Origin of the sequence: Kitasatospora brasiliensis, assembly GCF_032654805.1 — a bacterium.
GTDB lineage: Bacteria > Actinomycetota > Actinomycetes > Streptomycetales > Streptomycetaceae > Kitasatospora > Kitasatospora brasiliensis.
The window spans coordinates 1-113,130 of record NZ_JAUOOW010000006.1 but is presented as its reverse complement, the minus strand read 5'-3'; the positions used below and the strand labels follow the sequence as shown (position 1 = coordinate 113,130).

Annotated in this window: 101 protein-coding genes (1 of these 101 only partly in view); 62 read left to right on the top strand and 39 right to left on the bottom strand. The window is 72.6% G+C overall.

Annotated features, from left to right (window positions below):
• Both QWJ13_RS23265 and QWJ13_RS23260 read left to right on the top strand, forming a co-directional pair.
• Positions 1-497 carry the 3' portion of a DUF3027 domain-containing protein gene (locus tag QWJ13_RS23265; protein ID WP_316527374.1) on the top strand. 385 nt of this gene lie to the left of the window's left edge, so 497 of the gene's 882 nt are visible here — the last part of the coding sequence; its start codon lies beyond the left edge, outside the window; it ends in the stop codon at positions 495-497.
• Between the two features lie 222 nt (positions 498-719).
• Complete coding sequence (locus tag QWJ13_RS23260; protein ID WP_316526831.1) at positions 720-4,016, top strand: sacsin N-terminal ATP-binding-like domain-containing protein; 3,297 nt, start codon at positions 720-722, stop codon at positions 4,014-4,016.
• On the opposite strand, the gene QWJ13_RS23255 is transcribed toward QWJ13_RS23260, so the two are convergent.
• From QWJ13_RS23255 to QWJ13_RS23245, 3 genes are read right to left on the bottom strand one after another with little or no spacing between them, the layout of a single operon-like run.
• Positions 3,980-4,243, bottom strand: coding sequence for a hypothetical protein (locus tag QWJ13_RS23255; protein ID WP_316526830.1), 264 nt, complete (start codon positions 4,241-4,243; stop codon positions 3,980-3,982). The genes QWJ13_RS23260 and QWJ13_RS23255 overlap by 37 nt on opposite strands.
• Before the next feature lie 60 nt (positions 4,244-4,303).
• Positions 4,304-6,760, bottom strand: a complete 2,457-nt coding sequence (locus QWJ13_RS23250) for an HAD-IC family P-type ATPase (protein WP_316526829.1) — start codon at positions 6,758-6,760, stop codon at positions 4,304-4,306.
• A gap of 52 nt (positions 6,761-6,812) precedes the next feature.
• Entirely contained in the window at positions 6,813-7,136 is a 324-nt protein-coding gene (locus tag QWJ13_RS23245; protein ID WP_316526828.1) for a DUF2530 domain-containing protein, read from the bottom strand.
• Between the two features lie 176 nt (positions 7,137-7,312).
• Here QWJ13_RS23245 and QWJ13_RS23240 point away from each other — a divergent pair, with 176 nt between their 5' ends.
• Positions 7,313-8,767 (top strand): NCS2 family permease, encoded by a 1,455-nt coding sequence (locus QWJ13_RS23240; protein WP_316526826.1) that lies wholly within the window; start codon positions 7,313-7,315, stop codon positions 8,765-8,767.
• Between the two features lie 76 nt (positions 8,768-8,843).
• Here QWJ13_RS23240 and QWJ13_RS23235 read toward each other — a convergent pair whose 3' ends face one another.
• Positions 8,844-9,293: a VOC family protein gene (locus tag QWJ13_RS23235; RefSeq protein ID WP_316526825.1), complete on the bottom strand. Its 450-nt coding sequence runs from the start codon at positions 9,291-9,293 to the stop codon at positions 8,844-8,846.
• A 131-nt stretch (positions 9,294-9,424) separates the two neighbouring features.
• Between QWJ13_RS23235 and QWJ13_RS23230 the strand changes: the two genes are divergently transcribed.
• Positions 9,425-10,348 carry a DUF4231 domain-containing protein gene (locus tag QWJ13_RS23230; protein ID WP_316526824.1) on the top strand — a complete coding sequence of 308 codons (924 nt, stop codon included), beginning with the start codon at positions 9,425-9,427 and terminating at the stop codon, positions 10,346-10,348.
• A gap of 202 nt (positions 10,349-10,550) precedes the next feature.
• On the top strand, positions 10,551-12,263 hold the full coding sequence (locus QWJ13_RS23225; RefSeq protein ID WP_316526823.1) for an enoyl-CoA hydratase-related protein: 1,713 nt from the start codon (positions 10,551-10,553) through the stop codon (positions 12,261-12,263).
• A gap of 92 nt (positions 12,264-12,355) precedes the next feature.
• Here the strand turns inward: QWJ13_RS23225 and QWJ13_RS23220 are convergent, their stop codons facing one another.
• Positions 12,356-13,231, bottom strand: a complete 876-nt coding sequence (locus tag QWJ13_RS23220; RefSeq protein ID WP_316526822.1) for an MHYT domain-containing protein — start codon at positions 13,229-13,231, stop codon at positions 12,356-12,358.
• 311 nt (positions 13,232-13,542) lie between these two features.
• Positions 13,543-13,980: a VOC family protein gene (locus QWJ13_RS23215; RefSeq protein ID WP_316526821.1), complete on the bottom strand. Its 438-nt coding sequence runs from the start codon at positions 13,978-13,980 to the stop codon at positions 13,543-13,545.
• Positions 13,981-14,100: 120 nt separating this feature from the next.
• On the opposite strand from QWJ13_RS23215, the gene QWJ13_RS23210 reads away from it, so the two are divergent.
• Both QWJ13_RS23210 and QWJ13_RS23205 read left to right on the top strand, forming a co-directional pair.
• Positions 14,101-14,535, top strand: a complete 435-nt coding sequence (locus QWJ13_RS23210) for a MarR family winged helix-turn-helix transcriptional regulator (RefSeq protein ID WP_316526820.1) — start codon at positions 14,101-14,103, stop codon at positions 14,533-14,535.
• Positions 14,536-14,909: 374 nt separating this feature from the next.
• Positions 14,910-16,199 carry an MFS transporter gene (locus QWJ13_RS23205; protein WP_316527373.1) on the top strand — a complete coding sequence of 430 codons (1,290 nt, stop codon included), beginning with the start codon at positions 14,910-14,912 and terminating at the stop codon, positions 16,197-16,199.
• A 49-nt stretch (positions 16,200-16,248) separates the two neighbouring features.
• Here the strand turns inward: QWJ13_RS23205 and QWJ13_RS23200 are convergent, their stop codons facing one another.
• Positions 16,249-16,767: a GNAT family N-acetyltransferase gene (locus QWJ13_RS23200; RefSeq protein ID WP_316526819.1), complete on the bottom strand. Its 519-nt coding sequence runs from the start codon at positions 16,765-16,767 to the stop codon at positions 16,249-16,251.
• Between the two features lie 46 nt (positions 16,768-16,813).
• On the opposite strand from QWJ13_RS23200, the gene thpR reads away from it, so the two are divergent.
• A complete protein-coding gene (gene thpR, locus QWJ13_RS23195; RefSeq protein WP_316526818.1) occupies positions 16,814-17,401 on the top strand; it encodes an RNA 2',3'-cyclic phosphodiesterase in 588 nt (195 codons plus the stop codon).
• Positions 17,402-17,632: 231 nt separating this feature from the next.
• Here thpR and serC read toward each other — a convergent pair whose 3' ends face one another.
• Together serC and QWJ13_RS23185 are read right to left on the bottom strand one after the other, a co-directional pair.
• Complete coding sequence (gene serC, locus QWJ13_RS23190; RefSeq protein ID WP_316526817.1) at positions 17,633-18,751, bottom strand: phosphoserine transaminase; 1,119 nt, start codon at positions 18,749-18,751, stop codon at positions 17,633-17,635.
• A 152-nt stretch (positions 18,752-18,903) separates the two neighbouring features.
• Positions 18,904-20,004, bottom strand: a complete 1,101-nt coding sequence (locus tag QWJ13_RS23185; RefSeq protein ID WP_316526816.1) for a citrate synthase 2 — start codon at positions 20,002-20,004, stop codon at positions 18,904-18,906.
• A gap of 374 nt (positions 20,005-20,378) precedes the next feature.
• Here QWJ13_RS23185 and pdxH point away from each other — a divergent pair, with 374 nt between their 5' ends.
• The 9 genes from pdxH (at position 20,379) to QWJ13_RS23140 (ending at position 33,286) form a co-directional block, all read left to right on the top strand.
• Positions 20,379-21,011: a pyridoxamine 5'-phosphate oxidase gene (gene pdxH / locus QWJ13_RS23180; RefSeq protein WP_316527372.1), complete on the top strand. Its 633-nt coding sequence runs from the start codon at positions 20,379-20,381 to the stop codon at positions 21,009-21,011.
• Between the two features lie 144 nt (positions 21,012-21,155).
• Entirely contained in the window at positions 21,156-21,347 is a 192-nt protein-coding gene (gene fxsA, locus QWJ13_RS23175; RefSeq protein WP_049656076.1) for an FxSxx-COOH cyclophane-containing RiPP peptide, read from the top strand.
• Positions 21,348-21,597: 250 nt separating this feature from the next.
• The gene (locus QWJ13_RS23170) at positions 21,598-23,046 is read left to right on the top strand and encodes a TIR-like protein FxsC (RefSeq protein WP_316526814.1); all 1,449 of its coding nucleotides are present in this window, start codon (positions 21,598-21,600) and stop codon (positions 23,044-23,046) included.
• Entirely contained in the window at positions 23,036-27,052 is a 4,017-nt protein-coding gene (gene fxsT / locus QWJ13_RS23165) for an FxSxx-COOH system tetratricopeptide repeat protein (protein WP_316526813.1), read from the top strand. Before QWJ13_RS23170 ends, fxsT (QWJ13_RS23165) begins: the two co-directional genes overlap by 11 nt.
• 34 nt (positions 27,053-27,086) lie before the next feature.
• The gene (locus QWJ13_RS23160; protein ID WP_316526812.1) at positions 27,087-28,253 is read left to right on the top strand and encodes an FxsB family cyclophane-forming radical SAM/SPASM peptide maturase; all 1,167 of its coding nucleotides are present in this window, start codon (positions 27,087-27,089) and stop codon (positions 28,251-28,253) included.
• Between the two features lie 154 nt (positions 28,254-28,407).
• The gene (locus QWJ13_RS23155) at positions 28,408-29,475 is read left to right on the top strand and encodes an aKG-HExxH-type peptide beta-hydroxylase (protein WP_316526811.1); all 1,068 of its coding nucleotides are present in this window, start codon (positions 28,408-28,410) and stop codon (positions 29,473-29,475) included.
• A 333-nt stretch (positions 29,476-29,808) separates the two neighbouring features.
• On the top strand, positions 29,809-29,994 hold the full coding sequence (locus QWJ13_RS23150; protein WP_316526810.1) for a hypothetical protein: 186 nt from the start codon (positions 29,809-29,811) through the stop codon (positions 29,992-29,994).
• 115 nt (positions 29,995-30,109) lie between these two features.
• Positions 30,110-32,494: an FxsB family cyclophane-forming radical SAM/SPASM peptide maturase gene (locus tag QWJ13_RS23145; RefSeq protein WP_316526809.1), complete on the top strand. Its 2,385-nt coding sequence runs from the start codon at positions 30,110-30,112 to the stop codon at positions 32,492-32,494.
• 78 nt (positions 32,495-32,572) lie between these two features.
• Positions 32,573-33,286, top strand: a complete 714-nt coding sequence (locus QWJ13_RS23140) for an AAC(3) family N-acetyltransferase (protein WP_316526808.1) — start codon at positions 32,573-32,575, stop codon at positions 33,284-33,286.
• A gap of 282 nt (positions 33,287-33,568) precedes the next feature.
• Here the strand turns inward: QWJ13_RS23140 and QWJ13_RS23135 are convergent, their stop codons facing one another.
• Genes QWJ13_RS23135 through QWJ13_RS23125 form a run of 3 tightly spaced genes read right to left on the bottom strand, consistent with a single transcriptional unit; the run spans position 33,569 to position 35,110 of the window.
• Entirely contained in the window at positions 33,569-34,402 is an 834-nt protein-coding gene (locus QWJ13_RS23135) for a helix-turn-helix domain-containing protein (RefSeq protein ID WP_316526807.1), read from the bottom strand.
• A complete protein-coding gene (locus QWJ13_RS23130) occupies positions 34,399-34,914 on the bottom strand; it encodes a DUF6879 family protein (RefSeq protein WP_316526806.1) in 516 nt (171 codons plus the stop codon). Before QWJ13_RS23130 ends, QWJ13_RS23135 begins: the two co-directional genes overlap by 4 nt.
• The gene (locus QWJ13_RS23125) at positions 34,898-35,110 is read right to left on the bottom strand and encodes a hypothetical protein (RefSeq protein ID WP_316526805.1); all 213 of its coding nucleotides are present in this window, start codon (positions 35,108-35,110) and stop codon (positions 34,898-34,900) included. Before QWJ13_RS23125 ends, QWJ13_RS23130 begins: the two co-directional genes overlap by 17 nt.
• Positions 35,111-35,432: 322 nt before the next feature.
• Here QWJ13_RS23125 and QWJ13_RS23120 point away from each other — a divergent pair, with 322 nt between their 5' ends.
• Both QWJ13_RS23120 and QWJ13_RS23115 read left to right on the top strand, forming a co-directional pair.
• The gene (locus tag QWJ13_RS23120) at positions 35,433-35,669 is read left to right on the top strand and encodes a DUF397 domain-containing protein (protein ID WP_316526804.1); all 237 of its coding nucleotides are present in this window, start codon (positions 35,433-35,435) and stop codon (positions 35,667-35,669) included.
• 88 nt (positions 35,670-35,757) lie between these two features.
• On the top strand, positions 35,758-36,147 hold the full coding sequence (locus QWJ13_RS23115; RefSeq protein ID WP_316526803.1) for a hypothetical protein: 390 nt from the start codon (positions 35,758-35,760) through the stop codon (positions 36,145-36,147).
• Between the two features lie 389 nt (positions 36,148-36,536).
• Here QWJ13_RS23115 and QWJ13_RS23110 read toward each other — a convergent pair whose 3' ends face one another.
• The 3 genes from QWJ13_RS23110 to QWJ13_RS23100 all read right to left on the bottom strand — a co-directional run bounded on the left by QWJ13_RS23110 (position 36,537) and on the right by QWJ13_RS23100 (position 37,870).
• Positions 36,537-36,731, bottom strand: coding sequence for a DUF397 domain-containing protein (locus QWJ13_RS23110; RefSeq protein ID WP_316526802.1), 195 nt, complete (start codon positions 36,729-36,731; stop codon positions 36,537-36,539).
• Positions 36,732-36,803: 72 nt separating this feature from the next.
• Positions 36,804-36,998, bottom strand: coding sequence for a DUF397 domain-containing protein (locus tag QWJ13_RS23105; protein WP_316526801.1), 195 nt, complete (start codon positions 36,996-36,998; stop codon positions 36,804-36,806).
• Between the two features lie 2 nt (positions 36,999-37,000).
• Positions 37,001-37,870, bottom strand: a complete 870-nt coding sequence (locus QWJ13_RS23100) for a helix-turn-helix domain-containing protein (RefSeq protein WP_316526800.1) — start codon at positions 37,868-37,870, stop codon at positions 37,001-37,003.
• 168 nt (positions 37,871-38,038) lie between these two features.
• Between QWJ13_RS23100 and QWJ13_RS23095 the strand changes: the two genes are divergently transcribed.
• Together QWJ13_RS23095 and QWJ13_RS23090 are read left to right on the top strand one after the other, a co-directional pair.
• Positions 38,039-38,407 carry an ATP-binding protein gene (locus QWJ13_RS23095; RefSeq protein ID WP_316526799.1) on the top strand — a complete coding sequence of 123 codons (369 nt, stop codon included), beginning with the start codon at positions 38,039-38,041 and terminating at the stop codon, positions 38,405-38,407.
• Positions 38,404-38,649, top strand: a complete 246-nt coding sequence (locus QWJ13_RS23090) for a hypothetical protein (RefSeq protein WP_316526798.1) — start codon at positions 38,404-38,406, stop codon at positions 38,647-38,649. The genes QWJ13_RS23095 and QWJ13_RS23090 overlap by 4 nt, the downstream gene beginning before the upstream one ends.
• 47 nt (positions 38,650-38,696) lie before the next feature.
• Here the strand turns inward: QWJ13_RS23090 and QWJ13_RS23085 are convergent, their stop codons facing one another.
• Complete coding sequence (locus QWJ13_RS23085) at positions 38,697-39,296, bottom strand: TetR family transcriptional regulator (protein WP_316526796.1); 600 nt, start codon at positions 39,294-39,296, stop codon at positions 38,697-38,699.
• 78 nt (positions 39,297-39,374) lie between these two features.
• On the opposite strand from QWJ13_RS23085, the gene QWJ13_RS23080 reads away from it, so the two are divergent.
• The gene (locus tag QWJ13_RS23080; RefSeq protein WP_316526795.1) at positions 39,375-40,868 is read left to right on the top strand and encodes an MBL fold metallo-hydrolase; all 1,494 of its coding nucleotides are present in this window, start codon (positions 39,375-39,377) and stop codon (positions 40,866-40,868) included.
• Positions 40,869-40,926: 58 nt separating this feature from the next.
• On the opposite strand, the gene QWJ13_RS23075 is transcribed toward QWJ13_RS23080, so the two are convergent.
• Complete coding sequence (locus QWJ13_RS23075) at positions 40,927-41,136, bottom strand: DUF397 domain-containing protein (RefSeq protein WP_316526794.1); 210 nt, start codon at positions 41,134-41,136, stop codon at positions 40,927-40,929.
• A 199-nt stretch (positions 41,137-41,335) separates the two neighbouring features.
• Here QWJ13_RS23075 and QWJ13_RS23070 point away from each other — a divergent pair, with 199 nt between their 5' ends.
• From QWJ13_RS23070 to QWJ13_RS23060, 3 genes are read left to right on the top strand one after another with little or no spacing between them, the layout of a single operon-like run.
• On the top strand, positions 41,336-42,700 hold the full coding sequence (locus QWJ13_RS23070) for a TIR-like protein FxsC (RefSeq protein ID WP_316526793.1): 1,365 nt from the start codon (positions 41,336-41,338) through the stop codon (positions 42,698-42,700).
• On the top strand, positions 42,697-46,704 hold the full coding sequence (gene fxsT, locus QWJ13_RS23065; RefSeq protein WP_432277585.1) for an FxSxx-COOH system tetratricopeptide repeat protein: 4,008 nt from the start codon (positions 42,697-42,699) through the stop codon (positions 46,702-46,704). Before QWJ13_RS23070 ends, fxsT (QWJ13_RS23065) begins: the two co-directional genes overlap by 4 nt.
• A gap of 31 nt (positions 46,705-46,735) precedes the next feature.
• Entirely contained in the window at positions 46,736-47,698 is a 963-nt protein-coding gene (locus QWJ13_RS23060; RefSeq protein WP_316526792.1) for a 2-hydroxyacid dehydrogenase, read from the top strand.
• 11 nt (positions 47,699-47,709) lie between these two features.
• On the opposite strand, the gene QWJ13_RS23055 is transcribed toward QWJ13_RS23060, so the two are convergent.
• The 3 genes from QWJ13_RS23055 to QWJ13_RS23045 form a co-directional block, all read right to left on the bottom strand.
• Positions 47,710-48,564, bottom strand: a complete 855-nt coding sequence (locus QWJ13_RS23055; protein ID WP_316527370.1) for an alpha/beta fold hydrolase — start codon at positions 48,562-48,564, stop codon at positions 47,710-47,712.
• A gap of 23 nt (positions 48,565-48,587) precedes the next feature.
• On the bottom strand, positions 48,588-49,535 hold the full coding sequence (locus tag QWJ13_RS23050) for a DUF4231 domain-containing protein (RefSeq protein WP_316526791.1): 948 nt from the start codon (positions 49,533-49,535) through the stop codon (positions 48,588-48,590).
• A 204-nt stretch (positions 49,536-49,739) separates the two neighbouring features.
• Entirely contained in the window at positions 49,740-50,504 is a 765-nt protein-coding gene (locus tag QWJ13_RS23045; RefSeq protein WP_316526790.1) for a sugar isomerase domain-containing protein, read from the bottom strand.
• A gap of 221 nt (positions 50,505-50,725) precedes the next feature.
• On the opposite strand from QWJ13_RS23045, the gene QWJ13_RS23040 reads away from it, so the two are divergent.
• A complete protein-coding gene (locus QWJ13_RS23040) occupies positions 50,726-51,418 on the top strand; it encodes an iron-dependent transcriptional repressor DtxR (protein ID WP_316526789.1) in 693 nt (230 codons plus the stop codon).
• A 350-nt stretch (positions 51,419-51,768) separates the two neighbouring features.
• Here the strand turns inward: QWJ13_RS23040 and QWJ13_RS23035 are convergent, their stop codons facing one another.
• Positions 51,769-52,509 (bottom strand): bifunctional DNA primase/polymerase, encoded by a 741-nt coding sequence (locus QWJ13_RS23035; protein WP_432277584.1) that lies wholly within the window; start codon positions 52,507-52,509, stop codon positions 51,769-51,771.
• A 306-nt stretch (positions 52,510-52,815) separates the two neighbouring features.
• Between QWJ13_RS23035 and QWJ13_RS23030 the strand changes: the two genes are divergently transcribed.
• Both QWJ13_RS23030 and QWJ13_RS23025 read left to right on the top strand, forming a co-directional pair.
• Positions 52,816-54,192 carry an NsdA family TPR-like regulatory protein gene (locus tag QWJ13_RS23030; RefSeq protein WP_316526788.1) on the top strand — a complete coding sequence of 459 codons (1,377 nt, stop codon included), beginning with the start codon at positions 52,816-52,818 and terminating at the stop codon, positions 54,190-54,192.
• A 233-nt stretch (positions 54,193-54,425) separates the two neighbouring features.
• Positions 54,426-55,643, top strand: a complete 1,218-nt coding sequence (locus QWJ13_RS23025) for a hypothetical protein (RefSeq protein ID WP_316526787.1) — start codon at positions 54,426-54,428, stop codon at positions 55,641-55,643.
• A gap of 6 nt (positions 55,644-55,649) precedes the next feature.
• Here the strand turns inward: QWJ13_RS23025 and QWJ13_RS23020 are convergent, their stop codons facing one another.
• Positions 55,650-56,954 (bottom strand): ABC transporter substrate-binding protein, encoded by a 1,305-nt coding sequence (locus tag QWJ13_RS23020; RefSeq protein WP_316526786.1) that lies wholly within the window; start codon positions 56,952-56,954, stop codon positions 55,650-55,652.
• Between the two features lie 173 nt (positions 56,955-57,127).
• Here QWJ13_RS23020 and QWJ13_RS23015 point away from each other — a divergent pair, with 173 nt between their 5' ends.
• Together QWJ13_RS23015 and purU are read left to right on the top strand one after the other, a co-directional pair.
• Positions 57,128-57,643 (top strand): SCO4402 family protein, encoded by a 516-nt coding sequence (locus tag QWJ13_RS23015; protein WP_316526784.1) that lies wholly within the window; start codon positions 57,128-57,130, stop codon positions 57,641-57,643.
• Positions 57,644-57,753: 110 nt separating this feature from the next.
• The gene (gene purU / locus QWJ13_RS23010; protein ID WP_316526783.1) at positions 57,754-58,620 is read left to right on the top strand and encodes a formyltetrahydrofolate deformylase; all 867 of its coding nucleotides are present in this window, start codon (positions 57,754-57,756) and stop codon (positions 58,618-58,620) included.
• 6 nt (positions 58,621-58,626) lie between these two features.
• On the opposite strand, the gene QWJ13_RS23005 is transcribed toward purU, so the two are convergent.
• A complete protein-coding gene (locus QWJ13_RS23005) occupies positions 58,627-59,817 on the bottom strand; it encodes a zf-HC2 domain-containing protein (protein ID WP_316526782.1) in 1,191 nt (396 codons plus the stop codon).
• Positions 59,814-60,425: a sigma-70 family RNA polymerase sigma factor gene (locus QWJ13_RS23000; protein ID WP_316526781.1), complete on the bottom strand. Its 612-nt coding sequence runs from the start codon at positions 60,423-60,425 to the stop codon at positions 59,814-59,816. Before QWJ13_RS23000 ends, QWJ13_RS23005 begins: the two co-directional genes overlap by 4 nt.
• A gap of 473 nt (positions 60,426-60,898) precedes the next feature.
• On the opposite strand from QWJ13_RS23000, the gene QWJ13_RS22995 reads away from it, so the two are divergent.
• Complete coding sequence (locus QWJ13_RS22995; RefSeq protein WP_316526780.1) at positions 60,899-61,390, top strand: ATP-binding protein; 492 nt, start codon at positions 60,899-60,901, stop codon at positions 61,388-61,390.
• Between the two features lie 392 nt (positions 61,391-61,782).
• Here the strand turns inward: QWJ13_RS22995 and QWJ13_RS22990 are convergent, their stop codons facing one another.
• Positions 61,783-62,760 carry a GlxA family transcriptional regulator gene (locus tag QWJ13_RS22990; protein ID WP_316526779.1) on the bottom strand — a complete coding sequence of 326 codons (978 nt, stop codon included), beginning with the start codon at positions 62,758-62,760 and terminating at the stop codon, positions 61,783-61,785.
• A gap of 120 nt (positions 62,761-62,880) precedes the next feature.
• Between QWJ13_RS22990 and QWJ13_RS22985 the strand changes: the two genes are divergently transcribed.
• The 4 genes from QWJ13_RS22985 to QWJ13_RS22970 all read left to right on the top strand — a co-directional run bounded on the left by QWJ13_RS22985 (position 62,881) and on the right by QWJ13_RS22970 (position 66,341).
• Complete coding sequence (locus tag QWJ13_RS22985; RefSeq protein ID WP_316526778.1) at positions 62,881-64,203, top strand: MFS transporter; 1,323 nt, start codon at positions 62,881-62,883, stop codon at positions 64,201-64,203.
• A 46-nt stretch (positions 64,204-64,249) separates the two neighbouring features.
• Complete coding sequence (locus tag QWJ13_RS22980) at positions 64,250-64,777, top strand: GNAT family N-acetyltransferase (RefSeq protein ID WP_316526777.1); 528 nt, start codon at positions 64,250-64,252, stop codon at positions 64,775-64,777.
• Positions 64,778-64,893: 116 nt separating this feature from the next.
• Positions 64,894-65,238, top strand: a complete 345-nt coding sequence (locus tag QWJ13_RS22975; protein ID WP_316526776.1) for a DUF4229 domain-containing protein — start codon at positions 64,894-64,896, stop codon at positions 65,236-65,238.
• 32 nt (positions 65,239-65,270) lie between these two features.
• Positions 65,271-66,341: a LacI family DNA-binding transcriptional regulator gene (locus QWJ13_RS22970; protein ID WP_316526775.1), complete on the top strand. Its 1,071-nt coding sequence runs from the start codon at positions 65,271-65,273 to the stop codon at positions 66,339-66,341.
• A 133-nt stretch (positions 66,342-66,474) separates the two neighbouring features.
• Here QWJ13_RS22970 and QWJ13_RS22965 read toward each other — a convergent pair whose 3' ends face one another.
• The gene (locus tag QWJ13_RS22965; protein WP_316526774.1) at positions 66,475-67,683 is read right to left on the bottom strand and encodes an MFS transporter; all 1,209 of its coding nucleotides are present in this window, start codon (positions 67,681-67,683) and stop codon (positions 66,475-66,477) included.
• Between the two features lie 469 nt (positions 67,684-68,152).
• On the opposite strand from QWJ13_RS22965, the gene QWJ13_RS22960 reads away from it, so the two are divergent.
• Complete coding sequence (locus tag QWJ13_RS22960) at positions 68,153-69,487, top strand: dicarboxylate/amino acid:cation symporter (protein ID WP_316526773.1); 1,335 nt, start codon at positions 68,153-68,155, stop codon at positions 69,485-69,487.
• A gap of 290 nt (positions 69,488-69,777) precedes the next feature.
• On the opposite strand, the gene QWJ13_RS22955 is transcribed toward QWJ13_RS22960, so the two are convergent.
• The gene (locus tag QWJ13_RS22955; RefSeq protein WP_316526772.1) at positions 69,778-69,981 is read right to left on the bottom strand and encodes a cold-shock protein; all 204 of its coding nucleotides are present in this window, start codon (positions 69,979-69,981) and stop codon (positions 69,778-69,780) included.
• Between the two features lie 352 nt (positions 69,982-70,333).
• Between QWJ13_RS22955 and QWJ13_RS22950 the strand changes: the two genes are divergently transcribed.
• From QWJ13_RS22950 to QWJ13_RS22925, 6 genes are all read left to right on the top strand, one after another.
• Positions 70,334-71,230: a menaquinone biosynthetic enzyme MqnA/MqnD family protein gene (locus QWJ13_RS22950; protein ID WP_316526771.1), complete on the top strand. Its 897-nt coding sequence runs from the start codon at positions 70,334-70,336 to the stop codon at positions 71,228-71,230.
• A 123-nt stretch (positions 71,231-71,353) separates the two neighbouring features.
• Complete coding sequence (mqnC, locus tag QWJ13_RS22945) at positions 71,354-72,574, top strand: cyclic dehypoxanthinyl futalosine synthase (protein ID WP_316526770.1); 1,221 nt, start codon at positions 71,354-71,356, stop codon at positions 72,572-72,574.
• A 4-nt stretch (positions 72,575-72,578) separates the two neighbouring features.
• Positions 72,579-73,208, top strand: coding sequence for an amidohydrolase family protein (locus tag QWJ13_RS22940; RefSeq protein WP_316526769.1), 630 nt, complete (start codon positions 72,579-72,581; stop codon positions 73,206-73,208).
• A gap of 249 nt (positions 73,209-73,457) precedes the next feature.
• Entirely contained in the window at positions 73,458-74,045 is a 588-nt protein-coding gene (locus tag QWJ13_RS22935; protein ID WP_316526768.1) for a hypothetical protein, read from the top strand.
• A gap of 88 nt (positions 74,046-74,133) precedes the next feature.
• Positions 74,134-74,829 carry a demethylmenaquinone methyltransferase gene (locus tag QWJ13_RS22930; protein WP_316526767.1) on the top strand — a complete coding sequence of 232 codons (696 nt, stop codon included), beginning with the start codon at positions 74,134-74,136 and terminating at the stop codon, positions 74,827-74,829.
• A 151-nt stretch (positions 74,830-74,980) separates the two neighbouring features.
• On the top strand, positions 74,981-76,291 hold the full coding sequence (locus tag QWJ13_RS22925) for a geranylgeranyl reductase family protein (protein ID WP_316526766.1): 1,311 nt from the start codon (positions 74,981-74,983) through the stop codon (positions 76,289-76,291).
• Here QWJ13_RS22925 and QWJ13_RS22920 read toward each other — a convergent pair.
• From QWJ13_RS22920 to QWJ13_RS22910, 3 genes are all read right to left on the bottom strand, one after another.
• Positions 76,288-76,653 (bottom strand): MazG-like family protein, encoded by a 366-nt coding sequence (locus QWJ13_RS22920; protein ID WP_316526765.1) that lies wholly within the window; start codon positions 76,651-76,653, stop codon positions 76,288-76,290. The two genes, QWJ13_RS22925 and QWJ13_RS22920, sit on opposite strands and share 4 nt — an antisense overlap.
• Positions 76,654-76,733: 80 nt before the next feature.
• A complete protein-coding gene (locus QWJ13_RS22915) occupies positions 76,734-77,441 on the bottom strand; it encodes a peptidylprolyl isomerase (RefSeq protein WP_316526764.1) in 708 nt (235 codons plus the stop codon).
• 73 nt (positions 77,442-77,514) lie between these two features.
• Positions 77,515-78,156, bottom strand: coding sequence for a TetR/AcrR family transcriptional regulator (locus QWJ13_RS22910; protein ID WP_316526763.1), 642 nt, complete (start codon positions 78,154-78,156; stop codon positions 77,515-77,517).
• Positions 78,157-78,955: 799 nt separating this feature from the next.
• On the opposite strand from QWJ13_RS22910, the gene QWJ13_RS22905 reads away from it, so the two are divergent.
• The 18 genes from QWJ13_RS22905 to QWJ13_RS22820 all read left to right on the top strand — a co-directional run bounded on the left by QWJ13_RS22905 (position 78,956) and on the right by QWJ13_RS22820 (position 100,605).
• Positions 78,956-79,315 carry an NADH-quinone oxidoreductase subunit A gene (locus QWJ13_RS22905; RefSeq protein ID WP_030060100.1) on the top strand — a complete coding sequence of 120 codons (360 nt, stop codon included), beginning with the start codon at positions 78,956-78,958 and terminating at the stop codon, positions 79,313-79,315.
• 128 nt (positions 79,316-79,443) lie between these two features.
• The gene (locus QWJ13_RS22900) at positions 79,444-79,998 is read left to right on the top strand and encodes a NuoB/complex I 20 kDa subunit family protein (protein WP_316526761.1); all 555 of its coding nucleotides are present in this window, start codon (positions 79,444-79,446) and stop codon (positions 79,996-79,998) included.
• A complete protein-coding gene (locus QWJ13_RS22895) occupies positions 79,995-80,708 on the top strand; it encodes an NADH-quinone oxidoreductase subunit C (protein ID WP_316526759.1) in 714 nt (237 codons plus the stop codon). Before QWJ13_RS22900 ends, QWJ13_RS22895 begins: the two co-directional genes overlap by 4 nt.
• On the top strand, positions 80,708-82,048 hold the full coding sequence (locus tag QWJ13_RS22890) for an NADH-quinone oxidoreductase subunit D (protein ID WP_316526757.1): 1,341 nt from the start codon (positions 80,708-80,710) through the stop codon (positions 82,046-82,048). The genes QWJ13_RS22895 and QWJ13_RS22890 overlap by 1 nt, the downstream gene beginning before the upstream one ends.
• Entirely contained in the window at positions 82,045-82,830 is a 786-nt protein-coding gene (gene nuoE / locus QWJ13_RS22885) for an NADH-quinone oxidoreductase subunit NuoE (RefSeq protein WP_316526755.1), read from the top strand. The genes QWJ13_RS22890 and nuoE overlap by 4 nt, the downstream gene beginning before the upstream one ends.
• Complete coding sequence (gene nuoF, locus QWJ13_RS22880) at positions 82,830-84,191, top strand: NADH-quinone oxidoreductase subunit NuoF (protein ID WP_316526754.1); 1,362 nt, start codon at positions 82,830-82,832, stop codon at positions 84,189-84,191. The genes nuoE and nuoF overlap by 1 nt, the downstream gene beginning before the upstream one ends.
• On the top strand, positions 84,188-86,731 hold the full coding sequence (locus QWJ13_RS22875; protein ID WP_316526753.1) for an NADH-quinone oxidoreductase subunit G: 2,544 nt from the start codon (positions 84,188-84,190) through the stop codon (positions 86,729-86,731). Before nuoF ends, QWJ13_RS22875 begins: the two co-directional genes overlap by 4 nt.
• Positions 86,728-88,056, top strand: a complete 1,329-nt coding sequence (gene nuoH, locus QWJ13_RS22870; RefSeq protein WP_316526752.1) for an NADH-quinone oxidoreductase subunit NuoH — start codon at positions 86,728-86,730, stop codon at positions 88,054-88,056. The genes QWJ13_RS22875 and nuoH overlap by 4 nt, the downstream gene beginning before the upstream one ends.
• 6 nt (positions 88,057-88,062) lie before the next feature.
• Positions 88,063-88,671 (top strand): NADH-quinone oxidoreductase subunit NuoI, encoded by a 609-nt coding sequence (nuoI, locus tag QWJ13_RS22865; RefSeq protein WP_316526750.1) that lies wholly within the window; start codon positions 88,063-88,065, stop codon positions 88,669-88,671.
• Entirely contained in the window at positions 88,671-89,609 is a 939-nt protein-coding gene (locus QWJ13_RS22860; RefSeq protein ID WP_316527367.1) for an NADH-quinone oxidoreductase subunit J, read from the top strand. Before nuoI ends, QWJ13_RS22860 begins: the two co-directional genes overlap by 1 nt.
• On the top strand, positions 89,606-89,905 hold the full coding sequence (gene nuoK / locus QWJ13_RS22855) for an NADH-quinone oxidoreductase subunit NuoK (RefSeq protein WP_049652557.1): 300 nt from the start codon (positions 89,606-89,608) through the stop codon (positions 89,903-89,905). The genes QWJ13_RS22860 and nuoK overlap by 4 nt, the downstream gene beginning before the upstream one ends.
• A 14-nt stretch (positions 89,906-89,919) precedes the next feature.
• Positions 89,920-91,815: an NADH-quinone oxidoreductase subunit L gene (gene nuoL, locus QWJ13_RS22850; protein WP_316526746.1), complete on the top strand. Its 1,896-nt coding sequence runs from the start codon at positions 89,920-89,922 to the stop codon at positions 91,813-91,815.
• Positions 91,816-91,927: 112 nt separating this feature from the next.
• On the top strand, positions 91,928-93,580 hold the full coding sequence (locus QWJ13_RS22845) for an NADH-quinone oxidoreductase subunit M (RefSeq protein ID WP_316526744.1): 1,653 nt from the start codon (positions 91,928-91,930) through the stop codon (positions 93,578-93,580).
• Positions 93,581-93,591: 11 nt separating this feature from the next.
• Positions 93,592-95,214 (top strand): NADH-quinone oxidoreductase subunit NuoN, encoded by a 1,623-nt coding sequence (gene nuoN, locus QWJ13_RS22840; protein WP_316527366.1) that lies wholly within the window; start codon positions 93,592-93,594, stop codon positions 95,212-95,214.
• Positions 95,215-95,549: 335 nt separating this feature from the next.
• Positions 95,550-96,560 (top strand): polyprenyl synthetase family protein, encoded by a 1,011-nt coding sequence (locus tag QWJ13_RS22835; protein WP_316526743.1) that lies wholly within the window; start codon positions 95,550-95,552, stop codon positions 96,558-96,560.
• Positions 96,561-96,653: 93 nt separating this feature from the next.
• Positions 96,654-97,316, top strand: coding sequence for a response regulator (locus tag QWJ13_RS22830; RefSeq protein ID WP_316526742.1), 663 nt, complete (start codon positions 96,654-96,656; stop codon positions 97,314-97,316).
• Between the two features lie 239 nt (positions 97,317-97,555).
• Positions 97,556-99,553: a 2-oxoacid:acceptor oxidoreductase subunit alpha gene (locus tag QWJ13_RS22825; RefSeq protein WP_432277583.1), complete on the top strand. Its 1,998-nt coding sequence runs from the start codon at positions 97,556-97,558 to the stop codon at positions 99,551-99,553.
• Positions 99,550-100,605 (top strand): 2-oxoacid:ferredoxin oxidoreductase subunit beta, encoded by a 1,056-nt coding sequence (locus QWJ13_RS22820; protein ID WP_316526739.1) that lies wholly within the window; start codon positions 99,550-99,552, stop codon positions 100,603-100,605. Before QWJ13_RS22825 ends, QWJ13_RS22820 begins: the two co-directional genes overlap by 4 nt.
• A 64-nt stretch (positions 100,606-100,669) precedes the next feature.
• On the opposite strand, the gene QWJ13_RS22815 is transcribed toward QWJ13_RS22820, so the two are convergent.
• From QWJ13_RS22815 to QWJ13_RS22805, 3 genes are all read right to left on the bottom strand, one after another.
• Positions 100,670-101,050 carry a VOC family protein gene (locus tag QWJ13_RS22815; RefSeq protein WP_316526738.1) on the bottom strand — a complete coding sequence of 127 codons (381 nt, stop codon included), beginning with the start codon at positions 101,048-101,050 and terminating at the stop codon, positions 100,670-100,672.
• Between the two features lie 180 nt (positions 101,051-101,230).
• On the bottom strand, positions 101,231-102,841 hold the full coding sequence (locus QWJ13_RS22810) for an LCP family protein (RefSeq protein ID WP_316526737.1): 1,611 nt from the start codon (positions 102,839-102,841) through the stop codon (positions 101,231-101,233).
• Positions 102,834-103,292, bottom strand: a complete 459-nt coding sequence (locus QWJ13_RS22805; RefSeq protein ID WP_316526735.1) for a DUF6542 domain-containing protein — start codon at positions 103,290-103,292, stop codon at positions 102,834-102,836. Before QWJ13_RS22805 ends, QWJ13_RS22810 begins: the two co-directional genes overlap by 8 nt.
• 328 nt (positions 103,293-103,620) lie before the next feature.
• On the opposite strand from QWJ13_RS22805, the gene QWJ13_RS22800 reads away from it, so the two are divergent.
• Positions 103,621-104,256, top strand: coding sequence for a TetR/AcrR family transcriptional regulator (locus tag QWJ13_RS22800; RefSeq protein ID WP_316526733.1), 636 nt, complete (start codon positions 103,621-103,623; stop codon positions 104,254-104,256).
• 53 nt (positions 104,257-104,309) lie between these two features.
• Here the strand turns inward: QWJ13_RS22800 and QWJ13_RS22795 are convergent, their stop codons facing one another.
• From QWJ13_RS22795 to QWJ13_RS22775, 5 genes are all read right to left on the bottom strand, one after another.
• Positions 104,310-105,011: a hypothetical protein gene (locus tag QWJ13_RS22795; RefSeq protein WP_316526732.1), complete on the bottom strand. Its 702-nt coding sequence runs from the start codon at positions 105,009-105,011 to the stop codon at positions 104,310-104,312.
• A 209-nt stretch (positions 105,012-105,220) separates the two neighbouring features.
• Positions 105,221-105,793 carry an RICIN domain-containing protein gene (locus QWJ13_RS22790; RefSeq protein ID WP_316526731.1) on the bottom strand — a complete coding sequence of 191 codons (573 nt, stop codon included), beginning with the start codon at positions 105,791-105,793 and terminating at the stop codon, positions 105,221-105,223.
• 36 nt (positions 105,794-105,829) lie between these two features.
• Positions 105,830-106,669: a peptidoglycan-binding protein gene (locus tag QWJ13_RS22785; protein WP_316526730.1), complete on the bottom strand. Its 840-nt coding sequence runs from the start codon at positions 106,667-106,669 to the stop codon at positions 105,830-105,832.
• Positions 106,670-106,706: 37 nt separating this feature from the next.
• Positions 106,707-107,618: a CAP domain-containing protein gene (locus QWJ13_RS22780; protein ID WP_316526729.1), complete on the bottom strand. Its 912-nt coding sequence runs from the start codon at positions 107,616-107,618 to the stop codon at positions 106,707-106,709.
• Between the two features lie 133 nt (positions 107,619-107,751).
• Positions 107,752-110,685 (bottom strand): AfsR/SARP family transcriptional regulator, encoded by a 2,934-nt coding sequence (locus QWJ13_RS22775; protein WP_316526728.1) that lies wholly within the window; start codon positions 110,683-110,685, stop codon positions 107,752-107,754.
• Positions 110,686-110,818: 133 nt separating this feature from the next.
• Here QWJ13_RS22775 and QWJ13_RS22770 point away from each other — a divergent pair, with 133 nt between their 5' ends.
• Entirely contained in the window at positions 110,819-112,243 is a 1,425-nt protein-coding gene (locus tag QWJ13_RS22770) for an AfsR/SARP family transcriptional regulator (RefSeq protein WP_316526727.1), read from the top strand.
• Between the two features lie 23 nt (positions 112,244-112,266).
• On the opposite strand, the gene QWJ13_RS22765 is transcribed toward QWJ13_RS22770, so the two are convergent.
• On the bottom strand, positions 112,267-112,758 hold the full coding sequence (locus QWJ13_RS22765) for a hypothetical protein (RefSeq protein ID WP_316526726.1): 492 nt from the start codon (positions 112,756-112,758) through the stop codon (positions 112,267-112,269).
• Positions 112,759-113,130 lie beyond the last annotated feature (372 nt).

Below are 113,130 nucleotides of genomic sequence, written 5' to 3'. Positions count from 1 at the left end.
CCGCGCCCAACTCCGCGGTCGCCCTGGCGGACGACGAGGACCTGGTCGTCACCGACCCGCACGTCCAGCCCGCCCCGGCCCGCGCCCGGATCGACGCCGTCGCCGAGGAACTGGGCCTCGGCCGCAGCCGGGTGCTCTCCCGGCTCGGCCTGCACCTGGCCGCCGAGCGCTGGGAGAAGGCCCACGGCGCCCAGACCGCGATGGCGCAGGCCGCCCCGGCCTCCTGCGCGAGCTGCGGCTTCCTGGTGCCGATCGGCGGCTCGCTCGGCCAGGCCTTCGGCGTGTGCGGCAACGAGTTCGGCCCGGCCGACGGCCAGATCGTCTCCTTCGCTTACGGCTGCGGCGGGCACTCCGAGGCGGCCGTCATCCCGGCTCCGCCGGCGCCGTCCGAGCTGATCCTGGACGAGCTGGTGGTCGAGCCGCTCCCGCTGCACCCCGACCGCGGCTCCGGCTCCGTCGAACCCGACGCCCCCGCCGAGGAGCTCGGCCACTCCTGAGCCGCACGCCCGCACGGCCCGCCCGGTGACCACCGGCGCGGGCCGTCGCCGTTCCAGGGGCAGGGGCCCCACCGGAGGCCCGGCCCGGTCCCCGCCCGGCTCCTACCGGAGGCCCACCCTGCCCCCCCGCCCGGCCCCCGTCGGGGCCGGTGGTCGGGAGCAGTCAGTGGGGCAGGGAAGAATGCCTTACGACGAACAGGGCGGCGGAAGGCGGCAGGTCCAGTGGAACCTCGGATCATCGGCAGCGGCACGGACGAGCACCTCGCGGACCCCTTCGGGACCGTCGCGCTGCGGCGGCGGGTGCTGGACGCCTGGGCCGCCTCGCCGGCCCGGTTCCGGGAGGACGCCAACGCCGAGGAGGAGCTGGCGCTCGGCGGCTACCGGGACCGCCTGGTGGTCGAGCTGGCGCAGAACGCGGCCGACGCCGCGGTCCGGGCCGGCCACGGCGCCGGCCGGCTGCGGCTGACCCTCGCCGACGGCGTGCTCGCCGCCGCCAACACCGGCGCCCCGCTGGACGCGGCCGCCGTCGAGTCGCTGTCCACCCTGCGCGCCTCCTCCAAGCGCGGCGAGGCGCCCGCGGTCGGCCGCTTCGGTGTCGGGTTCGCCGCCGTCCTCGCCGTCACCGACGAGCCCGCGGTGCTGAGCGCGGCCGGCGGGGTGTGCTGGTCGCTCGGCGAGGCCCGGGCGCTGGCCGGGGCCCAGCCCGAGCTGGCCGACGAGCTGCGCCGCCGGGACGGCCACGTGCCGCTGCTGCGGCTGCCGTTCGCGGCCGAGGGCCCGGCGCCCGAGGGCTACGACACGGTGGTCGTGCTGCCGCTGCGGGACGCCGCCGCCGAGGACCTGACCCGCCGTCTGCTGGCCGGGATCGACGACGCGCTGCTGCTCACCCTGCCCGGCCTGCGCGAGGTCGTGGTGGAGACCCCGGACGGCGTCCGGACGCTCACCCGGGCCGCCGCCGAGACCCGTCCGGACGGCGTCACCGAGGTCACCGTCACCGACGACGCGGGCGGGCGGCCGCGGCAGACGCTCTGGCAGACCGCCGGCGCCTCCGGCACGCTCGCCGCCGACCTGCTCGCCGACCGGCCCACCGAGGAGCGCGCCCGCCCGTACTGGACGGTGACCTGGGCCGTTCCGGTCGGCCCGGACGGCACCCCGCAGCGGCCCGCCATCGCCTCCGTGCTGCACGCGCCCACCCCCAGTGACGAGCCGGTCGGCCTGCCCGCGCTGCTGATCGCCTCCTACCCGCTGGACTCCACCCGCCGGCACGTCGCCCCCGGCCCGCTGGCCGACTTCCTCACCGAGCGCGCCGCCGACAGCTACGCCGACCTGCTGCGCGCCCGCGGCGCCGACCTCGGCTCGCTCGGCCTGGTGCCCGCCCCGCTCGGCCAGGGCGCGCTGGACAACGCGCTGCGCGCCGCGGTGCTCTCCCGGCTGCCCGGCACGCCGTTCCTGCCGCACCCGACGCCGGTCGAGGAGGGCACGCCCGCGCTGCGGCCCCGGGACGCGACGCTGCTGGAGGGCGCGGACGGCTCGGTGGTCGAGGCGCTCTCGCCGATCTTCCCCGGGCTGCTGCCGGCCGGCCTGGAGCGCCGCACCGAGCTGCGGGTGCTGGACGTGCGCCGGGTGCCGCTGGCCGAGGTGGTGGACCAGCTCGGCGGTCTGGACCGCGAGCCCGCCTGGTGGCGCAACCTGTACGCGGCGCTCGGCGCGGCCGATCCGGAGTCGCTCGGCGCGCTGCCCGTGCCGCTGGCCGACGGGCGGACGGTCACCGGGCCGCGGCGGGTGCTGCTGCCCTCCGAGGACGCCGACTGGGCGGCCTTCCCGGGCTATCCCGAGTCGCTCGCGGGCGCGCTCGCCGCGCTCGACCTGCGCCTGGCCCACCCCGAGGCGGCCCACCCGCTGCTGGCCAAGCTCGGCGCCGGTACCGCCACCCCGGCCGGGGTGCTGGACACCCCCGAGGTGCGGGCCGCCGTCGCCCGCTCGTACGAGCTGGCCGAGGACGACCTGGACGCGGCGCTCGAACTCGCCGACGCCGTCCTGGCGCTGGTGAAGGCGGCCGGCGTGGAGGCCGGCGCGCGCCCGTGGCTGGCCCGGCTGGCGCTGCTCGACGACGAGGGCGAGCCCGCCCGCGCCGGCGAACTCGTCCTGCCCGGCAGCCCGTTCGCCGCGCTCGCCCGCGAGGAGGACGCCGGCTGGGTGGACGACGAGCTGCTGGAGCGCTGGGGTTCCGAGGTGCTCGCCGCGGTCGGCGTGCTGGCGGACTTCGTGCTGGTGCGGGCCGAGGACGTGGTGCTCGACCCGGACGACCTGGAGCGGCTCGACCCGACCGTCCCCGCCGACCGCGCGGCCGGCGGCCACCCCACCGGCCTGCTGGACGAGGCGCCGGACGGGCTCGCCGAGTGGGCCGAGGACGCGCTGGAGGCCCTCCAGGCCGACGAGGCGGTCGGGGTGCCGCCGGTGGCCGCCGAGCTGCTGGCGGTGCGCGACCTCGACCTGGTGGACGACGACGCCTGGCCGCAGGCGCTCGCCGCGCTGGCCCGCCCGCCGTACCGGGACGCCGTGGTCGACCCGGTGCGCACCCTGCTGCCGGACGGCTCGTACGCCGACCTTCCGCCGTACACCGCCTGGTGGCTACGCGACCACCCGGTGCTGGACGGCCGCGAGCCCGCCGGCCTGCGCGCCGCCGGGGCCGATCCACTGCTGCGCGGCCTGTACGACGAGGCCCGCACCACCCTGGACGACCAGTTCCTGCACGCGCTCGGGGTGCGCACGACGCTGGCCGCGCTGCTCGCCGAGCCGCACGGGCCGGACGAGGTGCTGGACCGGATGACCGACCCGGCCGCCGAGGTGGGCCACCGCCAGCTGCACGGCATCCACACCGCGCTGGCCCGGGTGGACCGGGAGCGGATCGATCCGCTGGACGTGGTGCGGGCGCTGCCGCCGCTGGACCCGGAGACCGGCCGCCGGCCGGACCACACGGTGGTGGTGGACGCGACCGAGGCGGTGGTCGCGGACGCCCCCGACCTGGTCCAGCTGCTGCACCCGTACCCCCTGCTGCCGGTCGCCCCGGCGCTGGCCGCCGACCTCGCCGAGCGGCTGCACGTGTCGCTGGCCAGCGAGGTGGCGGGCGGCCGGGTGCTCTCCGAGGGCGTGCTGCACCGGGTCCCGGCCGTGGTGCGGGAGCTGCTGCCCGGCTGCCCGGTCGCCTACGAGGAGCACGAGGACCTGCTGGTCGTCGGGCCGGACGGCGGCGAGGCGGCGGTGGACTGGCGCTGGGACATCGGGGCGCAGACCCCGGAGCCGCCGTACGACCCGGAGCTGGCCGAGGCCGGCGACGAGGACGACGAGTTCGAGGTCCCGCCGGTGCCCGGACTGCTGCACGCGGCCACCCCGGAGGGCCTCGCGGCCGGGCTGGCCTGGTCGGTCGGGCAGTGGCACCGCCGCTTCGAGGTGCTGGCCGCGCTCAGCGAGCCGGACCGCGCCTACGAGCTGTCGGCCGCCCGCGACTTCGAGGGCTGAGCCCGCCCCGCGGGCCCGTCACCGGAGCGGGCCCGCAGCCGCCGGTAGACGGTGGTGGTGGCGGTCAGCCAGACCACGCCGAGCGTCACCAGCGCGGCGCTGCGCAGCGCCGGCGCCGGTCGGACGGCCACCCCGACCCCCGCCATCGCCAGGGCGACCAGCCCGGCCGCCAGCAGCCCGCCCAAGAAGGCGATGAACGCCTCCAACTCCCCGCCCCTGCGCCCCATCCGGCACCCCCTCCGGGGGCCATCATCGGGTGTGCGCGGGGGCTTGTCACCTGTCTCCGGTCACTCCATGCCGCGGCGCTTCATGACGCGCCAGACCACCTCCAGGGCGAGGCCGCAGGCCACCGCGATGGCGACGCCGGTCAGCGGGTCGCGGAAGCCGACCAGGGAGAGGTCGAAGAACGTCTTCAGCGGCGGGACCAGCAGGACCAGCGCGAAGGCGCCGCCCATCGTGCCGATCAGCAGCAGTCGCCACCAGTTGTACGGGCGGGCGACGATGGCGAGGACCCAGATGGCGATCAGGAAGAGCGTCAGGGTGGCCACGCTGGTGTCGGCCTTGAGGTCGGTCGCGTGGTCGGTGCGGGCGAGCGTGTAGGCGACGAAGGTGCCGGTGCCGGCGATCGCGCCGCCGGGGACGGCGATCCGCAGCACCCGCTTCACGAAGCCGCTGCGGGCCCGCTCGTTGTTGGGCGCCAGGGCCAGGAAGAAGGCCGGGATGCCGATGGTCAGCGAGGACAGCACGGTGGAGTGCCGGGGCAGGAACGGGTACGGCGAGTGGGTGAAGATCACCAGCAGCGCCAGCAGGACCGAGTAGACGGTCTTCACCAGGAAGAGCGAAGCGACCCGCTCGATGTTGCCGATCACCCGGCGGCCCTCGGCCACCACCGACGGCAGCGAGGCGAAGGAGTCGTTCAGCAGCACGATCTGGGCCACCGCCTTGGTGGCGTCCGAGCCGGTGCCCATCGCCACGCCGATGTCGGCGTCCTTGAGCGCGAGGACGTCGTTGACGCCGTCGCCGGTCATCGCCACGGTGTGGCCGCGGGACTGGAGCGCCCCGACCAGCTGGCGCTTCTGCTGCGGGGTGACCCGGCCGAAGACGCTGGTCCGGTCGGCGGTCTCGGCGAGCTCCTCCGGGTCGGTGGGCAGGGTGCGGGCGTCCAGCGGGTGGTCGGCGCCGGGCAGGCCCAGGTGGCCGGCCACCGCGCCGACGGAGACCGCCGAGTCGCCGGAGATGACCTTGGCCCGGACCCGCTGGCCCTCGAAGTAGCGCAGCGTCTCGGCGGCGTCCGAGCGCAGCCGCTGCTGGAGCACCACCAGGGCGAGCGGGGTGAGGTCGGCCGCCGGGTCGGGGGCGTCCAGCGGGACGGGGGTGCGGCCGAGCAGCAGCACCCGCAGGCCTCGGGCGCCCAGCTCGTCCACCTCGGCGAGCGCCGGGTGCCCGGCGGGCAGCAGCACGTCGGGCGCGCCGAGCAGCCAGCTGGCCTCGCCGCCCTGCGGCTCCAGCAGCTGCACGCCGCTCCACTTGCGGGCGGAGGAGAAGGGCATCGCCTCGATCATCCGCCAGCCGTCGCGGCCCGAGGAGTCGGCGTCGCCGCGCCCGTACGCGTCGATGACGGCCTGCATGGACGGGTTGGGGCGGGCGTCGGCGCCGGCCATCACGGCCAGCGCGCGCTTGATGGTGTCCTTGTCGACGGCGGCGGGCTCCCCGTTCGAGAGCACCCGCAGGTCGATCACGTCCATGCCGCCCTCGGTGAGGGTGCCGGTCTTGTCCAGGCAGACGGTGTCCACCCGGGCCAGGCCCTCGATCGCCGGGAGCTCCTGGACCAGGCACTGCTTGCGGCCGAGCCGGACCACGCCGATGGCGAAGGCGACCGAGGTCAGCAGCACCAGTCCCTCGGGGACCATCGGCACGATGCCGGCCACCATGCGCCGTACGGCTTCCTTCCAGTCCCGGCCCTCGACGGCCAGCTGGCTGATGATCAGGCCGAGGGCGGTGGGGATCAGCAGGTAGGTGATGAACCGCAGGATGTTGTCGATGCCGGTGCGCAGCTCCGACTTCACCAGGGTGAACTTGCTGGCCTCCTCGGCGAGCTGGGCCGCGTAGGCCGCTCGGCCGACCTTGGTGGCGGTGAACGCGCCGGCGCCGGCCACCACGAAGCTGCCGGACATCACCGGGTCGCCGGGGTGCTTGAGCACCGGGTCGGGCTCGCCGGTGAGCAGCGACTCGTCGATCTCCAGGCCGTCCGCCTCGGTGACCTCGCCGTCCACGATCACCTTGTCGCCGATGCCGAGCAGCACGGTGTCGTCGAGGACGATCTCGGAGACGCCGATCTGCTGGGCGGCACCGTCCCGGCGGACCTGCGGGCGGGCCTCGCCGATCAGGGCCAGGCTGTCCAGGGTCTTCTTGGCGCGCAGCTCCTGGATGATGCCGATCGCCGTGTTGGCGACGATGACCAGGCCGAACAGGCCGTCCTGGATCGGACCGACGATCAGGATGATGCCGAACATCACGCCGATGATGGCGTTGAAGCGGGTGAAGACGTTGGCCCGGACGATCTCCTTGGTGGATCGGCTGGACCGTAGCGGGACGTCGTTGACCTGCCCCTTCGCCACCCGCTCGGCCACTTCGGCGGCGGTCAGGCCGCCGCGTCGGCCGGGCAGCAGGCCGAGCGGGTGCGCTCCGTCCGGGTGGTCTGGGTCGGTCGGCCGCTCTTCCGCTGGCTGGGCAGGCTGCGTCATGGCACCGACTCTACGGGTGCCTTATGTCCGATGCGTGCTACTAAAGGACTATTCAGTCCGACCGGGTGGCCGGGTCCTGGCCATCGCCTTCGGCCCTGCGTTCGGTCGTGCCCCCGGCGGCCTCGGCCGCTTCGGCGGCGCGGCTGCGGGCGATCGCGTCCCGGCGGGCGCGGCAGTACCAGACGCCGAGCAGGCCGAGCAGGCCGCCGGAGAGGCAGATCCAGGGCCAGGTGCCGTGACCGTGGTCCGAGAGGGTGCCCTGGAAGGGGAGCAGGGCGACGAAGGCGACGAACCACAGCACCGTGCCGCCGCCGACGATGGCGACGTCGTTGGCCTCCAGCGGAGGGGGCGAGGGGTGCAACGGCGTCTTGGGCATGGGCCCTAGCGTACGGTGCGGTGGGGCGCTCGCGGAGGCGTCGCGACCCCCTGTGGGCTCTACGCGCGAAGATAGCGCGTGTGCGACCGGGAAACCATACTTAAAGATCGGCGCCCGGCCACCGTCGTCCCGGGCGTTTACTCCCTCTCCTCAGCTCCCCCACAGAGGACGCACGCATGCCTGTGGTCCAGCCGACCACCGAGTCGCCCGAACCCGCCGCGCCGCAGCCCCCCACGAGCGCGGTCGACCGTTTCTTCCGGATCAGCGAGCGAGGGTCCACCCTGTCGCGCGAGATCCGCGGTGGTGTCGCCACGTTCTTCACCATGGCGTACATCCTGGTGCTGAACCCGATCATCCTGGGCAGCGGTACGGACATCACCGGCGCCCACCTGAACAGCGCCCAGCTGGTCACCGCCACCGCCCTCACCGGCGGTCTCACCACCCTGCTGATGGGGGTGATCGGCAACGTCCCGATCGGCCTGGCGGCCGGGCTCGGCGTCAACACGATCGTGGCGCTCCAGCTCGCCCCCAAGATGACCTGGCCGGACGCCATGGGCATGGTCGTGCTGGCCGGCTTCGCGATCATGCTGCTGGTCGCCACCGGTCTGCGCGAGCGGGTCATGAGCGCGGTTCCGCTCGGCCTGCGCAAGGCCATCGCGATCGGTATCGGTCTGTTCATCAGCCTGGTCGGCCTGGTCGACTCCGGCTTCGTCAGCCGCATCCCGGACGCCGCCCACACCACCGTCCCGCTCCAGCTCGGCGGCAACGGGCACCTGCTCGGCTTCCCGGTGCTGATCTTCGTGATCGGCCTGGTGCTCACCCTGATCCTGCTGATCCGCAAGGTGCCCGGCGCCATCCTGATCAGCATCGCGGCCACCACCGCGCTCGCCGCGATCATCGACAAGGTCGCCGACATCCCGGCGCTCAAGTGGGGCCTGACCGTCCCGTCCTGGCCGGGCAACCCGGTCTCGGCGCCGGACTTCGGCCTGGTGGGCAAGGTCAGCCTGTTCGGCGGCTTCGAGAAGGTCGGCGTGCTGACCGGCGTGCTGTTCGTCTTCACCGTGCTGATGTCGTGCTTCTTCGACGCGATGGGCACCATCCTCGGCGTGGCCGACGAGGCCCACCTGTTGGACGAGAAGGGCGACCTGCCCGGCATCAACAAGGTGCTGATGGTCGACGGCATCGCCACCGCGGCCGGCGGCGCCACCTCCTCCTCCGCCAACACCTGCTTCGTCGAGTCCACCGCCGGCGTCGGCGAGGGCGCCCGGACGGGCTTCGCCTCGATCGTCACCGGTGCGCTCTTCCTGGTGTCGCTCTTCCTCACCCCCCTCGCCACCATGGTCCCGGCCCAGGCCGCGACCCCGGCGCTGATCACCGTCGGTTTCCTGATCCTGGCCAACTCGATCAAGGAGATCGACTGGGCCGACTACACGATCGCGGTCCCGGCCTTCCTGACCATCGTGCTGATGCCGTTCACCTACAGCATCACCAACGGCATCGGCATGGGCTTCGTCGCCTTCTGCATCCTGCGCGTCGCCGCCGGCCGCGGCCGCGAGGTCCCCGTCCCGATGTACGCGGTGGCCACGGTCTTCGCCTTCTACTACCTGATGCCGGCCTTCGGCCTGCTCTGACGCTCACCGCGCCCCACGGCCCCGCCCTCCCGGCTCCGGGAGGGCGGGGCTTCGGCGTCTTCGGGGCGGGGGCGCGTCAGTGGACGCAGAAGTCGTTCTGCTCGGGGTCCCGCATGACCGTCCAGGCGCCGCCGGGCTCGTCGACGTGGCGGACGAGGGTGGCGCCGAGGGTCTGGAGGCGGGCGACGGTGGCGGCGCGCTCGCCGGGGCCGGGGTGGACGTCGAGGTGGAAGCGGTTCTTGCCCTGCTTGGGCTCGGGGACGGCCTGGAACAGGACGCGGCGGCCGAGGCCGGTGTCGGAGGCCGGGTCGTACGGGTCCTCGGGGTGGCGGATGGCGGCCAGGGTGCGCCAGGCCGGGTGGCCGTCCACTTCGGTGAGGGCCTCCGGGCCGACCGCGCCGGCGGCGAGCAGCCGGGTGATCAGCGCGCCGTGGTCCTCCAGCGTGTACTCCAGGGCGGCGGCCCAGAAGGCGGCCTGGCGGTGCGGGTCGGCGCAGTCGATGACGAGCTTCCAGTGCAGCGGCATGTAACCGGTTATATCGGTTACTGATTTTCCGGGCAACGCGGGGCCCGCCGGAAGTTGTCAAAAAGGCGTCTGTGTAGGCCAGTTGGCGGTGGGAATACTGGCTGGACGGAGTAGGGGGAGGGGGCTCGGTCATGGTGCAACAGGATCCGCCGGGGGGCGTCGAGGCGCAGCTGCTGCCGGAGCTGTTCCGGACGACGGACAAGGCCTCGCTGGACGGCCAGCGCGAGACGCTGCGCTGGTACCGCGGGCTGATCGCGATGCTGGTGGTCGCCGCCGTGATCGGGTCGTTCCCCGGCCCGGACACCAAGGGCGACTCCGACATCTGGCCGCTGTTCTCGGTGGCGGCCTTCCTGGTGGCCGGCTACTTCTGGTCCCGGCTGAGACGTGGCAACCCGCAGGGTCGCTGGTACCAGGCGCGGGCGGCGGCCGAGTCGGTCAAGACGCTGGCCTGGAAGTACACCGTCCGGGCCCGGCCGTTCGACGGCGAGGCCGAGTCCCCGGACGTCGACAACGGCTACCTGCTCCAGGTCGAGGACGTCCTGCGGGCCTTCGAGGACCCGGAGATCGTGCCGCCCGGCAGCGTCGCCGAGATCACCCCGGAGATGCGCCGGCAGCGGGCCGAGGGCCTGGCCGCGCGGCGCACCCTCTATCTGCGCACCCGGGTCGAGGGCCAGCGCACCTGGTACCGCTCCCGGGCCGAGGCCTGCGACTCGCAGGCGGTCTCCTGGGGGCTCGGCGTCGCGGTGCTGATCATCGTCGGTGCCGCGGCGGCCATCGCCCAGGCCACCGGCGCGCTGTCGGTGCACCTCTTCGGCGCCACGTCGGCCGCGGCGGCGGCGATCATCGCCTGGACGCAGCTCAAGCAGCTCGGCCCGCTGGCCGCCGCCTACCAGTTGGCCGCGCGCGAGCTGGAGAACGTCGGCAACCAGCTGTCCGACCTGGACCTCAAGGCGCCGGACGCCGAGGCGCGTTGGGCCCGGCTGGCGGCGGAGGCGGAGGACGCGGTTTCCCGCGAGCACACCACCTGGCGGGCCCGTCGGGCGTTCCCGCGCTGACCGGGCGTTCCCCGCGCCGGCTACCACAAGTGCCAACGCGGGGGAGGGGGTTGGGGAGATCCCGCGAAGCACGGGCCACGGCGGGGCCACAGTGTGCGGGGTACGTGAGAGTAGGGCGCCGGAGCACGGAACGTGATCATTACGTGTTCATGCCCTGGTTTCATCGCCTGCGCGCGACCCCAGTTCCCGCCGGAGGCCCTCCTTGCGCATTCTCCTGATCGCCAGCGCGTTCAACAGCCTGACCCAGCGCGTCCACACCGAGCTGCGCGAGCGCGGCCACCAGGTCGCCGTCCAACTCGCCCTCGGTGACGAGCAGATGAGAGCGGCGGTGGTCCGCACCGACCCCGAGCTGGTCATCTGCCCGATGCTCACCAAGGCCGTCCCCCGGGACATCTGGTCCACCCGGACGGTCCTGATCGTGCACCCGGGGCCCAAGGGCGACCGCGGCCCCTCCTCGCTGGACTGGGCGATCACCGAGGGGGCGGAGCACTGGGGCGTCACCGTGCTGCAAGCCGTTGAGGAGATGGACGCCGGTGACATCTGGGCGTCCGTCGAATTCCCCGTACCCGCTTGCGGCAAGAGCGAGTTGTACCGCGGTGAGGCCGCCGACGCCGCCGTGGCGGCCGTCCTGCTGGCCGTCCAGCGCTACGAGGGCGGGCTGTTCACCCCCGAACCGCTGGACTACACCCGGCCGGACGTGCCCGGCCGGCCGCGGCCGCCGCTGCGCCAGGAGGCCCGCCGGATCGACTGGGAGCGGGACGAAACCGCCACCGTGCTACGCAAGTTGCGCGCCGCAGACTCCCAACCCGGCGTGCTGGACGAGCTGTTCGGGCGGGAGTTCTTCCTGCACGGCGGCCACCCCGAGGACGAGCTGCGCGGCCCGGTGCCCGGCGCCGTGCTGGCCACCCGGGACGGCGCGATCTGCCGGGCCACCGTGGACGGCGCGGTGTGGATACCCCAGCTGCGCCCGCGCCGCACCCCCGGCGGGCCGGCCACCTTCAAGCTGCCGGCCGCGACGGTGCTCGCCGACGAGCTGTACCGGGTCCGCGAGGTGCCGGTGAGCCCGGAGCGGGCGGCCGACCGCGCCACCTGGTCGGAGCTGCGCTACCGCGAGGAGGGCGACGTCGGCTTCCTCGAATTCGCCTACCAGGGCGGGGCGATGAGCACCGAGCAGTGCCGCCGGCTGCTCGCCGCCTACCGGGAGGCGGCCGAGCGGCCGACCTCGGTGCTGGTGCTGGGCGCGCCCCGGGACTTCTTCTCCAACGGGATCCAGCTCAACGTCATCCAGGGCGCGGCCTTCCCGGCGCTGGAGTCCTGGGAGAACATCAACGCGATGGACGACTTCGTCGAGGCGGTGCTGACCACGACGGACAAGGTGACGGTGGCGGCCCTGGCCGGGAACGCGGCGGCCGGCGGGCTGATGGCGGCGCTCGCCGCCGACGAGGTGTGGTGCCGGGAGTCGGCGGTGCTCAACCCGCACTACCGGCTGATGGGCCTGTACGGCTCCGAGTACTGGACGTACACCCTGCCCGGCCGGGTCGGTGCCGAGCAGGCCGAGCGGCTGACCACCGAGGCGCTGCCGGTGGGCGCCGACCACGCCCGCCGGATCGGCCTGGTGGACCGTACGGTCGGCGGGGACGCGGAGGCCTTCCGCCGCTGGGTGGCCCGCGAGGCGGCCCGGCTCGCCGGCTCGCCGGAGCTCACCGGGCGGCTGGTCGACAAGAAGCACCGCCGGGCGCTCGACGAGGAGGCCAAGCCGCTCGCCGAGTACCGGGCGGAGGAACTGCGCCGGATGCACGCCAACTTCTACCGGGCGGGCGAGCCGTACCACGGGCTGCGGCGGGACTTCGTGCACAAGGTCTGCCCGGTGGCCACCCCGGAGCACCTGGCGGGGCTGCTCGGGCGGCCCGAGTAGCCACCGGGCGGAGGAGGCCGAGGAGCGGCGGCCGGCCGGGGTGGGGGGCCCGGCCGGACGCACGTTTCGGGCACCCGTTCCCGTACCCGGTCTCAGCCCCGGGCACCCGTCCCACCCGCCGGCAGCCGCGACTGCGGCGCGACCGGCGCGACCGGCGCGACCGGCGCGACCGGCGCCACCGGCGGGCCGGGCGGGGTGCGTGGGGGCAGCGGGGCGGCCGGACCGGCCAGCAGGGGCCGGGCGTTGTGGCGGCTCGGCGAGACCGCGAAGGCCAGCGAGCCGAAGAAGACGTAGCAGCCGAGCCCGACCCCGAGCGGGAAGACGAACTGGAGCGCCATCACCCCGCCCCAGGCGGAGTGCGAGAAGTCCACGTCGACGGAGAGCGCCGCCATCCCGGTGTAGTGCATCGCGCAGACCGCCACGCCCATCACCGGCGCCGCCGCCAGCACGGCGAGCGTGCCCCGGATGTTCAGCGCGGCCCAGAGCGCGGCGGTGGCCGCGACCACGGCGATGGCCACCGAGGCCGCCACGGTCAGCCGGTCGTAGCCGAGCCGGCCGGGCAGGACCATCGCGGCCATGCCCAGGTAGTGCATGGCGGCGACCCCGAGGCCGGTGGTCAGCCCGCCGACCAGCAGCGCCAGGACGGGGTGGCGCCGCCAGTACCCGACGGTGCAGAACCCGACGCCGACCACCGCGATGGCGACCAGCAGGCTGAGGACGGTCAGCCAGGGCCGGTAGGTGATCTCCAGGCCGGTCACGGAGAAGCCGAGCATCGCGATGAAGTGCATGGACCAGATCCCGGCCCCGAGCGAGGTCGAGGCGAACAGCAGCCAGACGGCCCGGGTGCGGCCCTGCGAGACGAGGGCCCAGCGGGCGCTGCGCAGGGCGACGAAGGCTCCGAGGCAGGCGACGAAGTACGAGGCCGCCGGCGTCACCCAGCCGTGGTCGGCATGGTGGATCTCACCCAAGAATGCTCCCTGGTCAGGGGGTTGAGGGCACCAGGGATCGCGGGCGCGATCGGCCGGGGGAAGGCGGGCGCTTGCGGTGCCCCTGACAATTGGGGACAGTAGCCACCGCCCGGCGATCGCACAATGTTCGCATTTTTGGTGAACTCGCAGGTCAGGATGGACCTTTACGCGGCCTGCATGATCTTGGCACCGAGCCCTGACATCGCCTGCGCACGGCCTCCAGGCCTCGGATGGGCGCCGGATGGGCTCCGGACGGGCCTCGGGCGGCGTCGGACGGGCCTCGGGCGGCTTCGCCCGGCCTCGCCCGGCGGTCACTCCAGCGGCGCTAGGCCGAACGGGTGACCGGCCGGGTCGATCAGCACCCGCAGCGTGCGTCCGTGCTGGTAGGCGGGCTCGGTGGCGCCCAGCGCGAGGGCCTTCGCGGTGGCTTCTTCCAGGTCGTCGACGTAGAAGTCGAGGTGGAAGTGCTTGCTGCCGTCCGGCTCCGTCCACGGCTGCGGCCGGTACCCGACCACCTTCCCGAAGCCCAGCGGGCTGCCGCCCTCGGGGTTGTCCAGGATCGCGAAGTTCTCGTCCGTGTGTCGGGTCTCCCACCCCAGCAGCTCGCCGTAGAACGAGGCCAGCGCGATCGGGTCGGCGCAGTCGATGGTGACCATGGCGAGCCGGCCGAAGCCGGTGTCGCCGGACTCGGACTGCGCGGGTTGCCGCTGTTCGGGCGGTGCGGACTGCTCGGTGGCGAGGTCGGACATGGCTGGTCGGCCCTTCTGGGATGTCGAGAGCTGGGCCCATCACCAATATGGCACCGGGGCGATCCCGGGGCACGGCGGATCCCATTTTCCTTAGCGAGAGTAATGACGTAAGCTAAAGAGATGCCCGAGATGTCCGAGCAGGACCTCGCAGCGATCAGTCAGCTGCGATCGTCCACGATGCGCCTCTCCCGACGACTCAAACACCAGCGGGTGGAGGAGTCGTTGAGTCCCACCGAGATGGGAGTGCTGGGCACCCTCGCCCGGTGCGGGAAGGCGACGCCGGGTGAGCTCGCCCGGAAGGAGCACGTGCAGCCTCCTTCGATGACCAGGATCGTCGCGATGCTGGAGGAGAAGGGGCTGGTGCGGCGCGAACCGCACCCCGAGGACCGCCGCCAGGTGGTCGTCAGCAGCACCGAACAGGCGGAGACGATCCTCGACGAGAGTCGTCGGCGCCGGAACGTCTGGCTCGCCGAGCTCGCCCAGGGGCTCGACGAGGAGGAGTGGGCCGTCCTCAGGGAGGCCGCGCCCGTGCTCTACAAGCTCGCACACCTCTGACGGCGTGTCTGACGCGCCGTAGGCATACCGACCCCGGCCGGCCGCCGGGAGGACAAGGAGCCCGCATCACCGCAGGACCGACCACCGACACCAGGAGCGCGGCGGCCACCACCGTGGCCGTCGCGCCGCGAGGGGAGACCACCGTGACACCGCCGGCCGCAGCCAGCGCCGCCGCCATCCGTACCGACGACCCGACCGCCGACCCCGCCGCGGCCAGTGCCACGGCCGCCGACACCCAGGCCCCCGCCCCCGCGGGACTGCCCGGCAACGGCGACGACGACCCCGACGAACGCACCGCGGCGCACTCCGCCGCTCAGCGCCGCACCCACGCGGCCGCGTCCCCGACCGGTGCCCGCTTCACCCGGCCCGGGGGGATGTTCTCCTCACTGCGCGTTCGCAACTACCGCTACTACTTCGCCGGCCAGGTGGTGTCCAACACCGGTACCTGGATGCAGCGGATCGCCCAGGACTGGCTGGTGCTCAGCCTCACCGGCAGCCCGCTCGCGGTCGGCATCACCACCGCCATGCAGTTCCTGCCGATGCTGCTGCTCGGCCTGTTCGGCGGCGTGCTCGCCGACCGGATGCCCAAGCGCCGGCTGCTGATCTACACCCAGGGCGCGATGGGCCTGCTGGCCGCCGGCCTCGCGGTGCTGACCGTCGGTGGCGTGGTGACGCCGTACTACGTGTACTTCTTCGCGCTGCTGCTCGGCCTGGTCACCGTGGTGGACAACCCGACCCGGCAGGCCTTCGTGGCCGAGATGGTCGGGCCCAAGGACCTCGCCAACGCCGTCAGCCTGAACGCCGCCAACTTCCAGACCGCCCGGCTGGTCGGCCCCGCCGTCGCGGGCCTGCTGATCGCCGCGGTCGGCAGCGGCTGGGCGTTCGCCGTCAACGCGCTGTCCTTCGCCGCCGTGATCGGCGGGCTGCTCGCGATGCGGGAGAGCGAACTGCGCCCGACCGCGCCGATCGCTCGTCAGAAGGGGCAGCTGCGCGAGGGCCTGCGGTACGTCAGGGAGCGGCCCGAGCTGCTCTGGCCGATGGTGCTCGCCGGGTTCATCGGCACCTTCGGGTTCAACTTCCCGACGCTGCTCTCCGGTTTCGCGTACGACACCTTCAAGGTGGGCGCCGGCCAGTACGGCCTGCTGAACACCGCGATGGCGATCGGCTCGCTGACCGGCGCGCTGCTCGCCGCCCGCCGGGGCGTGCCGCGGCTGCGCCGGCTGGTCGGCGCGGCGCTGGCCTTCGGCTCGCTGGAGGTGGTCGCCGCGTTCGCGCCCGACTACTGGACCTTCGCGCTGCTGCTGATGCTGATCGGGGTCTTCGGGCTGAGCTTCAACACCTCGGTCAACGCCTCGCTCCAGCTGGCCACCGACCCCGAGATGCGCGGCCGGGTGATGGGCCTGCTGGTGCTGGTCTTCACCGGCGGGACGCCGATCGGCGCCCCGATCGTCGGCTGGGTGACCGCCTCGTACGGGCCCCGGCTGGGCCTGCTGGCCTGCGGGCTGGTGTCCGCGGCGGCGGCCGGCGTGGTCGGCCTGGTGCTGGCCCGCAGTGCGGACCTCCGGGTGCGCTTCGACCTGCACCCGGGCCGCGGCGGCCGGGTGGTGGCCTTCGTGCCGCGGGCCGGTGTGCCGCGCACGTCGGAGCTGGCGGCGGCCTGCTGATGTCTCGTCAGGCCTCCGGTGGCATGGTGCCCCGGAGGCCTGTGGTGGTTCAGAGGCGGATCTCCAGCACCTGGCCGGGCCAGACGCCGTGCGGCTGGTCGACCTCGAACGCCACGGTCTCGGTGAAGCCGAGCGCCCGGTACCGGCCGACCAGCTTGCGGTCGGCGCCGCCGTAGCAGTCCACCCGCAGCAGGCCGATGCCGCGCCGGCGGGCCTCCTCGACCGCGTCGGCGATCAGCGCGGCGCCGATGCCGGAGCCCTTGCGGTCGCGGTCGGTGACCAGGTTGCGGACGTACAGCTCACGCTCGCCCACGGCGGGGATCCACCGGCCGCGGTCCTCGGAGAGCACGCAGCAGCCGACCGTACGGCCGTCCTCGTCCACCGCGAGGCGGATCAGGAACGGCTCGTCGGCGTACGAGGAGACCTGGTCGACCCGGGCCCGGTTGGTGCTGAACGGCTGGTCGCCCCACTGGCCGGTGCGGCCCTGGGCGGCCAGCCAGGCCACGGCGCCGTCGAGCAGGGACAGGATGTCGGGGACGTCCGCGGGTCCCCCGTTGCGGATCTTCATGGAAAACCGTTCTACCCCAGCGGGCCGGGCGCGGGAAGATGGGCCCATGAGGCTCTTCGTGGCGGTGCTCCCGCCGACCGAGGCGTTGCAGGGGCTCTTCGACGCGGTCGCGCCGGTGCGGGAGCTGCCCGGGGCGGACCGGCTGCGCTGGACCGGCGTCGAGGGCTGGCACCTGACCCTGGCCTTCCTGGGCGAGGTGGCGGCCGAGCGGCTGCCGGAGCTGGAGGAGGGCCTGGCCGCCGTCGCCGAGGTCCACCCGGCGCACCGGCTGCGGATCGTGGGCGCCGGGCGGTTCGGCGACCGGGTGCTCTGGGCCGGGATCGAGGGCCAGGCCTGGGCGCTGCGCCGACTGGCCGACGCCGTCGCCGAGGCCACCGCCGAGGTGACCGGGGAGACCGACACCTTCGCCTTCCACCCGCACCTCACCCTCGCCCGGGCCGGCTCCTCGCGCGGCCACCGGCGGGCCGTGCAGCGGGTCGCGACGGCCGAGCTGGACGGCCTGGTGGCGGCGCTGGCCGACTACCGGGGGCCGGAGTGGGACGCCGCCGAGCTGCACCTGATGCGCAGCGACCTGGGCGGCGGCTTCGCCCACTACGAGTCGCTGCGGTCGTGGGCGCTGGCGGACTGGAGCTGAAGGCCGGCTTCCGCTCCCCCGGGGGCTCCGGTCCGGGCCGGGGTGGGCCGGAGGTACGCTCGTTGACCGTGGACCCCAAGACTCGTAACCGCATCGTCTCCGGCACCCTGGTGCTGCTGCTGGTCGTCGTGCTGATCAGCTCGCTGGCCGGCCGGTAGGCCCCTGACACGGCGAGAGGGCCACCGCCCGTCGGCGGTGGCCCTCAGCCGTGTCCCCGACAGGGGGCCTGGGTCAGAGCTGCTCGACCACGTAGTCGATGCAGTGGGTGAGCGCCTCGACGTCCGCCGGGTCGATCGCCGGGAACATCGCGATGCGCAGCTGGTTGCGGCCCAGCTTGCGGTACGGCTCGGTGTCCACGATGCCGTTGGCACGCAGTGCCTTGGCGACCGCGGCGGCGTCCACCGACTCGTCGAAGTCGATGGTGCCGACCACCTGGGAGCGCTCGGCCGGGTTCGCCACGAACGGGGTGGCGTAGGAGGACTTCTCGGCCCAGGAGTACAGCCGGGACGAGGAGTCGGCGGTGCGGGCGACCGCCCAGTCCAGGCCGCCGTTGCCGTTCAGCCACTCCAGCTGGTCGGCCAGCAGGAAGAGGGTGGCGAGCGACGGGGTGTTGTACGTCTGGTCCTTCGACGAGTTGTCAATGGCCGTCGGCAGCGAGAAGAACGGCGGGATGTAGCGGCCGGAGCCGGCGATCTCGGCGGCGCGCTCCAGGGCGGCCGGGGAGAAGGTGGCCAGCCACAGCCCGCCCTCGGAGGCGAAGGACTTCTGCGGGGCGAAGTAGTAGACGTCCGTCTCGGTGATGTCCACCGGCAGGCCGCCGGCGCCCGAGGTGGCGTCCACCAGGACCAGCGAGCCCTCGTCCGCGCCGGCCGGGCGCTTGATCGGCATCGCGACGCCGGTCGAGGTCTCGTTGTGGGTGAGCCCGTAGACGTCCACGCCGGCCTCGGCGACCGGCAGCGGGTGGGTGCCCGGGGCGGTCTTGATCACGGTCGGCTCGCCGAGCCACGGCGCGGCCTTGACCGAGGAGGCGAACTTCGAGGAGAACTCGCCGAAGTCCAGGTGCTGGGACTTCTCCCGCACCAGGCCGAAGGCGGCGATGTCCCAGAAGGCGGTGGAGCCGCCGTTGCCGAGGACGACCTGGTAGTCGTCCGGCAGCGAGAACAGGCTGCTCACGCCCTCGCGTACGCGCTTGACCAGGTTCTTCACCGGGGCCTGGCGGTGCGAGGTGCCGAGCAGGGAGGCCTGGGTGGCGGCGAGGGCACTGAGGGCCTCGGGGCGCACCTTGGACGGTCCGCAGCCGAAACGGCCGTCTGCGGGCTTGATATCAGCGGGGATCTGGATCTGAGCCACGCGCGCAGCCTACCGGCCGGGGGCCGGGCGCGGGTATGGCCGTCCGCCCGCTGAGACTGTGATCCCGGCCGCGCCCGGCAGCCGACCAGCGGGCCCGGCCGATGTCGGACCCGCTGGTCAGGGGCACTGTCCGGACGCTCGTCCGGTTACCGTCAGTGGGCGATGGCGTCCCAGCCCTCGATCTCCTCGGGGCGGCGCGGGCCGGGGCCGATGTAGCGCGCGGAGGGGCGCACGAGCCGGCCCGTGCGCTTCTGCTCCAGGATGTGCGCCGACCAGCCGGCGGTGCGGGCGCAGGTGAACATCGAGGTGAACATGTGCGCCGGGACCTCGGCGAAGTCCAGCATGATGGCGGCCCAGAACTCGACGTTGGTGGCCAGCACGCGGTCGGGGCGGCGGTTGTGCAGCTCCTCCAGCGCGGCCTTCTCCAGCGCCTCGGCGACCTCGAAGCGCGGCGCGCCGAGCTCCTTGGCGGTGCGGCGCAGCACCCGGGCGCGCGGGTCCTCGGCGCGGTAGACGCGGTGGCCGAAGCCCATCAGGCGCTCGCCCTTGTCCAGGGCGTTCTTGACCCACGCGGTCGCGTCGCCGGTGCGCTCGATCTCCTCGATCATGCCGAGCACGCGGGACGGCGCGCCGCCGTGCAGCGGGCCGGACATCGCGCCGACCGCGCCGGACAGCGCGGCCGCGACGTCGGCACCGGTGGAGGCGATGACCCGGGCGGTGAAGGTGGAGGCGTTCATGCCGTGCTCGGCGGCCGAGGTCCAGTAGGCGTCGACGGCCTTGACGTGCTTCGGGTCCGGCTCGCCGCGCCAGCGGATCATGAACCGCTCGACGACCGTCTCGGCCTTGTCGATCTCGCTCTGCGGGACCATCGGCAGGCCCTGGCCGCGGGCGGACTGGGCGACGTAGGACAGCGCCATGACGGCGGCCCGGGCGAGGTCGTCGCGGGCCTGCTCGGCGTCGATGTCCAGCAGTGGCTTGAGGCCCCAGACCGGGGCGAGCATGGCGAGCGCCGACTGCACGTCCACCCGGATGTCGCCGGAGTGCACCGGGATCGGGAAGGGCTCGGCGGCCGGCAGGCCGGGGTTGAACTTGCCGTCCACCAGCAGGCCCCAGACGTGGCCGAAGGAGACGTTGCCCACCAGGTCGTCGATGTCGACACCGCGGTACCGCAGGGCGCCGCCTTCACGGTCGGGTTCGGCGATCTCGCTCTCGAACGCGACGACTCCCTCAAGCCCGGGTACGAAATCGGACATGCGACGGCTCCTTCAAGTTCTGCGATCGGCGCCCCGCCGTTGGTGGGGCGGCGCACCAGTGACCGAATGGTGTTTGGCACTCGGTGCCAGAGTGACAGGCACGGGGTGCATTGCGCCATACACCACCGTGGTGATGTTTCCCCTGGACCCGGTTGACTTCCCGGATTCCGGACAATTCCCCCCGGCGCGGTCGGCCAAGCGGGGGCGGGTCACCGGATCTCCCACCGGGGTTTGTCCGGAGGTAGCGGCGCCCGTTGCTTGTCGTACGGGATGATGTTGGCGTGCAGACCCCGGATCGCGCCCAGTCGACGCCCCCGAGCCCCGCCAACCGGATCCTGGCCGACGAGGCCCGCCCCGGCCCGGACCTCACCGTGATGCGCAAGCACTACAGCCACGAGGGCCTGGTCGAGGAGGAGCTCGCGCCAGAGCCGATCGGCCAGTTCACCCGCTGGTTCCACGAGGCGGACGACGCCGGGGTGGTGGAGCCCAACGCCATGGTGCTCTCCACCGCCGACGCCGAGGGGCGGCCCAGCTCCCGCACCGTCCTGCTCAAGGGCTACGACCTGCGCGGCTTCGTCTTCTTCACCAACTACGGCTCCCGCAAGGGCTCGGAGCTCGCCGTCAACCCGCACGCCGCGCTGCTCTTCCCGTGGATCGCGCTGGCCCGCCAGGTGATCGTCCAGGGCCGGGTGGAGAAGGTCGGCCGGGACGAGACCGCCGCCTACTTCCGCACCCGCCCGCACGGCTCCCAGCTGGGCGCCTGGGCGAGCGAGCAGTCCAGCCCGGTCAGCGCCCGGGAGGTCCTCGAACAGCGCTACGCCGACCTGGAGCGCCGCTACCCCGAGGGCGAGGGCGTCCCCGTCCCGCCGTTCTGGGGCGGCTACCGGGTGGTCCCGCAGAGCGTCGAGTTCTGGCAGGGCCGGGAGAACCGCCTGCACGACCGCCTGCGCTACGTCGCCGACCCCTCCCGCCCGACGGGCTGGCGGGTGGAGCGGCTCTGCCCGTGATCCGTTCGGCCCAGCGGCTCCGCGCGGCGTGCGCGCGGAGCTGATGGACCGTCACCGCCCGGGTGTAGGATGCCCGTCGCGGACCTGGGCCGATGCACTTCCGGCCGGCAGCCCGCTGTGCCGACACGATCGAGTGAGGGACTGATGGGCGTCACCGGTGCGGAAACCGCCGCTGGACTCGGCTCTGACCTGGTCGACGTCGCCGCCCTGCCGCTCGACGAACTCGACGCCCTGCCCGACACCGTCCTCGGCGACCTGCTGCGCCGGGTGGTCGCGGACGCCCTGACCCCCGGTGCGGAGCCGCTCGCCGCGTTCCAGTCGGCGCTCGACCGGTAGTACCCGCCCGATCCGCCCGACCGGCGGCATCCGGCCGCTCGTGCCCGCCGAAGCCGTCGGCGCCCCCGTCCCCGCCCGTGCGCCCGCCGGGCGCCGGAGTGCCCCGGGCCGGCGGTGCACGCCTGACCACCGGCTAAACCGACCGGGTCGACGAATCCGCCAACTCGCCAGCGGGGCCAGGGGAGTTCGCGACATGCTGGGGTATGAGACCAGCGCCGTCGCGGACCGTCGGGCACGGGGGGAACGAGTGGTGGAGCAGGAACAACAACGGCCGTACTTCTTCTTCAGCTACGCGCGCCGGGACTTCGAGGCCGAGGACGCCTTCGTCAACCAGTTCTTCAACGACCTGCGGGACGAACTCGGCCGACTCCTCGGCACCGCGGTGCGGGCCGAGGAGCTCGCCTTCCGCGACACCGAGCAGTTACGCCTCGGCGACGACTGGGCCGGGCGGCTCGCGACGATGCTGGGCCGCAGCCGAACCATGATCGCGCTCTACTCCCCGGCCTACTTCGCCAGCCTCTACTGCGGCAAGGAGTGGACCGCCTTCCGCGGCCGGGTGCTGCGCCACCGCGAGGACACCGGGGAGCTCGTCCCGGCACTGGTCCCGGTGCTCTGGGAGCCCGTCTCGTCGGGCGAACTGGCCGACGAGGTCACCAAGATCCAGTGGGTCCAGCCGGACATGGGCGACGCCTACGCCCGGCACGGCCTGCGGGCCCTGCTGCGCACCGCGCGGAGCGGGGCGTACGAGCAGGTGGTCCGGGTGGTCGCGGAGCGGGTCCGGGACGCGGCCGCGCGACGGCTCGGCGAGCTGCCCGAGTTCGACCTGAGCGCGGTGCGCGGCTACTTCCCGCCGCCGCCGGCGCCGGAGCCCGCCCCCAGCCCCGGGATGGTGCGGCTGTTCATCGCGGCCGGGCGCGCCTCGGAGGCCGGCGCCGAGGGCGGCTCGTACACGGGCGGCCGGTACGGGGCCGAGCCCTGGCAGTGGGCGCCCTACTACCCGCCCGCCCGGCCGTCCCTGGTGGTGCGCGCCCAGCAGGTGATCACCACGGCCGGGCACACCACCACGATGGAGGAGATCGGCCCCGGCCTCGGCGAGAAGCTCGACCAGGCCCGGGAGGACAGCCAGGTCAGCGTGCTCCTGGTCGACCCGTGGGTGGCCGACAGCGACCGGTACCGGGCCGCGCTGAGCGAGTACGACGACCAGAACCACCCGGTCACCGGCGTGGTGGTGCCGATCGGCGGCAACGACCCGGACGGGGAGCGCGAAGCACCGTGGACCGGCGTGCGCGGCGTGTTCCGCCGCAACTGGTTGCGCCGGAGCGACCTGGAGCACTTGTTCCGGGTGCGCGTGAACCAGGAGAGCTTCGACAGTTACCTCACCATCATGGTGACGGTCGCCCAGAACAAGCTCATGGACGACAACCTCGATTGGGGAGACGATGGCGGGGACGCCTTCGGCTTCGGGGGCGACACCTTCGGCTTCGGCGACGGCGGCCCGGCCATGCCCGGGTTGACCATCCCGGCCGGCCCGCCGCGCCGGCTCGCCCCACCGGTCCCGCGCCAAAGCCCGCCGGTCCCGCGCCAAGGCCCGGCGACCGCGCGGAACCATCCCGATCCGGCTCCACAGGAACTGCCCGGCCGGCGCCGGGGCCAGGACGACGCTGTCCCGCTGAGGGGAGACCAGGACCATGACCACTGAGCCCGGCGCAGAGCTGGAGCGCGGCGGACCGGGATCGGTCGTCACGTTCTACTCCTTCAAGGGCGGCACCGGCCGCACCATGGCGCTCGCCAACGTCGGCTGGATCCTCGCCAGCCGCGGCCTGCGCGTCCTGGTCGTCGACTGGGACCTGGAGGCGCCCGGCCTCCACCGCTACTACCACCCGCTGCTGGTCGACCCGGAACTGCAGTCCACCGACGGCCTGATCGACCTGCTGCGCTCCTACGCCCAGCAGGCGCTGCCCTCGGCCACCGGACCGGTCGGGCAGTCCCCGGCCGAATGGCTGGACGAGCCCGGCCGGCTGGAGAGCTACGTCTGCGGCCTCGCCCTCGACCTGCCGCCCGGCGGCCGGCTCGACTTCCTGCCCGCCGGCCGGCAGAACGCCGCCTACGCCGCCGCCGTCACCAGCTTCAACTGGCGCAGCTTCTTCTACGGCCGGGACATCCGCGGCGGCGAGTTCCTGCGCGAACTGCGCCAACGCTGGGCCCACGGCTACGACTACGTGCTCATCGACAGCCGCACCGGCGTCAGCGACACCTCCGGCATCTGCACCGTCCTGATGCCCGACACCGTCGTGGACTGCTTCACCTTCAGCGCCCAGAACATCCGCGGCGGCGTCGACGCCGCCCGTGGCATCGCCGATTCCACCCAGGAGCGGGTGATCCGGGTCCTGCCGGTGCCGATGCGGGTCGAGGACGCCGAGCAGGAGCGCCTGGAGGCCGGCCGCGACTACGCCCGCGAGGCCTTCGCCCCCTACCTCGGCCGCTGGCTGGCCGCCGACCGCCGGGCCGGCTACTGGGCTGACGTCGAGGTGCCGTACAAGCCCTTCTACGCCTACGAGGAGGTGCCCGCCACCGTCGCCGACCGGCCGCAGGAGGCCCGCAGCCTGCTCAACGCCTTCGAACGGCTGGCGAGTTGGGTCACCGACGGCCGGGTCCGCAGCCTGCGCCCGCTCACCGCCGAGAACCGGCGCCGGCTCTACGGCGCCTACCTGCGCTCCGCCCGCGCGGTGCCGCGCCAGGTGTTCGTCAGCTACGCGCCCGAGGACCGGATGTGGGCCGAGTGGGCCGCCGGGACGCTCACCCGCTTCGGCTACCAGACCTCCCTGCACAGCGCCGCCGAGCCGTACACCGGCCCCCAGCCGCCCGAGGTCGCCGGACCGATCGACGGCCAGGGCCGACTGCTCGCGCTGCTCTCGCCCGAGTACACCGCGCTGCCCCGTGCCGGCGAGGTCTGGCAGCTCCTCCAGGGGCGCGAACTCGCCTCCGGCTCCCCGGCGTTGGTCGCCTTCCGGCTCCAGGACTCGGACGAGCCGGTGCCCCGCCCGTTCGCCGGGCAGCCCGCGCCCGACCTGGTCCGCTCCGCCGCGGTCGGCGCCGAGTCCCAGCTCTACGCCGAACTCGGCCCGCCGCCCGGCAGCAGCCGCCAACCCGACTCCGACAGCGGCGAGTTCGCCGCGCCCGCGCGCTTCCCCGGCACCGCCCCGCAGGTCCAGGAGGCGCCCTCGCGCAACGCCGCCTTCATCGGCCGCGGCAAGCTGCTCGAACTGCTCCGCAACCGCTTCACCGGCGGCCCGGCCGCCGTGCTCAGCCAGGTGCTCTACGGCTTCGGCGGCGCCGGCAAGTCCCAGATCGCCGCCGAGTACGCGCACCGCTTCAAGTCCGCGTACGACGTGGTCTGGTGGGTGCCCGCCGAGGAGCCCGCCAACATCCCGCAGAAGCTCGCCGAACTCGCCCCCCGGCTCGGCGTGCCCAGCAGCGACGACGTCGCCCACACCGCCGCCGCCGTGCTCGACGCGCTGCGCCGCGGCGATCCGTACCGCCGCTGGCTGCTCGTCTTCGACAACGCCGGCACCCCGGAGGAACTCGCCCCCTGGCAGCCGGCCGGCTCCTCCGGCGGCCACGTGCTGATCACCTCCCGCAACCAGGGCTGGGCCCGGCACGCCGGCCTGGTCGAGGTCGACGTCTTCCTCCGCGAGGAGAGCGTCCGGCTGCTGCGCCGCTTCAACAGCGCCCTCTCCCCGGAGGACGCCGACCAGGTCGCGCACCGGCTCGGCGACCTGCCGCTCGCCGTCGGCCAGGCCGCCGTCTGGCTCCAGGAGACGTCGATGCCGATCGCGACCTACCTCGAACTGCTCGACGAAGAGCTCACCGAGATGCTGGAGCGCACCCGGCTGCGCACCGCCGACTACCCCCACTCGGCCGCCGCGACCTGGCGCATCTCGGTCGAGGAACTGCGCCGGATGAACGCCCCGGCCGCCCAGATCCTGGAGATCTGCGCCTTCTTCGGCCCCGACGCCATCCCGATGCGGCTGCTCTACAGCCGGGCCGTCACCCGCGCCCTGCGGCTGCCCCCGCGGGCGCCCCGCGACAAGCTTGCGATCGGCGAATTCCTGCGCGCCATCAACCGGTTCGGGCTCGCCCGCACCGACCAGGGCAGCGAGACCATCACCGTGCACCGGCTGGTCCAGGCCGTCCTGCGCGACCAGGTCGAGGAGGAGCGGCGGGCCGAACTGCGCGGCGTCGTCCACGCCGCGCTCGCCACCGCCAACCCCGGCGACCCGGACGTGCCCGCCAACTGGGCCGAGTACGCCGAACTCCTGCCCCACCTCTGGCCGTCCGGGGCACTGGACAGCGCCGACGAGGACGTCCGGCAGTGGATCATCGACTCGGTCCGCTACCAGTGGAAGCGCAGCCTCCACGAGTCCGGCCGGGAGCTGGCCGAGCGAACCCTGGAGCACTGGCGCCAGGACGGCTACGGCGGGCCCGACTTCGACGTCGACAACGACGCCCAGACGCTCATGCTGCGCACCCAGCTGAGCAACATCCGCCGTTCCCAGGGCGCCCTCCACGAGGCGTACGAGATGGACCGGGACATCCTGGAGCGCTTCACCGCGACCCTGGGCGCGGAGCACTCGCACGCCCTCGCCGTCGCCAGCAGCCTCGGCGCCGACCTGCGCTTCCTCGGCCGCTACGACGAGGCCCGGGCGCTCGACCGCAAGACCCTGGACGCCGCCCGGCGCACCCTCGGCCCGGACCACCCGCGGACCCTGATGATCACCAACAACCTCGCCGTCTCCGACTACCTGGCCGGCGACCGCCGGGCCGCCCTGGAACGGCACCTCAGCAACTACCTCCAGCAGCGCGACGCGCTCGGCGCGCACAGCCTGTACGCGCTCTCCTCGGCCTCCAACTACGCCCGCGACCTGCGCGAGACCGGGCGGCTGCGGGAGGCCCTGGACCTGCTGGAGGAGACCGTCCGGATCTACCAGCAGACCATCGGCGACGGCCACACCGACACCCTGCGCGCCCGCAAGAACCTGGCCGTGGCGCTGCGCCGGGCCGGCCGCTACCGCGAGGCCCTGGAGATCGACGAGGACATCCACCAGCGCTACCTGGACATCAACGGCCCCGAACACCCCGACACCCTGGCCGCCGCGACCAACCTGGCCAGCGACGTCAACGCGCTCGGCGAGACCGGGCGGGCGATCCAGCTGGCGGAGAGCGCGTTGGCGCGGTACCGCGACTACCTGGGCGAGAACCACCCGGTGACGCTGGCCGGCGCCAACAACCTCTCGGTGTACCTGCGGCTGGCGGGGCGCACCACGGAGGCGCGCGAGCTGTCCGGCCGCACCCTGGCGCAGTTCCGCATCGTCCTCGGGGCGCACCACCTCTACATCCCGATCGCGATGATGAACCACGCGAACGACCTCGCCCTGGCCGGAGAGCTCCAGGCCGCGCTGGACCTGGAGTCGGAGGCCGCGCCGCTGATGACCGCGGCCCTCGGGCAGGACCACTACGACTCCATCGGCATCAACTCCAACCTCGCGCTGTCGCTGGCCGCCCTCGGGTACGCCGAGCGGGCCGCGGAGCTGCGGGCGGACTGCATCCGCCGGGCCCGGGGCACGCTGGGGGAGGAGCACCCGACGACGAAGGCGGTGCGGGCCGGGACGCGACTGGACTCGGACGTGGAGCCGCCGCACGTGTGACGGGAGGTCAGGTGGGGTGGCTTAGGCTCACGGCATGGTGCCGTTCCGGCAGTTCCTGCTGAAGATCCACAGTCGGTGCAACCTGGCCTGCGACTACTGCTACGTGTACGAGGGCGCGGACCAGAGCTGGCGCGACCGTCCGCGGCGGATGGAGCTCGCGACCGTCCGCCGCACCGCCCGGCGGATCGACGAGCACGCGGCCGAGCACGGGCTGGACGAGGTCTCCGTGGTGCTGCACGGCGGTGAGCCGCTGCTCGTCGGCGCCGGCCATCTGGACGCGCTGCTGGGCGAGTTGGCGTCCATCGGGCCCCGGGTGCGGTTCACCGTGCAGACCAACGGGCTGCGACTGCTGGACGAACCGGCGCTGCTCGACGTGCTGCACCGCCACCGGGTCGCGGTCGGGGTGTCGCTGGACGGCACCCGCGCCGACCACGACCGGCACCGGCGGCTGCCCTCCGGCGCGGGCAGCTGGGCGCGCACCGCCGAGGCGGTGCGGCTGCTCGGCTCGGACCGGCACCGGGAGCTGTTCGCCGGCCTGCTGTGCGTCGTCGACCTGGAATCGGACCCGGTGGCCACCTACGAGGCGCTGCTGGAGTTCGCGCCGCCCCGGCTCGACCTGCTGCTGCCGCACGCGACCTGGCGGGAGCCCCCGCCCGGGGTGCCGGCGCGGGCCGTCCCGGACGCGCCGCCGGACGGGTCGCCCACGGCGCCGGCGCCGTACGGGCAGTGGCTGATCGCCGCGTTCGACCGCTGGTACGACGCGCCGCGCCGGGAGACCGGGGTGCGGCTGTTCGAGGAGCTGTCGGTGCTGCTGCTCGGCGGGCGGGCGGCCAGCGAGGCGGTCGGGCTGGCGCCCGTCGACCTGGTGGTGGTCGAGGTGGACGGGACGATCGAGCAGGCGGACAGCCTCAAGGTGGCCTACGACGGCGCCCCCGGGACGGGCCTGGACGTGTGGCGGCACGGCTTCGCGGACGCGGCCGCGCACCCGGCCTTCCGGGCCCGCCAGCGCGGTCGCGCGGGCCTCGGGCCGGTCTGCGCGGGCTGCCCGCTGGCGGGCGTCTGCGGCGGGGGGCTGTACGCGCACCGGTACGCCGGGGACGGCTTCGGGCACCCGTCGGTGTACTGCGCGGACCTGGACCGGCTGATCCGGCACATCGCCGGGCGCCTGCGCGCGGGGGTGGCGGGGCTGGTCCGCGGCTGAGGACGGCTCGCGCCTCCGGCTCACCCGTCCGGGTCATGCCGGGCCGCCGTCCGGCTGATCCGCCCTCCTGCGGGGAGACTGCGGGCGGACCGGGCGGGTTGGGCGATGGGCCGGCCGAACGGGCCGGAAGCCGCGGACACGAGGAGGAAAGCCGGTGGCGGGTACGGGCGAGGTGACGGTGGCCGGAGTGCCGGGCGCGCGCGGGGCGGACGGGCTGCCCCGGCACGGCGTGGACCGGGTGACGTTCCGGGCGATCGCGGGCGCGCGCGGCGGGCCGGAGGCCGTCCGGCTGCTGCGGGCCGGGCAGTTGAGCAAGCGGGCGCTGCTGCTGCTGGCACTGCGCCGGGCGGCGCCGGAGCACGACGGCTACCGGGAGGCGTACGCCCGGGTGCGGGCGCTGCAACGGGAGGACCGGGAGCGGTGGGAAGTGGTGCTGCTGCGGCCCGAGTTGGACGCCTGGGCGGCCGACTGCCTGCGCGGCGCGGCGGCGGGGGAGGCCGTGCCGCTCGACGGGCTGGGCGAGTTCCTCCGCTCCGGCCCCGGCCCCGCCCTCGCGCTGGAGTGCGACGGGCTGCGCTGGGCGCCGTCGATCGACCACGCCGGTCCGCGCCGGGTGGACTACGGAAGACCGCCGGCCGGTCCGCTTCCGCATGGAGAACTCGCGCTCTGGGAAGAGCGGTTGGCCCAGGCCTGGGAGGTCCTGGTGCGCCGCCACCGCCGTCATGCGCGGGCCGTCGCGGCCTGCGTGACCACCGTGGTGCCGCTGCGGCCCGCGCCCGGCGGCGAGGCGGTCAGCGCCGCCGCCCGACGGGCGTACGGCGCGGTGGCGGCCTCGCTGCCGGGCGATCCGGTGCTGCTGGCGCTGGCCCTGGTGCACGAGTTCCTGCACCTCCAACTCGGCGCCCTGCTGGACCTGGTGCCGCTGCACCGCCCCAACGGCCCGGCCGTCTACCGCGCCCCCTGGCGGCCCGACCCGCGCCCGGCCGGGGCGCTGCTCCAGGGGGCGTACGCGCACCTGGGCGTGGTGGACTTCTGGCGGGCGGAGGCGGCCGCCGGGGTGGGCGACGCCGCCCGCGCGCACGGGGAGTTCGTCCGCTGGCGGGAGCACACCCTGACCGCCGCGCAGACGCTCTTGACCTGCGGCGAACTGACCGCGAGCGGGCTGGAGTTCACCGGGGAGCTGGTGCGGACCGTCCGGGAGCTCGGCGAGTCGGTGGAATGAAGCCGGATCCACGGATGCTTGGCCGGATGGCGTGCTTGTCCGGGTGCTTCCCTGGGCACTTCCGGGGTGTGCCCAGGTACCGGTCCAGGCCCTTGTCCTGGCGACGCTCCTTACCCCGGCGACGCGCTTCGGCGCGCGCCACGGCGAAGTGCGCGACCGCTGAACGGGTGAATTCCAGGGGCTCTGCGCGCTGTCGTACGACGTCGGCCGCCCGGGGAGCCCACCGTGAGTCCGCAACGTGCCGCGCGGAGTCTTCGCTGGCACTACATTGGTCCCAATCGGGTGGGCCTACCCACCCTCGGCAGGCTCTAACCGCGCCTAAGGAAACGAACTATGACTCCGGTAACCAGCATCAGGCCGGCCGGCAAGCTCACTGACCCTCAGGAGACGCCGGAACGCCCCTCCCTCGCCGACCTCGCCGCGCTCGGCGCGGAAGAGCTCGCCTCCCGGCTCCAGCGCGCGCTCCCCGGCGCGGACTCCGGCCTCGTGCCGGTCGCTGCCTTCAACTCCTCGATCTGACACCCGGCCCGGATTCCCGATCGGGATCCGGACCGAGCGGACCGAACCCCACTGAGCCTCGCCGAGCCCCACCGGGTCCCGCCGAGGCTCACCGAAACCGAACAGTCCCGGTTCCATGACGACGTCGATTCCGCTGCCACTGACGCAGTTCGTGGTCAAGATGCACAGCAGGTGCGATCTGGCCTGCGACCACTGCTACGTCTACGAGCACGCGGACAGCAGCTGGCGCTCCCGGCCGAAGGTCATCGCGGACGGGATCCTGGCCAAGGCCGCCGAGCGGATCGGCGAGCACGCGGCCGTCCACCGGCTGCCCGCCGTCCGGGTCGTCCTGCACGGGGGAGAACCCCTGCTCGCCGGCCCGGACCGGTTGCGCCGGGCGGCCGAGGCGCTGCGGGCGGCGCTTCCGGCCGGCTGCTCGCTCGACCTGCGCATCCACACCAACGGGGTGCTGCTGAGCCGAGAATTCTGCGCGCTGTTCGCGGAGTCGGACATCAAGGTCGGCATCTCACTGGACGGCGACAAGGCCGCCAACGACCGGCACCGGCGGTTCGCCGACGGGCGCAGCAGTCATCCACAGGTGCTGCGGGCGGTCGCTCTGCTGAACGAGCCCGAGTACCGGCACCTGTTCGCCGGGCTGCTGTGCACGATGGACGTCGACAACGATCCGGTGGCCGTGTACCGGGCGCTGGCCGAACTCCGGCCGCCCGCCGTGGACTTCCTGCTCCCGCACGCCACCTGGGACGAGCCGCCGAAGCGTCCCGCCGCGCTGGGGGCCACCCCGTACGCCGACTGGCTGCTGACCGTCCACAGGCTGTGGGAAACGGACGGACGGCCGTTCGCCGTGCGGACCTTCGAGTCCGTGCACCGGACGCTGCGCGGCCTCTCCAGCCTCACCGAGTCGCTCGGGCTGGAGCCCTCCGACCTGGCCGTCCTGGAGACGGACGGGACGTTCGAGCAGGCCGACAGCCTGAAGACGGCGTACGACGGCGCACCCGCCACCGGGATGAACGTCTTCGCGCACAGCATCGACGACCTCGCCCGGCACCCCGGCATCGTCGCCCGACAGTCCGGCCTGGCCGGGCTCAGCGAGGCCTGCCGCGCCTGCTCCGTGGTCCGCTCCTGCGGTGGCGGTCTGTACGCCCACCGCTATCGGAGCGACGATGGAGCAGGCAGCTTCGACCATCCCTCCGTCTACTGCGGTGATCTGATGACCTTCGTCAACGGCCTTGCGGGGAGCGCTGCTTCGGTGACCGTTCCGGCTCAGGCCGGCGCTGATCCGCTCTCCGGCACGCTCACCCCGGCGCAACTCGACGAGCTGGCAGCCGGATACGGGAGCGCCGACACCATCGCAGCCCTCGGACGCTCCCAACTCGCCCTCACCCGCGCCATGCTGGCCGCCGCCTGGGACGCCTCCGGGCAGGGCCGGGCCGAGGCCTGGGCACTGCTGGCGGAGCTCGACGCGGCGGCCCCCGCCGCCGTGGACGCCGTGTTCGCCCACCCCTACGCCCGCGCCTGGGCGGCCCGCCGGCTCGCCGGGGACCTGCCGGTCGGGCTCGGCCCGCTGGCCGCGCTCGCCGCCGCCGCCGCGGTGCGAGCCGGGCGGGGCGACGCGGTGGCGGTGCCGGTGCGCGGCGGGTGGCTGCACCTGCCCACCCTCGGCCGGATCGCGATGCCCGACGGCGAAGCCGTGGTCACCGGGCGGGCCGACGGCTTCGAGGTGCGGGCCGCCGACGGCTCGGTGCACACCGTGCTCGACGAACCGCTGCGGCGGGTCCGGCTGGCCGGCGGCTGGACGGTCGTCCTGGAAGACACCGACCCGCTGCGCGACAGCCACGACCACCCGGTGGCCGACCGCCTCTCGAACGGCGAACTGCTGAACTGGACAGGCGCGTTGCGTGAGGCCTGGGAGCTGCTCGGGCGGGACCTGCCCGGGTACGCGGACGGCATCCGGGCCGGCCTGTCGACGGTCACCCCGCTGCGGCCGGGCCCGGCGGGCCGGGACATCAGCTCGGCGGCCCGGCAGGCGTACGGCGCGGTCGGCATCGCCCGGCCGGCCACCGCGCCGACGCTGGCACTGCTGCTCGCCCACGAGTTCCAGCATGTCAAGCTCGGCGCCGTGCTCGACCTGACGGACCTCTACGACCGCACCGACACCACCCTCTACTTCGCGCCCTGGCGGCCCGACCCCCGGCCGCTCGAAGGACTGCTCCAGGGCACGTACGCCCACCTGGCGGTAACCGAGTACTGGGGCACCCGCACCCTCGCCTACGACGGGCTGCCGGGCGGGGCCGCCGACCGGGCGCGGGAGCAGTTCGCGCTCTGGCGGCGGTACACCGCCGAGGCCGTGGAACGGCTCTCGGCATCCGGAGCCCTGACCGGGACGGGCGTGCGCTTCGCCGACGGGATGCGTGCCACCGTGACCCCCTGGCTCGCCGTGCCGCTGCCCGCCGCCGCCGAGCAGGCGGCCGACCGGGTGCGACGGGAGCGGGCCGGGGTCTGACCCTCACCTCAGGGAGCTGCCATCACCACCGACCCGCTCGCCCGCGCCTTCACCGACCTCGGGGTCCGCCCGGGCACGGTGCTGCACGTCCAGGCGTCCCTGCGCACCCTCGGACCGGTGCCCGGCGGGGCGGCCGGCGTGGTCCAAGCGCTGCGCGAAGTCCTCGGCTCCGACGGCACGTTGGTCGCGTACACGGCCACGCCCGAGAACTCCGCCAGCTCCCGCCTCCACCAGTCGGCCATCGCCGGGCTCACCCCGGCCGAGGTCGACGCCTACCAGGCCCGGATGCCCCGCTTCGACCCGGCCCGGACCCCGGCCTCGCCCACCGTGGGAGCGCTGTCGGAGGCGATCCGCACCTGCCCCGGCGCCCTGCGCAGCCGCCACCCGCAGACCTCCTGGGCGGCGGTGGGGCGGCAGGCCGGGGAGGTCACCGAACACCACCCGCTGACCTCCCACCTCGGCCCGGAGTCACCGCTCGGACGGCTCTACGACCTGGACGCCCGGGTGCTGATGCTCGGCGTCCCGATGGACCGCTTCACCGCCTTCCACCTGGCCGACCTGCGGATGCCCGACGTCACCGAGCGCGAGTACCGCTGCGTCGGCGAGGACGGCTGGACGGCCTTCCAGGCCCCCGACCTGGACGACGTCCACTTCGGCCCCCTCGGCGCCGAAGTCCTGCGGACGGCCCGCGGCATCACCACCGGGCGCATCGGGGCGGCGGAGTGCCTGCTGGTCTCGCTCCGCGAAGCCGTCGACCTCGCGGAGGACATCCTGCGCCGCGGCCGCCCCTGAACCCCGCGCGTTGTTCTCTCTTCCCATTGCCTGATCCCGCCGTTTCCCGCCCCCCGCCCCCACACCCACCCCGCCGCCCCACCCCGCCCGCCGCTCCGGCTCCGCCGAAGCGGCGGGCCAGTCCAGTGCGCAGGAAGTCGGCCAGGCCGACTTCCTGCGCAGGCGTGGGGCGAGGGTGGAGGACCCGGCGCTCAACCGGTCGACCCGCACGGCTGGTTCGGCAACTACGCTTGGCGTTCCGAAGCCGTCTGGGCCGACGCGCGGCCCTGGGCGTCAGGGGGGTCAGCGGCGGTACAGCATCGACCACTTTCCGAGTTGCTCCCTGGCCTCCTCGTCGAAGAGGGCTGACTGCTCGAACAACGAGTAGATCTCGCGGTGGCGTTGGATGTCCCGAGGATCCCGGAAGACGATGCGGCCGGTGAACGACTCCATGGTGACGAGGCGGTCGTCGTACATGGTGAACGTATTCATCGGCCCGCGGGTGAGCCGGGTCCCGTGCGGGATGACTCCGATGCGGACCGTCGGCAGGTGGGTGAGCGAAGAGAGGCGGTCGATCTGGACGGCCATGGCTTGGGGCGGAAGCAGCGCCCACGTCACGGCCTGCTCCGTGAGCAGGAAGGTGAATGTCTTCGACTCGTCGTAGAGCACCGATTGGCGCTCGATCTTGCGGGCCATGACGAGGGTCTTGGCGCCGGGGGAGTGCCCCAAACTGGCCCGGATGTACTCGGGAGTGGCCAGGAGGCCTGTGATCATCGCGGGCAGGAAGTAGCGCAGCTCGGTCGCGTCCGCTTCCAGAGCGGCCAGCTCGGCCTGACGCTTCTCGATGCCACGGCGCCATGAGGCTCGTTTGTCCTGCCATTCGGTGTTCGCTGTTCGAGCCAGTGCGCACACCTCGTGGACGAGTGCAGCCGGAGCACCGAGTGCTCTCAAGATGCGTTCCACATCCACGAGGCTGGGTGTCAGCTTCCCGGTCTCGATCTTGCTGATCTTGCTCTGGGAAATTCCACAACGAACCGAAAGCCGGTCTCCTGTGAGACCGGCTTCCAGGCGAAGATTCCTCAGGGTTTCGGCGAGATCCGCCTTTGATCTACCGAGCTGATCCGGATCGAGTGTCACCCGGCCGATTTCAGGTATTCGGAGAACGGAACGGAGTGGGCCAGGGCGATGCTCTTCCACTCCTGGTACCGGCGCATGTCACCGGTGACCAACTCCCGGTTGATCTGGGTGCCGTCAGACCGGAAGTTCAGGTGGACCACGGACGAGTCGTCGAACAGCCACCAGTCCTGGTCCGGGATGCCGAGGTCCCGCTCGGTGAGGTCGAGGATTCGAATGTCCTCACCCGCCGCGATGTTGCCCGGGATGCCCCAGGCGAACTGGTACCGCTGGTAGTCCGTGAGCGGTCGACGCACCACACGGACGCGGCCGATCGCGCGCCCGGAGGAAACGAAGCCACGCACCCGCTGGTGCCACGCCGTGTTGTGCTCCGGCGGCTTCGGCTCTCCGCGCAGGAAACGGGCCAGGTTATCGGCCTCCTTGGGCATGGTGTAGGTGGGCTGTGCCTCGAACCGGAAGGCTGCGCGCTGGTAGCCGTCGAAGTGGGCGCGCCACTGCTCACCGTCCAAGAGCACGGGCGGCCTCTTCCAGAATGTGCTGGGGAATCTCGACGGCGAACTCTCCAGCGGCCACCTTCAGCGCGGGGAAGTGGTCACCCTGGACCACGACCGTGTCCCGGTCGGTCGCGTACACGTTCGGGCAGTCGTCGTCATCGCAGTTCGGCCCGTCGAACTTGCCGGTGAGGCGCGTCAGTTGCGGTTTCTCGGTCACGCCGGCTCCTTCCGGGGCGGGTAACTCCCGACCCATCAACGACGCTAGGGCCATGCGGGACACATGTCTACGTGCTACCGGGGATATTCCTGATCTGAAATAAGGGCGTTGCCGGGCTGGTGCTGTCGGACCTCGTACGGGCGTCGGCGAATGCGGGACGAGGACTTTAGTTGGCCTCGGGAATACGGCCTTCGGCGTTCTCAAATTCCCTTAACGTGTTCTCGCCCATCGGGAGGGGCGGCTAAGGGGCCCGGCGATTTCCGCCCGAAGCCGGGCGGAGCAGGGCCTGCGCGCGCCCCGAATCGATGTAGGAGGTGCGGTAGTGAACGATCGCGACCTGTACGAACTCGACTTATCGAAGGTGGAGTTCAAGCGTGCGTGTGGCGGGAACCAGGGCGGGGGCGACGATGGCGAGTCGTGCGTGACGCTCGGGGTGGTCGAGGAGGGTGTGTTCGCTGTCGGCGACAGCAAACGGCCGGACCGTGACCCGTTGCTGTTCACCGCAACGGAGTTGAAGGCCGCCGGCATCGACCCGGCCAGGTTCGGGCTCTCGGTCTGAGGCCCGGAGTACCCGAGGTCTCTGGTCCCGGCTGCCCCGTCGTGTGGCGGGCGGCCGGGACCTCGTCGCTTCCGAGGGAGACACGTAGGTGCAGCACTACCACGGCTACGACTGGGTAGGGGATGGCCGCCTGTTGGCGAGGGAGCGGGAACGGCGGCCTGTGGAAGGAGGCGGATTTCAGACCTCGGAGCTGCCGCCGATGATGACCGGCTGCTGGCTGCTGAGACCGGCCTCGCAGGTGCGTGACACCTGGTCGCGGGCGGAGGATACGGTGGTGTGGATGGTCGACCGGTGTCTTGAGCAGGGAATCGGATGTGAGGTGTCAGAGGACAAGCGGCGAGTGCACGCGGTGGAGCAACTCATGGACGGGAACGACGTAGTGTGGGGATCCTGGGTCTCGGAGAGCCGCTGGGCCGGAAACTACCTGATCGTGTGCCCCAACCGTTTCTGGCCGGGTCTTTTCTGCCCGCTGGGGTAGTCCGCCGTCGGACCCCGAGCACTTCCTGCGCAGTGGGGAGTGACGGGCTGTGTGGCCCTTCGGCGGCCTCTTGCGGGGAGCAAGAGGCCGCCGGGAGGTTGCTGGATCTGCGGCGTTCATGGGGGCCGGCTGAACATCACGCTGATCAACCCGGAATGAAGACTTGATGCCCGCCCCGCCCCCACACCCGCCCCGCCACCCCACCCCGCCCGCCGGTTCGGCTCCGCCGAAGCGGCAGGCCAGCCCGGTGCGCAGGAAGTCGGCCTGGCCGACTTCCCACGCATGGGTGGACCGATCGTCACCGCTGGCGTGTGACGGTCGGGTAGTTGGCGGGAGGGCGGTAGTTCCCCCCGCGCCCCGGCCTGCCGCCGGGGCGCGGGGGTGAGGGGTCAGGCCGTGAGGTGGTCGAAGTGCCCGGCCTTGGCGGTGTGGAGCCAGGTGTGGAGTACGGCGGGGGTGGTGGTGACGATGTGGGTGGGGTCGTCGGACTCGCGGATGTGGACCGGCTCACCTTCGGAAGCGATTTCGAGGCAGTTGGTGTTGGTGCCGCTGAAGCTCGACTTCTGCCAGTCGAGGTGGGTCATGGTTGAACCATGCCCCGTTCGGAAGCTTGCACCCCCGTGCCCCGGTCTTTCGCTGGGGCACGGGGGTGAAGGTCAGGCCGTGAGGTGGTCGAAGTCGCCGGCCTTGGCGCCGCCGATCCAGGCGTGGAGCTTGGTGGGGGTGGTGGTGACGATCGTGGTGGGGTCGTCGGACTCGCGGATGTAAACGCGATCGTCGGCGGACGCGATTTCGACGCAGTTGGCTTGGTCGCCGCTGAAGCTCGACTTCTGCCAGAGGAGCTGGCTCATGGTCACCTTCCTTGGACCTTGTAACGGATGTGCTGGATCAAGCCCATCGAGTCACGATAGGTCGCGGACGGCGTAGGGGTGGAAACGGATAGGGGAGGAAGAGCGAGTCCCCTGACCCGGTCGAACTTCTGGTCAAACGCTGCCACGGACTCAGGGTCTCCTACGAAGGTCGAGCCATGCGGATGTTCGAGCAGAACGGTGTGGAGTCGAGCGTGTGGTCCCCGGGCCAACATGAATGGGGTGTCGGTCGATGCATACGTGGTGCAGTCGAACGGGAGGATCTGGATCGTCACGTTGGGCAGCTGGCTCATCTCGATCAGATGGGTCAGTTGGTCGCGCATGACGGTCGGGCCGCCGTACATCATGTGTAGAGCGGCCTCATGGATCACTGCGCGGAGCGGAAGGGCGTTCGTGCCCTTCAGTAGCCCTTGGCGCTGTCGGCGGAACTCGACCTTCCTCTCGTTGTATCCGTTGATGACCTCGCTGTACGCCTTGGTCTGCAAGAGGCCGGGGATCAGAAGGGTCTCGTAGGTGTCTACGGCCGTGGCGCTTGCTTCCACTTCGGCCAGATCGAGAGCCGGAGGAATCACGTCGTGCTTGAACTCGGTCCACCAGCCCCTGCCCGAACTCTCGCTCATGGAGATGAGGCCGGCTCGGTACTCGGGATCCGTGACTTTGCAGAGGTCGAGCCAGGCATTCAGCCGCTCAAGGTTGAGCCCAAGCCTGCCAGCTTCGGTGTGGCTGATGTTGGGGCCTTTTACACCGAGGGCCTCGCCGACCTCCAGAGCCGAGAGGCCGGCGGCGTCTCGAACTCGGCGAAGCTCCTCGCCAAAGCGGCGCTGTCGTTCGCTGATCCCGGTCCTGAATCCCATGGTGTGCCCTTCGAGCGATCGATGCCTACGGAAAGTGTAGGGGCATGCGCGGAGAGTGTTGCAGAGTTGAGGGGGATTCACCTACAGTTCCGTAACACAGCGCCGACCAGGCGAGGCGTCAGTCATGCCTGTCTGTAGGCATTCCTCTGCACCGCTGGGAGACTCCCCATGTGTAACCCCCACCTCAACTCCCCCTCCCTCACCGTGTCCCGCGAGGTGTTGCGCGATGCGATGTCGCGCGCCGGGTACGCCAACTCCTCGATCGGGGACGCCGAGCTCGCCCTGATCGAGCTGCTGGCGAACGCCTGGAGGCACGGGATGACGCCCTCGCCCGTGGTCACGGTCGTCTACTCCGACAAGACCCTCCGCGTCACCGTCGCGGACCGCAGTCCTGAGCTGCCGAAGCGTCAGAAGATCAATCTCCAGGCCGAGTCGGGGCGGGGCCTCCAGCTGGTCGAGGGCCTCACGCACCGCTGGGGTGCCGAACCCCAGGGTCTGGGCAAGCGGGTCTGGTTCGAGCTGGACTGCGTCGCGTGAGCGCCCTGCACCCCCTCCATCCGCGCGATCCCTCCCTCCATCGCCTCACCAAGCAGGACCTCGCCGACCTCATCGTCGAACTCCGCACCGAGGGCCGCGAATTGGGCTTGCTCTGGCCCTCGGCCAAGCCAGGGGAGACCGTCCTGAACGGCCAGGTCCTCGTCTCGCTCGGCAGTGTTCCGGCCAGCACCCCGGTCAACCTCCTCTCGCTTCTTCGCGAGTTCAGGCGCCGCCAGGGTTAGGCGCAACGCGGGCCCCGTCCCACCGGACGGGGCCCGCGCCCGTGTCGTCAGGCCGTGAAGCCGGTGGCGAGGATGTCGAGCCTGCCGAGCAGGGCGTCCGTGAGCGGGTAGGCGGCATCGGCGGCGAGCCAGCGGCTCAGGGCGGTGACGTACGTGTCGAACACCAGGTCGGCGACGTCGCAGGGGTTCAACTCCAGCCGGATCTCGCCCTGTTCGTGCCCCCGGAGGGTGGCGGCGGTGAACGCTCGGGGGGCGGATGCGCCGGGGCCGAAGGTGGCGTGGAGGACTCCGCTGTCGTGCAGTTCCTTCGCCAGCGCGTATTCACGCTCGTTGAGGTGCGCGAGGGCGCGCAGTGCGGCGGCGAGCGCCTCCATCATCGGCGCGTGGGCCTCGTCCTGCCGGTCCAGCACCTCGTGGCGCTGCTGGACCCAGGCGGTGACGAAGTCCTCCTTGCGGCGGAAGTGGTTGAACGCTGTCTGCCGTCCCATGTCCGCGCGTGCGGCGATGTGGTCGTAGGTGGTGGCCGCGTACCCCTGGGTGGCGAACAGCTCCAGCGCGGCCGTCAGCAGCCGGTCCCGGGTCGCGGTGCGGCGCTGGTCGCGGCGAGTTGAAGTCGACGGCGAGGGAGGGGGCGGAGTCGAGGTCACGGCGAAAGTGTACTTGAATACATGAGTGGACTGGAGTACATGTTGGTACTCCAGTCCACCTAGCGAGGAGACCAAGCGATGGTCGTCCCGTACACCCTCGGTCTGCACGAAATCGCCGCCGACACTTACGCCTACCTCCAGCCCAACGGCTCCTGGGGGCTCAGCAACGCCGGGCTGGTCGTCTCCGGCGATGAAGCCCTGCTCGTCGACACCCTGTTCACCGTCCCGCAGACCCGGGACCTACTGGCCGCGATCAAGCAGGCCCTGCCGGCGGCCGCCATCGACACCCTGGTCAACAGCCACAGCGACGGCGACCACTGGTGGGGCAACCAGCTGCTGCCCGATGCCACGGTGATCGCCTCCGAGGCCGCCGCGATCGACATGGGGCGCGACCACCTCCACCAACTCCTCGCCGCGCCCGGCGACGTGCCGCTGCCGCGAGTCGTCCGGGAGATGCGGAAGGTCTTCGACTTCATCGGCATCGTGCCCACCCTGCCGAACCGGACCTTCAGCGGCGAGCTGGAGGTCGCCGTCGGGAAGCGCACCGTCCGGCTGATCGAGGTCGGGCCCGCCCACACCTGGGGTGACGTGCTGGTCCACGTGCCCGACACGGGCGTGCTGTTCGCCGGGGACATCCTGTTCATCGGCGGTCACCCGGTGGTCCACAGCGGGCCGGTGGAGCGCTGGATCGCCGCCTGTGACCTGATCCTCGGCCTGGACGTCGAGACGATCGTGCCCGGACACGGCCCGGTCGTCGGCAAGCCCGAAGTCCGTACCTTCCGAAGCTACTTGGAGCGGGTCCTGGCCCACGCCACGCGCTCCCACCGCGCGGGCGTCCCGGTGCTGCGGGCCGCGCGGGAGATGGACCTGAGCGGCTTCGAGGACTGGATCGACCGGGAGCGGCTGCTGCTCAACATCGGTGCCGTGTACCGGGAGCTGAACGGCGACGGGACCCCGGTCGAGCAGGACCTGCTGGTCCAGCTGGAGGAGTTCGCCACGGAGGGCCCCCGCCTGGCGCCGCGGCCCAGCGCCGAGATCGCGGCCCTCGCCGGGCGCCTGGACGGCCCCGCGGCCGCCCTGGTCGCCGACGGCGCCGGGCCGCTGGCGGGCCGCCCGGTGCTCAATGTCCTGGCCACCATCGGCCACCACCCCGACCTCCTGGTCGCCCTGGTGCCGCTGCTCGCCCAGCTCAACCAGGGCCTCCTGCCGTTCCGTGAGCGCGAGTTGGCGATCCTGCGGACCGCGCACCGCACCGGCTCGGCGTACGAGTGGGAGCACCACGCCCGGCTCGGCTCGGCGGCCGGGCTGACCGGGGGCGAGATCGCCCGGGTGGAGGAGGGGCCGGAGCACCCGGACTGGTCGGAGGCCGACCGCACGCTGCTGCGGGCCGTCGACGAGCTGCACGACGGGCACGCGCTCGCTCCGGACACCTGGCAGGCGCTGTCGCGGAGCCACTCGGCGCCGGAGCTGCTGGAACTGCTGGCGCTGGTCGGGACGTACGGGATGGTCGCCGGGATCCTCAACTCCTGCCGGGTGCCGCTGGACGGCTGGCTGGCGGACCTAAACCTTTAGCGGAGACCGCGCAGGAAGTCGGCCCGTCCGACTTCCTGCGCGGCAGGACCCGCAGGACTCAGCCCTGGGGCGCGGCCTGGACGAAGTGGTCGAACTCGCCGGCCTTGGCGCCGAGGACCCAGGCCCTGAACTTGACCCGGGTGGTGGTGACGATGAGCGATGGGTCGTCGGACTGCCGGATGTAGACGGAGTCGCCCTCGGAGGCGATCTCGATCCACACGTCCTTGTCGCTGCTGGTGCTGGACTTCTGCCAGACGAGGTGGTCCACGGATGCCCTCCTGGGTGGTGCGCGGCGGCCGGAACGAGGGTACTGCTCTCAGTGCACGGTTGGTCGCGTCGTTTCGGTCATGTCAATTCGTGCGAGACGTTGTGCTATTCCATTGGGGTGTCAGTCGTTCCTACACTGAAGCCCCGCCGCACGGGGGCTGCGGGAGGCAGGTTTGCCGACGGGCCCGGGGGAGGCGCGTGTGACTGACCGGGGCTGGGAAGAGGACGACGCCCGGCCGTACTTCTTCCTCTCCTACGCGCACACCCCGAAGGCCGGTGCGCGGGGCGCGAGCGATCCGAACCACTGGGTCAGGCAGCTGTACCGGGACCTGTGCGAGGCGGTGCTCCAGCTCACCACCGTCCCGGACGGGGTCGCGGTCGGTTTCATGGACGAGTCCATGCACCAGGGCGAGCTGTGGGCCGAACGGCTGTCCGACGAGTTGGCGTCCTGCCGGGTGTTCGTCCCCCTCTACTCCCCGCGGTACTTCAACAGCGTTCCGTGCGGCCAGGAATGGCACGCCTTCACCCGCCGACCGGTCTACCCGGCGAACCTCGACGCCGAGCGCACCAGCGGCATCGTCCCGGTGCTGTGGGCCCCGATGAGCCGCTACCGGCTGCCGGACGTGGCCAGCGAACTCCAGTTCAACCACGCGAGTTTCGGGCCCGAGTACGCCACCGAGGGCCTGTACGCGCTCATGAAGCTCAGCTACTTCCGCGCCGCCTACGAGCTGGCCGTGCACCGGCTGGCGGCCCGGATCGTGCAGGTCGCCGAGGAGACGGTGATCCCGATCGGGCGGCGGCTGGAGTTCAGCACCCTGCCGAGCGCGTTCAATGTCACCGCCCCGACCAAGCAGCTGCGGATCTCCGTACTCACCTATCATCAGGGCGAGTTGCCCGCGGACCGCAGCCCCGACTACTACGGTGAGCGGCGTCTCGACTGGCACCCGTACCGGCCGTCCGGCTCGCCCATCGCCCAGCACGCGGTGCGGCTGGCACGGCAGCTGGGGTTCCAGCCGACCGTGCACGAGTTCGACGACGAGGTGGAGTCGATCATCGAGGGCAACGCCGAGGCCCCCGGCCTGCTGCTGCTCGACCGGTGGGCGCTGCGCGACCCGCGCCGGCGCGAGCTGGTCCGGCGCTTCGACCGCTCGGACGCCACCTGGGTGGGCGTCCTGGAGCCGTTCAACGGGGACGACCCGGAGTGCGTCGAATGCGCCGACGAGCTGGTGGAGTTGAGCGACGACGCGCTGCGCATCACTCGGCGGGCCAGCCGCCCGAGCTTCCTCGGCGCGACCGGCCCGACCGGCCCCACCGGGCTGAGCACGCTGGAGGACTTCGACGACGCGCTGCCCCGGGCGGCGATGAAGGCCAAGTACGCCTTCGAGGGGCGCACCCGGGCCGAGCCGGAGGAGCCCCCGGTGCCTCGACCGAGCCTGCGGGACGCGTTCCGACGCCCGGGAGGCGGGTACGGACCGGACGACCCCTTCGACGGGGACGAGAGACCCGGCCAAGGGCCGGACCCGGGAGCAGACGGAAACCCGTCGGGAGGACGAGGAGTTCGATGAGTGAGAACCGCACCAGGAACCTCCGCCTCGGCGGCATCACCCCCGCCGAGGTGATCGCCCAGCGGGAGGCCGAGCGGCAGGCGGCGGAGCAGGACCGCAACGGCCGGATCATCACCTTCTACTCCTACAAGGGCGGCACCGGCCGCACCATGGCGCTGGCCAACACCGCCTGGATCCTGGCCGCCAACGGCTTCCGGGTGCTCACCGTGGACTGGGACCTGGAGGCCCCGGGCCTGGCCAAGTTCTTCCACCCGTTCCTCGACCCGGCCTCGCTGGCCGGCACCACCGGCATGATGGACCTGATCGCCGAGTACCGGGAGGAGGCGCTGCGCCCGGTCGAGCACGCCGAGGGCTGGCACCTGGACTTCGCCCGGGTGCACCCGCACGCGCTCTCGCTCACCTGGCCGTACTTCCCGGGCGGCGGCAGCCTGGACTTCCTCTCCGCGGGCCAGTTCAACCGCGACTACTCCGAGGCCGTCACCCACCTGGACTGGGACATCTTCTACGACCGGTTCGACGGCGGGCAGTTCTTCGACGCCCTCAAGGCCGACATGGCCAAGCGCTACGACTACGTGCTGATCGACTCCCGCACCGGCCTGTCCGACATCGCCGAGATCTGCACCGTCCAGATGCCCGACGACCTGGTGGTCTGCTTCACCCTGAGCGACCAGTCCATCGACGGCGCCTCCCGGATCGCCCAGCACATCCACGACCGCTACCGGGACCGCGGCATCCGCATCCTGCCCGTCCCGATGCGCATCGACGAGGGCGAGAAGGAGAAGGCGGACGCCGGCCGGGCCCTCGCCCGGGTCCGCTTCGACGGGCTGCCGGCCGGCCTGAACGGCGAGGAACTCGCCCAGTACTGGGGCTCGGTGGAGATCCCGTACCGGCCGTTCTACGCCTACGAGGAGATCCTCGCGACCTTCGGTGACCAGACCGGCACCCCCACCTCGATGCTGGCCGCCTGCGAGCGGCTCACCGCCACGATCACCGAGGGGCGGGCGGCCGGCCTGCCGCCGATGGACGAGGAGGTGCGGCTGCGGTACGTGGACGCGTTCACCCGCCGCCGCCCGTCCGTGCCCGCCGACCTCTACCTCTCGTACGTCCCCGAGGACCGGATGTGGGCGGACTGGATCGAGTCCGTGCTGACCAGGGCCGGCTTCCGGGTGCTGCCGCGCGACCTCAGCGCCGGCACCGACCCGCGCGAGGAGACCGAGCGCGGCATCGACTCCGCGTACCGGACGGTCGCCGTGCTCTCGCCCGCCTACCAGCGCTCCCCGCAGGCCAGGGCGCTGTGGGAGTCGGTGGTCAGCTCCGACCCCTCCGGCACCCGGCGCCAGCTGCTGCCCGTCCGGGTCGGCGACGTGCGGCTCACCGCGCCGTTCAGCAACCGCAACCCGGTCGACCTGGTCGGCCGCGACGAGACCCAGTCGATCCAGAGCCTGCTGCGCGCCCTCGGCCGCGGCGACGCGACGCTCGACGACGCGCCCAGCGGCGGGCCGCGCTTCCCCGGCAGCAAGCCCTCGGTGTGGGACGTCCCGCCGCGCAATCCGTCCTTCACCGGCCGCGCCGCCGTCCTGGAGCAGCTGCGCAACCAGCTGCGCGGCGGCATGGCGGCGGTGCTGCCGACCCCGCAGACCCTGTACGGCCTCGGCGGCGTCGGCAAGACCCAGGTGGCGCTGGAGTACGCCCACCGCTTCATGTCCGACTACGACCTGGTCTGGTGGATCGACGCCGAGCAGATCGAGCTGGTCGCCCCGGCGCTCGCCGAACTCGCCCGCCGGCTGGGCCTGCGGGTCGGCGACTCCGTCACCGAGGCCGCCGAGGCCGCCCGGGAGGCGCTGCGCCGCGGCGTGCCCACCTCGCGCTGGCTGCTGATCTTCGACAACGCCGACGAGCCCGCCGAGATCCGCCGGTTCTTCCCCGGCGGCTCCGGCCACATCCTGGTCACCTCCCGCAACCAGGCCTGGACGGGGCACGCCGAGGCGCTCGAAGTCGACGTCTTCACCCGGGGCGAGAGCGTCGAGCACCTGTGCCGGCGCGCCCGCAGCCTCTCCCGTCCGGACGCCGACCGGGTCGCCGAGGCGGTCGGCGACCTGCCGCTCGCCGTCGAGGTGGCCGCCGCCTGGCTGGACACCACCGGCACCCCGGTGGAGACCTACGTCGCCCAGCTGCACGCCGAGGCCGCCCGGGCGCTGGCCGTCGGCCGCCCCGCCGACTACCCGACCCCGGTCGCCGCGACCTGGAACGTGTCGATCGGACGGCTGCGCCAGCAGTCCCCGGCGGCCGTCCGGCTGCTCCAGCTGTGCGCGTTCTTCGCGCCCGAGCCGATCTCGATGAACCTCTTCTACAGCGACCAGATGATCCGGGCGCTGGTGAAGTTCGACGCCGACCTCAGCGACAAGTTCATGCTGGGCAAGGTGATCCAGGCGATCGGCCGGTACGCGCTGGCCAAGGTCGACGCCGGCAGCAACAGCTTCCAGGTGCACCGGCTCGTCCAGGCGGTGATCCGGGCCGGGATGACCGCCGACGAACAGGAGATCGCCGTCCACGAGGTGCATCGCATCCTCACCGGCGCCCGGCCCGTCCTCGGCGACACCGACGACCCGGCCAACTGGCCCGCCTTCGACGAGATCTGGCCGCACCTGTCGCCGTCCAAGGCGCACAACTGCGACGAGGCGGACACCCGCCAGCTGCTCATCGACCGGGTCCGCTACCTGTGGAAGCGCGGCGAACTCGACCGCGCCCGCGACCTCGGCCACGCGCTGGACGCGGAGTGGACCGGCAAGCTCGGCGAGAACGACCGGCAGACCCTGCTGCTGCGCTTCCAGCTCGCCAACGTGCTGCGCTCCCAGGGCAATTACGCCGAGGCGCTGGCGCTGGACGAGGACACCGTGGAGCGCCAGCGGGCGCTGCTCGGCGAGCACCACCCGTACACCCTGATGACGGCCGGCTCGCTCGGCGCCGACCGCAGGGCCCTCGGCCGGTTCCAGGCAGCGCTCGACCTTGACCGCGAAATCCTGGACCAGTTCCGGGAGTTGTTCGGCGACGACAATCCGCGCACGCTCTCCATGGCGAACAACCTGGCCATCGACTACCGGCTGGTCGGCGACAGCGAGGCGGCCCGGGAGCTCGACCAGGAGACCCTCGACCGGCGCACCGCGGTGCTCGGCCCCAAGCACCCCTACACCCTGTCCACCAAGTCCAACCTGGCCCGCGACCTGCGCGAACTCGGCGACTACCGCGGCTCGGTGGACCTGCTCCAGGAGGTCACCTCCGACCTCGGCGACGTGCTCGACCCGGATCTGCCGGAGAACCTGCGCAACGCCAAGTCGCTGGCCGTCTCGCTGCGCCGGATCGGCCAGCTCGCCGAAGCCCGCCGGATCACCAAGGAGACCTACGAGCGGTACCTGGAGCGCTACGGCGCCGACGCCCCCGACGCGCTCGCCTGCGCGCTCAACCTGGCCGCCGACCACAGCGCCTCCGGCGACAAGGAGGCCGCCCGGGACCTCTGCTCCACCGTCTTCGAGGGCCACCGGCGGCTGTTCGGCGACGAGCACCCGTTCACCCTGGCCTGCGCCAACAACCTCGGCATCTACCTGCGTGGCAGCGGCGACGTCCAGGGCGCCATCGAGCGGGGCCGGCTCACCGTGGACGGGCTGACCCGCTCGGTCGGGCCGGAGCACCCGTACACCCTCAACGCGATGATCAACCTGGCCAACGCCTACGGCGACGACGGGCAGAACGAGCGCGCCGAGCGGCTCGGCCGGGCCGCGTACCAGGGGCTGTGCGAGCGCTACAGCGCCCAGCATCCGGACGCGGTCGCCTGCGAGGCCAACCTGGCGATAACGCTGCGGGCCTGCGGCCGGCACACCCAGGCGGCCGAGCTGCGGGCGCGGTCGATCGCCGAACTGATCCGGCAGTTCGGCGAGGAGCACCCCAACACCGTCTCGGCCCGGGGCTGGAAGCGGATCAACCGGGACCTGGAACCGCAGCCGGTCTGACCGGGAAGGGGGCGGGGTACGCTCCGAGGTCATGAACACTCCGCCCCCGGTCCTGGTCACCCGGCGCCTCGCCCCCGGCGTCGTCGAGCGCCTCACCGCGCACCACGCCGTCACCTGCCACGACTCCGACGAGGCGATGGACCGGGCCGAGCTGCTGGCCGCCGTGCGCGACCGGCGGGCCGTGATCACCACCCTGGACGACCGGGTGGACGCCGAGTTCCTCGACGCGGCCGGGCCCCGGCTGGCCGTGGTCGCCAACCACGCCGTCGGCTACCACAACGTGGACGTGGCCGCCTGCGCCGAGCGCGGTGTCCTGGTCACCAACACCCCCGGCGTGCTCACCACGGCCACCGCCGACATGGCCTGGGCGCTGCTGCTGGCCGCCACCCGCCGGCTCGGCGAGGGCGAACGGCTGCTGCGCTCCGGCACGCCCTGGAGCTGGGCGCCGCGCTTCCTGCTCGGCCTGGAACTGGCCGGCACCCCGCTGGGCGTGCTCGGGATGGGCCGGATCGGGCAGGCGGTGGCCCGCCGGGCCCGCGCCTTCGACATGCCGGTCAGCTACCACAACCGCCGTGCCCTGACGCCCGAGCAGGCCGAGGGCGCCGACTGGAAGCCGCTGGAGGAGCTGCTCGCGACCTCCACCGTGCTGGTCGTCACCTGCCCGTTCACCGCCGAGACCCGGCACCTGCTGGACGCCCGCCGGCTCGCCCTGCTGCCGCACGGCGCGGTGGTGGTCAGCATGACCGCCGGCGTGGTGGACGAGGAGGCGCTGGCCGCCGCCCTGGAGTCCGGCGCGCTGTTCGCCGCCGCCGTGGACAACTTCGAGCACGAGCCGGCCGTCCCGTCCGCACTGCTCGCCCAGGAACGCGCGGTGCTCGCCCCGCACCTGGGCAGCGCCACCGTGCGCACCCGGCAGGCGATGGGCGGCCTGGCGGTGGACAACGTGCTGGCGGTGCTCGGCGGCTGCGAGCCGCTGACCCCGGTGAAGGTTTAGGCCCTACCCGGTCATCCCGCCGCCCAGGCCAGCGCGGTGGTCATCACCCGGAACGCCCCGAAGTGCGCCGCGCCGGGCTCCAGGAACAGCTCGGCGCCCGGGATCCGGTCGGCCAGCCAGCGGGAGTGGTCGACCGGTGAGAACTGGTCGTCCGCGCCGTGCCAGAGCCAGGCCGGCACCCGGATCGAGCCGACGTCGAACCCCCAGTCGGCGGTGAACGCCAGCACGTCGTCGATCCAGCCGTCCGCGCCGTGCCGGAACGCCTCCCGGTAGTTGCTCTGGAGCATCCGCCGCAGTCCGCTGTCGGCCACCACCTCCCGGTCGGCGGCCGAGAGTTCGGTGCGCAGCCCGTTCAGCAGCTGGACCGGGTCGGCCTTGATCTGCCGGGAGCGGAACTCCATCGCGTCGGCGATCCGGCCGTGCCCGCGCTCGGCCTCCTGGTACGCGCGGACGTTGGACGGGGTCATCCCCGCGTACCAGTCCAGGCCGGCCGCGTCGCGCGGCGCGAGGCCGACCAGCACCGCCACCCGGCTGACCCGCTCCGGCAGCAGCGCCGCGCAGGCCAGCGCGTGCGGGCCGCCGCCGGAGCGGCCGAGCACCGCGAAGTTCTCCAGCCCGAACTCGTCGGCGATGGTCCGCACGTCCGCGGCCGCCGCGCTCACCCGGCGGCCGAACAGCCGGGTCGAGTCGCCGTAGCCGGGCCGGTCGTACGAGATCAGCCGCACGCCCAGCCGGTACAGCACGGTGCTGCGCGGATGCGGGCCGACCCGGCTGCCGGGCATGCCGTGCAGCAGGAACACCGGACGGCCGCGCGGGTCGCCGAGGGTCTCGACGGCGAGGGTGCGCTCGTCCGCGGACTCGACCATCCGTAACGACACCTGCGGCCTCCTCAGGACTCCGGGTCGGTTGCGTGCTCCCGGTCGGTGGTGGTGCGCACCTCCCGGCGGGCCTGCCAGGTGGTGTGCTCGCGGGAGATCGCGTCCTCGGCGTCCCGGGCCAGGCGGGCCCAGATCTCCTCGGCCTCCATCGACTCCAGGTCCAGCTGGGCGAGTTGGCGCTGGATCTGCGCCAGCTCCTCGGCGGCCAGGGCGTACGCGGCGGCCAGCGGGCGGTACTGGCGCAGCTGCGCCCAGGCGGTGACCGAGGCGGCCACCGCCGAGACGGTGCCCAGCGCGTCGTAGCTGAACGCGCCGAGCGCCCGCAGCACGGCCAGCACCAGCCCGAGCGCGGGCAGCAGCACGCCCAGCACCCCGGCCCAGTGCCCGGTGCGGGCGCAGTAGCGGGCCTTGGCGCGGTACCAGTCGTGCTGCAGCTGGATCCGCTCGGCCAGGTACACCTCCCGGCGCACCGCCAGCGGCTGCCCGCGCAGGTCGCGCATCGCCGCGGTGATCCCCGCCCCGACCTCCGGGACGGCCACCGGGCCGCCGCGGAACGCGCCCAGCACCCGGGCGAGTTGGAAGTCGTACAGGCCCTCGGCGTCCGGCAGGGGGCGCGGCGGCGGCTGGTAGGCGTCGGCCCGGACGGCGTACTTCCAGGCCAGCGTCTTCACCGACTCGGCGGCGGCCCGGCCCTCGTACCAGAGGCCCTGGGGGTTCTGCCGGCTGATCACCACCGCCAGCGCGATCGCGCCGAGGTAGGCCGCCGCGGCCGGCCAGGCCCAGGGCTCGCCGTCGGCCGAGCCGGTCGCCGCGGCGACCACCAGCAGGACCAGCTCCCAGGCGGAGAGCAGCACCGAGCGCCGCTGCCCGCGCAGCGAGGCCGCGTCGGCGGCCCAGAAGAACTCGGGGAGCAGCTCCCGCTCCCGTACCCACCCGGTCCGTCCCGCAACAGACGCCATGTTCGGCCCCCACCAGTCGCTCCGGTCGCTCCGCCCTCCTGCCCCGGGCGGCTCGCCGGTACGCCTGGTGACGGCCGGGGCGGCCGGATGTGGCCGGGAAGTCCCGTGGTTTTGTCCGGTACTCCCCGTGTTTGCTCCGGCACCCAGCGTACGGGGGGTGGTGGGGGCGCGCGACGGCCGGCCGGCGTGCGCGGGCGGCGCAGCCTAGTAGGTGTAGAAGACCCGCTCGGCGTTCTCGGCCATCTGCTTGGCGTTCCACTCGGTGCCGCCCGGGACGTTGCCGGAGCGGAACAGCGGCGGAGCGGGGGCCTCCCCGGCGGCCGCCTTGTCGGCCAGCCGGCCGACCGCCGAGGCGACCACGGCCTGCATCAGCGCGCTGGTCACGATGGTGGAGACCGGGCCGAAGGTGGTCTCGGCGCCCGGGTGGGTCAGCTCGCCGTCACCGACCGCGATCTTGCTGTCCAGCACGACGTCGCAGTGGTCCTTCAGATAGGTGCCGGTCGGGTGCGCCGAGGGCACCTCCTGCGGGTACGCGAGCGAGGTCACCCCGATCACCTTCATGCCGCGGTCCCGGGCGTACCGGGCCAGCTCGACCGGCATCACCTGGCGGCCGGAGAGCGAGATCAGGAACAGCAGGTCCCCGGTGGTCGCCGGGGTCAGGTCCAGGGTCGCGGTGGCCAGCCCGGAGACCCGCTCCAGCGCGCTGGACAGCGGCGCGGGCATCACCGTCACCCCGGCCATCCCGGGGACGTTCAGCAGGTTCATCGGGACCAGCCCGCCGGCCCGGTAGACCACGTCCTGGGCCGGCAGCGCGGAGTGGCCGGCACCGAAGGTGAACACTCGGCGGCCTTCGGACATCGCCTCCGCCAGCAGCGCGGCGGCCGCCTCGATGGTGTCGGCCTCCTCCTCCCGGACCCGCTGGAGGTGGGCGATCGCGGCATCGAAGTACCGGCCGACCAAGTCGTTCATCTGGTGCCTTCGCTCTCTGCCGGTGGGGGATCCGGCCGGGTGGGGTGGTCCGGGTGGTCCAGACCGCCGGTGGAGAAAGCTACGGCGAGCACGGTCGCGCCCCGGCGGCACCGTTGTCAACAGTAAGGAAAACGGCCCCCCGGGGCCCCGGCGCGGGCCCGGTTGCCGGTCCGGTACGTCAGAATTGGCGGTGAGGACACCGAAGAACGGAGCCGGCGACGATGTCTGGGCTGATCGACACCACTGAGATGTACCTTCGCACCATCCTGGAGCTGGAGGAGGAAGGCATCGTCCCGATGCGTGCCCGGATCGCGGAGCGACTGGAGCAGAGCGGTCCCACGGTCAGCCAGACGGTCGGCCGGATGGAGCGCGACGGGCTGCTCCAGGTCGCCGGCGACCGCCACCTCGAACTGACCGAGGACGGCCGTCGCCTCGCGGTGCGGGTCATGCGCAAGCACCGCATCGCGGAGTGCCTGCTCGTCGACGTGATCGGCCTGGAGTGGGAGCAGGTGCACGAGGAGGCCTGCCGCTGGGAGCACGTGATGAGCGAGACGGTCGAGCGCAAGGTGCTCGCCATGCTCGGCCACCCCACCCAGTCCCCGTACGGCAACCCGATCCCGGGCCTGGACGAGCTGGGCGACACCAAGGCCGAGGGCGAGGGCTTCGACGCCGGGCTCGTTCCGCTGGACACCGTCAAGCCGGGCGAGGCCGGGGCCGACGTGGTGGTCCGCCGGATCGGCGAGCCGATCCAGACCGACAGCGCGCTGATGAGCACCCTGCGCCGGGCCGGCGTCCGGCCGGGCTCCACCGTCAAGGTGAGCGCCGGCGTCGGCGGCGTGCTGGTCGGCACCGGGGACAACGCGGCGGAGCTGGGCAAGGACATCGCCCAGCACGTGTTCGTCGCCCAGGCCTGAGGCGCGTAGCGGTCGTGCGAAGGGGCCCGCTGCTCTCCCCCAGCCTCCGGCCGGGAGGTACCCCCACCTGCAGCGGGCCCCTTTCGCCCTCCCCGTCCCTCCCGGCTCCCCACCGCCACCGCCGCCGCCCGGCTTCCCCGTCCGAGCGCCCCTCCGGCGTCCCCACACACCGCAATTCCTCCCCTCGGCCGATCATGGCAATCCTTGAGTGCTGTCACTCGTACGAGGGGCTTTCGCGCCTGACCAGCGGGTACACGGAAGCCTTATCCGGACATGCGTATGACGGGCCCTGCCTCCGGTGGGAGACAAGGCCCGTCACTCGCGCGCGTTGTGTCGCGCGGTGCACACCCTCACCCGATCGGCAGAGGGCGTCCGTTCCAGGAGGCGGCCCCGGCGGCCCCGGCGGCCCGGGCGGACCGGCGCGGGGGCGCCTCGCGGGCGCAGGCGTAGACGAGCGGGCCGATCAGCTCGGCGGCGTCCGGCAGCCAGCGGTTGAGCACGCTGGGGGAGCGGGCCCACTGGGCGTACCCCAGGGAGCCGATCCGGGAGGGCGGGGCGACCGTCCAGTCCCCCTCGCCGCGGGCGACCAGGTCCAGCCGGCCGGGCGGGCGGCCGAGCCGGCGGAGCAGCTCCGGCAGCCGGGCCGCGGCGCCGGGCAGCACCAGGAAGTGCAGCCGCCGCCCGATCCGCCCGGATGCGGCGGGCTGGACCGCCACCGGGCCGAGCTGGAGGTCCATCCGCTCCATCCGGGCGAGCGCCAGGCAGCCGGCCCGCTCCGGGACGTCCAGGACGTCGAACGAGCGCCCGGTGGGCAGCAGGATCGACGCCTGCGGCTGCTCGGTCCACCAGCCGCGCACGGCGCCGGGCCCGGCGCTCGCCGTCCGGGCCCAGTCCGGGTCGAGTGGGTGGGCGCCCGGCAGGGTGCAGCGGAGGTCGCCGCAGGAGCAGCGGACGGTGCCGGCGTCGTCGATCAGCCAGGCGCCCGGTGCCACCTCCCAGTGGCAGGTCTCGGCGTAGCCGGCGGCTTCGGTGAGCAGTGCGGGCGGAGCGGCCTTCTCGTCCTGGCCCGAAACATCGGGGATGTCTTCCACGGGGTGCTCAACTACCGTGTGTGAGGCTGGTTACGGCCCGGGGGCGCCCGGTTGGGTGCATCCCGGCGATGTCACCCGTTCCGGTTAGTCGACCGAGTTGAAGGGCCCAAGGGCAGGCGCAGTGGGGGCGCACGGGAGCATTTCCCAGGGCGCAAGGGGGGTGCGGTTCGTCACCGTGGGTATCCCGCTGGCGTTGCTGATCGCTAACCTTGTGTCAGATTCCTTGGACGGTCGGACAGTCGGCAACAGATCAGCAGAATCGTCGCCCGCCGGCCGGGACCGGAGGGTGTGGGGAGGCGAAGCCCAATGGCCGCGAGACCACTCGTCGCACGACAGCCCAACGAGCGTCTGCAGCAACTGATCCAGGAGGCCAGTTGCTCCAACGCCGGCCTGGCCAGGAGGGTCAACCTCTGCGGCGCCGAGCACGGGCTGGACCTTCGGTACGACAAGACCTCCGTCGCCCGCTGGCTGCGCGGACAGCAACCGCGCGGGCAGGCACCGGCCGTGATCGCCGAGGCCCTGGGCCGCAAGCTCGGCCGCAGCGTGTCGGTCGAGGAGATCGGCATGGCGGACGGCAAGAACCTGAGCTCCGGCATCGGACTCCAGTTCGCGCCGACCATCAACTCCGCCCTGGAGCAGGTCTGCGAGCTGTGGCGCAGCGACGTCGGCCGGCGGGACTTCCTGACCGGGGCGACGGTCGCCGCCTCCGCCCTGGTGGAGCCCAGCCGGGACTGGCTGATCACCCCGCCGGACCCGGTGGTGGCGCGGACGGGCGGCCCCCGGGTCGGCCCGACCGACGTGGCCGCGATCAGGGCGACCACGGTGATGCTGGTCGACCTGGACCACCGCTTCGGCAGCGGCCATGTGCGACCGGTGGTGGTGCACTACCTCAACTCGGTGGTCTCCGGCCTGCTCGGCGGCGCCTACCGGGAGGAGACCGGTCGCCAACTCTTCGCCGCCGTGGCCCGGTTGACCGAACTGGCCGGCTACATGGCGGTGGACACCGGGCAGCCCGGACTCGCCCAGCGCTACTACATCCAGGCGCTGCGGCTCGCCCAGGCCGCCGACGACCGCGGCTACGGCGGCTATGTGCTGGCCGCCTCGATGAGCCACCTGGCGGCCACCCTCGGCAATCCGCGGGAGATCGCCCAACTCGCCCGCGCCGCACAGGAAGGAGCCCGGTCGGTGGCCACCCCGACGGCGATGGCGATGTTCTACGCCGCCGAGGCCCGCGGCCACGCCCTGCTCGGTGACGCCCGCTCCTGCGAGGCGGTGTCGGCCAGAGCGCTGGAGGCGATGGAGAAGCGCCGCCCGGAGGACGACCCGGACTGGATCGCCCACTTCGACGACGCCTACCTCGCGGACGAGCTGGCCCACTGCCACCGGGACCTGGAACAGGCGGGCCAGGCCGAGCACTACGCCCGCCGGGCGCTCGACCTGCACCCGCCGACCAGGGTGCGGCGCCGTGCGGTGGACCTCGTCCTGCTGGCCACCGCCCAACTCCAGCAGCGGGACCTGGAACGCGCCTGCGAGACGGGCGCCCAGGCGGTCCGGCTGCTGAGCGGGCTGCGCTCCAACCGGGGCGTGGAGTACCTGGACGAGTTCCGGCGCCGGCTGGAGCCGTACCGGGAGCAGCGGGTGGTCCGGGAGTTCCACGCCCGGGCGGACGCCGAGGCGGCCTGAACGGGGGCCGACCCGGGAGCGGTGAGGGCCCGGTCCGGGGTCGGCGGTGCCCCGGACCTGTGGCGTTCGCGGATCGTCTGTGCAGGGAGCGTGACGGATGTCCCGCCCACGTGGTCACCCGGTGAGCCGAACCGGTAGCGTGGGCGCGACGTCCAAGGAACTGTGATGCTCCCAAGAACCGACGAGATGTGGTCCGCCGCCAGTGCGCGGTCCTGCACAGGTGAGGAATCGCGTTGAGTCAGCGCCGCTCGTATCCGAACTCCGGTGACTTCAACCTGGACGACCTGTTCCGCCCCGAGCCCGGCCACCCCCAGGGGCAGCCCGGCCAGCAGCCGCAGGGCCACTCGGTGGTGCCGCCGGTGGGGCAGCCGTCCGGGCAGCCGGAGTACCTCGGTGACGGCGCGCACGCGCAGCCGACCCAGGCGATGCCCGCGCAGAGCGCCCCGTGGGGTGCGCCGCAGCCCGGGTACGGAGCACCGCAGCCGGGGTACGGCGCGCCGCAGCACGATCCGGCCCCGGAGACCCAGTACCTGCCGCCGTACCCGGCCGGCGATCCGCAGGCGGCCGGCTACCCGGCGGCGCAGGCCCAGCCTGGCTACCCGCAGCCGCAGCCCGCGCCCGGCTACCAGGCCCAGCCCGGCTACCCGCAGCCGCAGCCGGCCTACCCGGCGCCGGACTACGGCCAGAACTACGCCCCGGAGCAAGGCCAGAGCCTCGGCCACGGCCAGAGCCTCGGCCAGGGGCAGGACTACGGCCAGGGCTTCGGCACGACCATGGCGGGCGGCTCGGAGCGCGGCGGACGCCCGTCCGGCAAGCTGATCATCGGCGGTGTGGTGGCCGGCTGCGCGGTGGCCGGCATCCTGGTCGCCGTCCTGCTGAACGGCGGCGACACCCCCGAGGGGGAGAAGAAGACCGCCCCGGTGGCCGCCGCGAGCACCACCCCCGCCCACCCCACGGGACCGGCGAGCCCGAGCGGCTCGGCCGCGGCCGCGGCCGGCGACCCGGACGTCAAGGCCCAGGCCCAGCCGCTGTCCGACCTGCTGGGCACCGCGAGCGACAGCCGCAGCTCGGTGGTCTCCGCGGTCGCCTCGGTGCAGAAGTGCGACAAGCTGCCCGAGTCCCAGCAGGCCCTGACCGCCGCGGCCGGCAAGCGGCGCGAGCTCCAGGGCAAGCTGGGCCAGCTGAAGACCGACAAGCTGCCCGGCGGCCCGCAGCTGGTCGAGCAGCTCAACGCGGCCTGGACGGCCTCGGCCCAGGCCGACGACGAGTACGCGGCCTGGGCGCAGGACGCCCAGGGCTCCTGCGACGCGAAGAAGCAGGACAACCAGCACTACAAGAACGCCGTGCAGGCCAGCGGCACCGCGACCACCGCGAAGAAGCAGGCCGCCACGCTCTGGAACACGATCGCCGGCCAGACGGGGCTGCCGAACAAGAGCGACGGCGACCTCTAGGGTTCGTCAGGCCGGCGGGCGGCCCCCGGTGAGCGCCCAGCGGATGTCCACGAAGCCCGGCTGCTGCAAGGTCATCCGGCCGTTCTTGACCACCTGGTAGGTGACCCAGGTGTTCACCAGCCGGGGTGAGCCGCTGCTGGGCAGCATGTTGGTGGTGCCCCAGTTCAGTGACGGGGTGATCCCGACGTCGATGCCCTCGCCGCTGTCGAGCAGCGAGGTGACCGTCTTCGGGGTGACCGGCTTGCCGCCCTCCGTCAGCTTCCGCGTCACCGTCCGGAACACCTCGTACGCGACCCAGGTGGTCTGCACGCCCGGGTCGGAGACGTCGATGGTGTGCCCGCCGGTGGTGTCGGTGCGCACCACGGCGCGCAGCCCGTCCCAGACCTTCGCCGACTCCGGCGGGTACCAGCTGGTGACGTAGGCGCCGTTCAGCGGGCCGGTGTCGCCGCCGGTGGAGTCCACCACCGACTGCTGGACGCTGCCGATCACCGAGGCGATCCGGGTGTTCTTCGGGGCCAGCCGCCGGTAGGAGTCCATCAGGTTGCCGGTCGGCTCGGAAGCCAGGGCGCTGGTGACGCAGTTGCCCGCCTCGTCCTTGCCGATCGCCTTGCGGACCACCGGGGTGTAGTCGGAGGACTGCTCGGGCGCCTTGACGTCGGTCAGCTTGACCCCGGCCGGCCGCAGCGCGGTGCCGAGGTAGCCGAGCAGGTTGTCGCCGGCCGGGGTGTCCGGGCGGACCAGGGCGACGCTCTTGCAGCCGGCGTCCACCAGCTGGCGGCCGTTGCCCGCGACCAGCGCCGGCAGGCCGCCGTCCACCGGGTAGGACAGCGGGCTGGCGAACTCCGGCTGGGAGAGCCCGTAGCCGCCGATCAGCGGGATGCCGGCGCGCTCCAGCACCGGCATGAAGGCCTCGCCCCACTGGCTGTAGGAGCCGATCACGGCGGTCACCTTGGCGTCCACCGCCTGCTGGGCGCAGGAGCGGGCACCGTCCGCGGTGTTGTGCTCGTTGCAGGTGATCACACGCAGCCGGTGGCCGCTGAGGCCGCCCTCCTCGTTGACGTCCTTGCCGATGGCGGAGGCGAGCGCGGTCATGCCCGGACGGTCGGCGGAGCCGGTGCCGGCCGGGGCCCAGGTCATCACGGTCAGTTCGGTGCCGCTGGTGGAAGCATCGGCCGATCCGCCGCACGCGGAGGCCGAGAAGAGGGTGGGGAGCAGGGCCGCGGTGGTCGCGGCGGCTGCGATCGGGCGCCGGCGGCGGCGTCGCGCGATCGGGGGACGGGTGTCCTGGAACGAGTCCCTTCGACTGGTCATCGGTCTTCCCTCTCTGGGCGCCCTCCGGCGCACCGGAGCAAGCCAAGCCCCGGCGTCACAAGCCGAGAGGGCCGAAGTGTGAACGGCCGGCGAATGACGGCCGAAATCCGGAGCGGGATGCGTGGAGATCGGGAGTGGAGCACGAACAGACGGGGAACGTACGATCGTTCACCATGTCCGCCAGCACAGATTCTTCGCACCGGTCCGCCCGAAACACCTCCCGTCCGGGGTACCGCTCCAGCACGATGGGCGGCATGCCGCTCAACGACCTGCCCTGGTGGCGCTGGCGAGCCCGACTGCGCTCGGCGCTGCACATGCTGTCCGACCCCGCGTTCCAGCACGAGACCTGGCTGACCGGCCGGGAGGGCTACGGGGACGTGACCGACGCCGTCTACCGGCTGGTCGAGGACACCTGGCTGGACCACTGGTCGGCCGAGAAGTACGTCGGCACGATCTTCCGCGACCCGGCCGAGGCCGCCCTGGTGGACGTCGCGGTGCTGCGGGCCGTGCAGATGCTGCACGAGGTCGGCGCGGACGCCCCGGCCTCCGCCTACCTCGGCCACCCCGGCTGGCCGGAGACCGTCCGGGCCGCCCGGGAGGCGCACGTCGCGCTGGCCCTGGGCGACGGGGACGACCCGGACGCGGCGCCCAAGTCGCTCGACGTGCTGCGCATCCTCACCCGGGTCTGACCGGCCTGACACCTTCCGTCCCGCAGTACGGGCAGCGGGGCGGCAGGTGTCCGGGATGTGACACGCTGGACCATCCACCCACGTCACGACCGCAGAACGGGATAACCCCAGTGGAACAGCAGCCGGCCAGCGCCCAGTACGTCCTCACGCTGTCCTGCCCCGACAAGCAGGGCATCGTCCACGCTGTCTCCAGCTACCTCTTCATGACCGGCTGCAACATCATCGACAGCCAGCAGTTCGGGGACGGGGACAGCGGGCTCTTCTTCATGCGGGTGCACTTCTCCGCCCCCGAGCCGGTCACCGCCGACAAGCTGCGCGCCAGCTTCGCCGCGATCGGCGCCTCCTTCGCGATGGACTGGCAGATCCACCCGAGCGAGCAGCGGATGCGGATCGTCCTCATGGTCAGCAAGTTCGGGCACTGCCTGAACGACCTGCTCTACCGCACCCGGATCGGCGCGCTGCCGGTGGAGATCGCCGCGGTGGTCTCCAACCACACCGACCTCCAGGACCTGACCGAGAGCTACGGCGTCCCGTTCCACCACATCCCGGTCACCAGGGACACCAAGGCCGAGGCCGAGCAGCGGCTGCTCGACCTGGTCGCCGAGGAGCAGGTCGAACTGGTCGTGCTGGCCCGCTACATGCAGGTGCTCTCCGACCAGCTGTGCACCGAGCTGTCCGGCCGCGTGATCAACATCCACCACTCCTTCCTGCCGAGCTTCAAGGGCGCCAAGCCGTACCACCAGGCGCACGCGCGCGGCGTGAAGCTGATCGGCGCCACCGCGCACTACGTCACCGCGGACCTGGACGAGGGCCCGATCATCGAGCAGGAGGTGGCCCGGGTCACCCACGACGTCAGCCCCGACCAGCTGGTCGCGATCGGCCGGGACGTCGAGTGCCAGGCGCTGGCCCGCGCGGTCAAGTGGCACAGCGAGCACCGGGTGCTGCTGGACGGGACCCGTACGGTCGTCTTCGCCTGACCGGGGTTACGGCCGGGACAGCAGCGGGAGCGCGTGCAGCACCTCGCGGACCGCGGCCCGGTCGCCGTGGGTGCCGACCGGCAGCCGGTCCGGGTCGCGGTGGGCGGCGGCCAGCTGGCACAGCTCCAGGCCGTCCAGCACCATCGAGGCCACCGGCTCGGCGCCGGCCGCCCCGCCGTCCTCGCCGTCCAGGGCGATCAGCCACTCGCCGCCCGCCGGGCCCTCGACCACCAGCCGCACCCGCCGGGCGGTCCGGACGCCGTCCCGCGGTGCGCCCGCCGCCCCGGCGTGCTCGGGGCGGCCCGCGCGCAGCCCGGCCAGCGCCCGGGGGAGCAGCCGGACCACCAGCTGGACCATCTGCCGCAGGTGCGCGGTGGCCGGCGGATCGTACGGGTAGGCGACCGCCCGGGCCACGTCCTCGCCGTGCACGAAGCACTCGAAGGCGCGGTCCACGAAGGCGTCGCGCAGCGGCAGCACGGTGAAGCCGTAGTCCACCGGGGTGTTGCCCTGTGGGGCCAGTGCGGCGCTGCGCACCAGGTCGTGGGCCTGCCGCCGCCAGCGGGAGCGCACCGACTGAGGCGCCAGGGCGCCCTGGTCGGCGATCATCCGGGCGGTGCGCGCGGTGATCGCGCCGTACGGGCCGCCCTGCGGCGGGACCCGGGGCGCCGGCGGTCCGGCGGCCGGCTCCTGGGGCGGCACCCGCCGCCCGGCCGGCGCGGCGGGCAGGCCGGGAGCGGCCGGCACCGGGTCGGGCAGACCGAGGGCGAGCGCCAGGAAGCCGTCCACGGCGGTCAGATGGCCGAGCACCTCGGCCGGGCGCAGCCGCGCGGTGCCGCCGTGCCACGGCAGGTCGGCCACCTCCTGCCACTCCTCCGGGCCGAGGTCGCGCAGCAGCGCGTCGAGCTTGGCGGTCTCCGCCGTGTACGGCATTCCCCAGGCGGGGACGGGCAGTTCGGCGGGCCGACGGGTCAGGCACCAGTCGAGCACCTGCTGGCGCAGCGAGCCGGGCTGGTCCAGCGGCTCGTCGAGGGAGAGCCAGCCGGCCGCCTCGCGCAGCCGGGCCGCCTCCTCGGCGCACTCCCGGCACTCGCGCAGGTGCTGCTCCAACTCGGCGGCCTCGCGGGGCGGGCAGGCGCCGAGGGCCCAGGCGCCGAGCAGCGAACGCAGGGCGTCGTGCTGCTCCTCCGTGCTGCTCACGTCCGCGTGCTCCCGTCCCCGCTCCCGGTGGTGTCCGCGGTTCCGTCTCCGGCTTCGTCCTGGCGGGCGCGGTGTTCGGCCAGTTCGGTGGCCAGCAGCTCCAGGCCGAGTCGCATCCGCTGCTTGGCGGCCTGTTCGCTGATGCCGAGCAGGTGGGCCGTCTCCCGGTAGGTGCGGCCGTCGTAGGAGGTCACCGTGATGGTCTCACGCAGGGGTTGGGGCAGGGAGTCGACGACGAGCTGCACCCGAGCGGCGGTGGCCACGACGCGGATCTCCGCCTCGGCGGGCCCGGGGTCGCCGAACGGCCCGTGCTCGGCGGCCCGCCGCGCCCGCAGCCGTTCGACCGCGCGGTGGTGGGTCAGCGCGCCGAGCCAGGAGCGCAGCGTGCCCTCGGCGGGGTCGAAGTCCTCGGGGTGCTCCCAGGCATGGGCGAAGACCTCCCGGGTGAGCTGGGTGGCGGCGGCCTGGTCGGCCAGGATCCGCCCGGCCAGGCCATGCACCATCGGCGCGAGCTGGTCGTAGAGTTCGCCGAGCGCCGTCTCCTCGCCGCGCGCGAGGCGGCGCTGCAACTGCTCGTCCCAGCGCGGGGTCCGCTCCGGGGTGGCCATCGGGAACCACCCTCCTGACCGGGTTCGCTGGCTTACCCCACGGTATCCCGCGGCCGGGCCGCGCCGGAGGCGATTGCGGCAAGAGCGGAACCGTTCGGTGCGGATCGCCGTCCTCACCGATGCCCGTTCCGGTCCGGGGCGTTGGCCTGGGACATCGGTCTGGGACATCGGTCTGGGGCAGGGACCTGAGGCCGGATTGTCGGATGGTGCGACAGTAGGCTGGTGGGACCTCCCGTGCGTCGGTACGAGGCTCGCCAGAGTGAGCGGCACAGTATGCACCGCGCTGTCCCCCGATCGCCGGAATATGCCCGAAGCGCTTGCTGCGGTCCGTCCCCCCACCCATCCTGAGGCGTATTCGTGTCGCGGCCGGTGCCCGACCGACGAGACGGCGCGGACGAGTGGGTGCGCGGGCCCGCCGGCCGAGCCGGCCCGATCGGGACTAAGGCCGAACTGCGAGTGCAGGTGGTGGAGCGGTGCAGGTTCTTCAGGTACAGCTGGCGGTGCAGGCGGACCCCGCCGAGGTCGGCCGGGCCCGCCGGTGGGTGCGCTCGCGGCTGCTGAACCACGGGGTGGACCCGGATGCGCCGATGGCCGAGACGGTGGTGCTGGTGGTCTCGGAACTGGTGACCAACGCCGTGGTGCACACCGGCTGTCCGGCCGTGCTGAGGCTCTGCCTGCCGGTGGCCGAGGACCCGGCGGAGGGGGACGGCGCGCAGGACAACGGGCCGAGTGTCCCGCTGCGGGTGGAGGTCGCCGACGCGAGCCGGGTCGCCCCGGCCCCGCGGCACGCGGGAGCGGACGAGGACGCGACCAACGGGCGCGGCCTGGAGCTGGTCGAGCTGCTCTGCGAACGCTGGGGCTGGTACCCGGACGGCGAGGGCAAGCGGGTCTGGTGCGAGATCGGCAGCGACGCCCGCCCGACCGATCCGCTGGCCGACGTGGACTGGGCGGCTTTGGCGCAATAGCGGCTTTCGCGGCGGCCGTCGGGCGGTGCCGATCACGGCGCTGATCACCGGCCGAAAGGTGACGCAACCATTCCGAATTTCGGACTACCCATTGACGTGACGTATCCGACTGATCACGCTTGGGTGCGGCGCTCCGTCGCGAGGGGACGCCAAGGGGACGTCCGTCCACCGCCGCGGTGCCGCTGTCCAGGGACTTCGTGCCAGCGCGCGGGACCGTCAGCGGCCGGTGGAGGCCCGCTCCTTGGCGAGTGCGGAGGGTGCGGCGCGGGTTCAGGGCTCGCGCGCCGCGGTTGGATGGCGGCTTGCCGTGGCGTGCTCGGGGTGCGTACGGCCTGCCGCCATCCAACGCTTCGCCGGAGTGCGATGAGTTTCGGCCACCCGCCGGTCGGGTTTCAGTGGCTCTCGGAGTAGGTGCGGAAGGCGCGCCGGTAGGCGCTCGGTGCCACGTCCAGCCGGCCGCGCAGCCGCAGCCGCAGCGAGGCCGCGGTGCCGAAACCGGACTCCCGGGCGACCTGGTCGATCGTCAGCTCCGTCCGCTCCAGCAACTGGCGGGCCCGCTCGGTGCGCTGGGTGGTGATCCACTGGCCGGGGCTGGCGCCGGTCTCCTCGCGGAAGCGCCGGGTGAAGGTCCGTACGCTCATCCCCGCCCGGTCGGCGAGCCGGCGCAGCGCCAGCGGCTCGTCCAGGTTCTCCAGCGCCCAGGCGCGCACCGAGGCGGTGCCGCCGGCGCCGGACTCCGTCGGGCTCGGGGCCTCCACGTACTGTTTCTGGCCGCCCTCGCGCCACGGCGGCACCAGGCAGTTGCGGGCCACCGCGTTGGCCACCGCGCTGCCGTGGTCGCGGCGCACCACGTGCAGGCACAGGTCCACCCCGGCGGCCACCCCGCCGGAGGTGAGGACGTCGCCGTCGTCGGTGTAGAGCACGTCCGGGTCCAGCCGCACCCGGGGGAACAGCCGGGCGAAGCGCTCGGTGTAGCGCCAGTGGGTGGTGGCCGGGCGGCCGTCCAGCAGGCCGGCGGCGGCCAGGACGAAGGAGCCGGTGCAGATCGACATCAGCCGGGTGCCGGGCCGGATCCGGGCCAGCGCGGCGGCCAGCTCCGGGGTGAAGCAGGCGTCGGCGATCGCCGGGCCGGAGTCGGCGGAGGCCGGGATCAGCACCGTGTCGGCCCGCTCCAGCAGTTCGGGCCCGTGGTCGACCATCACCCGGAAGTCGGCGCTGGTGGTGACCGGCCGGCCGTCCAGGGTGCAGGTGGCCACCTCGTACAGGGGGCGGCCGTCCGCATCCCTGGCGCTGCCGAAGATGCGGGCGGGGATGCCGAGTTCGAAGGCGATCACGCCCTCCAGGGCGAGTACCGCGACCAGGTGTGCCATGCCGTCCCCCCAGGGTCTGTCGGGTCCGGGCCACCCTAGCGAAGGCCGTGGCCCGATCCTTGCGAAACATGTCGTTCAGGCCACTCGTCAGCCTCCGGGCAGCCCGGAACACTCATCCGGGTGACCGAACGCAGCGCCCTCGCCCCCACCTCCACCCCGCTCTCCGAACCGCCCGCCCCGGCCCGGCGCCCCCGGGTGCACTACGCCTGGGTGGTGGCCGCCGTCTCCCTGCTCGTCCTGCTCGGCTCGGCCGGCTTCCGCTCCACGCCGAGCCTGATGATGGACGCCCTGCACAACGAGTTCGGCTGGTCGCTCGGGACGATCTCCAGCGCCACCTCCGTCAACCTGACCCTCTACGGCCTCACCGCCCCCTTCGCCGCCGCCCTGATGGACCGCTTCGGGGTGCGCCTGGTGGTGGTCTGCGCGCTGCTGACCATCTCGGTCGGCTCCGGGCTGACCATGCTGATGCGCGAGCCCTGGCAACTGGTGCTCTGCTGGGGCGTGCTGGTCGGCCTCGGCAGCGGCTCGATGGCCGGCGCCTTCGCCACCACCATCACCGGCCGGTGGTTCCAGGCCCGCCAGGGCCTGGTCACCGGGGTGCTGACCGCCGCCGGAGCGGCAGGCAACCTGGTCTTCCTGCCGGTCGGCGCCTGGCTGGTCGAGCAGCACGGCTGGCGCTCGGCCGTGGTCGTGGTCTCGCTCGCCGCCAGCGCCGTCGCCGTCCCGGTCCTGCTGCTGATGCGCGAGCGGCCCGCCGACCTCGGCCTGCTCCCGTACGGCGCGACCGAGGCCCCGCCCGCGCCGGTGCGCGACACCCGCGCCCTGGCCCGCTCGCTGCGGGTGCTGCGGGACGCCTCCCGCAGCCGGGCGTTCTGGCTGCTGGCCGGCTCCTTCGCGATCTGCGGCGCCACCACGGCCGGCCTGGTCGGCACCCACTTCATCCCGGCCGCGCACGACCACGGCATGCCGGTCACCACCGCCGCGAGCCTGCTCGCCCTGATCGGCCTGTTCGACGTGCTCGGCACGATCTTCAGCGGCTGGCTCACCGACCGGGTCGACTCCCGGCTGCTGCTGACCGTCTACTACGGGCTGCGCGGACTGTCCCTGCTCCTGCTGCCGCAGCTGCTGGCCGGCTCGCTCCAGCCGCCGGTCCTCGCCTTCGTGGTCTTCTACGGCCTGGACTGGGTGGCCACCGTGCCGCCGACCGTCGCGCTCTGCCGCCGGCACTTCGGCGAGGACGCCCCGATCGTCTTCGGCTGGGTGCTCGCCGCCCACCAGATCGGCGCGGCCGTCGTCGCCGGGCTGGCCGGCCTGGCCCGGGACGCGCTCGGCAACTACGACCTCACCTGGTACGGCGCCGGCGCGCTGTGCGTGGTCGCGGTCGGGCTCTGCCTGGCGCTGCGCACCGGGCGGACCGACCGGGCGGTGCCGGCGCTCAGCTGACGGCCCATCGGTGGGACTGTCGTACCGGAGGTCTAGGCTCCGGCCCATGACGCTCACCTTCACCCTGGACCCGAAGCTCGACCCGGACCTGACGTCGGACATCGTCCGGCTCTGGGCCGACGTCACCAACGCGGGAGGGGCGGTCGGCTTCGTGGCGCCGGTCACCGAGGACGAGGTCTGGGACACCGCCGACCGCCAGTTCGCCGGGGTCCACCCGGACGGCCCGGACCGGCTGCTGATCGCCCGCGAGAGCGGGACGGACCGGCTGGTCGGCGTGCTGTTCTTCGAGTCGATGCGCTTCGACCTGATGGAGCACTGGCGGATGCTCAAGCGGGTCATGGTGCACCCCGACTTCCAGGGCCGTGGCTACGGTGCCGAGCTCCTCGCCGAGGCCGAGCGGGTGGCCCGGGAGTGGGGCCTGCAGTCGCTGCGGCTCACCGCGCGCGGCGGCCTGGGGCTGGAGCGCTTCTACGCCCGCAGCGGCTACCGGGAAGTCGGCCGGGTGCCGGCCGCGATCCTGGTCGCCCCCGGGGACTACCGCGACGACATCACCATGTGGCTCGATCTGCGTTGATCCCGGAGAACGGCCGTACGGGCGGGAGCGGGTGCCCCGTGCCCCGCGCCGCCCGTCAGGCATGCTTGACTGGAGGACCCGCCCTCGCCCCCGCGTACCGAAGAAGGATGTGTCCAGTGACCAGCAACGGCCCGGAGAAGTCGCACGCCACGCTCCGCTACACCTCCATGCGGGTCAGCATCTTCCTCGGCTGCCTGCTGGTGGCCCTGCTGCTCGGACACTTCGGGGTCATCCCGGTCAGCGGCGAGGCCGGCGTGATCTTCCTGTTCCTGCTGGCCGCGCTGGCCTCCGCGCCGCTCAGCTACGCGCTGCTGAGCAGGCAGCGCGACGCGATGTCCGCCCAGCTGAGCGACAAGGTCACCGGGCTGCGCAGCCGTACCGCCGAGCGGATCGCCGCGCAGAACGCGGAGGAGGACGCCGTCGACGAGGCCGCCCGCGCGGCCACCGCCGGCCAGAACTGAGCCCCGTCCCGGCCCGCCCGAGCCCAGCCGCCGTGCCCGACACCCGAGACCCCGCGCCGTCCGAGCAGCCCGCCGAAGGCACCTGGCCGCCGCCCGTGCGCCGGCCCACCGGGCGGGACGTGGCCCGGCTCGCCGGGGTCTCCCAGGCCACCGTCTCCCTGGTCTTCTCCGGCGCCGAGGCCGGCCGGCGGGTCTCCGAGGCCACCCGGCAGCGGGTCCGGGAGGCCGCCGGCAGCCTCGGCTACCGCCCGCAGGCGGCGGGCCGGCAACTGCGGCTCGGCCGCAGCGGGATGATCCTGCTGGCCGTGCCGAACCTCCAAGGCCCGTTCTTCGGCCGGGTGCTGGAGGGCGTCCACGAGGAGGCCGGTCGCAACGGCCTTGCCGTGGTGGTCAGTTCCGGTTGGGGCAGGGCCACCCTCGCCGAGGCCGCCACCGCCGGCCGCTTCGACGGACTGCTGATCTGCTCCCCGGACGACAGCCAGCTCGGCGAGCTGCCCGCCGACACCCCCGCCGTCTTCCTGGACGCCGACCCCGGCACCGACCGGGCGCGCCCGACCGTCGAGCTCGACGTGGCCGGCGGGATGCGCGCCGCGGTCGAGCACCTGGCCGCGCTCGGCCACCGCCGGATCGGCCGGCTGCGCTCCAGCCACGCCGCGTACACCTTCCGGGTCCGGCAGGCCGCCTTCGAGCAGGCCGTCCGCGAACTCGGGCTCGACGTCGTGGAGTTGGGCGTGAGCCTGAACGACGGCCACCGGGCCGCGCGGGCCGTGGCGGGCCGGCTGCTGGAGCGGGCGGACCGGCCGCGCGCGGTGATCTGCGACGACGACGTGGTTGCCTCCGGGGTCTATCAGGCCGCCGCCGAGCTGGGGTTGCGGGTGCCGGAGGACCTCTCCGTGGTCGGCATGGACAACGTCGCGGTGGCCGCGCTGCTCGCCCCGCCGCTGACCACCGTCGACCTGCCCGGCGAGGAGCTGGGCCGGGCGGGCGCTGCCGCGCTGGCGGCGCTGCTGCGCGGGGAGCGGGTGGCGCCGGTCGCGCCGCTGGCGACCTCGCTGGTGCTGCGTTCCTCCACGGCGCCGGCCCGTGCGGAGCGGGCGGACTGATCGTCGGCACCGGCGTGACCTCCTCGGCGAGCGCCTGCGCCGACGTCACCGTCTCCGCGGCCACCAAGCACGGTGGACATGACTGTGCCCGCCGGCCAGACCGCCGGCGGGCACAGTCGTCTCTGGGGGTGGGTCAGCCCACCGGTACGGGCTGCGCGGCCGGGAGGGCCGGCGCCGGGTGGAACCAGCGCCGGGCGCCGAACAGCAGCAGCCCGCCGATCGTGATCCCGCCCACCGCGCACAGCGCCACCGAGCGCAGCGAGCCCTCGGCGAGCTTGCCGGAGACGGCGTAGCCGAGCGAGTTGCCGGTGGCGAACAGCGTCACCAGCCAGGCGAAGGCCTCGGTGACGGTGCCGGTCGGCGCCAGTTCGGCGACCAGCACGAACGCCGCCGCCAGCAGCGGGGCCAGCATGATTCCGGAGAGGAAGGCCAGCGCGGCCATCGGGTACGGTCCGGGCAGGGTGACCAGCGGCAGGTAGCTGACGGCCATCGCGAGGGCCATCATCCAGGTGCGGGTGGCGGTGCTCAGTCGCCACGTGACCGCGCCGTAGGCGAGCGCGCCGAGCAGGCCGCTGAACGCCGCGAGCGCCAGCAGGGCGCCTCCGCCGCCGGGCAGCGAGCCGACGTGCTGCTCGGCGTAGGCGATGAACAGCACGTTCTGGGCGCCGACCGCCCAGCCGGCTCCGCCCAGTCCGACCAGCAGCAGCACCAGGCCGGGGGAGCGCAGCGGTCCGAGCAGCCCGGCGGACTGCTCCCGGACCGGGGCGCGCCAGGTGCGGGCCGGTCCGGTGGTGGCCACGATCAGCGCACCGGCCAGTCCGAGTCCGGCGGCCACCCAGAGTGCGGCGACCGGGCTGAACAGTCCGGAGATGGCGGCGACGGCCAGCGGCCCGGCGACGTAGAGGGTCTGCTGGGAGGCCGAGTCGAAGGCGTAGGCGGTGTCCAGCTGCTTCTCCTCGACCACATCGGGCCAGAGCGAGCGCAGGCAGGGTTCCAGCGGCGGCATGGCGAGTCCGGCGATCGCGGCGCCGACCGGGGCGCCGATCGCGGAGCCGGGGTCGAGGGCGAGCAGCGCGTACCCGCCGCCGGCGACCACGGCGGAGGCGAGCAGGACGCGCGGCTGTCCGGTGCGGTCCACGATCCGGCCGAGCACCGGCCCGCCGATGGCGGCGGCGATCGCGTAGGCGGAGGTGGCCAGTCCGACCCGGCCGTAGGGCACTCCGGCGTCGCGCAGCGCGAGCGCGATCACCAGGGCGGTCATTCCGGCGGGCAGGCGGCCGAGCAGGGTGCCGAGCAGCAGACGGGTGACGTGCGGGGCACGGAGCAGGGCGAGGTAGCCCATCGGCGTCCTCTCCGGGTGGGCAGGCAGGGTCGGGGACGCTGTTGACGTTATACGTATAACCGCTGAACGGTCAATCGGACCCGTGGGAGCGATCTGATGCGGCGTCAGCTTCGTTCGTGCCCGGAGTTCGGGTTCGAGATCGTTCGGGATCAACGGCCACTCTGCGTGATCTCAAACAAGTACTTTGAACATCTCAAACCTTTCCTGCTAACGTATCGGCCATGACAGCCTCGGAGACACTGCGGATGAACGGCCCGGGCCCGCAGCCCGGCGCCGCCCGCCCGTGTGCTCTGGCCGGCGCTGTGGACAGCCCGCGCCGTTGTCGCGCCATGAGCTGTACTGCCATGAGCTGTATCGCGGCGGCACGCCCCTGACCGGGGCCCGACCCCTTCCGTCCGGCCCCGCGCCGTGCCGCCGCCTCCGCCCCACACCTCACCGTCGCAACGCCCTCCCCCGGAGACGCACCCCCATGTCCACAGCGCCCGAGGCGACCTCGTCGCCGTCCGTGCTCGCCCGCATCCGCAAGACGCCCTTCTGGGTGCAGATCGTCGCCGGCCTCGTGCTCGGCGTCGGCCTCGGCTACCTGGCCCGTGCCGCCGACATCTCCTGGCTGGCGACCACCCTGGAGACGATCGGCAAGATCTTCGTCCAGCTGCTCAAGGTGGCCGTCCCGCCGCTGGTGTTCACCGCGATCGTGGTGAGCGTCGCCAACCTGCGCAACGTGACCAACGCGGCCCGCCTGGCCACCCGCACGCTGCTCTGGTTCATGATCACCTCGCTGATCTCGGTCGGCATCGGCATCGGCCTGGGCCTGCTGACCAACCCGGGCGAGGGCACCAACCTGAAGACCGAGGGCCTCAAGGCGCTCGACTCCAAGGGCACCTGGATCGACTTCCTGACCGGGATCTTCCCGACCAACATCGTCGACTCCTTCGCCAAGGTGAACGTGCTCCAGATCGTCTTCCTGGCGGTCGTGGTCGGCGCGGCGGTCATCAAGCTCGGCGCCAAGGCCGAGCCGGTCCTCAAGCTCAGCGAGTCCGTGCTGGAGCTGACCCAGACCGCCCTGTGGTGGGTCATCCGGCTCTCCCCGCTCGGCACCCTCGGCCTGATCGGCAAGTCCGTCGCCAAGTACGGCTGGGACCTGCTGAAGCCCTTCGCCACACTGACCCTGGACATCTACCTCGGCTGCGCGCTGGTGATGTTCGTCGTCTACTCGCTGGTGCTGCGCTTCGCGGCCGGCCTCAACCCGCTGCACTTCTTCAAGGGCGCCTGGCCCGCGATCCAGCTGGCCTTCGTCTCCCGCTCCTCGGTCGGCACCCTGCCGCTCACCCGCCGCGTCACCGAGCGCCTCGGCGTCCCGAGCGAGTACGCGTCCTTCTCCGTGCCGTTCGGCGCCACCACCAAGATGGACGGCTGCGCCTCGATCTACCCGGCCGTCGCCGCGATCTTCGTCGCCCAGGTCTTCAACATCGAGCTGGGCATCAAGGACTACCTCCTGATCGCCTTCGTCTCGGTGGTCGGCTCGGCCGCCACCGCGGGCCTGACCGGCGCGATCATCATGCTGACGCTGACCCTGTCCACCCTGGGCCTGCCGCTGGAGGGCGTCGGCCTGCTGCTCGCCATCGACCCGATCCTGGACATGATGCGGACCGCGACCAACGTCGCCGGCCAGGTCGTGGTGCCGATCGTGGTCGCCGCCCGGGAGAGGATCCTGGACGTCGCCGCGTACAACAACCCCTCCTCGGAGCTGCACGAGGAGGACGAGGCCAAGCCGGTCGCCGTCGCGGCCCCGGTCGCGGCCTGACCCCGAACGTACGGTCGGACGCCTGAGGGGACGTTCGACCGGCGCGATGGAAAGGGCCCTCTCCCGGTGACGGGAGAGGGCCCTTTCCGCATTTTCTCCGTGCCCGAACTCGGGAGTGCCCAGGACTTCGGAGCGGCGGAAGTCCGGATTCGAACCGCGGCTCGAAAAGGCAGGAGGCCCGCCGGACCGGCGGGCCTCCTTGGGTACTGCTCTTGTGCTCACGGTGGCGGCTGTCGGGAGCCGCCGACGGACCCGCGCGGGTCCCGAGCGATCAGATCATCAGAGGATGGTCAGACAGCGCTGACGTTCTCCGCCTGCGGGCCCTTCGGGCCCTGGGTGACGTCGAAGGTGACCTGCTGGTTCTCCTCCAGCGAGCGGAAGCCGTTCGCGTTGATGGCGGAGTAGTGAACGAAGACGTCGGGGCCGCCGCCCTCCTGGGCGATGAAGCCGAAGCCCTTCTCAGCGTTGAACCACTTGACGGTTCCCTGAGCCATGCCGTTCTCCTTGCGATGCGTGTCGGGGGCCACACCGTGTGGCACCCGGTCCGCTGCGCTGATCGCCCTGCCTCCGGACGAGTCCGAAGTTTTTCGATATTGCTGAAAAACTACAAAAAGCCTGCGGTTACATGCTCCGCAGGCTTCAAGTACTGCAAGGGGAATCAAACTGCAACTGAGGGCAACGCTAGCATGCGGCCGCTGTGACGACCAGAGGTCATTTGAGGGGTGGAAGGCGCGTGTCGTAAGGGCCGGAACGGGCGCGGAAAGCGTGTCCGGGCAGCCGGGTGCGAGCGACCGGGATCGGCAGGCATACGCTGCGGGGAGGCACGAACAGCAAGGGAGCGGCGCAGTGGCAGCACCGGAAGCAGCAGAGACACCGGTCAGGCCGCGGGTCGGCCACATCCAGTTCCTGAACTGCGTCCCCCTCTACTGGGGGCTCGCCAGGACCGGCAACCTGCTCGACCTGGACCTCACCAAGGACACCCCGGAGAAGCTGAGCGACCGGCTCGTCGACGGGGCCCTGGACATCGGACCGATCACCTGCGTGGAGTACCTGCGCAACGCGGACGACCTCCTGGTCCTGCCGGACATCGCGGTCGGCAGCGACGGCCCGGTGATGTCCTGCCTGATCGTGAGCAAGGTGCCGCTCGCCGACCTCGACGGCCGCCGGGTCGCCCTCGGCTCCACCAGCCGCACCTCCGTCCGGCTCGCCCGGCTGCTCCTGGAGGAGCGCGAGGGCGTGCGCCCGGACTACTTCAGCTGCCCGCCGGACCTCAGCGCGATGCTCGCCGAGGCCGACGCCGCCGTCCTGATCGGCGACCCGGCGCTGCGCGCCTACCTTGGGCAGGCCGCCGACCTCGGGCTGACCGTCCACGACCTCGGCGAGATGTGGAAGGAGTGGACCGGCCTGCCGTTCGTCTTCGCGGTCTGGGCGGTGCGGCGCGAGTTCGCCGAGCGCGCCCCGGAGCTGACCGCCGCGGTGCACCGGGCCTTCCTGGAGTCCCGTGACCTGTCGCTGGTGGAGGCCGCCAAGGTCGCCGAGCAGGCCGCCCGCTGGGAGGCCTTCGGGCCGGAGGTGCTGGAGCGGTACTTCAGCGAGGCGCTCGACTTCTCGCTCGGCGAGCGGCAGCTGGCCGGAGTCACCGAGTTCGCCCGGCGGGTCGCGCACGACAGCGGGTTCGCTCCGGACGTGGCGGTGCGGCTGCTGGAGCCGGTGGCGCTGCCGGTGGGGCCGGCGGGGGAGTAGCCGGCGGCGGGGGGCGGGGTACGGCCCGGCGCAGCCCAGCGGGCTGGAGCGGGCGGCGGAATGTGCTGGCGTAGGCTGGTTCGGCCGTACCCCAGTAGCACTTGAGAGAGAGAAGGCCGCCAGGTGACCGAGCTCGCAGCGACCACCCTCGATGCGTCCAGCAGCGACCTGAAGGCCGTGCTCGACCGGGCCGCCGCCGGTGGCCGGATCACCCCGGAGGAGGCGCTGGAGCTCTACCGCTCGGCGCCGCTGCACGCGCTCGGCTCCGCCGCCGACGCGGTGCGCCGCCGCCGCTACGCGGGTACCGAGCACATCGCGACGTACATCATCGAGCGCAACATCAACTACACCAACGTCTGCGTGACGGCGTGCAAGTTCTGCGCCTTCTACGTGCCGCCGAAGAGCGACAAGGGCTGGTCCCGCGAGCTCGACGAGATCCTGCGCCGCTGCGCCGAGACGGTCGAGCTGGGCGGCACCCAAATCATGTTCCAGGGCGGCCACCACCCGGACTACGGCGTGGAGTACTACGAGCGCGCGTTCTCGGCGATCAAGGCCGACTTCCCGCAGCTGGTGATCCACTCGCTGGGCGCCTCCGAGGTCGAGCACATGTCCCGGATCTCGGGCGTCTCCGTCGAGGAGGCGATCACCCGGATCCACAAGGCGGGCCTGGACTCCTTCGCGGGCGCCGGCGCCGAGCTGCTGCCGGAGCGGCCGCGCAAGGCGATCGCCCCGCTGAAGGAGTCGGGCGAGCGCTGGCTGGAGATCATGGAGATCGCCCACAAGCTCGGCGTGGAGTCCACCTCCACCATGCTGATGGGCACCGGCGAGACCAACGCCGAGCGGATCGAGCACCTGCGGATGATCCGCGACGTCCAGGACCGCACCGGCGGCTTCCGGGCCTTCATCCCGTACACCTACCAGCCGCAGAACAACCACCTGAAGGGCTCGACCCAGGCCACCGTCTTCGAGTACCTGCGGATGATCGCGATCGCCCGCCTGTTCCTCGACAACGTCGCCCACATCCAGGGCTCCTGGCTCACCACCGGCAAGGAGGCGGGCCAGCTGTCGCTGCACTACGGCGCGGACGACCTCGGCTCCGTGATGCTGGAGGAGAACGTCGTCTCGGCGGCCGGTGCCAAGCACCGCTCCAACCTCACCGAGCTGATCCACCTGATCCGGGCCGCCGACCGCGTCCCGGCGCAGCGCTCGACCACGTACGAGCACCTGCGGGTGCTGGACGACCCGGCGAACGACCCGGTCGACGCGCGGGTCGCCTCGCACATCTCCTCCACGGCGATCGAGGGCGGCACCGCCCACCCGGAGCTGAAGATCCTGGACAACTGAGTCCGTGCTGACCCTGCACCGGGCGGCGTTCGTCCTGCCCGACCCGGCCGACCCCACCGCCCCGTCCATCGCCGACGGGGCGGTGGTGGTGCGCGGCGAGCTGGTCGAGGCGGTCGGACCGTACCGGGAGCTGGCGGCCGGCCGGCCGGGCGCGCGGGTGCGGGACTGGGGTGCGGCGCTGCTCGCCCCCGGGCTGCGCAATCCGTACGGGCACTCGCTGCTGGAACGGGCGTACCACCCGGACCCCCGGGAGGAGGCCGGCATCGAGCCGGTGCCGGACGGGCTGGCCGGGTCCACGGACGGGACGCGGTGCGGGGCCAGTGCGCGGCGGGGGCTGCAGCGGATGCTCGGGTACGGGGTGACGGCGGTGGCTGGGCCCTTCGAGCGGGCCTCGGTGCGGACGGCGGTGGCGCGCTCGGGGGTCGTGGGGCTGCCGGGTGCTGCCGCCGGGTCAGGGCCGCTGGATCCGCTGGCCGTGCTGCCGTTCGCGGAGGCCGTGTACGGGCGGGTGGCGGTCGGGGGCCGGGCGGACTTCGCGGTGTTCGCGGTCGCCGGTGACGGCGGCGCCGTACCGGTGACGGGCGGGTGCCTGGCCACCGTGCTGGGCGGACGGTTGGTGTACCGGCGGCGGTGAGACCGTGGTCACAGCCGGTGCGGCGTACTCGCCAGTAGCCTGATGCCCGTGCGGCGCACGGGACTTCCTTCGTGTGCGGCCGAACTCCGGCGACGGTTCCGGGGAGTGATTGGGCCTTCGTCGTGACCTGAGGGCCCGCCAGCGGATACGATCCCGGACAGGTCTCTCCGTACCCTCACCACACCACCGCCCGTGCCCGCGGGCGGCGGGGCCGCGCCCCGGCCCCGACGGCAAGCCAGGACAGGAAGCATGCGAACCGCGACCGTTCCCCCGCCGCGCATCCCGCGGATGGGCCGTGGTTGGTACCTCGCCGCCGTGCTCAGCGCCGTGCTGGCCGTCGGGATGTGCCTGCTGGGTTGGCGTCAGGCCGACCAGGCCGACCGGATCGAGGCGCACCCGGTGAGAGTCGACGGGATCGTCACCCAGCTCCCGACCGGCGGCGGCACCTACAGCGCCGTCAGCTACCGGGTCGCCGGCCAGCCGCACACCGCGGCCGCCCTGCCGCTCTCGGACCGCGCCAAGCTCGGCGACACGGTCTGCCTGGAGCACGCCGCCGACGACCCGGGCGCGGTGCGGATCTGCGGCGACACCTACCCGCAGCCCGTCGGCGTGGGCCTGGCCAGGTTCAGCGTGCCGGTGGCCGTCGTGCTCTTCGCGGTCTGCCTGTTCCGCATCCGGCGGCACCACAAGGCCCTCGCGGTCCGCGGCGGGCAGGGGAAGCTGGCCGCCAACCTCGCCCTGGCGACCGAGGCGCTGGCGGACGGGATGCCCGCGATAACGCACGGCAAGCGGTCCCGCCGACGGCGCCGCGCGGGCGGGCGGCGCGCCCAGCACTGACCGGGTGTGACCCGGAGTGCGGCCCGGGTGCGCCGGGGCCGGGGTGGCCGGTGGCCGTGCCGTCCGTGCGAGGGTGAACAATGGGCGGGTGACCCGAGCCTCTCTGGACAAGCAGCCGCACGAAGTCGCCGCCATGTTCGACGACGTCGCGGCCAAGTACGACCGCACCAACGACGTGATCTCCCTCGGCCAGGCCCGCGCCTGGCGCCGGGCGGTGGCCGAGGCGGTGTCCGCCGCACCGGGGGACTTCGTGCTCGACCTCGGGGCCGGCACCGGCACCTCCTCGCTGCCCTTCGCCGAGGCCGGGGCGACGGTCGTCCCGTGCGACTTCTCGGTCGGCATGCTCACCGAGGGCAAGCGTCGCCACCCCGAGCTGGCGCTCACCGCCGGCGACGCCACCCGGCTGCCGTTCGCGGACGACACCTTCGACTCGGTGACGATCTCCTTCGCGCTGCGCAACGTCCAGGACACCGACGCGGCGCTGGCCGAGATGCTGCGGGTCACCAAGCCCGGCGGCAAGCTGGTGATCTGCGAGTTCTCCACCCCGACCTGGACGCCGTTCCGGACGGTCTACACCGAGTACCTGATGCGCGCACTGCCGCCGGTGGCCACCGCCGTCAGCAGCAACCCGGACGCGTACGTCTACCTCGCCGAGTCCATCCGGGCCTGGCCCGACCAGCCGGGGCTGGCCGCCAAGCTCCAGGAGGCCGGCTGGTCGAAGGTCGCCTGGCGGAACCTGACCGGCGGGATCGTCGCGCTGCACCGGGCGTACAAGGTCGCGTAGCCGCGTCGGCTGGTCCCGGGGCGCACGGTCGCCCTCGGGACCGGCCCCGGGACGAGCGGCCGGGGGCGGGGGCGCAGCCGGTGGGGGGAGCGGAACTAGACTGCCGGAGACAAAGCCGCCGTCCCCGCCGCAGTTCCAGGAGTGTGTCCACGTGTCCGAGACCGCAGCTGATCTGACGAAGCCGGACAGCCCCGTGGAGAGCACGGCCGACGTCATCGTGGTCGGTGCGGGCCCGGCCGGCTCCACCACCGCGTACTACCTGGCCCAGGCCGGACTGGACGTCCTGCTGCTGGAGAAGACCGCCTTCCCGCGCGAGAAGGTGTGCGGCGACGGTCTGACCCCGCGCGCCACCAAGCAGCTGGTGGACATGGGCATCGACGTCTCCACCGACAACGGCTGGCTGCACAACAAGGGCCTGCGCATCATCGGCGGCGGCGTCCGGCTGGAGCTGGACTGGCCCGAGCTGTCCTCCTTCCCCGACTACGGCCTGGTCCGCAAGCGCGCCGACTTCGACGAGCTGCTGGCCCGTCAGGCCGAGAAGGCCGGCGCCCGGCTGTACGAGCGCTGCAACGTCAGCGGCCCGGTCCTGGACGAGCGCACCGGCCGGATCGTCGGCGTCACCGCCAAGCTCGGCGACGAGAAGCGGCCGGTCACCTTCCGGGCCCCGCTGGTGGTCGCCGCCGACGGCAACTCCACCCGGCTCTCGCTCGCCATGGGCCTGCACCGCCGTGAGGACCGCCCGATGGGCGTCGCCTACCGCACGTACTTCACCTCGCCGCGCCACGACGACGACTACCTGGAGTCCTGGCTGGAGCTCTGGGACACCCGCGACGGCGAGCGCAAGCTGCTGCCCGGGTACGGCTGGGTCTTCGGCATGGGCGACGGCACCTCCAACGTCGGCCTCGGCATCCTCAACTCCTCGCCCGCGTTCGGCGAGCTGGACTGGCGCGAGGTGCTCAAGGCCTGGTGCGCCAGCATGCCGGCGGAGTGGGGCTACACCCCCGAGAACATGACCGAGCCGATCCGCGGCGCCGCGCTGCCGATGGCCTTCAACCGGCAGCCGCACTACACCCGCGGCCTGCTGCTCGTCGGCGACGCCGGCGGCATGGTCAACCCGTTCAACGGCGAGGGCATCGCCTACGCGATGGAATCCGGCCAGATCGCCGCCGGCGTCATCGTCCAGGCCCTCGCCCGGGTCACCGACGCCGGCCGCGAGCGCGCCCTCCAGGCCTACCCGCGCATCCTCAAGGACGTGTACGGCGGCTACTACACCCTGGGCCGCGCCTTCGTGAAGCTCATCGGCAACCCCAAGGTGATGCAGCTCGCCACCCAGCGCGGCCTCACCCACCCGATGCTGATGCGCTTCACCCTCAAGCTCCTCGCCAACCTCACCGACCCCCAGGGCGGCGACGCGATGGACCGCCTCATCAACGGCCTCGCCAAGGTCGCCCCGAACGCCTAGTTCTGCTCCTGCGCCGTCTCCGGCCGCTCGCCCTCGGGGGCGCGGCGGGAGGCGGCGGAGCGCTGTTCGACGTAGGTGAGGCGGTCGGCGAAGACCCGGGCCGCGTCGGGGGTGAGGGTCCGTAGGGCGACGAGGGCGGCGAAGACGACGTCGCAGAGTTCGTGCTGGACGTCCTCCCAGGTGTGGGTGACTCCCTTGCGCGGGTTCTGGCCGGTGGCGCCGATCACGGCCGCACCGACCTCGCCGACCTCCTCGGAGAGCTTGAGGATGCGCAGCAGCCGCTCCTCCTGGGGCGACTGGGTGCCCTGCTCGTCCAGCCATGCGACCAGGTGGTCGACGCTCTCCCAGATCCGGCTGTCCATGCGGCGCTGCTCCTGCTCCCGTGCGGTGTCGTTGGTGCTGCCACCGTACGGGAGCGGGAACGGTCGGCCGGTCCGCCGGGTCAGTGGGTGCTGATCTTCACGTCGCGGATGTTCACCGGGAGGGTGGGGAAGCCGTCGCCGGGGTTGTTCTGGTCGTCCTCGCCTCCGGCGGCGATCTTCTGGAGGACGTCCAGCCCGGCGGTGACCCGGCCGAACGGGGTGTAGGCGGGGGAGAGCTTGGTGTCCTTCCAGACGAAGAAGAACTGGCTGCCGTTGGTGTCCGGGCCGGCGTTGGCCATGGCCACGGTGCCGGCCGGGTAGGTGGCGCCGGTCAGGTTCTCGTCCGGGAACGAGTAGCCGGGACCGCCGCTGCCCGTGCCGGTCGGGTCGCCGCACTGGAGGACGTAGATCCGCTGGGTGGTGAGGCGGTGGCAGTGGCTGCGGTCGAAGTAGTCGTGCTCGGCGAGGAAGCGGAACGAGAAGGTGGTGCAGGGCGCCTTGTCGGTCAGCGCCTCGAAGGTGATCTTGCCCTGGCTGGTCCGCAGGGTCGCGCTGTAGGGCTTCGCCGCCTTCTTGGCGTCGAAGACCGGGATGCCCTTGAAGTTGTCCGCCGGCACGGCCGGTGTGTAGGTGCAGCCGGTGGCGGGAGCGGCGGCCGCGGGGGTGTCCGCGACGGCGGTGCCGGTGCTCGCCACGAGCGGGAGGACGGTGGCGGCGGTCACCAGCGCCCAGTGGGTGCGCTTCACGTGACGGGCCTTCCGGGGGGTGGTGGACGACGGGGTTGTCATGGGGGCATCATCCACGGCCGGTTGGGGATGCGGTAGGGGGTGGTTCCCCGGGCGGCAGTGCTGTGACGGTTCGTCAGTTATGTTCCGGGGTCGGTGTGAAGAGGCCGGAGCGGGCGGCCAGGGCGGCGGCGTCGGCGGCCCGCTCGGCGGTGAGGGCGTCCAGCGGTTCGCCGGAGACGAACAGTCGGTAGTAGAGCGGCGCGGTGGCGGCCCGGACCACCTCGGTGCCGTCCGTCCCGGCGGGCAGCTCGCCCCGGGCGACGGCCCGTTCGGCCACCTCGGCGGCCTGGCGGTGGCGGGCCGCGAAGAAGGCGCGCAGGGCGCCCGCGCCGGCATCCGAGCGCTGGGCGGCGGAGATCAGCGCGGTGGGCGTGGAGCCGAGCTCCGGGTCGGTGAAGACCTCGAACACCTCCCGGGTGATCCGGCGGAGGTCCTGTCGGAGGTCCCCGGTGTCGGGCAGCGGCCAGGGCTGGTCGGCGGAGGCGGCCAGGGCGTCGGCGACCAGCCCGTCCACCCCGCCCCAGCGCCGGTAGAGGGTCGCCTTGTGGACGCCGGAGCGGGTGGCGACAGCCTCGACGGTGAGGTGGTCGTACCCCTTCTCGGTGACCTCGGCGAGCGTGGCGGCGACCACCTCGGCCCGGACCCGGGCGCTGCGGCCGCCGGGGCGCGGGGTGGGGGTGCGGGGCTCCGGCTCGGGGTGGGGCGCCTTGCTCAAAGTCGACTCCAGTCGCGTTAAGGCTTGCCGCCGGGATGGCGACCGCGCGATGCTCATCGTAATGCGACTCCTGTCGCATTACGAGAGGAGCTCGCGTGCCCTGGTGCTGGTCGCGACCGCGTGGGGTCGGCGCACCGCCCCCGCCTCGGCGCCGGCCCGGGACGTGACCCCGGGCCCTGGTCACCGGCGCCGGCACAGGGTGCGGCGGGCGCAGTCGATGGTGACCGCGCCGAGCAGCGGGCCCCTGGCGATCAGGGGGCAGGCGGGCGAGCGTCACAGCCCGGAAGGGACGGTGGTGACCGGCGGCCTTGGCGGCGACCCGGGCCCAGCGCGGGGCGGGCGGGACGTCGCCCCCACCACACCCGGACCTCGCGCGCTTGTGAACGAAGGGTCAAGCGAGCGTTCGGCGCCCCGCCACCCCTGCGAGTGAGCCGCCATAGCACGTCAACATGACGCCCGGAAATTTGCTTCGAGCGACGCATAGTTGATATAGGAACGCGCCCCTGACCTGCCACTTCACAGGTGAATGCGACTAGTTGTGACCATTTGACTTCTTTGCGTTGGCAAATCTGGGCATGTTCGCATTCGGCACCATTCACAGGGTGTCGTAGATCACAAAGATGGCGGCGAACTGCGTGTCGCAGATCACAAGTGGACGGGCATAGGATGCGCTCGTTCCAGGCTTTGTGAACTGCCTCACATGAGGTGGATCTCGGGAACTGGAACGCGGGTTCACCTCAGGGTGACCTACCGGTTCCGATCAGCAGTCAAGGACGACTGGACGGAGGGAGCGGGGGCTATGAATGCCTACGCGCCGATCCTCGTACTCGGTGCCATCGCGGCGGCGTTCGCGGTCGGCTCCGTCGTGATGGCCTCACTCACCGGCCCGAAGCGCTACAACCGGGCCAAGTTGGAGGCGTACGAGTGCGGCATCGAACCGACCCCGCAGCCTGTGGGCGGCGGCCGGTTCCCGATCAAGTACTACCTGACGGCGATGCTCTTCATCGTCTTCGACATCGAGATCGTCTTCCTCTACCCCTGGGCGGTGACCTTCGACGCCCTGGGGATCTTCGGGCTGGTCGAGATGCTCCTGTTCATCGCCACCGTCTTCGTCGCGTACGCCTATGTGTGGCGTCGCGGCGGCCTGGAGTGGGACTGAGCGCGGGGTGGTCCGAGCGCGGGGTGGCTTCCCCACCCGTCCGCCGGCTGCGCGCCCGCTTGTGAACGAGCGGACAAGCCAGAACCGGCCCACGTATCAGCGGACTCGACGGCATTGAGAGGGATCTGATGGGAATCGAGGAGAAGCTGCCGAGCGGCTTTCTGCTCACGACCGTGGAGACGGCCGCCGGCTGGGTGCGCAAGGCGTCACTCTTCCCGGCCACTTTCGGTCTGGCCTGCTGCGCGATCGAGATGATGACCACCGGCGCCGGCCGCTACGACCTGGCCCGGTTCGGCATGGAGGTCTTCCGGGGCTCTCCCCGGCAGGCCGATCTGATGATCGTGGCGGGCCGGGTGAGCCAGAAGATGGCTCCGGTGCTGCGCCAGGTGTACGACCAGATGCCCAATCCCAAGTGGGTCATCTCGATGGGCGTCTGCGCCTCCTCCGGCGGGATGTTCAACAACTACGCGATCGTCCAGGGCGTCGACCACATCGTCCCGGTGGACATCTACCTGCCCGGCTGTCCGCCCCGTCCGGAGATGCTGATGGACGCCATCCTGAAGCTGCACGACAAGATCCAGCACGAGCCGCTGGGCGTGAACAAGCGCCGGGCCGAGGAGCTCGGCGAGGCGCTCGCCCTCAAGGCCACCCCGGTCAGCGAGATGCGGGGGCAGCTGCGATGAACGACCAGGTACCCGAGACCCGCCGCGAGCAGCCGTCCCGCGAGATCCCGGTCGAGGTGGTCGGCCGCCGCCAGGGCATGTTCGGCGCCAAGGGCAGCGGCGACACCTCCGGCTTCGGCGGGCTGGCCGCCCCGATCGTGCTGCCCGGGCCGAGCGAACGTCCGTACGGGGGCTGGTTCGACGAGGTCGCCGACGAGCTGGAGGGCGCCCTGGAGGAGCAGGGCCTGGACCCGGTCGAGGTGATCGAGAAGACCGTGGTCGACCGCGGCGAGCTCACCTTCCACATCGACCGCGGCCACCTCCTCAAGACCGTCCGCATCCTGCGCGACGACCCGGCGCTGCGCTTCGAACTGTGCCTGGGCGTGAGCGGCGTGCACTACCCCGGGGACAAGGGCCGCGAGCTCCACGCGGTCTACCACCTGCGCTCGATCACCCACGGCCGGCTGATCCGGCTGGAGGTCACCGCCCCCGACGCCGATCCGCGGATCCCCTCCGTGGTGAGCGTCTACCCGACCAACGACTGGCACGAGCGCGAGGCCTACGACTTCTTCGGCCTGGTCTTCGAGGGCCACCCGGCGCTCACCCGGATCATGATGCCGGACGACTGGCTGGGCCACCCGCAGCGCAAGGACTACCCACTCGGCGGCATCCCCGTCGAGTACAAGGGCGCCCAGATCCCGGCTCCCGACCAGCGGAGGTCGTACAGCTGATGAACACCCAGCACTTTGGCGAGACCGAGGAAGCGGACGCCCGCGACACCACCGAGGGCCGGGTCTTCACCGTCACCGGCGGCGACTGGGGCGAGGTGGTCGAGGCGGTCGGCCGGGCCGACGACGAGCGCATCATCGTCAACATGGGCCCCCAACACCCGTCCACGCACGGTGTGTTGCGGCTGATCCTGGAGATCGACGGCGAGACGGTGAAGGAGGCCCGCTGCGGCATCGGCTACCTCCACACCGGCATCGAGAAGAACATGGAGTTCCGCAGCTGGGTCCAGGGCACCACCTTCGTGACCCGGATGGACTACCTGACCCCGCTGTTCAACGAGACGGCCTACTGCCTGGCGGTCGAGAAGCTGCTCGGCATCACCGGCGACGTCCCGGAGCGCGCCACCGTCATCCGGGTGATGATGATGGAGCTCAACCGGATCGCCTCGCACCTGGTCTGCCTGGCCACCGGCGGCATGGAGATCGGCTCCACCACGCTGATGATCTACGGCTTCCGGGACCGCGAACTGATCCTGGACGTCTTCGAGTTGGTCACCGGCCTGCGCATGAACCACGCGTACGTGCGCCCCGGCGGCCTCGCCCAGGACCTGCCGCCCGGCGCCGTCGACCAGATCCGCGAGGCGGTGAAGGTCTTCCGCTCCCGGATGCACGAGTACGACAAACTCGCCACCGGCAACCCGGTGTTCAAGGCCCGGCTGGTCGATGTCGGCTTCCTGGACCTGCCCGGCTGTCTGGCCCTCGGCGCCACCGGCCCGATCCTGCGGGCCACCGGCCTGCCGCACGACCTGCGCAAGACCGATCCGTACTGCGGGTACGAGGACTACGACTTCGAGGTCGCGATCGCGGACAGCGCCGACTCCTACGGCCGGTTCCTGATCCGGCTGGAGGAGATGAAGCAGTCGCTGCGGATCGTCGAGCAGTGCCTGGACCGGCTGCGGCCCGGCCCGGTCATGGTGGCCGACAAGAAGATCGCCTGGCCCGCCCAACTGGCCGTCGGCCCGGACGGGATGGGCAACTCCCTCGACCACATCCGCAAGATCATGGGCACCTCGATGGAGGCCCTGATCCACCACTTCAAGCTGGTCACCGAGGGCTTCCGGGTCCCGGTCGGCCAGGCGTACGCGGCGGTCGAGTCGCCCAAGGGCGAGCTGGGCGTGCACGTGGTCAGCGACGGCGGGACGCGCCCGTACCGGGTCCACTTCCGGGACCCGTCGTTCACCAATCTTCAGACGATGGCGGCGATGTGCGAGGGCGGCCAGGTGGCCGACGTGATCGTCGCGGTGGCCGGGATCGACCCGGTGATGGGAGGCGTGGACCGGTGACCAACGTCGAACTCGGACTGCCGGCACTGCCGGCCGCACCGTACCCCGAGGAGGTGCGCGCCCGGCTGGCGGCCGACGCCGCCGAGCTGATCGCCCGCTACCCGCAGCCCCGATCGGCGCTGCTGCCGCTGCTGCACCTGGTGCAGGCCGAGGAGGGCTTCGTCAGCCCGACCGGGATCCGCTTCTGCGCCGAGCAGTTGGACCTCACCACCGCCGAGGTCACCGCGGTCGCGACCTTCTACACCATGTACCGGCGCCGCCCGGCCGGGAAGTACCACGTCGGGGTCTGCACCAACACCCTGTGCGCGGTGCTCGGCGGCGACCAGATCTTCGACGAGCTCCAGGAGCACCTGGGCATCCGCAACAACGAGACCACCGAGGACGGCGAGGTCTCGATCGAGCACATCGAGTGCAACGCGGCCTGCGACTACGCGCCCGTGGTGATGGTCAACTGGGAGTTCTTCGACAACCAGACCCCGGAGAGCGCCCGGCAGCTGGTCGACGACCTGCGGGCCGGCCGCGAGGTGCGGCCCACCCGCGGCGCCCGGCTGTGCGGCTTCAAGGAGACCGCCCGGATCCTGGCCGGCTTCCCCGACGAGCGCCCCGGCGCCAATGACGAGTCCGGCGCCGGCGGCGCGCCCTCCCTGGCCGGCCTGCGCCTGGCCCGCGGCGAGGCGCTGCCCGGCACCCCCGGCACCAAGGTGGTCTCCCCCCGCCCGGAAACCCCCCGCCGACCGGGCAACGGCCAGGCGGGCACAGGCCAGGAAGGGAGCGAGGCGTGATGACCTCCGCCGAGCCGGCCGAGAAGCTGCTCACCCCGGTGCTGTCCGACTCCTGGGACGACACCCGCCCCTGGACGCTCGACACCTACCGCCGCCACCACGGCTACGAGGGCCTCAAGGCGGCCCTCGCGATGCCGCCGGACGACGTGATCGCCCTGGTCAAGGACGCCGGACTGCGCGGCCGCGGCGGCGCAGGCTTCCCGACCGGGATGAAGTGGCAGTTCATTCCGCAGAACGACGGCAAGCCGCACTACCTGGTGGTCAACGCGGACGAGTCCGAGCCGGGCACCTGCAAGGACATCCCGCTGCTGTTCGCCAACCCGCACTCGCTGATCGAGGGCATGGTGATCGCCTCCTACGCGATCCGCTGCGACCACGCCTTCATCTACCTGCGCGGCGAGGTCGTCCCGGTGCTGCGCCGACTGCACGCGGCCGTCGCCGAGGCGTACGCGGCCGGGCTGCTGGGCCGGAACATCCTCGGCTCGGGCGTCGACCTCGACATCACCGTGCACGCCGGGGCCGGCGCCTACATCTGCGGCGAGGAGACGGCGCTGCTGGACTCGCTGGAGGGCCGCCGCGGCCAGCCGCGGCTGCGGCCGCCGTTCCCGGCGATCGCCGGCCTCTACGCCTGCCCGACGGTGGTCAACAACGTCGAGTCGATCGCTTCGGTGCCGCCGATCCTGGCCCGCGGCAAGGACTGGTTCAAGGCCCTGGGCACCGAGAAGTCCCCCGGCTTCACGCTCTACTCGCTCTCCGGCCACGTCACCAACCCCGGCCAGTACGAGGCCCCGCTCGGTGTCACGCTGCGCCAGCTGCTCGACCTCAGCGGCGGCGTCCGGGCCGGGCACCGGCTGAAGTTCTGGACCCCGGGCGGCTCCTCCACCCCGATGTTCACCGACGAGCACCTCGACGTCCCGCTCGACTACGAGGGCGTCGGCGCGGCCGGCTCGATGCTCGGCACCAAGGCGCTCCAGGTCTTCGACGAGACGACCTGCGTGGTGCGGGCCGTCACCCGCTGGACGGAGTTCTACGCCCACGAGTCCTGCGGCAAATGCACCCCCTGCCGCGAAGGCACCTACTGGCTGGTCCAGCTGCTCAAGCGGATCGAGGCGGGCGAGGGCGTCGACGGGGACTTGGAGAAGCTCCTCGACATCGCCGACAACATCAACGGCAAGTCCTTCTGCGCCCTGGGCGACGGCGCGGCCAGCCCGATCGTCTCCTCGCTCAAGCACTTCCGGGCCGAGTACGAGCAGCACCTGGCCGAGCGCCGCTGCCCGTTCGACCCGGCCGCCTCCACCGTTTGGGCCGACGGCCCCCGCCCCGGCCACCAGCCCGCCACCGAAAGGGAGGTGCACGCGTGACGATCACAGAGCCAACCGCCTCCACGAATGGCGAGACCGCGGTCGAACTGGTCACGCTCACCATCGACGGCGTCGAAGTACGGGTCCCCAAGGGGACGTTGGTGATCCGGGCCGCCGAGACCATCGGCACCCAGATCCCGCGTTTCTGCGACCACCCGCTGCTCGACCCGGCCGGCGCCTGCCGCCAGTGCATCGTCGAGATCGAGGGCCAGCGCAAGCCGGTCGCCTCCTGCACCATCCCGGTGGCCGAGGGCATGGTGGTGCGCACCCAGCTCAGCTCGCCGGTGGCCGAGAAGGCCCAGCGCGGCGTGATGGAGCTGCTGCTGATCAACCACCCGCTGGACTGCCCGGTCTGCGACAAGGGCGGCGAGTGCCCGCTGCAGAACCAGGCGATGACCAGCGGCGCCGCCGACTCCCGCTTCGAGGGCATGAAGCGCACCTACGAGAAGCCGGTGCCGATCAGCAGCCAGGTGCTGCTGGACCGCGAGCGCTGCGTGCTGTGCGCGCGCTGCACCCGCTTCTCCCAGCAGATCGCCGGGGACCCGTTCATCGACTTGGTGGAGCGCGGGGCGCTGCAACAGGTCGGCACCGGGGAGGGGGACGACTTCGAGTCCTACTTCTCCGGGAACACCATCCAGATCTGCCCCGTGGGGGCGCTGACCTCGGCGGCGTACCGGTTCCGCTCCCGCCCGTTCGACCTGACCTCCTCGCCGAGCGTCTGCGAGCACTGCGCCTCGGGCTGCGCGCAGCGCACCGACCACCGGCGCGGCAAGGTGCTGCGCCGGCTGGCGGGCGAGGACCCGGCGGTGAACGAGGAGTGGAACTGCGACAAGGGCCGCTTCGCCTTCCGCTACGCCCAGCTGCGGGACCGGCTGACCAGCCCGCTGGTGCGGGTGGACGGCGAACTGGTGCCGGTCTCCTGGCCTGAGGCGCTGGCCCGGGCGGCCGAGGGCCTGCGCGAGGCCCGGACGGGCGTGCTGGCCGGCGGCCGGGTGACGGTCGAGGACGCCTACGCGTACGGGAAGTTCGCCCGGGTGGTGCTGGGCACCAACGACGTGGACTTCCGGGCCCGCCCGCACAGCGGCGAGGAGGCCGACTTCCTGGCCGCGGCGGTGGCCGGGCGGGGCGTCGACCTGGACGGCTCCGGGGTGGAGTACCAGGACCTCGACGGGGCGCCGGCGGTGCTGCTGGCGGGCTTCGAGCCGGAGGAGGAGTCGCCGATCGTCTTCCTGCGGCTGCGCAAGGCGACCAGGGCGACCGGACTGAAGGTGTTCTCGGTGGCCGCGTACGGCTCCCGGGGCCTGGCGAAGCTGCGCGGTGCGCTGCTGCCGGCCGCCCCCGGCACCGAGCCGGAGTGGTTCGCGGCGCTGGCGGCCGACGAGCCGCTGAACGACGACGCGGGCCGGGCTGCCCAACTGCTGCGCGCGCCGGGGGCGGTGATCCTGGCGGGCGAGCGGCTGGCCGCCGTCCCGGGCGCGCTGACGGCGGTGCTGCGGCTGGCGCACGCGACCGGCGCCAAGCTCGCCTGGGTGCCGCGCCGGGCGGGTGAGCGCGGGGCCGTGGAGGCGGGCGCGCTGCCGGGCCTGCTGCCCGGCGGGCGTCCGGTGGCCGTCGCGGCGGCCCGGGCGGAGGCGGCCGCCGTGTGGGGCGGGGCCGAGCTGCCGTCCGGGCCGGGCCGGGACACCGGCGCCATCCTGACGGCCGCCGCGCAGGGCGAGTTGGACGCGCTGCTAGTCGGCGGGGTGGACCCGGACGACCTGCCGGACCCGGCGCTGGCCGACGCGGCGCTGGCGGCGGTGCCGTTCCTGGTGTCGCTGGAGCTGCGGCCCTCGGCGGTGACGGCGCACGCGGACGTGGTGCTGCCGGTGGCGGCGGTGGCGGAGAAGGCGGGCACCTTCCTGGACTGGGAGGGCCGGGTGCGGATGTTCGAGGCCGCGCTCAAGCCGGACCAGCAGATGGGCCGCCACCTCCAGTCGGACCTGCGGGTGCTGAGCATGCTGGCGGACGCGCTGGGCCACCGGCTGGGCCTGCCGGATGTCCGGGCGGCCCGGCTGGAGCTGGACCGTTTCGCCCCCTGGGAGGGCGAGCGCGCGGCCGACCCGGCGGCCCACCCGGCCGTACTGCCCCGTCCGGCCAAGGGCCAGGCGGTGCTGGCGGGTTGGCGCCTGCTGCTGGACAACGGCGTGCTGCAACAGGGTGACCCGCACCTGGCGGGCACCCGGCACCGGGCGGTGGCCCGGATCTCGGCGGAGACGGCCAAGGAGATCGGCGCCGAGGCGGCCGCCGCGCTGCGGCTGACCGGCCCGGCGGGCTCGCTGACCCTGCCGCTGGAGATCACCGACTCGATCCCGGAGCGCACGGTCTGGGCACCGCTGGACTCCACCCCGGGCGGCGCCCACCGCGCGCTCGGCACCACCGCCGGCCACCTGGTCTCGATCGCCGCGGCCGAGCTCGAAGCCGAACCCGAAGCCGAACCCGAAGCCGTGCCGGCCACGGACGACACCGCGGACGAAGCCGCGGGCGAAGGGGAGGACCGATGACTTCGCAGCCGTACGAGACGCTCCACTTCTTCGGGCAGGACCCGTGGTGGCTGGTGCTGCTGAAGGCGGTGTTCTGCTTCGCCTTCCTGGTCCTGACGGTGCTGGTGGCGATCGTCTGGGAGCGCAAGGTGGTGGCCTGGATGCAGCTGCGCATCGGCCCCAACCGGCACGGCCCGTGGGGCCTGTTGCAGTCGCTGGCGGACGGCGTGAAGCTGGCGCTGAAGGAAGACCTGGTGGTCAAGGGCTCGGACAAGGTGGTCTACATCCTGGCCCCGATCGTCTGCGCCATCCCCGCGTTCATGGCCTTCGCGGTGATCCCGTTCGGCCCGGCCGGCAACGAGGTGTCGATCTTCGGCACCCGTACGCCGCTCCAGCTGACGGACTTCCCGGTGGCGCTGCTGTACGTCCTGGCGACGGCCTCGATCGGGATCTACGGCATCGTGCTGGCCGGCTGGTCCTCCGGTTCGACGTACCCGCTGCTGGGCGGGCTGCGCTCGGCCGCGCAGATGGTCAGCTACGAGATCGCGATGGGCCTGGCCTTCGCGGCGGTGTTCATCTACTCGGGCTCGATGTCGACCTCGGAGATCGTGGCGCACCAGCAGCCGACCTGGTTCGCGGCGCTGCTGCCGGTGTCGTTCATCGTCTACATCATCGCGATGGTCGGCGAGACCAACCGGGCGCCGTTCGACCTGCCGGAGGCCGAGGGCGAGCTGGTCGGCGGCTTCAACACCGAGTACTCCTCGCTGAAGTTCGCGATGTTCATGCTGGCCGAGTACGTGAACATGGTGACGGTCTCGGCGGTGGCCTCGACCCTCTTCCTGGGCGGCTGGCGGGCCCCGTGGCCGGTGTCGACGTTCTGGGAGGGCGCCAACCACGGCTGGTGGCCGATGCTGTGGATCACGCTGAAGATCCAGCTGCTGCTGTTCTTCTTCATCTGGCTGCGCGGCACGCTGCCCCGGTTCCGCTACGACCAGTTCATGAAGCTGGGCTGGAAGGTACTGATCCCCGTCTCGCTGGTGTGGCTGGTGCTGATCGCCAGCGTGCGGGCGCTGCGCAACGAGGGCTACGGCTTCGGCCAGGTGGTGCTGTACGTGGGCGCCCCGGTCGGCGTGATCCTGCTGCTGGCGCTGGTGCGGGACGTCGTGAACAAGCAGCCGGAGGTCGAAGAGGCCCCGCCCGAGCGGGAGTTCGACCCGATGGCGGGCGGCTACCCGGTCCCGCCGATGCCCGGTCAGGTGCTCCCGCCGGTGCCGCGCCGGCCCAGCCGCGCCCCGAAGCAACTCCAGGACGCCCTCAACGGGGCCGACCATTCCGAAGGGAGCTGAACCGAGATGTCCGACCAGTCCGATCGTACGGACCGTCCCGAGCGGGGCGACCGCCCATCGATCCTCGGCCCGGCCGCCGGCTTCGGCGTGACCTTCAAGGCCATGTTCAAGAAGCGGCTCACCGAGCAGTACCCGGAGCAGAAGAAGCCCACCGCTCCGCGCTTCCACGGCCGCCACCAGCTGAACCGGCACCCGGACGGCCTGGAGAAGTGCGTCGGCTGCGAGCTGTGCGCGTGGGCCTGCCCGGCCGACGCGATCTACGTGGAGGGCGCCGACAACCGGGACGAGGAGCGCTACTCCCCGGGTGAGCGCTACGGCGCGGTGTACCAGATCAACTACGCCCGCTGCATCCTGTGCGGGCTGTGCATCGAGGCCTGCCCGACCCGGGCGCTGACCATGACCAACGAGTACGAGCTGGCCGACTCCTCCCGGCGGGATCTGATCTTCACCAAGGAGCAGCTGCTGGTGGGCCTCTCCGAGGGCATGGTCGACACCCCGCACGCCATCTACCCGGGCACCGACGAGGGCGCGTACTACCGGGGCGAGGTCACCGGGGCGGCGCCGGGGACGGTCCAGCAGGAGCGCACCGACCGGGAGAAGGAGGCGCACCAGTGATCGCGCGGCTGGCGGAAGCGACCGGGACGACCTCCACGGGTGAGGCCGTCCAGTTCTGGGTGCTCGCGGTGATCGCGGTCGGCGGCGCGCTCGGCACGGTGTCGATGCGCAAGGCCGTGCACAGCGCGCTCTGCCTGGCGGCCACCATGCTGGCGCTGGCGGTCTGCTACATGGCCCAGGGCGCGGTGTTCCTGGGCGTGGTGCAGATCGTGGTCTACACCGGCGCGATCATGATGCTGTTCCTGTTCGTGGTGATGCTGGTCGGTGTCACCAGCGAGGACTCCCTCAAGGAGCACCTGAAGGGCCAGCGGTTCGCCGCGGCGCTGTGCGGGCTGGGCTTCGGCGTGCTGCTGATCGCCGGGATCGCCAACGCGAAGCTGAACCACTTCACCGGGCTGTCCGAGGCGAACGCCGAGGGCAACGTGCCGGGCCTGGCCCGGCTGATCTTCACCCGGTACGTGTGGGCCTTCGAGGTCACCGGCGCGCTGCTGATCACCGCGGCGGTCGGCGCCATGGTGCTGACCCACCGAGAGCACGTGACGGCGCCGAAGACCCAGCGCGAGCTGGCGGCGCAGCGGGTCAAGGACAACATCCAGCTGCCTCCGCTGCCGGCGCCGGGCGTGTACGCGCGGCACAACGCGGTGGACGTCCCGGCGCTGCTGCCGGACGGCACGATCGCCGAGGACTCGGTGATGGCGACGCTGCGCGAGCGCGGCCAGGTCCGGGACGTCAGCCAGGCGATGCTCCAGCGGATGGCGGAGCTGGAGAACACCACGGCGGACTGGCTGGGCCGTCCGTCCTCGGAGCGGCCGGCGGTGGCGGCTCCGCGCAAGTCGCTGGAGCCGGTGCCGGCGAACGGCGAGCGGGCCAAGGCGAACGGCGAGCCGGTGCCGGCGAACCACGTGCAGCGCCCGGCCGACGAGGAGGGCGCGGAGTGAACCCGGTCAACTACCTCTATCTGTCGGCCCTGTTGTTCACCATCGGCGCGGCCGGGGTGCTGGTGCGGCGCAACGCGATCGTGCTGTTCATGTGCGTGGAGCTGATGCTGAACGCCTCGAACCTCGCTCTGGTGACCTTCTCCCGGCTGCACGGGACCTTGGACGGTCAGATCATCGCGTTCTTCACGATGGTGGTCGCGGCGGCCGAGGTCGTGGTCGGCCTCGCCATCATCGTCTCCATCTTCCGGACCAGGCACTCCGCTTCGGTCGACGACAGCAATCTGATGAAGCTGTAGGCGGAGGGCCTTCGGTGAACTCTCTCATTCCGCTGCTGGTGGCGGCTCCACTGGCCGGTGCCGCCCTGCTGCTGCTCGGCGGCCGGGCGCTGGACCGGGTCGGCCACTGGCTGGCCACCGCGCTCGCGGCGCTCTCGTTCGGCTTCGGCCTGGCCCTGTTCTCGGACATGCTCGGCCGTGACGCCGAGCACCGGGCGGTCACCAAGCACCTGTTCAGCTGGATCCCGGTGAACGGCTTCCAGGCCGACATCGCGTTCCGGCTCGATCAGTTGTCGATGACCTTCGTCCTGCTGATCACCGGTGTCGGCACGCTGATCCACCTCTACTCGGTGGGCTACATGGCGCACGACGAGCGCCGGCGCCGCTTCTTCGCGTATCTGAACCTGTTCCTGGCCGCCATGCTGCTGCTGGTGGTCGCCGACAACTACCTGCTGCTGTACTTCGGTTGGGAGGGCGTGGGCCTGGCCTCGTACCTCCTGATCGGCTTCTGGCAGCACAAGCCGAGCGCGGCGACGGCGGCGAAGAAGGCCTTCATCGTCAACCGGGTCGGCGACATGGGCCTGTCCATCGCGATCATGCTGATGTTCGCCGAGTTCGGCTCCTTCGCCTTCACCCCGGTCTTCGGCGGCGCGCACGAGGCGAGCGAGGGCAAGCTGACGGCGATCGGCCTGATGCTGCTGCTGGCGGCCTGCGGCAAGTCGGCGCAGGTGCCGTTGCAGTCCTGGCTCGGGGACGCCATGGAGGGCCCGACCCCGGTCTCGGCCCTGATCCACGCGGCCACCATGGTGACCGCCGGCGTCTACCTGATCACCCGCTCGGCCGCGATCTTCGACCTGGCGCCGGACGCGCAGACCGCCGTGGTGGTGGTCGGCACGGTCACGCTGCTGTTCGGTGCGATCGTCGGTTGCGCCAAGGACGACATCAAGAAGGCGCTGGCCGGTTCGACCATGTCGCAGATCGGCTACATGGTGCTGGCGGCCGGGCTCGGCCCGATCGGCTACGTCTTCGCGATCATGCACCTGGTGACCCACGGCTTCTTCAAGGCCGGGCTGTTCCTCGGCGCCGGGTCGGTCATGCACGGCATGAACGACGAGGTGAACATGCGGCACTACGGCGGCCTGCGCACGTACATGCCGTGGACCTTCCGGACCTTCGCCGCCGGCTACCTGGCGATCATCGGCTTCCCGTACCTGTCCGGCTACTTCTCCAAGGACAAGATCATCGAAGCGGCCTTCGCCAAGGGCGGCACCGAGGGCTGGATCCTCGGGCTGTGCGCGCTGGTCGGTGCGGCGGTCACCGCGTTCTACATGACCCGGGTGATGGTGCTGACCTTCTTCGGGGAGAAGCGCTGGCAGCCCGACGCGGAGGGCAACCTCCCGCACCCGCACGAGTCGCCCCGGACGATGACCATCCCGATGGTCCTGCTGGCCTTCGGCTCGCTCTTCGCCGGCGCCGTGCTCGCCTACAACGACTCCTTCCTGAAGTGGCTGGAGCCGGTCACCGGGCACGAGGAGGGCAACTCCCCGATCGCCCCGCTGGCCGTCACCCTGCTGACCGGGCTCTGCATGCTGGCCGGCGTCGGCCTCGCGTACCTGATGTACTGGCGCCTGCCCGTCCCGGTGGTGCCGCCGGTCGGCTCCCCGCTCACCCGGGCCGCCCGCCGCGACCTGCTCCAGGACGAGTTCAACCACGCGGTGCTGGTGCGGCCGGGCTCGGCGCTCGCCGCGATGCTGGTCTTTTTCGACAGCCGCGGCCTGGACGGCGCGGTCAACGGCCTGGCCGCCGCCATCGGCGGACTGTCCGGCCGGCTGCGGCGGGTCCAGAACGGCTTCGTCCGCTCGTACGCGCTCTCCATGTTCGGCGGCACGCTGGTGCTGGCCGCCATGACTCTCCTGATGAGGTCCGTCTGATGACTCGTCCCGAATTGCATGGGGAGGGCAGGCATATGAGCGAGCGCAGCGAGCGAACCATCAAGCGGCGCGTGCGGGCGAATGCCCCCGCCGAGCGAAGCGAGGTGGACGCATGAGCGCTCTCCTGACCGCCACCTGTGCCGTCCCGGCGGCCGGCGCGGTGCTGACCGCCGCCCTGCCGGCCGGGTCGAACGAGACCCGGCGCCGGACCACCAAGGCCGTCGCGCTGGGCTTCTCGGTCGTCACCCTGGTGCTGGCCGCCGTGGTGGCGACCAGGTTCGACCCGCACGGCGACCGCTTCCAGCTGACCGAGTCGTACAGCTGGATCCGCTCCTTCGGCATCGACTTCTCGCTCGGCGTGGACGGCATCGGCGCCGTGCTCGCCCTGCTCACCGCGGTGCTGGTGCCGATGGTGGTCCTCGCCTCCTGGCACGACGCCGACCCGTCCTCCTCGCCCGCCGACGGGCAGGAGGGGCCCAGCCCCGCTCGGCCCGACGGCACCTTCGAGAACATGCGCCGGACCCAGGGCTTCTTCGCCCTGATCCTGGCGGTGGAGGCGATGGTGATCGTCTCCTTCTACGCCACCGACGTCTTCGTCTTCTACGTGTTCTTCGAAGCCATGCTGATCCCGATGTACTTCCTGATCGGCGGCTTCGGCGACCGGGCCGGCGGCCCCGAGTCGGCGCGCCAGCGCTCCTACGCGGCCGTGAAGTTCCTGCTCTACAACCTGCTCGGCGGCCTGGTGATGCTGGCCGCCGTGATCGGCCTGTACGTGACCGCGCAGGACCAGGGCTTCGGCACCTTCGACCTGCCGACCCTCACCTCGGCGATCGCCGACGGCCGGCTCCAGCTGACCGGCACCGCGGAGAAGGCGCTGTTCCTGGGCTTCTTCTTCGCCTTCGCGGTGAAGGCCCCGCTGTGGCCACTGCACACCTGGCTGCCGAACGCGATGGGCGAGTCCACCGCCGGCACCGCGGTGCTGATCACCGCCGTGGTGGACAAGGTCGGCACCTTCGCGATGCTGCGCTTCTGCCTCGGCCTGTTCCCGAACGCCTCGAAGACCTTCGCCCCGGCGATCCTGGTCCTCGCGCTGATCGGGATCGTCTACGGCGCGCTGCTGGCGATCGGGCAGAAGGACATCAAGCGCCTGGTGGCGTACGCCTCGATCTCGCACTTCGGCTTCATCATCATGGGCATCTTCGCCCTGACCAGCCAGGGCCAGAGCGGCGCCACCCTCTACATGGTCAACCACGGGCTGTCCACGGCGGCCTGGATGCTGGTGGCCGGCTTCCTGATCTCGCGTCGCGGCTCGCGGCTGATCGCCGACTACGGCGGCGTGCAGAAGGTCGCCCCGGTGCTCGCCGGGACGTTCCTGATCGGCAGCCTGGCCACCCTGTCGCTGCCCGGTCTGGCTCCGTTCGTCAGCGAGTTCCTGGTGCTGGTGGGCACCTTCACCCGCTACCCGGCGATCGGCGTCGTGGCCACCTTCGGCATCGTGCTGGCCGCGCTGTACGCCCTGCTGCTGTACCAGCGCACCATGACCGGCCCGGTGCGGGAGGGGGTGCGGACGATGCCCGACCTCAAGGCCCGCGAACTCGCGGTGGTCGCCCCGCTGGTGGCGCTGACCATCCTGCTCGGCGTCTACCCCAAGCCGCTCACCGATCTGGTCAACCCCTCGGTGAACGCGACGCTCTCGCAGATCCACCAGACCGACCCGGCGCCGGCCCACCCGGTCGCCGCCACCTCAGGAGGTGAGCAGAAGTGAACGCCACCGCGATGCTCGCCGCCGCGGGCGGCAACACCGCCAGCATCCCGGCGCCGCACATCGAGTACGGCCGACTCTCCCCGATGCTCGTGGTGTTCGCCGTCGCCGTGGTCGGTGTCCTGGTCGAGGCCTTCGTGCCCCGCCGGTACCGGCACTGGACACAGGTGACGCTCGCCCTGGGCGGGCTGGTCGGTGCCTTCGTCGCCGTGGTGGTGCTGGCCGTGCAGAGCGACGGCTTCACCCGGATCGACCTGCTGGCCATGGAGACCGTCGCGATGGACGGCCCGGCGCTGTTCCTCCAGGGCGTGATCCTGCTGGTCTCGGTGGTCGCGGTGCTCACCTACGCCGAGCGGAAGCTGGAGCCCAAGGCCGGCGGCCTGCCCGCCGACGCCTTCGCGGCCCAGGCCGCCGCCACCCCCGGCGGCGAGCAGGAGCGGGCCGCGATCCGGGCCGGCTTCGCCACCACCGAGGTCTTCCCGCTCACCATGTTCGCGGTCGCCGGCATGCTGCTGTTCCCCGCCGCCAACGACCTGCTGACCATGTTCGTGGCGCTGGAGGTCTTCTCGCTGCCGCTGTACCTGCTGTGCGCGCTGGCCCGGCGCCGCCGGCTGCTCTCCCAGGAGGCGGCGGTCAAGTACTTCCTGCTCGGCGCCTTCGCCTCGGCGTTCTTCCTGTTCGGCACCGCGCTGCTGTACGGCTACGCGGGCAGCGTGAAGCTCGGCGACATCGGCGACGTCATCTCCGGCAAGGCGATGACCACCCCCGCGCAGCTGAGCACCACCCAGAGCGACGCGCTGGTGCTGACCGGCCTGGCGATGCTGGCGGTCGCCCTGCTGTTCAAGGTCGCCGCGGTGCCCTTCCACTCCTGGACGCCGGACGTCTACCAGGGCGCGCCGACCCCGGTGACCGGCTTCATGGCCGCCGCCACCAAGGTCGCGGCCTTCGGCGCCTTCCTGCGGCTGTTCTACGTGGCCTTCCCCGGCCTGCGGCTGGACTGGCGGCCGGTGCTGTGGGGGGTGGCGATCCTGACCATGGTGGTGGGCGCCGTCCTCGCGGTGACCCAGCAGGACGTCAAGCGCCTGCTGGCGTACTCCTCGATCGCGCACGCCGGGTTCATCCTGACCGGCGTGATCGCCGTCAACAAGCAGGGCATCTCCTCGGTGCTCTTCTACCTGCTGGCGTACTCCTTCGTGACGCTCGGCGCGTTCGCCGTGGTCACCCTGGTGCGCGACTCCAAGGGCGAGGCGACCCATCTGTCCAGCTGGGCCGGGCTCGGACGGCGCTCGCCGCTGCTGGCGGCGGTGTTCGCGCTGTTCCTGCTGGCCTTCGCCGGGATCCCGCTGACGTCCGGCTTCACCGGGAAGTTCGCGGTCTTCCAGGCCGCGGCCAGCGGCGGGGCGACCCCGCTGGTGGTCGTCGGTGTGCTCAGTTCGGCGGTGGCGGCGTTCTTCTACATCAGGGTCATCGTGCTGATGTTCTTCTCGGACCCGCAGCCGGGCGGCCCCACGGTGGCGATCCCGAGCGCCTTCACGGCGACCGCGATCGGGGTGGGGGTGCTGGTCACGCTGGGCCTGGGACTGCTGCCGCAGTACTTCCTCGACCTGGCCTCCAAGGCCTCACTGTTCGTGCGCTGACCTTCGGGCCGACCTCGCGCCGGCCTTTATGTCCACCGCTCCAGACCAAGGCCCCGTCCGGGTCGCGCTCCGTCCGCGCGGCCCGGGCGGGGCCGTGTCGCGAGCCGGGAGCCGGGGGAGTCCCGAGGGCCCTCCCGCCTTTGATTCCGGCCGAATTCGCACCCGCCGCCGGGCGCCCCCTACAGCTCCCCTGACCAGGGCGTCAAGCCCGATCATGACAGGATCCGCACGCCCGTGCAGTGATCCACTCGCGACCGGATACCCTGCCTGTATGGCCAGCGGCGGCACTCAGGGACCAGGCCGCTAGATCGACCAGGGACAGAGGAGTGGTCTTCGTGACCGTCGTGGAACCCTTCGGGCTCAGCGTGCAGGACCGCGACCTGACCCGGGACGTCCAGGCCGGACTGGACGCGGTGGAGGCGGCGCTCGGCGAGGCCGTCAAGAGCGACGTCCCGTTCATCACCGTCACCGCCAGCCACCTCCTGGAGGCCGGCGGCAAGCGCTTCCGTCCGCTGCTCCTGCTGCTGGCCGCCCAGTTCGGCGACCCGGGGGCGCCCGGCGTGGTGCCCGCCGCCGTCGTGGTCGAGCTGACCCACCTGGCCACCCTGTACCACGACGACGTCATGGACGAGGCGCCGGTGCGCCGGGGTGCCCCGAGCGCCAACTCCCGCTGGGACAACTCCGTCGCCATCCTCACCGGCGACTTCCTCTTCTCCCGCGCCTCCCGGGTGCTCGCCGACCTCGGCCCGGAGGCCGTGCGGATGCAGGCCGAGGCGTTCGAGCGGCTGGTCACCGGCCAGATCCTGGAGACCCGCGGCCCCGGCCCCGAGACGGACCCGCTGCTCCACTACCTGGACGTCCTGGAAGGCAAGACCGGCTCGCTGATCGCCGTCGCCTGCCGGATAGGAGCGCTGATGGCCGGTGCCGAGCGCGAGCTGGTGGACACCCTCGGCGAGTTCGGCGAGCGGATCGGCATCGCCTTCCAGCTGGCCGACGACGTGCTCGACATCGCCAGCGACGGCCATGAGTCCGGCAAGACCCCCGGCACCGACCTGCGCGAGGGCGTGCTGACGCTGCCGACCCTGCTGCTCCAGCAGATGCCCGCCGACCCGTCCGACCCGGACGACACCCGGCTGCGCGAACTGCTCGACCAGGACCTCGCCGACGACGAGCTGCACGCCGAGGCGCTGCGCCTGCTGCGCGCCCACCCGGCGCTGGAGCGCGCCCGCGCCGAGACGCTGCGCCGGGCCGAGGAGGCCCGGGCGCTGCTCGCCCCGCTGCCGGACTGCGCGGCGAAGACCGCTCTGGTGGGCCTCTGCGACGCGGTGGCGATCCGCACCATCTGAGCCGCTCCGGGGCGGGGACGGGGCCCGTCCTCGGGCAGGCCCCGGATGGGGGAGACTGACTCCCGTCAGCACTCTCCTGCCGGGAAGGTCGCCATGCGTCGCGTCGTCATCGCCGAGGACTCCGTACTGCTGAGGGAGGGGCTGACCCGGCTGCTCACCGACCGCGGCCTGGAGGTCGTCGCGGGAGTCGGGGACGGCGATGCCCTGGTGAAGACCATCCACGAGCTGGCCGCGGCCGACGCCCTGCCGGACGTCGTGGTCTCCGACGTGCGGATGCCCCCGTCCCACACCGACGAGGGCCTGCGCGCCTGCGTCGAGCTGCGCGGCCGCTACCCGCAGCTGGGCGTGCTGGTGCTGTCGCAATTCGTGGAGGAACGTTACGCCTCGGAGCTGCTGGCCGGCTCCACCCGGGGCGTCGGCTACCTGCTCAAGGACCGGGTCGCCGAGGTGCGCGAGTTCGCCGACGCGGTGGTGCGGGTCGCCGAGGGCGGCACCGCGCTGGACCCGGAGGTGGTGCAGCAGCTCCTCAGCCGCAGTCGCAAGGGCGACGTTCTGGCCAATCTCACGCCGCGCGAGCGCGAGGTGCTCGGGCTGATGGCCGAGGGCCGCACCAACGCGGCGGTGGCCAAGCAGCTCGTCGTCTCCGACGGCGCGGTGGAGAAGCACGTCAGCAACATCTTCCTCAAACTGGGTCTGGCCCAGAGCGCGGAGGACCACCGCCGGGTACTGGCCGTGCTCACCTACCTCAACTCCTGAGGCCCCGGGGGCGCATCTCGGCCATCCGTTCGCCATGCCCTCGCGCCCGCCCGCCGGAGCCGGAAGGATCTCCACCGGGCGGGTGTTGACACTCATGTGCGGTGCAGTCGCGGGCCGGTGAAATCTGCCGTGGCTCCGGCCGTCGTCGTGTCAGCCCGCATAGGATGCGAGAGGTGCACCAAGCGGACGGGGCACGGGGCCGCGCCCGCGGTGGTGCGCCCACGAGGAGGTCCGCGGCAGTGACCAGTCAGGTCGATCAGTCAGAGGCAGTGGACGGCTCGGACGGCGAGGAGGCCCGTACCGGGAGCGGCGACGCTCACCCCGGCTCGGCCGCGCCCGCCGACCCACCAACCCCGGGTGGCCCACCGGTGAAGGGGGCCAAGCCGATCCGCAGACTCGATCGGGTGATCATTCGCTTCGCCGGGGATTCCGGTGACGGGATGCAGCTCACCGGTGACCGGTTCACCTCGGAGACGGCGTCGTTCGGCAACGACCTCTCCACGCTGCCGAACTTCCCGGCCGAGATCCGGGCGCCCGCCGGGACGCTGCCGGGGGTCTCGTCCTTCCAGCTGCACTTCGCGGACCACGACATCCTCACCCCGGGCGACGCCCCCAACGTGCTGGTCGCGATGAACCCCGCCGCGTTGAAGGCGAACCTGGCGGACCTGCCGCGCGGCGCCCAGATCATCGTCAACACCGACGAATTCACCAAACGCGCGCTGGCGAAGGTCGGCTACCAGGCGGACCCGCTCGGCGACGGCTCGCTGGAGGGCTTCCACCTCCACAAGGTGCCGCTGACGACGCTGACCCTGGAAGCCCTGAAGGACTCCGGCCTGGCTCGCAAGGACGCCGAACGGGCGAAGAACATGTTCGCCCTGGGTCTGCTCTCCTGGATGTACCACCGGCCCACGCACGGAACCGAAGCCTTCCTGCGCAGCAAGTTCGCGAAGAAGCCGCAGATCGCCGAGGCGAACATCAGCGCCTTCCGGGCGGGGTGGAACTTCGGCGAGACCACCGAGTCGTTCGCCGTCTCCTACGAGGTGCCGCCCGCCAAGCTCCCCGCCGGGCGCTACCGCAACATCTCCGGCAACCTCGCCCTGTCCTACGGCCTGATCGCCGCCGCGAAGCGCTGCAACCTGCCCCTCTACCTGGGCTCCTACCCGATCACCCCGGCCTCGGACATCCTCCACGAGCTGTCCCGGCACAAGAACTTCGGCGTGCGGACCTTCCAGGCCGAGGATGAGATCGCCGGCATCGGCGCAGCCCTGGGTGCGGCGTTCGGCGGGGCGCTCGGGGTGACGACGACCTCGGGGCCGGGCGTGGCGCTGAAGTCGGAGACGATCGGGCTGGCGGTGTCGCTGGAGCTGCCGCTGCTGGTGGTGGACATCCAGCGCGGCGGCCCCTCGACCGGGCTGCCGACGAAGACGGAGCAGGCGGACCTGCTCCAGGCGATGTTCGGGCGCAACGGCGAGGCGCCCGTGCCGATCGTCGCCCCGGCGACGCCGGCGGAGTGCTTCGACGCCGCCCTGGAGGCGGCGCGGATCGCGGTCACCTACCGCACCCCGGTGTTCCTGCTCTCGGACGGCTACCTGGCGAACGGCTCGGAGCCGTGGCGCATCCCGGAGGTCGATGAACTTCCTTCGGTCGACCCGCAGTTCGCGACCGAGCCGAACCGCGAGGACGGGGCGTTCTGGCCCTACCAGCGCGACCCGCGCACCCTCGCCCGCCCCTGGGCGCTGCCCGGAACGCCCGGTCTGGAGCACCGGATCGGCGGTATCGAGAAGCAGGACGGCACCGGCAACATCTCCTACGACCCCGCCAACCACGACTTCATGGTCCGCACCCGTCAGGCCAAGATCGACGGCATCACCGTGAAGCCGATCGAGGTCGACGACCCCACCGGCGACGCCCGGGTGCTGGTGCTGGGCTGGGGCTCCACCTACGGGCCGATCACCGCGGCGGTGCGGCGGGTGCGGGCGGACGGCGGTGAGATCGCCCAGGCCCACCTGCGCAACCTCAACCCGTTCCCGGCCAACTTGGGCCAGGTGCTGCGCAGTTACGAGAAGGTCATCGTGCCCGAGATGAACCTGGGACAACTCGCCCTGCTGCTGAGGGCCAAGTACCTGGTGGACGCCGAGTCCTACAACCAGGTCCGCGGACTGCCCTTCAAGGCGGCCCAGTTGGCGGACGTCCTGTCCGCCGCGATCGGCACCCTGGACGAGGAGGACCACCGATGACCGAGCACGCCTTCCCGTCCTTGCGGTTGGTGCCGAAGGCCGAAGGGCCGCAGAGCGCACGGGACTTCAAGACCGACCAGGAAGTGCGCTGGTGCCCCGGCTGTGGCGACTACGCCATCCTCGCCGCCGTCCAGTCCTTCATGCCCGAACTCGGCATCAAGCGCGAGAACACCGTCTTCGTGTCGGGCATCGGCTGCTCCTCGCGGTTCCCGTACTACATGAACACCTACGGGGTGCACTCGATCCACGGCCGCGCCCCGGCGATCGCCACCGGACTGGCCACCTCGCGCCAGGACCTCAGCGTCTGGGTGGTCACCGGCGACGGCGACGCGCTGTCCATCGGCGGCAACCACCTCATCCACGCGCTGCGGCGCAATGTGAACCTGAAGATCCTGCTGTTCAACAACCGGATCTACGGCCTCACCAAGGGCCAGTACTCGCCCACCAGTGAGCTCGGCAAGATCACCAAGTCGACCCCGATGGGCTCCCTCGACGCCCCGTTCAACCCGCTGTCGCTGGCCATCGGCGCCGAGGCCTCCTTCGTCGCCCGCACCATCGACTCCGACCGCCAGCACCTCCAGTCCGTGCTCCGGGCCGCAGCCCAGCACCAGGGCACGGCGCTGGTGGAGATCTACCAGAACTGCAACATCTTCAACGACGGCGCCTTCGAGGTGTTGAAGGACGCCGGCAGCCGGGACGAGGCACTGATCCGCCTGGAGCACGGGCAGCCGATCCGCTTCGGCGCGGACCTGGCGAGCGGCGTCTTCCGGGGCCCGGACGGCGAGTTGTTCACCGCCCCGGTCACGGCGGACAACGAGGCGCAGGTCCTGGTCCACGACGCGCACGCGGCGGGCCCCGCCACCGCCTTCGCGCTCTCCCGGATCGCCGACGCCGACACCCTCCACCACACCCCCATCGGCGTCCTGCGCAGCGTCCGACGCCCCGTCTACGACGACCTCATGGCCGACCAGCTCGCCACCGCCGAATCCCGACACGGCCCCGGCGACCTCGCCACCCTGCTCACCGGCAACGACACCTGGACGGTGGACTGACCGTCCGCGACAGCGCGGCGGCGCCCCCTGTCCCGGTCGGGACGGGGGGCGCCGCTCGTGTCGTCTACTGCCCGGCCCACTCGACCAGTTGGATCACCACTCCGTTCGGGTCGGCGACCTGGAAGAGCTTCTCGCCCCACGGCTCCTCGCGCAGCGGCAGGGTGATCGCGACCCCCTCCTCGCGCAGCCGCCGCTCCTCCTCGGCGACGTCCTCGACGACGAACGCCAGGATCACCCCGTCCGCGATCCGGTGGCGCTGCTCCTCCGGCAGCACCTCCAGGCCGCGCCGCAGGTAGACGACGTTGCTCCCGCCGCCGGGGTGGGCGAGCGAGACGAAGCCGTCGGCCGACATCTCCTCGGTGTGCCCGAAGTGCCGCTGGAGGAAGGCGGCGGAGGCGGTGACGTCCTCGACGGTCAGGGAGACGGCGGTCTTGGTGATCTGCAAGGAAGGACCCTCTCGTCGGTGCTATCCGTGACTACCCGTGCGATTACCCCGTACGCAGTACACTATACATAGTACGGAGAATCTTGCCGGGGGTTCGCCGGAGGCGGAGGATGCCGGAAACGGCTGAGGGAGGCCCCCGGGTGGGGGCCTCCCTCGGGAAGGTCCGTCAGCGCGGGTGCGTCAGTAGACGCAGGGGATGCCGCCGTCGGACTGGGCGTCGACCGCGGGGCCCTGCATCGGGAGGTTGGCGGTCGGGTCGGCGCCGGGCGGCGGGGGCGCGGGCTGGTCCGCGGCGACGCCGGCGAAGGTGGTGCCGAGGGTGACGGCGACGTGCTCGGCGGGGGTGGCCGCGGACTCGGTGGCGGTCACGCCGTAGCGGGCGGCGATCTGCTCGGCGGCGTCCTTGGCGCCCTTGCCGTAGGTGACGGTGGTGGTCTTCGGCTTGCCGCTCGCCGGGCCGGCGTGGCCCTCCTTGAAGCCCATCGCGACCAGGGCCTTCGCCTCTGCGGCCGAGGTGACCCCGGCGGCGGAGGAGGCGTTGTAGACGTCCACGGTGACGGGCTTGGCGGCGGCCGGGGGCGTGGTGGCGGCCGGCGGGGAGGCCGGGGCGGCGGAGGCGCCGGCCGGATCGGCGGGGGCGGGGGCCGGGGCGGAGTCGGCGTAGCCGAAGAGCTGCTTGACGACCTTCTGGACCTTCGCCGGGGTCACCAGGTTGACGGCCTGGCCGTTCCTGGTGCCGAAGTCGTCGAAGGTCAGGGTGTTGAACTCGACGTTGCCGCCGGTGAGGTTGGGGGCCTGCTGGGCGAAGTCGAGGACGTTCCACTCGTTGTCGATGACGAGGTCCTTCTGCATCACCCCCATCAGCTCCTGCATCTTGCCGAGGTCGCCGATGACGCCCTTCTGCTTCAGGTTGTGCACGACGGAGGAGATGAAGGCCTGCTGGCGGTGGGTGCGGGCGAAGTCGCCGGTGTTGCCGTCCGGGCCGTCCAGGTTGTGGCGCTGGCGGACGAAGGAGAGCGCCTGCGAGGCGTTGAGCTTGTTGATGCCCTTGTGGAAGTCGGCCCCGGAGCCCTGGCCCTCGATGGCCGGGTCCTTGGTGTCGTGGGTGAGGCAGACCTCGATCGGCTGGAGGGCCTTGGCGATGTCGTAGAAGCCCATCAGGTTGACCTCGGCGATGTGGTCGATGGGCTGGTCGAGGAACTTCTGCACGGTGCGGATGGTGGCCGCGCGGCCGATGTCCCGGCCGGCCTTCTCCAGGTCGGCGCCCTTGAGGCCCTTGGCGCGAAGGCCGGGGTCGGCCTTGTCCTTGGCCGCGCCGTAGGCCTCCTTGATCTTGGCCATGCCCATCTGGGAGCCGTCGGCGTTGTAGGTCATGACGTAGTCGTCGCGCGGGATCGAGACGGCCTGCACCTTGCCGCCGTTCGCCGGTATGTGCAGCAGGATCAGCGAGTTGGTGTTGTAGCCGCCGATGTCGGAGCTGTGGCCGGCGTGCAGCTCGTCCTGGACGAACTCGGGCGGGAGATCGGTGCCGTCCATGTTCTTGCGGCTGTCCAGGCCGATCAGCAGCAGGTTGACCGAGTTGTCGAGGTGCTTGGGGGCGTCCTTCTTGGTCTCGGCGATGACGCTGGAGGTGGTCATCCCGTCGGTGAGCTGCTTGTACTCGTACCAGACCACCCCGCTGGCGGCGAACACCGCCAGCCCGACGGTGCCGGCCACCACCCGGCCCGCGACCAGCAGGGGGGCGGGGCGGGGGGCCTTGGTGGCGCGACCGCTCCCGGCGTTGTCAGCCATGCTGCCTCCTCCTCGCCCGGACCAGCCGGACCGCGATCACGATGGCGGCCGCGACGACGGCCTCGGTCATCACGGGAAAGCCGTGCACCACCCACTTCGCGGCGCCGGTGGCCAGGGCCTTGCCCTGGTACCGGTCGCGGTGGGCGGCCAGTTCGACGGCGGCCGTCGCGGCCAGGACGACCAGCGGCGAGGCGGCGAGCACCCACCACCAGCCGTTGCGGCCGCTCAGCGCCGCCGCCAGGCCGGTGCCGAGTACCGCGCCCACCGCGAAGGCCAACCCCATGCCGGGTCCGGAGAGTTCGTCGACCGCGGCGCCGGCGAGCGGCAGCCCGACGGCGAGGGCCGCGGGTAGTGCGGGGCCGCCGGGCAGCGGGCGTGGGCGGGTGCTGCCGCCGTCCGCCGTCCGCCCTCGTGCTCCCTGGCCGGCCGGCCGTCCTCGCTGCCCCGCCACGCCATCACCCCCGGTGTTCCCGTGTGTCCGTGCGCCACGGCGGCGCCCGCGCCGCTCGCCGTCCGTACATCCGGAATGTCCGAATGTATGTATGTCCGGAAGTCCGGTCATGGTGCTGCCAGTTCTGGACGCCGGTTCGGCCCGGCCGGTTCCCGTGCCGGGTCCGGCCGCCCGCGAACGGGGGGAGGCGCTTCCGCATTACCTCTACACAGGTGTAGAAGTCGTACGCAGCATAGAGCACGCCTGTTCGGCGGCAAGTCCGGGTCCGCTGTGCCCGGAGAGCCGCACCGAGTGGTCGGCCGAGGGGCCGGCGGAGGAGGAGAGGGCCGTGGTGGTGACGGGCGGAGCGGGGCGGCCGGAGAAGCGCAGGGCGATCACGCGGGCCGCGGCGACGGTGTTCGGGCGCGAGGGGTACGTCCGGGCCGGCATGGACGCGATCGCGGCCGAGGCCGGGGTGTCCAAGCGGACGGTCTACAACCACTTCCCCGACAAGGAGACCCTCTTCCTGTCGGTGGCCTTGCGGAGCTCCGCCGAACTGACCGAGGCAGTGGTGGAGTTGATGGCGAAGCACCTCGGCCTGGTGGTGGACCTGCGCCAGGGCCTGATCGACCTCGCCGTCGAGCGGGCCCGCGCCGTGCTGTGCGCCGGGGAACACGGGGCGCTCGGCCGGGCGATCCGGGCCGAGGTGGCGAACATCCCGGCGGACGTCCTGGAGGCCTGGCTGGAAGCCGGCCCGGTGGCCTCCCAGCGCGAACTCGCGGCGCACTTCGAGGCGCTCGCCGGGCGCGGGCTGCTGGTCGTCGAGGACGCCGCGCTGGCCGCCGAGCGGTTCACGCTGCTGACCTTCCACGGCATCGCCGAGCGCTCCTTCTGGGGCGCGCTCCCGGTGGCGGACGAGGAGGCCGAGCGGATCGCGGCGACCGGCGTGGACGCCTTCCTGCGGCTCCACGGCACCGACCGGTGAAACGGCCGGGCGGGGGCGGCAATAGCGCCACCCCCGCCCGGACTACCCGAGGATCACTTCCAGTTGAGGCCCTTGCCCAGGGTGTACGGCTCGCCCCAGTACTCGGCGCCCGAGACCGTCGAGGCCTCCGGGGACATCGCCACCGCGCAGGAGGTGGCGGACTGGCCGTTGACGAAGCCCTTGGGCAGCGACTCGTTCTTGCACTTGGCGAAGGTGCCGATGACCATCAGCTCCTGCGCCTCGGTGCCGTCCGCCAGCAGGCCCTTCATGTGGTTGACGCTGGTGAAGGACAGGTCGGTGCTGCCGGCGTTGGTGACCTTGTAGTGGATGTAGTACGGCACCAGGCCCTTGGCCTTGTCGCCGAGGTTGAACGAGGTGAGGTCGGCCGGGTCGCCCTTCTCGATCGAGGTGACCGCCAGCGCGATGGTGCCCTTGGTGCTGCCCGAGCTGAACGGGATGGTGGCGGCGTCGCCGATCTTCAGCGTGGTGCCGCCCGCCGGGGCGCTGCCGGCCGGTGCGGGCGCGGCGGCCGTGCCGGACGCGGCGCCGGTCGGGGTGGCCGGGGCGGAAGCCGCCGGGGTGGTGGCCGCGGCGCTCGGCGAGGCGGCCTGGGTGACGGGCGCGGCCGTCGCGGGCGCGGTCGTGGCGGTGTCGGACGAAGCGGCGTCGTCGTTGCAGGCGGTCATGGTGAGCGCGCCGACCGCGGCCAGGGAGGCCAGGGCCAGGGCACGGCGACTGCTGCGGATGGGCTTCACGTGTTGTCCCCCGTTGTTGCGGACCCCCGATACCGGCAGTCCTACTGACGGACTTTCATAGCGCAGAGCGAACCATGTCGTCGTCGCCTTCACGCGCTCGTGACGAGTCCCTCGCGGAGTCGTGACAAGGGATGCGGAGTCGTGATCCGCCGCCCGGACGAGAAGGGCCCGGTCCGCTCGGGGGCAATGAGCGGACCGGGCCCGGTTCGTCAGCCCAGGTACCAGCGCTGGGCCGGGTCGGCGGTGTTGCAGTTGACGACCTTGAGGGCCTGGCCGAGGCCCGAGGCGCTGAGGCACTGCCCGGTGGCCGCGCTGCGGGCCAGGACCCAACCCCGGTCCAGGTCGGTCAGCCACCACTTCTGGTTGGCCTTCATCCAGTCACCGGCCGGGCGGTTGAGGCCGTCCCAGCCGCCGGGGGTGTCCCAGATCTGGACGGCGCCGGAGCCCCAGCTGTCCAGGTCGACGACCTTGCCCGAGCTGCCGTGCGAGATGGCGGTGGTTCCGTCGCAGTAGCCCCAGATCAGCCAGCTCTGGGCGGTGGACTGGTTGTTGGCCGAGTAGGTCTGGACCCGCTGGCCGTTGACCTCGTTGTTGCCCGGCAGGTCGAGGACGCCGGCGGAGCCGTTGTAGACCTTGTCGAAGCTCCTCAGCGAGGGCGACAGGTCACAGCTGCCCGCCTGCGCCGCCTGAGCCGCCGGCGCACCGGCCACGACCGCCCCCGCGACGGCCGCGACGGCGCCCAGCGAGGCGAGGAACCTGCGGGTACGGGTGAGTGTGCTCATCGGATTTCTCCTTCTGGTGTGGTGGACGGCCCGGCGTCAGCCGCGCGGGACCGCGAGCGCGGCCCACTGCTTGGGGCCGGGTATGCCGTCGGCGTCCGAACCGGAATCGCCGAGCTTGTGCTGCCAGTTGCGGAAGGATTCGAGGTCGGCGTCGCTCCACTCGGGGCCGGGGCCCTCGGCGTAGGCGGAGCAGCCCTCGGCGACGAGGCGCACGCCCATCCGCGTGATGACATCGCTGTTCTGGCCGTCGTGGAAGAAGTCGGCGCCGGGGAAGGGCTCGTAGCCGTCGGCAGCCGGGGCGGCGGCGGAAACGGCGCCGTCGCTCGGACTGTCGGACGCGGAGGCCTCCTGCCCGAAGTAGATCGCCCCGGGCCGGTCCTTCCACCCCGGGTCGGCGAGGACGACGCCCTCGTCGAAGTCCGGGATGCCGTAGCCGTGGACCCAGTCCGAGCGGCGGTCACGGGTCTTGAGGTAGACCCCGTCGCCCTCGGAGCTGCCGCCGTCGTTGGTGTTTCCTTCGACGGTGGTGATGGTGTCGCTGGTGTAGGCGACGCAGATGCCGGTGTGGCTGCCGCCGCCGGGGCCGAAGAAGACCTGGCCGCCGATCACCGGGTACTCGGTGAAGCGGCCGCGGCCCTGGAACCAGGCGACGCCCTCCGCGCAGGAGGCGCTGACCGGGAAGCGCCCGGCGTTGCCGGACTGCTCGGCGCACCAGGCGACGAAGGTGGCGCACCAGGCCTCGCCCTGGGACCACTCCAGGCCGGAGACGGCGGGGGAGTACTTCTGGATGTTGTTCCAGTGCCCGCCGCTGCGACCCTCGTGGTAGCCGACCTCGTCTCGGGCGATGCGGATCAGGTCCGCCGCGTTCGAGGACATGGGTGTGGACTCCTTGTTGCCGTGGAAGGGGGCGGTCTCAGGCCTTGACGAAGGTCTGCACGTAGCGGCCCCAGCTGTGGCCGTTCTGGCGGGGCGAGTAGCCGACGCCCAGGCGGGTGAAGTCGCGGTTGAGGATGTTGTCCCGGTGCGGCGGGCTGTTCATCCACATCCGCATGGCCTCGTCCACGGTGTTGCTCGGGGCGACGTTCTCGCCGGCGGCCACGTTGCGCCAGCCGGCGTCGGCCATGCGGGCCCACGGGGTGCTGCCGTCGGTGCCGTCGTGCTGGGTGAGGTCGTGCGCCGACATGTCGTTGGCGTGCCGCTGGGCGGCCGCGCTGAGGCGGTCGTCCAGGCTCAGCGGCGGGGCGCCGACCCGGCCGCGCTCGGCGTTGACGGCGTTCAGCATCTCGGTGAGGAAGCCACCGCCGCCGCCACCGGGCTGCGGCTGGGGCTGCGGCTGGGGCTGGGGCTGCTGCTGGCCGCCCCCGCCGGCGCTCCCGGCCGGGACGAGCTGCCAGCGCTGCGCCGGGTTGCGGTCGTCCTGCCGGGACAGGGTGAGCGGGGAGCCGGCGGAGGCCGCGGTGAGGAAGAGCGCGCCCTCGTTGGTGCGGGTGGTGCGGATCCGGATCCAGTCGTTGTCGAGCGGCTCGAAGAGCCAGTGCTGGTTGGGCTGGTTGTGCTCGTTGAACAGCCAGGTCTGGCCGATGGAGTAGTTGTAGTCCATGACCATGGCCTGGCCGCCGGGGTGCTTCCCGACGGTCAGCTGGGTCTCCAGGAGGAAGCTGCCGTTCTCCTTGGCCCAGAAGGTCCAGCCCTGGGCCGCGGTGCCGTTGGGGCTCCAGGACTGGATGGGGGTGCCGGCCGAGGTCTGGCTGGAGCGCAGGTCGGCGACGGTTCCGTTGGCGGACTTCAGGGTCCAGGTCTGACCGTGCTGCGGGAGCGTGGGCATGGTTGCGCCTCTCGTCTGTGTGTCGCCCCGGGCCGCTTGCTGCGGTGGCCCGGGGCCTGACGAGAGATACGTTCCTGCGCTGCGGTAGACGGCGGGTCAACGCGCGTAGGGCGAATTGGCGTTGACGTCCCGTCTACCGCTCCAGCAGTGCCCTGACCTGCGCCGATTCCTCCGTGAGGCCCAGCCGCTCGTACAGCTCCAGGGAGTCGGCCAGACAGGCCCGGGCCTGGCGCGGGCGGCCCAGGCCGGTGAGCGCGGTGCCGAGGGTGCGGAGCAGGGCGGCCTCCAGGGAGGCGCTGGTGCGGCGGGCGAGCGGGAGGACGGCCTCGGCGGCGTCGACGGCGAGCAGCCAGCGGCCGGCTTCGGCGTGGATGCGGGCGACGAGGTCGCCGGCCGCGGCGGCGAAGACGGTGACCTGGAGCGTGGTGAACTCCTCGCGGGCGGCGACGGCGTGGGCGAGCGCCTCCTCCGGGTCGCCGCACAGCCGCAGCACCCGGGCGAGGTAGTAGCGGCCGGTGGCGGCGGAGACCGGGCCGGAGCGGCTCATCAGGTCGGCGCTGCGTTCGCCGGCGTCCCGGGCCTCGTCGAGGCGTCCGGTCTGGGCGGCGCTGAAGGCGAACTCGCCGAGCGCGCTGCCCTCGGCACGCTGGGCGCCGAGGCGGTGGAACAGGTCGGCGGCGCGGCCGGCGTGTTCGGCGGCCTCGGCGTAGCGGCCGTGGACGCGGGCGTTGCTGCCGAGGGTGATCAGGGCCTTGGCGAGGACGCGTTCGGTGCGCTCGTCCTGTTCGGCGAGGGCGACGGCCCGGCGGATCTCCTCCTGGGACTCGGTGTAGCGGTTGATGTGCCAGAGCATGCTGCCGCGCAGGTAGCGGGCGAGGGCGAGCGGCCCGGGTTCGCCGCGGGAGGCGGCCCGCTGGGCGATGGTTCCGGCGAGCTCGGCGATGACGCCGGTCTGGGTGCGTTCGGGGAGGATGGCGCCCATCCGGTCGGCGAGTTCGGCGGCGCGGTCGAGCGGCAGGGCCGGGTCGGCGCAGGCGAGGGCGATGACGGCGGTGTGGACGTCGGCCTGGTCGCGCATCCAGCGGACGGCTTCGGGGCCGTCGGCGATGGGCCGGCCAGGGGCGGCGACGGGGGCGCCGAGCAGGCTGAGTTCGGCGGGTTCGGCCTTGCGGGCGGCACGGTCGGCGTTGCGGGCGGTGGCGAGGCAGAAGTCGAGCAGCCGGTCGAGGGCGGCGGTGCGTTCGGCGGGGCCGTCCTCGTCGGCGAGGCGGCCGCGGGCGTAGGCGCGGACGAGGTCGTGGTAGCCGTAGCGGCCGAAGCGGGGGGAGTGCAGCAGGTTGAGGTCGACGAGGGTTTCGAGCAGGTCGTCGGTCTCGGCCTCGGTGCGGTCGAGCAGCGCGGCGGCGCAGGACAGCGGGATGTCGGGGGCGTCGGTCATCGCCAACAGGCGGAAGGCGCGGGCGAGTTCGGGGTCGAGCCGGTGGTAGGAGAGCGCGAACGTGGCTTCGACGGTGCGTTCGCCGTCGGTGAGCTCGGCCAGCCGGTGTTCGTGGCGCAGCCCTTCGGCGAGGGCCGCGAGGGTCAGCGTCGGGTCGGCGGCGAGCCGGGAGGCGGCGATCCGGACGGCGAGCGGCAGCAGCCCGCAGGCCTGGACGACCTCCTCGGCGGCGGCGGGTTCGGCGGCGACGCGTTCGGCGCCGACGATGCGGGTGAGCAGTTCCAGGGCCTGTTCGGCGGGCAGGGTGTCCAGGCGCATCTGGTGGGCTCCGGCGAGGCCGTTCAGCCGGTGGCGGCTGGTGACGAGGACGGCGCAGCCGGCCGAGCCGGGCAGCAGCGGCTCGACGTGGCCAGGGGTGGCGGCGTTGTCGAGGACGACCAGGACGCGCCGGCCGGCCAGGGCGGAGCGGTAGAGCGCGCTGCGTTCCCCGGTGTCCGGCGGGATGTCGGCGGGGTCGACGCCGAGGGCGCGCAGGAAGCCGGCGAGGACGGTGCCCGGGGCGGGCGGGGTGCGGTCTTCGCCGCGCAGGTCGGCGAAGAGCTGCCCGTCGGGGAAGCGGACGCGGACCTGCCGGGCGACGTGCACGGCGAGGGTGGTCTTGCCGACGCCGCCCATGCCATCCAGGGCGGAGACGACGACGGCACGCCCGCCGGCCCCGGAGAGCTGGTCGGCGAGGGTCTCGACCTCTTCGGCGCGTCCGGTGAAGTCCGGTAGGCCGGAGGGGAGTTGGTCGGGGGCCTGCCAGCCGACGGCGGTGGCGTCGTCGGGTTCGGCCGCGCCGCCGGCGGCGTGTGCGGGCAGCAGGGAGGCGTCCTCGCGCAGGATGCGCAGTTGGAGGTCGGCGGGCGCGCTCCCGCCGGGCGGGAGCCAGGCGCGGGCGTCCTCGTACACGGCGAGCGCCTCGGCCTTGCGGCCCGCCTGGTAGAGGGAGCGCATCAGGACGGCGGTGAGCCGGGGGCGGCCGGGGTACTCCAGGGCGAAGGCGGCGATCGCCGCGGTGAGGTCGGTGCGGTCGCCGAGGTCGGCGTCCAGCTCCAGTTCCGTCTCCTTGGCCGAGATCCGCTGCTCGGCGAGGCGGGCGCGGACGGCCTCGGCGTGCGGCCCGGGCAGCCCGGCCAGTGCCTCGCCGACCCACAGGCGGTGGGCGCGCCGCAGCACCTCCCGGACCTCGTTCGGCGGCACGTCCGTCTCGCGCAGCCGTCCGGCTTCGGCCAGCAGGGCCTCCCACTCGGCCGTGTCCAGCTGGGCCCCGGCCGCTTTGAACGCGTAGCCGTCGCCGATCCGGACCAGCGGCATCCGGTCCGGATCGTCCCCGGCGTACGGCCGGAACGCGCTGCGCAGCCGGGAGACGGCGAGCTGGACGGCCTTGCGCGGATCGGCCGGCGCGGCCCCGCCCCACACCCCCTCGACCAGCACCGGGACGGCCACCGTCCGCCCGGCGGCGTCCAGCAGGACGGCGAGCACGGCCCGCTGCTGCGGCCTGCCCAGCTCCAGTTCCCGCTCCCCGTACCAGGCCCGCAACGGCCCCAGCAGTCCGAACCGCAGTCCGGCGCCCCCCATGTCACCCATGCCAGTCCCCGAAAGTCGTTCTGTGCCGGGATCCCGCCACTTCCGTCCGGACGGCGGGGCCCCCATACCCCGGCGGCCTATTCTCTGTCACAGATCGTGTACCCAATAGAGGGCTTCGGGGAGTGGGTGGGCCGTGGGGCTCGTATTCAGCCTGCTGGGGCCGCTGCGGGCCCGGCGCGACGGTCAGGAGCTCGACCTCGGCAGGCCGCAGCAGCGGGCCGTGCTCGCGGCGCTGCTGATCCCGCCGGGGCAGCTGGTTTCCACGGATCGCCTGGTCGAGGACCTGTGGGGCGCGGACGACACGCGCTGGCCGAAGGATCCGGTGGGGCAGATCGGCACCCACGTCCACCGGCTGCGGCGTGCGCTGGGCGCGCCCGGGCTGCTGGTCGGGGCGTCCGGCGGCTACCGGCTGGAGGTGCCGCGCACGTCGGTGGACCTCTTCCGTCACGAGGCCGAGGTGAGGCAGGCAGTCGCGCTGCGTCACCAAGATCCGCAGCGGGCGCGCGAACTGCTGGCAGGGGCACTGGGGGCCTGGCAGGGGAACCAGGCGCTGGAGGGTGTGCCCGGTGAGCTCGCCGCGCGGATCCGGGAGCGGCTGGCGGCGGGGCGGTTCGCGGCGGTGAAGGCGCTGCTCGGCCTGGACCTGGCGCTCGGCCGGCACGCGGAGGCGCTGGAGCCGCTGGCCGGGCTGGCGGCCTCGCACCCGCAGGACGAGGAGGTGCACCGGTTGCACCTGCTGGCGCTGCACCGCTGCGGGCGGACGGCGGAGGCGCTGGCGGGGTACGAGGCGCTGCGGGAGCGGTTGGACGGGGAGCTGGGACTGGAGCCCGCCCCTGCGCTGGTCGAGCTGGCCGAGCAGATCCGGCGGGGTGAGGCCCCGGTGCTCCTGCGGCGGCTGCCGAGGCCGCAGCAGCTGCCGCCGGACATCCCGGACCTGGTCGGGCGGGCGGCGCAGGTGCGGGAGGCGGAGCGGGTGCTGCGGGCGGGCGGCGCGCCGGTGCTGGGGCTGTCGGGGCCGGCGGGCAGCGGCGTCTCGGCGCTGGCGGTGCACGTCGCGCACAGCGTTCAGGACGCCTTTCCGGACGGGCAGCTGTACGCGGGCGGAGGCGGCGAGGCCGGCGTGGTGCTGGCCGGGTTCCTGCGGGCGCTGGGGGATCGGCCGGCGGAGGGTGCGGCCGTCGAGGAGCTCGGCGCGCGCTACCGGGGGCTGCTCGCCGGCCGTCGGGTGCTGGTGCTGCTCGACGGGGTGGTCGAGCCGGGGCCGCTGCTGCCGTCGGCGCCCGGCTGCGCCGTGGTGGTCGCGGGCGCGGAGCCGGGCGCGCTGCCCGAGGACGCCGTACGGCTGGCGGTGGGGCCGCTGGAGCCGCACGACGCCTACGAGCTGCTGGCCCGGATCGCCGGCGCGGAGCGCGTCCGGCAGGAGCCGGACACGGTGGCGGAGGTGGCCGCGCTCTGCGGCCACCTGCCGGTGCTGCTGCGAACGGCGGCGACGCGGCTCGCGGCCCGGCCGCGCTGGACGGTGGCCGACCTGGTCAGGTGGCTCGCCGAGCGGGGCTGAGGGCTTCGTGGGGTGGGTCCTCTTTAGTACGGGTCGGAGCTGGCGATCACGCTGAAGGACTTGCTCGCGCTGTCCTGCATGGCGACGCCGAGTCCGCCGCGGCCGTAGACCTCCAGGGTGGCCGTCTTGCTGGGGCTGGACTTGAACGTGCTGCTGGCCCAGCAGAACCGGTTGTTGGTGCCGTAGACGACGAAGTTCCCGTCGCCCTGCATGATCGCCTTGACGCCACAGCCCCAGGTCCCCGGCGCGGCCCACTTCGCGTAGGACGGTCCGCCCTCGGCGGTCCGGTAGATGACGAGGTTGCCGTCGGTCTGGAGGATCAGCCGGGTGTAGCCGGTCTCGATGTACTGGCCCTGGTAGAGGATCCCGGGCTCGCCCATGCTGACGATGGGCAGGCCGGATTCGTTGTCGATGGCGGCCTGGGCGGTTCCGGCCGTCGCCACCGTCCCGGTCAGTGCCAGCGTGGTGGCCGCGATGGCGATGGCCAGCTGCCGGACCGTCTTCGTCGTCTTCATGTCCCCGTGGTCTCTCTCTCGTGCTGCGCTGCTCGTGCTGCTCGTGCTGCTTGTGCTGTCGGCGTCCACGAGGTCCTCGTGGCGGCCGGTGGGAAGGATCCTGGAGGAGGGCGGTAGACAAACGATGAACGCCGGCGTTGATCGGCGCCCGAGGGTTCCGCGCGTGGGGCCCGGTGCCTGGGGCGTTTGGCATCGGCCCGGAGGAGGAGTACTGTTCCCTAGTCGCTCGGCAGGGAGCACCGGACACGCATCGGCGCGGACGGTCCCGGGGCGGCCAATCCTCTGAAACACCACTTCCCAGGTTCGGGCTGGGCTGCTTCGTCGTTTTCGCGTCGCGGCCTGGTGCTTATTTGGTGTGTTCGTTTTATCGGG

What these genes read in the sequence shown, in the direction of transcription:
- QWJ13_RS23255 (WP_316526830.1), bottom strand. Translation starts at nt 4,243, where the DNA reads ATGGGGCGCAGGGGCGGGGAGTTGGAGGCGTTCATCGCCTTCTTGGGC.
- QWJ13_RS23250 (WP_316526829.1), bottom strand. Translation starts at nt 6,760, where the DNA reads ATGACGCAGCCTGCCCAGCCAGCGGAAGAGCGGCCGACCGACCCAGAC.
- QWJ13_RS23245 (WP_316526828.1), bottom strand. Translation starts at nt 7,136, where the DNA reads ATGCCCAAGACGCCGTTGCACCCCTCGCCCCCTCCGCTGGAGGCCAAC.
- QWJ13_RS23240 (WP_316526826.1), top strand. Translation starts at nt 7,313, where the DNA reads ATGCCTGTGGTCCAGCCGACCACCGAGTCGCCCGAACCCGCCGCGCCG.
- QWJ13_RS23235 (WP_316526825.1), bottom strand. Translation starts at nt 9,293, where the DNA reads ATGCCGCTGCACTGGAAGCTCGTCATCGACTGCGCCGACCCGCACCGC.
- QWJ13_RS23230 (WP_316526824.1), top strand. Translation starts at nt 9,425, where the DNA reads ATGGTGCAACAGGATCCGCCGGGGGGCGTCGAGGCGCAGCTGCTGCCG.
- QWJ13_RS23215 (WP_316526821.1), bottom strand. Translation starts at nt 13,980, where the DNA reads ATGTCCGACCTCGCCACCGAGCAGTCCGCACCGCCCGAACAGCGGCAA.
- QWJ13_RS23210 (WP_316526820.1), top strand. Translation starts at nt 14,101, where the DNA reads ATGCCCGAGATGTCCGAGCAGGACCTCGCAGCGATCAGTCAGCTGCGA.
- QWJ13_RS23205 (WP_316527373.1), top strand. Translation starts at nt 14,910, where the DNA reads ATGTTCTCCTCACTGCGCGTTCGCAACTACCGCTACTACTTCGCCGGC.
- QWJ13_RS23200 (WP_316526819.1), bottom strand. Translation starts at nt 16,767, where the DNA reads ATGAAGATCCGCAACGGGGGACCCGCGGACGTCCCCGACATCCTGTCC.
- thpR (WP_316526818.1), top strand. Translation starts at nt 16,814, where the DNA reads ATGAGGCTCTTCGTGGCGGTGCTCCCGCCGACCGAGGCGTTGCAGGGG.
- QWJ13_RS23185 (WP_316526816.1), bottom strand. Translation starts at nt 20,004, where the DNA reads ATGTCCGATTTCGTACCCGGGCTTGAGGGAGTCGTCGCGTTCGAGAGC.
- pdxH (WP_316527372.1), top strand. Translation starts at nt 20,379, where the DNA reads ATGCGCAAGCACTACAGCCACGAGGGCCTGGTCGAGGAGGAGCTCGCG.
- fxsA (WP_049656076.1), top strand. Translation starts at nt 21,156, where the DNA reads ATGGGCGTCACCGGTGCGGAAACCGCCGCTGGACTCGGCTCTGACCTG.
- fxsT (WP_316526813.1), top strand. Translation starts at nt 23,036, where the DNA reads ATGACCACTGAGCCCGGCGCAGAGCTGGAGCGCGGCGGACCGGGATCG.
- QWJ13_RS23160 (WP_316526812.1), top strand. Translation starts at nt 27,087, where the DNA reads ATGGTGCCGTTCCGGCAGTTCCTGCTGAAGATCCACAGTCGGTGCAAC.
- QWJ13_RS23150 (WP_316526810.1), top strand. Translation starts at nt 29,809, where the DNA reads ATGACTCCGGTAACCAGCATCAGGCCGGCCGGCAAGCTCACTGACCCT.
- QWJ13_RS23145 (WP_316526809.1), top strand. Translation starts at nt 30,110, where the DNA reads ATGACGACGTCGATTCCGCTGCCACTGACGCAGTTCGTGGTCAAGATG.
- QWJ13_RS23110 (WP_316526802.1), bottom strand. Translation starts at nt 36,731, where the DNA reads ATGACCCACCTCGACTGGCAGAAGTCGAGCTTCAGCGGCACCAACACC.
- QWJ13_RS23105 (WP_316526801.1), bottom strand. Translation starts at nt 36,998, where the DNA reads ATGAGCCAGCTCCTCTGGCAGAAGTCGAGCTTCAGCGGCGACCAAGCC.
- QWJ13_RS23100 (WP_316526800.1), bottom strand. Translation starts at nt 37,870, where the DNA reads ATGGGATTCAGGACCGGGATCAGCGAACGACAGCGCCGCTTTGGCGAG.
- QWJ13_RS23095 (WP_316526799.1), top strand. Translation starts at nt 38,039, where the DNA reads ATGTGTAACCCCCACCTCAACTCCCCCTCCCTCACCGTGTCCCGCGAG.
- QWJ13_RS23080 (WP_316526795.1), top strand. Translation starts at nt 39,375, where the DNA reads ATGGTCGTCCCGTACACCCTCGGTCTGCACGAAATCGCCGCCGACACT.
- fxsT (WP_432277585.1), top strand. Translation starts at nt 42,697, where the DNA reads ATGAGTGAGAACCGCACCAGGAACCTCCGCCTCGGCGGCATCACCCCC.
- QWJ13_RS23060 (WP_316526792.1), top strand. Translation starts at nt 46,736, where the DNA reads ATGAACACTCCGCCCCCGGTCCTGGTCACCCGGCGCCTCGCCCCCGGC.
- QWJ13_RS23055 (WP_316527370.1), bottom strand. Translation starts at nt 48,564, where the DNA reads ATGGTCGAGTCCGCGGACGAGCGCACCCTCGCCGTCGAGACCCTCGGC.
- QWJ13_RS23050 (WP_316526791.1), bottom strand. Translation starts at nt 49,535, where the DNA reads ATGGCGTCTGTTGCGGGACGGACCGGGTGGGTACGGGAGCGGGAGCTG.
- QWJ13_RS23045 (WP_316526790.1), bottom strand. Translation starts at nt 50,504, where the DNA reads ATGAACGACTTGGTCGGCCGGTACTTCGATGCCGCGATCGCCCACCTC.
- QWJ13_RS23040 (WP_316526789.1), top strand. Translation starts at nt 50,726, where the DNA reads ATGTCTGGGCTGATCGACACCACTGAGATGTACCTTCGCACCATCCTG.
- QWJ13_RS23030 (WP_316526788.1), top strand. Translation starts at nt 52,816, where the DNA reads ATGGCCGCGAGACCACTCGTCGCACGACAGCCCAACGAGCGTCTGCAG.
- QWJ13_RS23020 (WP_316526786.1), bottom strand. Translation starts at nt 56,954, where the DNA reads ATGACCAGTCGAAGGGACTCGTTCCAGGACACCCGTCCCCCGATCGCG.
- QWJ13_RS23015 (WP_316526784.1), top strand. Translation starts at nt 57,128, where the DNA reads ATGTCCGCCAGCACAGATTCTTCGCACCGGTCCGCCCGAAACACCTCC.
- QWJ13_RS23000 (WP_316526781.1), bottom strand. Translation starts at nt 60,425, where the DNA reads ATGGCCACCCCGGAGCGGACCCCGCGCTGGGACGAGCAGTTGCAGCGC.
- QWJ13_RS22990 (WP_316526779.1), bottom strand. Translation starts at nt 62,760, where the DNA reads ATGGCACACCTGGTCGCGGTACTCGCCCTGGAGGGCGTGATCGCCTTC.
- QWJ13_RS22980 (WP_316526777.1), top strand. Translation starts at nt 64,250, where the DNA reads ATGACGCTCACCTTCACCCTGGACCCGAAGCTCGACCCGGACCTGACG.
- QWJ13_RS22965 (WP_316526774.1), bottom strand. Translation starts at nt 67,683, where the DNA reads ATGGGCTACCTCGCCCTGCTCCGTGCCCCGCACGTCACCCGTCTGCTG.
- QWJ13_RS22960 (WP_316526773.1), top strand. Translation starts at nt 68,153, where the DNA reads ATGTCCACAGCGCCCGAGGCGACCTCGTCGCCGTCCGTGCTCGCCCGC.
- QWJ13_RS22955 (WP_316526772.1), bottom strand. Translation starts at nt 69,981, where the DNA reads ATGGCTCAGGGAACCGTCAAGTGGTTCAACGCTGAGAAGGGCTTCGGC.
- QWJ13_RS22935 (WP_316526768.1), top strand. Translation starts at nt 73,458, where the DNA reads ATGCGAACCGCGACCGTTCCCCCGCCGCGCATCCCGCGGATGGGCCGT.
- QWJ13_RS22920 (WP_316526765.1), bottom strand. Translation starts at nt 76,653, where the DNA reads ATGGACAGCCGGATCTGGGAGAGCGTCGACCACCTGGTCGCATGGCTG.
- QWJ13_RS22915 (WP_316526764.1), bottom strand. Translation starts at nt 77,441, where the DNA reads ATGACAACCCCGTCGTCCACCACCCCCCGGAAGGCCCGTCACGTGAAG.
- QWJ13_RS22905 (WP_030060100.1), top strand. Translation starts at nt 78,956, where the DNA reads ATGAATGCCTACGCGCCGATCCTCGTACTCGGTGCCATCGCGGCGGCG.
- QWJ13_RS22900 (WP_316526761.1), top strand. Translation starts at nt 79,444, where the DNA reads ATGGGAATCGAGGAGAAGCTGCCGAGCGGCTTTCTGCTCACGACCGTG.
- QWJ13_RS22895 (WP_316526759.1), top strand. Translation starts at nt 79,995, where the DNA reads ATGAACGACCAGGTACCCGAGACCCGCCGCGAGCAGCCGTCCCGCGAG.
- QWJ13_RS22890 (WP_316526757.1), top strand. Translation starts at nt 80,708, where the DNA reads ATGAACACCCAGCACTTTGGCGAGACCGAGGAAGCGGACGCCCGCGAC.
- nuoF (WP_316526754.1), top strand. Translation starts at nt 82,830, where the DNA reads ATGACCTCCGCCGAGCCGGCCGAGAAGCTGCTCACCCCGGTGCTGTCC.
- nuoH (WP_316526752.1), top strand. Translation starts at nt 86,728, where the DNA reads ATGACTTCGCAGCCGTACGAGACGCTCCACTTCTTCGGGCAGGACCCG.
- nuoI (WP_316526750.1), top strand. Translation starts at nt 88,063, where the DNA reads ATGTCCGACCAGTCCGATCGTACGGACCGTCCCGAGCGGGGCGACCGC.
- QWJ13_RS22845 (WP_316526744.1), top strand. Translation starts at nt 91,928, where the DNA reads ATGAGCGCTCTCCTGACCGCCACCTGTGCCGTCCCGGCGGCCGGCGCG.
- nuoN (WP_316527366.1), top strand. Translation starts at nt 93,592, where the DNA reads ATGCTCGCCGCCGCGGGCGGCAACACCGCCAGCATCCCGGCGCCGCAC.
- QWJ13_RS22830 (WP_316526742.1), top strand. Translation starts at nt 96,654, where the DNA reads ATGCGTCGCGTCGTCATCGCCGAGGACTCCGTACTGCTGAGGGAGGGG.
- QWJ13_RS22820 (WP_316526739.1), top strand. Translation starts at nt 99,550, where the DNA reads ATGACCGAGCACGCCTTCCCGTCCTTGCGGTTGGTGCCGAAGGCCGAA.
- QWJ13_RS22810 (WP_316526737.1), bottom strand. Translation starts at nt 102,841, where the DNA reads ATGGCTGACAACGCCGGGAGCGGTCGCGCCACCAAGGCCCCCCGCCCC.
- QWJ13_RS22790 (WP_316526731.1), bottom strand. Translation starts at nt 105,793, where the DNA reads ATGAGCACACTCACCCGTACCCGCAGGTTCCTCGCCTCGCTGGGCGCC.
- QWJ13_RS22785 (WP_316526730.1), bottom strand. Translation starts at nt 106,669, where the DNA reads ATGTCCTCGAACGCGGCGGACCTGATCCGCATCGCCCGAGACGAGGTC.
- QWJ13_RS22780 (WP_316526729.1), bottom strand. Translation starts at nt 107,618, where the DNA reads ATGCCCACGCTCCCGCAGCACGGTCAGACCTGGACCCTGAAGTCCGCC.
- QWJ13_RS22775 (WP_316526728.1), bottom strand. Translation starts at nt 110,685, where the DNA reads ATGGGTGACATGGGGGGCGCCGGACTGCGGTTCGGACTGCTGGGGCCG.
- QWJ13_RS22765 (WP_316526726.1), bottom strand. Translation starts at nt 112,758, where the DNA reads ATGAAGACGACGAAGACGGTCCGGCAGCTGGCCATCGCCATCGCGGCC.